Genomic DNA, 111,699 nt, shown 5'->3' on the forward strand with positions numbered 1-111,699 from the left:
CTCCAAGTCCACGAATTACTTCCGGCCGTTGGCTGTCATGCCTCGGATCGTGTGGATTGCCGCCGGCGTCCGTCTGCTCGACATAGAGGGCTTCTGCAGGTTTTCTGCAACTGGTCGGACCTTGGCCGGGCAGCGGTCGCTCCGTGCTAAGCTTTGGAGGATGAGCATGGATCGATTCGACGATGGTGCTCCGCGGATGCCATGCCGCTTTGCTTTAGCATGTTTAACTGTGGTTGTGCATTTTTCGCATATATGACTGTGGTTTCGCATTTTTAGCTGACGTAGACACTTGATCTCCAGCGCAAGCAAAATTTCCAGAACCCCTTGTCCATAAGGGTTTAGCGAGAAATCAAAAACGCCTCTCTGTAAAGCCAGCTACTGATAGCGATGGGCTTTTAGAGGGGCGTTTTTTTGCCATCTGAAAAATTCGTGATAATCGGAGATATTCACGAGTTTCGGCTCGCATCGATAGGGATCGTATGATACACAGTACATTTTTGCAGTTTTGGGGGCGTGGGGGTAAGCTCCCCCCTGGGCCGCGCCACCCCGTCTGATGGCGCGACCTAGGCGCAAGCCAGCCTCTCGTCGAGATCGTCGACGCCCAGCCTTCTGACTTTACCTATCTACCTATCAGGTTACGCCTAATGACCAGCACCGGAATTTCATCTGACAAAAGGCTAAGTACGCGGGATCTTGTGCATGTCTACGCGAGGAAGCTACTTGATGCGGGGCGCGAAGTGCGCCAGGCGGATATTCGTGAGTGCATTTACGTCAACCACGACATAAAGGCCTCGCCCAACCTGGTGTACGAGGAGATCAAGAAATTCTGGAGCGAGATAGGCCCTGTCCTGAGTGCCAGGCTGCGAAGACCTGGTGTTCCTGACGCGGTGTGCGAAAAGCTCGATGAGGTCTGGGATGTGGCCCTGAGAGCGGCAGCTGACTCCCATGCGGTTGAGCGTAAAGCCCTTGAGGCGGAGGCCGCAGCCGCCGTAGTTGCGGCAAAGGTGGCGCAGGAGAATGAACGGACTGCTTCAGCGAGCCTTGAGGCCCAGCGCCGAGAGCTGGCCGGACTCATGGCGGACAAGGAGCGGCTGACTGTCCAATTGGATCAGGTGAGCGCTGATGTTCGACAGCTCCAAGCAGAGCTCGCAGATCTCAATGCAAAGCTCGTTACCTCAAGCCAGTCGCATAGCGAGGAAATCAAGCGCCTTCAGGAAGTGCACCACGGTGCAATCGAGCGCACCCAGGAGATGCATCGTGGAGAGCTTGAGCGCCTTCAGGAGCAGCTCAAAGCAGCCAACACGGCGACAGAGACTGCCCAAGCGAAGGCCGAGACCGCCCGGGTTGCCGCAGAGCAGCACCTTGAGAAAACCGAGAACCACTTGATGATGGAGACCGCAAGGGTTCGGGACGATGAGAGAGCCAAAACAGAGAGGGTCAGCAAGGAGTTGCAGCAATCGTTGACGCTGGTTGACCAGTTAAGGATTCAGCGATCGAAAGCCACTGACGAAGCGGCTGAGATGCGTGGTCGGTTAGAGGCTACCCAGCAGGGGCTGCGCGCCCTAGAGGCCCAGAACAAGGAGCTGAGAGAGTTGAACACCACCCTGCAGACTGCCCTGCTGGAAGGCTTGAGGGATGCTAAGGCGGGATCGCTAGCGGCAGACGAATAGTTTGCTATATTGACATTTTGTCAATTTGTCAAGTGTTTGTTGATTATTTCCGATGGATGGTGGTATCTTTGTGATGCATCATTTGGTGCACCAACATAAATGAGGAAATCACATGGAAATCAACCGCAAGACTTCATCGGACACCGACACCAACCTGAAAGCACTTCTGGATGTGTTCGCCCAAAACAACTTCCAAACAGTCATCTTTTTCGCAAGTCCTACCGTCGGTGGATCAGATCATGATGGTCCAGACACGAACTGGCCATTGATGGCGGCCTTGGTTCAGACCCTTCAAGGCAATTATGATATTTACGATGGATTGTTCCTGACCGCAAAACGGTACCCGCGCTACATGGAGGTGAAGAGCTTGCTGGATGCAGCCGTAGCGGTTAGCAACGGGAGCGTCCACTATGCGCCAGCACCGCTGCCGTTCACTGCTGGTAAAACGGAGGAGGACGCTCTTGCTATGATGCTTTCAGTCCAAACCAAGGTGTTTGACCAAGATTCGCGAGCGGATTATTTCAGGCTGCTGAGTCGAGTGACCGAAAAGCAGCTCGCTGAAATGAACTACTGATCATGCCTCCCTGGCTTTCTACGTGACAGCCAGGGAGTCATGGTCAGGGTCAGTAGCTCATAGGTACCAGTTGCATCGGTGCAACCGGAATGCCCACCATCACCACTCCAGGTGCAGCCTCTACAGTGGGCAACTTCTCGGTTCGAATCAGCGTGCTCAATTTCAGTTTAGGGTCGTAGATCATCAGGTCGGCCTCCAGCACGTAATCAAATCCATCCCTTGTCCCACAGATCGGAATTTCTGCCGCTTTCACTGCTGCGCGGATACCTTGCAGCTGCTCAGCTGAGCTGGTTTTTTTCTTCCTAGGTGCAACGAATGCAGTGAAGTTGGCGCCCGCCTCTGCAAGTGCCTTGAGTGCCGCAGCCTCGGCAGCCGGGCTTACCCTCCGCGTTGGCACAGCGTCTGGATCAGGGATAGCTACCGCTACAGGAACGGAAACGTCTGGGGCGTCATTGTTCGGTACAGTGGCAGGGGCAGTACCCTCTTGTTCTGGCGCTGAAGACCCACTTTGCTCGGTTGTATCCGCCAGCAGGGGCTCACTGACCGCGAACGCGCCGAACACATCATCAACATCATCGACGTCATCGTTACCAGGCTGCCCAGATTCCAGATTTAGGAAGTCATCCTCTGGTTCTGCCTCTGGCCCCGGCCCAAACGAGCTGAGCGACAAGCTCTGTAGATCGTCGTCTAGTAGGTCGTCATCATCACCGCCGCTCACGATCGGGTCGTCATCATCCAGTGCCGCTTGCGCTTCAGCTGACATACCAGTTGGAGCGTCGTGCTCGTCGCTGGCCTCGTTAGCCGTGGTGCGGGCTGGCGAGGAGCTTTGATGTTCGTTTGCATCGGTCGTCATAGCACCTGGTTTCGCTCCACTGGTGACAGCAGTTGCAGGTTGACCCTGCTCCACATCAGGCTGAGCTTGTGGTGCTGGTGCTGGTGCTGGTGCTGGTGCTGGTGCTGGTGCTGGTGCTGGCTTCTCTTCCTGCTTGCCGGCGATGTTCACCTTCGCTGCAATCTCAGCGCTGAATCCGCGAGCAACAATCGCACGAAGCGCATCAGCTTCAGTGATACCCAGGTTGTGTGTGAACAATGGGCGCTCGATGTCCAGTTTGGTACCCATGTTTGGCAAACCACTGAGGCCGGCAAGCTCGGGGGTCGTGGCAACTGGCAGTACGATGATGCAAGGCTCCCAGGTAGTCAGATGTGCACCTGTTTGCGCGTTGCGCAATGACACCGAGTACATCGGCAAGAACCGGCTCATGTCGGCATGATTGTGCCGCGAGTACAGCAGCCCTTTTTCTTGGAGTGTTGTCATCAGGTTGAGGGTCATGCGGTAACGACCCTCACCCTCCTCCAACGACCAGCCCATTTTGGCCAAGATGAGAGACCGTAGGTCCTTTTCCCTGATGACGATCAGTCCGTCATGCTTCTGAGCAATTTTGAGTGTGGAGTCTTTGGCCTGGTCACCGGTGCCGTTTACCCTGCCGTACTCCGTGATGATTTCGACGAAGCAGTGATAAATGGCGTTGGACTCGTCCTCAGAAATCTCGTGATCACTCAGTGTCTCTGTGATGCTCGACTCGGCCATGCCGGTCTTCTTGTCTGCCAGGATCAAGAACTCCATGAGGGCTGTCATGCGGTCATCCAGGCTAAGGCCATTGCGGTCAACCGGGAAATCACTTGGGTGGTGGTAATGTGCGATGACCAGGTTCACGGCTTGTCGATCGCGCGCAGGGAGGGCCCAGTATTCTGGGAAGCGAGCAAGAATTCGCGCACCCAGGGCGTCGTGGGAGATGCGGTTGTCATCTTGAGGGGTGAGCGCTCCGCCCTCCTCTTGGGTTTTCACGCTACCGTCGGGTAGGAGGACGTAGGCTTCGAGCTTCCCGATATCGTGCGCCAGGCCCAGAATCGGGATCAGTGGATCAGTAGCGTCAAATCGATATTCCTTGTTCTTCAGGTCGATGATTTTGAACTTGGGCTTTCCACGGGCCTTTATGTAAACCCCGTCGAATACGTAAGTGCCAGCGTCCTCCAGCGCGGTGTCTGCCACGGCCAGACAATGCTCCCAAAGCCGACGATTTCCGTGCCCCCCTTTGCGATGCGATGCGGGGAAGTGAGCATGTGCAGAATAGGTATCCCAGATGGCCCAGAAGAACGCTACATGGGCTGGCCACTTCTTCTCATTGGCGGCAACCCAGGCGAGCACTTTTTTGCTTGCGATAGGTAGTCGCTTTGACGCAGCCTCGACGCGAGGTAAAGCCAAAGTGGGCATAGGAACTTTGCCGAGCGTCGAGCGGGCGCCGTTGAGGATGTTTCCTTTCTTGCCGGCGTACAGCTTGTTCAGTGCAGACAACCTGGTGAACCAGATGAACCAGACACCGATGAACAGGCCGGAAACAACACCCAGGATCCAGTGTGAGACGTTGTAGCCCACCAGAGGCCAGCTATCTAAAAACTCCATAGGAGAGCCGCCGAAGGCCCGGGCAGTGAGCAAAAGCCACCAGAAACCGAACACGATGGTCGTTGCGCGTATGACCTTGTTGTTGGTGTTCACAGAAAAGCTCCGCTGTCTGTCTGGATCGTTGGAGACGGCGCCCCGTCAGAACTGGCTGGTTGTTCCTTCGGTACCGGAGTCCCGTTGTTGTCTTTCAAGGTGTTAGAGCACCCACCGCCCCCCTTCACAAAGCCACTGCAACCCCAGAAAGGAGACTTTTCAGCGTTCCGCAGGTACATAGGTTTGCCGCAGAGGTCACATGGAAATGACTTTGGCCGCTCCACTGGATCGCCGTCGCGATCATTCATCGTGTGGTTGCACTGCTCTCGATCGACGCAAGCCCAGAAGTGCCCTTTGGCCACTTTGATTCTGCGCATGCCTCCCTGACATTTCGGACAGGAAACGAAATTCCCTTTGGAGTCCTTGGTATTCGCCGTCGGGTCGAAGTAGAACTCAACCTTTCCGGTGTCGAGCAGCTTAAGACCGGCCTCGAACTTGGTGGATTTCTTCGGGTTCACAAAGCCCTTGAGCCCAAGCACCACCTTGTCGCGAAGCAATGTTTCTGCTTCTGATACCTTCAACATGCGGCCGGCAATCTCCCGCCATATCGAAAATCCGCACTGCCGCTCGCACATGAACGTTCGGGCCTGGATCTCAACTGCGCCACCACAGGTGGGGCAAAGAGCGCCAAGCTTCTTGACCTGGACACCTGCGTATTTGTTCTTGATGGTGTCGAGGATTTCCGTCGTCAACTCTGCAAGCTCGGACTTAAAAGCGTCCCGCTTGTACGCCCCCTTTTCCATCTGACGGAGCTTGTGCTCCCATTCCCCGGTGAGAACTGGCGACGTAAGGGCATCGATGCCGTTGTCGACCAGGAAACGGTAGACAGTCATCCCCTTTGCACTGGGAGCAAAGTACTTCTTCTGCTGGATGAGATAGGGCTCTTTCTTTCGGCCGGCACCGTCCTTGGTGGATTGGAGCGATTCGATCATTGCAGAGCGCGTGACCGGTGTACCCAGCCCCCGCTCTTTCATCGCCTCACGAAGGTCCTCATCCTCTACCAGGCGCCCTGCCGTCTCCATCGCGCCCAGCAACGTGTCCTCGGTGTACCGTTCTGGAGGCTTGGTTTTGAGCATCTTCAGCTCGATGCCCTGCGGAGTGACTGACTCTCCCTTGACGTACCGTGCGAGCTCTTTCTTGTCGTCGGAGTCACCATCTCGATCGGTTGCGTCTTCGACGATCCCGGCTCCGTAAACCACCATCCAACCTGGGGAGACAAGCACACGGCCAGTCGACCTGAAGAGTTCGTCAGCCACCGTCGTAAGCCGGACAGTCACCGAATACTCAGCCGCTGGATGGAAAACGGCTATGAAGCGCTTGACGATCATGTCATAGATTTTCTGAACGTCCGGCTCTAGGTCCCCTGCTCGCTTTCCGGTCGGAATGATTGCGAAGTGGTCCGACACCTTCGTCGAGTCGAAAATCTTCTTGTTGGGTCGCACCCAGCCTTCATCTAGCACGCGTTGCGCGTGCTCTGCATAGGGGGTTCCTCCAAACATCCCCATGACCTTCTTCGTGTCATTGATTGCGTCATCAGGGAGGTAAGCCGAGTCTGTTCGTGGGTAAGTGGTGAGGCTGAGCTCCAGGTAGAGCTTCTGCGCAATCTCCAGCGTGTAAGCTGCAGAAAATCCAAGCTTGCGGTTCGCCTCGCGCTGCAGTGAGGTGAGGTCGTATAGCTTGCCAGGGCCTGTCTGGGCAGGCTTGACTTCATCCACCACACTGCTCGGTGCTACTCCAGAGCACTTGCTGATCAGAGCATCCGCTTTTGCTCGATCCATGATCCGGTGCTGGGATCCGCCCCTCGCCTCGGAGGGCTGTGGTGCCACCCACTTGCCGGTGTATTTACCAGCGGCCACCCCAAAACTGCCGTGCACTTCCCAATAGGGAACCGGTCGGAAGGTTAGAATGGCCAGCTCCAAAGCACAAACCAGGGACAGCGTTGGGGTCTGCACGCGGCCGAGCGGGAAGATTTCAGCTTTGGCTGTCTCACGCTCGTAGAGGCGGGAAATCCCCCGACTTGCGTTAATGCCTACGATGTAGTCGCCCTCGCCTCGTATCTCTGCCGCCATTGCAAGGTTGTCGAAGTCAGCGCCGGGCTGCATATTCTTGTATGCCTGTCGGATGGCGTCATCGACCATGGATCTCATCCACATCCGAAGCATCGGCTTTGTGCACCCAGCCATCTTGTAAATGAGCCGAAAAATCAGTTCACCCTCGCGGCCGGCGTCACACGCGTTCGCTACAGCAGTGACATCCGGGCGCCGCATAAGGCGTTGAAGCACGTTGTAGAACTTGGCCTTGGGCTCGATGACCCTCAGGTCGAATTGATCAGGGATCACTGGCAAATTGCCGATGTCCCGCCCGGCCTTGGCCATTTCCTCGGAGTGGATTTCAACCAGGTGGCCGGCCGCGGGGGCAAGAATTGCGTTCTCGCTCTCAAGCCATGTTTCCACCTTACTGAAGCCCCCGACCGCTTGCGCGATAGAGACCGCTACGGTTGCTTTTTCAGTGATGATCAGTGTCTTGCCCATTGCGGCTTAGTCTTCCAATACAGAATTTGATTTCTTCCTCAGCTGCCGGCTGTGACTGATGGCTGAGAAACAAAAAAGCCACCGACTCCAATGCTGGATCTCGATGGCTTCACGAAACGAGTTGAGGCAGCCTCGCTTAAGCGTCTTGTTGCTCACCTGGGGTTGCAGGCTTGCTTGCCGACTCAGAACCAAAGGCCGAAGCGAACAAAGCGCTGCGTTCTGCACCGCCTTCTTTCGGTTGCGAAGCTTGAGTGCCGTGGCTCTTGAACAGTTCAGCGGCCCAGCCCGGCACGATCTTGATATGACCTGAATCGGGGGTCACAGGAGCCGGCATGTCTTTGGCCTGGATGTATGGGATCTTGGACACCTCAGCGATCCCTGTTTTCTCGTCAGGCAGGGAGATGGCCTTGACGTCCATACGGAACTCACCGTTGACGATGATGGGCATGCCGCGGGCAAGTTTTTCGGACAGCGGCTGCAGGTTACGCCCATACCACCGAACAGGGATGCAGGCATCGGTGTCTTTCGACTGTCGAATCAGCACCACCAGGCGGTCGTTGATTGGCGTACCGTCCACGGGGTGTCGCCGGTTGCGTTCCAGATTCTTGGCTTGGATGAAGCCTGCAATGCGAATCTGGTTCGAGGCGTTTTTGTTGAGATCCATCGCCTTCCAGTCGAAGGAGTCGAGACGGTCTTCAGTACCTGCGCCGGGCTGCTGCTCCAGCGCTGCAACCGAGGCCGGAGTGCCAGAGTCTTTTGCGGCGGCATGTACGACAGCATCCCACTTCCGCATAAAGTCATCCCGGAAGCGGCCGCCCAGGTGCATAAGGTTCGGCGCCTCGAAACGGATGCTCTTGAGCCGTGCAATACGGTTTTCACCCTGCATGGCGCCATCGGTGTGAACGAACGCCATGATGAGGTCCCACTCCTTGATCTCCCGAGGAATCGGCGACTTTTTGGGGTCGTAGTGGATGGGAAGCATGTGGTTTTCCGAACGGGTCTGCTGGATGAAACAGAGACCTTCGACCGGATCATTGAACCGCAGGACGCCGGCGATGTAGCCAGAGTTGAGCATCCCGTTTGGATACGAATAGGAATCAGGCTTCCGCTTTGCGTCCTGGGGCAGCATTGAGTACCTCGATACGTGAATGGCGTGGTTTACCAAAGAATACGCAACACGTACCAATAATACAAGACGAATCAAAATCGCCTTGTCTCGCGTGAAGCGCCCGCAGAGCTACCGGCACAGGGACACACCAGGTCAAAAAAGTCTCTTTTTCCACCGGAACAAGAGATTTGAATCTTGTTGTTAACTGTGTAGAATCTTTTCCATTTAATACTGGATTTCTCTGCTTTATTTGTTTAGAGAGCGTCCCGAATCATGTTAGACGCCGCGACCAAACCGGAGCCGCACAATGCCCAAAGCTAGCGACAAGACCGCAAGTGAATCGACAGGACGGCAGTCTCAAGCGCCTGCCAAAGCACCTGCAAAAGCACCTGCAAAAGCTGCTGCAAAGCCAGTAGCTCGAAAACGTGTTGCTGAGGCCGAGGCACAGGCTCCTCAGGCTGCCGCCACGCCTAAGAGACCTCGTGCCTCAGCCAAGGCCAAAGCAGCGCCAAAAGAAACTTCACCTGCAGCAAAAAGCACTCGAAACACCATGCCTGGCTCCCGCCTCGTCAAGCTGATTAAGAAGGTGATCGTCGATCGAGGGCTGCCCGACCGTGCAATCGCCGATGTCATGGGTATCACAGTCATCTACTGGAACTCCCTGGCTAACGGGAATCGCCAGATTCGGTCGCTTGGCAAAGAAAAGCTGTCGTTGGTGGCCGACTTCCTTGGTCTTCCGCTCATCCAAGTTTACAACCTGGCTGATTTCTTCACGCCAGAAGATTTTGTCTACAAAAAAGATCTTGATGAGCAACTCTGGCTGTCGATTGAGAAGATGGGCAGCGATCCCACCTGGGTTGGCTATATCCCGAAACAGGAAGAATGGGATCAAACTCCTCTTGCCGTTCGCATGACCATGGTGTTGCTGTATGAGCAGCTCTCTGGGCGCCAGCTGTTGGCTAAGGCGGAAATCGAGCTGCCTCATCTGAAAGGCTCGCCGACTGCTTAATCCATATCCATAGAGAAAAAAGAAACCCCGGCCATTGACCGGGGTTTTTTGTGGGTTAGAAAATGAACGCAGTTGTTGATGCCTGCGAGTTCGTATCCGATGCTGCCGCCTTCTCAGGCTCGATTACGGGTTGATCAGCTGCTGTTCCAAAGAAGACATTATCTTCTGACTTACGACCAGTTGGAAGTGGTGGGATCACAGAGACTTCAGGGACAATAGTCACCTCATCGTGTTCAACTTGTGGCTGAACAGAGGAAGGCGCCGAATTACTGAAGAAAGCGTTGTCTTGATCGACTACTGAGGCCGGATCTGACGCTTCTACACTCAACGGATCAAACTCAGTCGCATGATCTCCAAGAATCTTTTCAGGATCCATGCAGAATGACAGCAAGCTTGATACTTGAATGTAAGCAAGTCCTTCAATGCTCGGTCCGCTAGGGACAGCCGCTAATACCGAAGCACACATCTTTTCCAGGTTAGAAAACTTGCTTGAGAGAACGCTCATCGCTTCAGCTTTGTCCTGAACGCGACGAATCAAGCCCAAGATCCTTGATGTGGTTTTCCCGTTGCCTTTGCGAGTCCAGGAGCGATTAACGTCCTCCGCAATCTCTAATGCAGCTTGCCCGACTAGGCCTTTGACCTCCTTTTGAAGCGCATCATCTTCACCAAAGTAGCTGGTGTCGTTGATACGAATCGCCGAAGTGTCGAATGTCAGCATCCTTTCAAGTACTGAAACCTGAGGAGCATGCTGGCGGATCAAGTCTGCACGAGACTTACCACCCTGTGTTACACCTGCGTTAGTAGCCGAACTAGCCCAGTCCTCTACCATTTTTGGAAGACCGCTGAGGAATGTAGCTTTCTCCTCTAGGTACTTCTCTTTAATCGCATTAAGTACTTTTGCAAGCTCTTTGGCGTGTTGAGTAGGAACGAAGTACCCTCGGATACGATTGTTCACCTTGCGAGATACCCCTACCTTGAGAATCTCCCGCTTTGCTTCCGACCGGTACTTGTTGACCCAGGCAAACGAGCCTGAAGGCAGCATGCGGCCAACCTCACGGATGAAGTCGTCGCCATCAACAGTCTTCTCACCGGTGCTGCCACCAATGATGTAGTCAAAAAGCACCACATCCTGAAGGATGCTGATACCCAGGTCATCGGTTTGATTGGTTGTGCTCATGATGGCTCTCCTGAAATTGAAAGAACGGATCCCTTGCGAAAGACCCAGTGTCAGGAGATGTCTCACAGGCGCCCATAAACGAAAAAACCCCGGCGAACCGGGGTATGGTGAGGCGTTAAACGGTACCGACGATGGTCGACCAAGTCTTCAAGATCGACGTGGCTTCATCGTGTCGAGCAAAATCCAGAACCGTCATTTGGAGAGCTAGTTTTTGGCTTTCCTCGGTCGTTTTCCCCATCTGCATGAGCAGCCTGTAGTTCATCGCCCAGTTCAGCACGTTCCGGGTGGTGATTGTGAAGTTAAGGGCCATGCCACCAGCCCCTGCGTCCTCAGTCAGAGCAATGAAATTGGCTCTGATCTTGGCAGCCAGGGTTGCCATCGCTTGCGCGATGACCACGGGGGTGCCGGTCTGCTCAACAATGAGGCTGGCCTCCCGGCCTTCCTCCATGTAGGTGCAGTACATGACGTTGAAACGGTCAATCGTGGCGATGTTCATTTTCTTCGTGCCCCTGTAACCCGCAGCACTACCTCCTTTACCGCCAGCTGAACCGCTACCATTCGTGTTGCCGGTAGCTGCGATCAAACAACCTGGCGCGATGTGAATCAACTCGCCAGTCTGATCAAGGAAGATTGGCTTACCATCGAGGATCCCGTTGAGGCCCATTTGGATCTGAGGTGGTAACTGATCGAACTCGTCCAGGAGAAGAATGGAGTTAGGGGTTTTAGCCCACTGACACACCTTCCCGTAGATCCACTGCATCCCGTCAGGACCGCAGAGTTTCCAGCTACCGAACAGGTCGGAAAGCGTAGACTCCTCTGAGCACTGGACTGTAAACACCGATCTGCCCGTCCGTGACGCGAAGGCCTCTACCAGGGTTGTTTTGCCGGCGCCAGAGGGGCCGTAAATGTAGGTCGCTTTCTTGATGGAGGCCTTGAAAAAGTCCTGTGCAAGTCCAGCTGAGGCTGCCCAAACGATCAAGCGAGTTAGTAAATCCGGATCAAAACTGTACGGAACAATTTTTGGGGTGAACCGGGTTTCCTTGAAGATTTTGGTCTGCAAGCCAACAAAAAATGGCGCGTCGGTACCAAAAACTTCTGGTGCAAGACGAACAGCGATTGGGTTGAGTGTGTCGATTACGGCGTCGAGTTGTGGCTCATTGATGGACTGAAAAGCGGTCATGATCGATTCCCTGTAGGCAATGGATGGCCTCTTGCGAAGGCCTGGTACAAGGGGATGCCTAACACGCGTGTAGAAGAATAAAAAAACCGGACCCCAAGGAGTCCGGCTGGTCTTACGTTGTGGTCTATACGAAACCCTGCTTAAGCGCCGCAAATACGGCTGTAGCCAGGTCGTTGTCAGTCTTAGCTACACCACAGGCCATCCCAGCATCCTGGAATAGGTTGTAGTGTTCATCACCGATCAGGACGAAGCGTACTTCGATTCCCATGAGCGCTGCCTCGTCAACGGCCGACCTCAGCATGTCGCTGTTACCTGGGTCGCCATCGGTGATCACAATCAGGATCCTGCGCGCCTCTGGCCGGTCAATGAGTTTCTTCAGCGCCCATACCACAGCAAGGTGAGTTTTCGTTTGTCCCTTGGGAGTAGGCATATACCGTTGCAGCGTGCTAGCCAAGCTATCTTCAAATGCGTGCCATTCCCGAACCACTGTGTTGTAAGTGGCAATTCCGACAGGTATGGACGTATTATTCAGCACCTCACCCACTGCGACCGAAACACGGTTACAAGCTTCTTGCGCTGTGATCCTGTTGTCGTCCTTATCTTTTTCAGGTTCGGGTCCAAGTCGACTTTTCATGGACAAACTTTCATCACCCAACAAATAAAAGCAGGTGTCGATTTCCTCCGCTTGCTTTCTTTTGGTGAAGATCTGATCGTCGCCTACTGCGTACCGCCAAAGTTTTCTGGTGTTGAGTCTTCCCTCATTTGTTGTCAAAACTTCATTTTGAGTAATAGCTTCAATAAACTGCTCGAAGGTTGCAGATAGCATTGCTGCCGTTTTCTGAGCACCAGCCCGAAGAAGGCGTCGATTTTCAAATGACCCACCAGACTTCGACAGACTCATTTCCTGCATCTCGTTTGATAAGTCTGGTTGATATCCGCCAGCCCGATTCTGATTGATCCCAGGCAGGCTAGAGCAAATTATATCTTCCAGTCCTTTTGCGTAACTTCCGCAGTCACTCTGGCTTGCGCTAAGGACTTGGTTGAGAGCGTCTGAGATATCTCCTGGTTGACCTTTCCCTTCAGTCTGACCCGGAGAACCGGGCTCGCCTTGCGTCTCGGACGGGCTACCAGGGCCTTGCTTGGGCGCAGCTGTTTGTTGGTCCTTGGCAAGTTTCAGCAGATCGACAATTTCATTAGCAGCTTTGTTTGCTCCCAGAGTATCTGGTGCATTGCAGCCTTTCACAGCAATAGCCTTGACTTGATCAACCAGCGCCGAACCAAAAGTTTCGACAGCAAGAGCACGATAAGCGACAGAGAACTCCTGCAGGCAGGTTTGTTCAAGGAGCTCGCTACGAAGCTCAGTGACCAGCCAGGCGACCAAGATTGACTGAGGGGTTTCTTGGCCAGCGATAGGCCCGTGAAAAATCCCTCTTTTCTTCAGGATCTTTAGGGCGTTGTGGATATTGGTGTTGGCTCCACGAAAGCGTGGCTTTGCCAAAAGCTCACCACGCGGATCCTCAAGAACGTTCAGCAATGTTCCGGAGATATCTGGTTTCATCACGACGGAGAAATCCGTGTGAAGGCCATGGCAGAGGATTTCATGGTCGAGTAGACCATTAATCAGTTCGAGATCTTCATCAGTACCCATAGCAGCAGTCTGTGGCAAGGTCAGTAGCAACCCGCCAGACTCCTGGTGATCAGGGCCAATCGAAGCCGTTTTGATATTCCCCCAGATGATGCGCACCCGTCGACCCGCCTTGTTCGCTTCCGCGATCAGCAGATGGGTGTAAAGGTAAATGTGACGCATCGAGACGTTGGACTTTGCAGGAAGCTGCGCTTGAGCGAGATCCATGGATATCCCCTGTTGTTGAATGACGGCATCGGCTATGCCTACGCCTTACAAAGGGGGATGCTTGACACGTGATTAGAAGATCACTGGTCAGTCAATGGCAGCTCGATGCCATGCTTCATCAACTGGTCGCGAAGAGCACCATGGAGGTCCTTCATCAGTGCTTCGCCGTCAAGTGAAGGCGCTGGAGGCTGTACTGGGGCCGGCGACAGTGATTGATGGTCTAGGGGTGGCAGTAGCGCCCGCCCGTTGGCTTTGTAACGGGCGATATAGTCCTCGACAATGTCGCGCAGGAGTGCAGAGGGTGTGAGGCCTGGATGGGATGACTGCGACATCTCTGCGACGATCGCTTGAAAGTCCTCTTCGGTTGTCCGACTTACCCTGGTCGACAGCGGTTGATCAGCGCTCTCGCGACCAGCGAAGTTTATTTTCTCTGCCTGGCTAAGGTATGGCTCCAAGATCGGTGCCATCAGATCACGCACGACCTCGTCGTCCACATACTGGAAGCATTGGATTTTGACGGTTCGACTCAAGAAGCCTATGAGTATTGGCGAACTCTCAACTGCCTCAAGCAGGCGCAGCTCAGCGACGGCGTCATTCGCATACTTCCAGATGGTAGGCAGGCTGATGACATACATGCGGCCGACATCCCGGGCTATGTCCCCTGCGAGTAGCCGCTGGTAAATCGCTACCTTGACTGCGAGCGGTGTTGATTTTGCGGCCAATTTGACCTCCCTATCTACTGCTGAGCCGGAATGAGGCCCGCTTGTACAGCCCCGGCCTCTATTTCACCACGAGTGAGGCTCAGGCCAAAAAATAGAGGTCGCGTGGCACCAGATTGTCTCTCGCCCTCTAGGCTAAGATCGCCATAGCCGCGACTCTCCGCATCCTTTTCGGCCAGTACAAACCCGTCATTGCAAGCGGTCAGCAGCCTCAAGCGTGAGGACGCTGACTGTTTGATTGGACTGGGTAGATACATGATGAAGAATCCGCGGCCTCCTTTCCGAGCTACTCGGCCACGGAGCTGGTGCAACTGAGCTACGCCGAAGTGTTCTGGACTCACTGCAACCATCAGTGTCAAACCCGGGAAGGTTACCCCAACCTCGATCACAGTTGAGGCGACTAACAGCTTGATTTGGCCAGATTTCATCTTCTCTATGGTTTCAGTTTTGGCCGACTCGGGAAGGCTGCCGTGAATGTAACCTACATCGTCTCCCAGAAGCCTCCGGAAACGTTCGTAGGCTGCCTCCACAGCATTCCGAGTGTCTGCCTCACCATTCACCACGGGGATAGACGAACGCAGCCTGTCCGCCCTGTTTGATGATCTGCATAACCAGATCATGCAGTTTCTGCCTGGCGTTGTGGGTGATGATCCTTGTGACGATATCCCGCGGTACCGGGGTGGACCTCAGGATTGAGATCGGTAGCCCGCCCAGTTGGACCAGCGCCACTGTTCGCGGGATCGCGGTTGCTGTTGATTCAAGGAAGTTGGTATGAGGCGCGATGAGCTTCTTTCGCTGAGCTACAGAGAATCGTTGCTGCTCGTCAGCGATGACCAGGTCAAAGACGATCCCTTCTTTGCTTGCTGCAGAAATAACTGCTGTGGTGCCCACCACGATTCCAGATGACAGGTCGATCTTGGCTTTCCCAGCAGGGCCTACAACGGTGACAACTGGAATCTCGTAAAAGAGGCTGCTCAGCTCAGCCGCCAGTTGCTGCGCGAGGATCTGGCCAGGCGCGATAATGGCGACCCTGGCCCCAGCGAGATAGCTCGCGGCGGCTGGAATCATGAACGTGAATGACTTGCCGGTACTGACATCGCCCGACAATATGCGCTGCATTGGATAGGGTGACCTTAGGTCTGACACGATCTCATCGATTGCTTGGAGCTGGTCAGCAGAAGGCTTGAAAGGTGCTCGCTTGATCAGGTCAGCCACCTGGTCCCGGTCGATTCGCAGGAGAGCCCCCTTCACTGCCGGGCGGTTCCGATGCGCTTCGACGCGATTAACCAACGCCTGTATGCAGACGGCCTTGGCAATTCTCACCGCCTCCTCTCCCTCCCGGACTGAAAGGGGTGAATGCAGGTTGCGTAGCAAGTCAGCAGGGTCGTTGAGGCCTGTGAACTTTCGAAAGTCATCCTCGTGCATCAGGGCCTGTTCCAGCAACAGGCAGGTGGCCTCATTGATGTGCGCCATAGCCGCGGTGACGGCTTCGCCAAGAACTTCGGCGCTCACCTGATTCTGCTTGCCCTGGTAGACAGGCATCACACGTCCAATCATCGCCGGAGGTATGACCATCGGATTCGACATGGTAGGCCGCCCTTCGAAGGTGACCACCTCACCGTAAGTGTGCACAGTTGCGCCAAAGTCGTACCCCATCCACGGTTCGATCGAAGGCTTACCTATCAAGTTGATGTGCAAGCGCTGCCCTCGCCCGTCAACCACCTTGACGTATCCGCGGAACGCTCCTTTGACTTCTTGCAGTGCAACGCCGCTACGATCAAAGATCGCTCGCTCAATCAAGGTCAGAGCCATGTATGAGGCCTGCCCGATATCTGGCAAGGGAAGCACCTCAATGGGCTCGTGAAAGTCCCTGTATTCCTTTGGTACCGTCAAAAGGCACTCGGGCAGCGTTGTGAACCCCAAGCGAGTAAGTCGCCCTATGTCATGCATAATCAGATTTCGTGGCTGGTGATCGAGGATGGATAGTCACGCGTAACTATAACCCATGAGAATCAAAAGTGCTTGGCGCAAAAAAGCCCTAGACGATGTATGTCGTCTAGGGCTTTGGGGTGCAACTTTTTAGTGGCTGACCCGAGAGTCGCCTGTTTGGCCTGTGATCAAACGAACCGAATCACCAGGGGCAAAGGTCTCTGCTGGATCTTTGGCCTGGGTGACGGCCTGCAAGCTGCCGTCGCTGCTCATTTTCACAGTGATTTCGATCCCGTCAGCATCATGGGCTTTCTTGTCGACTGCTGCACCAATCGCTGCGCCGACCGCGCCAGCGACAACCATTACGGCCAGTTGTCCCAAACCACCACCGCCATTGCTGCCGGCGATCGCTCCGAGGGCACCACCAGCCATACCGCCGATCGGTGAAGGCTTCCCGTTGATTTTCACGTCACGGACTGAGTAGACAACGCCGAGCTCAACCTTCATTTTCTGCATAGCAGTTGCTTGGGAGTAGTCCCGGCTGGTCATATTCGAAGCGCAGCCAGACATGACAGTAGCCGTGGTGATGATCAGCAGAGTAGCGATGAGCTTTTTCATAATATGCATCCTTGAATTAGGGAAATCCTGAAGAAGACTTCCCGAATCTGGTGAAATACGCCGATCCCGTTGCCCGAGTTTTCCGATGAAGCAGATGACCTTCGCCGACGCCGAGTACGCCGGCAAGCGCAAGCAAACCCGCAAGGAGTTGTTCCTGATCGAGATGGATCAGGTGGTGCCGTGGCAGGGTTTGATCGCCCTGATCGAGCCGCATTATCCGACGGGCGAAGGTGGACGTCCGGCCTATCCGCTGATGGCGATGCTGCGCGTGCACCTGATGCAGAACTGGTTCGGCTACAGCGATCCTGCGATGGAGGAAGCGTTGTACGAAACCACCATCCTTCGCCAATTTTCTGGGCTGAGCCTGGAGCGCATCCCCGACGAAACTACCATCCTCAACTTCCGCCGTCTGCTGGAAAAGCATGAGTTGGCGTCCGGAATTCTGGCCGTGATCAACGGCTACCTGGGGGATCGCGGTCTGTCGCTGCGCCAGGGCACCATCGTCGATGCCACACTGATCCACGCGCCAAGTTCGACCAAAAATAAGGACGGTAAGCGCGACCCGGAAATGCACCAGACCAAAAAGGGCAACCAGTATTACTTCGGCGCGAAAGCCCACATTGGTGCCGACGAAGAATCGGGCCTGGTACATAGCGTGGTGGTCACGGCGGCCAATGTTGCGGACATCACTCAGGTCGACCAACTGCTACACGGCGAAGAACACGTGGTGTGCGCTGACGCTGGGTATACCGGAGTCGAGAAGCGTCCTGAACATGAAGGTCGTGCCGTTATCTGGCAGATCGCGGCTCGGCGCAGCACCTACAAGAAACACGGCAAGCGCAGCGCCTTGTACAAAGCGCTGCGCAAGATCGAGAAGGCCAAGGCCCAGATCCGTGCCAAGGTCGAACACCCGTTCCGCGTGATCAAACGGCAGTTTGGCTATACGAAGGTGCGCTTCCGAGGATTGGCCAAGAATGCGGCGCAGATGGTGACGCTGTTTGCCCTGTCGAATCTGTGGATGGCCCGCCGACATTTGCTGGCCAGCGCAGGAGAGGTGCGCCTGTAATGCGGAAAATGGCTGCGGTAACGTGCTGGCGGTAACGAAAAAGGTAGAAAAGCGCGACTGATCGGATTGTCTTGGATCAGTTGGGCGATTTTGAAATCGGCAGACGCTGAAGTCAGCCAGAGATGCATGGCTACTTCAGACCATCCTTAGAGGTTTGCTTTGAGAGCGCGGATTTGAGGATCTTTGGTTAGCTTCACATTGACGGTATGTGCAACACGCGCTTGTAAATCGCAGCAAAAAAAAATCAGGAGCCGTTATGTGCTCGTGTAACTCATCTCTTAGGCCTCACATTAATCAGCCCGTGGTCTGGCGCATATTTGCGCGGGGCGGGCTAGAAAATCCGCAAAAAAAAGCCCCGCTTATCCGCGGGGCCGCACAGTAGGTTTGATTTAGTTGTATGTGTTCTCGCTGGCTTTCTGCGAGATGTCACTCTGAATGTCTTCTACCTCTGGAAGAACGGTCGCATTCATGATGTCATCTACAAACTCAGACAGGTCGAGCGCTGAGAAGTCGATTTGCTGGAACTCTTCAACCGTAAATCCTCCACAACTAGGACTCTCGGGCGTTCCCCAGCCCTTCCCGATCTGCGGCTTGCCCTGCTCGTTGATGATCTTCGCCAAGATCGAGTTGTAGCAGCAGTAGGCTTCAGTTGTCTCCAGGCAGGCACCAAACACTTTCTTGGAGCAGTAGCTGCCGACGAAGTGGCAGAGATTTGCACCGCGGTGCATCCCCAGTTGCTGCTCTTCAGGCTCGCACGACTTGAGCTCCATCACCACTTGAATTGCAACCGCAATCGCAAAGCTGTATGGGTCGAAGTAAAAACCATTTCCCAGAGCATAAACAGGCCCGCCTAATAGTCCCGTTGCGGGAACAGCTGCTGCACCACCCACTGCATAGCTCAGCCCGTAGACACTGAAGCTAAGGGTTGGAGCGGAGGGAGCCGCGGCTCCCAGCGCAGAGGCACCTTGCTTCACCCACTCGACGTTATTGTATGCAAAGTCATACATGTACTTCGAGCCATAGCTCGCTAAGCCACCCCCTACTGTGGTGGCTACCTGGCCCATAATTGAAAAATTAGTTTCAGCTCCACCACTTTTTCCACAGCAGTTTTTGATGCCACCATACCCCTTACGGCATGACTCATCTTCCCCTCCGAACAGCTCACCATCTGAACCATAAACGCCGGCTTCACGTGCGGCCTCTTTGGCTGCAACAGCTTTGGCGAAATCAGTATCCGAAGGGTAACTTGTATCCCAGCAAACACCCTCATAGCAGGAAACCTTCGTGCTGCAGTCCTCGGTTGTAGTTGTCTCACCTTTTTTTGTAATGCAGCTATATGTGACCTGGGCCATGACGCAGCCAATTGGATCAGTGCTCTCGATACAGGTTTCGTCGATTTTTGAGCAGCCTTTATCCTCGTATTGCTGACAATCGCTTTCTTTTTCCGGATTGATACAAGAGTAGTCGTCCTGGTATTTCCAGCATGCCTTATAGACTGGTAATCCGTTTATTACGCGGGTTTCCGGGCCTTCAATACACGTGTGCGAAGCGATGTAGCACAGTGGGTTGGTAGCCAGTGGGTTACATTGGCTGGTGTCCAGTTCATCGCGAACGATGGTATAGGTGTTGTCCAGTTGGACTGTGTTCGACGGTTTCGTTGTTGCCGGGTTGTCGCAGCGGTAGGTGCGCTGCTCCACCAAACAGGTTCCGTTCCATGCGGTTGAGATGCAGGACGTGGATGTCTGATAACAACCCGCAACTTTTGATATGGCCGCACAGTAGTCTACCGAGTCTGGCTTGATACACTCATAAGTAGATCTGTACCTCCAGCACGCCTTGTAAATCATATTGCCGGCTATGTTTCTCGTTTCAGGACCCTCTACACATGTCTGTCCTGTGATTCGACAGTCACCAGCAAGTGCAGAACCACTGAACGGAAACGCCATTAGAATAATCAGTAAAATAAAACTAAAACTGATTACTTCGCCTTCGTGTGATTTTTTTATACAGCTCATGTCTACATCCCAGGTTTAGAGGCGAGCGTTTAGCGCACTGCATTGATCTGTCCATGTTTCGGTGCACGGTCCATTGCAGAGCATCCTGGCGTTGATTGTTATATATGTTTCGCCTGTTCCGCCGACGGCGGTTCTTGTTTCTAGTCTGTTTGTTCCTGATACTAGGTAGGGGACTAGGTTTATATTGGGTTTGACAGTGTTGTTGCGCTCAAGGTCAAGTCTTCTAAGTACGCCATCGCCAACATCCACCTTCCCATTGACAATTTCCAAACTAGTCCCACCAACCGGGCCGCTGTAGATAAAATTTCCATTTAACTTAATTATTATGTAGTCGTCGAACGATATTGAGGCGAGGACGAATTCTGAAAGTTGATTTGGATCCTTGACTTTGAACTCAAGGGATCGATCATACATTCCAGCTTTCCAGTAGTTATCACCAATCGAACCAAATTGCAGGGCGTATGTGCCATTTGAATTTGCCAAGGTCCATGACGTATACATGTCTGCTTGAGTAGAACCTGGAACAATTCCGCCGTTGTCACAGCCAACAATTGGGGGTTCGCAAACCATGGTTAAGTACTTGTCGCAAGCGACTCGTTCCACGGCGTTGTGCGTTACATTGCACTGAAAGTTGGCTTTGGCGTCAACATCAACTACCTGGCCCATGGAGCAGTACTTCTCTTCACTTAGATTGTAGATGTTGCAAACCTCAGTGGAGTAGATATCAGGTGTTGTTGTTGTTTTTGTTCCGCAATTCTCGGTAATGTCACCAGGCTTAGCGTTGTTGATGATCTCTCCAATACCACTGATGATCGGATCATTCTCGTCCACATCGACTTTGACACGCTCATATGGATTCTTGGCCAGGAAGTTGACAGCATCACACTCTTGGTTCGCTATCTGGTCGGTGCCATCGGGTTCTGTTTTGCAACTATTGATCCGTGCGGTTCCGACGTTGAAGAGAGAGGTACTACCAAACTGAGAGGATTGCGACGGAGTGTCCGTATAGAACGGCATCGCCTTGGCATTGGAGGAAGTCACATTGGAGGACAGTTTACTGAGGTTAGACTTGCCAAGCTCCGTTCCCTCAGAGTGTGGGTCAGCCCCAGCAGTGCTAGATAGCACCAGAGCCGCGGCCAAGGTCAGTAAGCTTTGCGTGCTGAATTTCATTGGGATTGAACCTTGTTAACCTTGGTTGGCGAGTGCGGGTCTTGAGTGAACAGGCTTGGGTCTGCCGGTGGGGAGCCGTCTTCACAGACGTTCATCCCCCAGCCAACTTCGAGTGGGCCGGAGCCGCCGTTGACCTTGGGTACCTCTTGCTGCGTGAACTGGATTGCTACGCGGGCGCAGCCGGGCTGCTGGAGTTGCTCAACGACCTTGGCCTCCACCATGACTGGTTCGCGTGAGTGGGTTTTGGCTTTCCAGACGTCAGCTTGGTCCCCGGTTAATTCGGCGGATGCGTGGCCGGTTTTCACGGCTTCGATCAGAATTTCTTTCGAGGTGTCGGCGTGCGCTGTGAAGGATGCTGCGCCAAGGACGATGAGGGAGGTGCACAGGGCCAAAAGGTTGGTCTTGAATCGCATTTTTGCTTTCCAGATACTGACAGTATTTTACACGTAACTGTAAGTCAGTTCAGGCATCGAAAGCAATCTGATAGATTTGTATGAGGCCGTGCCGATCGCCGCCCGGTAACCAATGCTGAAGGACAATTGTGCGAGGTCGACACGGTGGATGAGTTCTATCGCGCCACGATGGAGTTTGCGTTCGCAAGCCCTCGTGGTTACGTGGTGCCGATGCTCGCAATGGCAGTTGTCGTCAGAGCGTTGCCACCCCGGTGGCTAGCAACGTCTCTACTTAGGAGCGCTGGGGTTCTGTCCCATGAAATAGCCCACCTCCTGGTGGGGTATTTCACGAAGGCGAAGCCAGTCGGAATGTCGCTCATACCCCGCCGCGAAGGGAATCAAATTATCCTAGGGTCAGTAGAGTTCGAGCGCCTGACCTGGGCGAATGCCTGGATAACTGCTCTTGCGCCCCTATTTGCCTTGCCAGGCCTTTATGCGCTCGCCTTTTGGCGAACCTCGAATCATTCGGGGGGACTGACTTTGGTGGATCTGAGCTGTTGGATTCTGGCAGGGCCGATAATCCTGCACTGCTGGCCATCGAGGACAGACTGGCGATTGGCCCTCATCTCGTGGCCCATTCTTGGCTTGGCTTTGCTAGCCGCGGCGCTGTACGTCTGGAGTCAAGATTTGTCGTTCCTGTTGGCCTGGAGCAGTGTGGCGTCGTAGTCAGGGCGCTTCATGTGCTTATGCGTCGCAAGCCAGTTGGTTGCGAAGCTGGTCGCGTCGTTCTGCTCTTTTGAGCTGAGCCCGAAGGACGATATGCCACCCGAATTCATCCCCGGTTTTCCCTTGTTAAGGCCGACGTAGATCATCCACCAGGAAGCAGCCATCTTCTTGTTCTGATTCATGCTATGGCCATTTTTGTACATGGCCGAGAGGATAGCCGGTGCGTTGGGCTCGCTGGCTTGCGCCGCCTTCGTCAGCCAGTTGTACGCTTCCTGATACTCTCCCCGCTCGTAGAGCATGCGCCCAAGGAGGTAGTAGGCAGTCACGTTACCGCGATTGGCGCCTTCGTTTGCCCATGTCCAGGCCCTGTCACGGTCGCCTTTGTTGAGGTAGTAGAGTGACAGGCGTACAGCGGCGAGGTCGACGGATGCGTCCTTCACAGAAGACTCGAACATCTCCATCGCCTTGGCCTCATCCTTCGCAACACCACGGCCAAGTAAGGTAAGGACGGCCAGATTGTACCTAGCAAGGGGGTAGTCAGTGCTGGCGGCTGAGAAATATGCGGCAGCGGCAGCGCTGTCCTTCTTGACGCCTTCGCCGTGATCCAGCAGATAGCCCACCACGTTCTGTGCTCGGCTATTCCCGCCCTGGGCGAGTTCAAAAAGCTTCGGCAGTGCGGCCTTATCTCCGGCCTTGTAGGCTGCCCACGTCCGAAGCACGTCGCCTCCCTCTCGGGCGCTAGAGAGCAGCCCCTTCATGGCAGAGGAGATATCTGGAAGGCCGGAGTCCCCAGCGGCTTGGCTACTGAAGTACGCAGCGGCGGAAGTGTTTACGGAGCTGTCAGCTGCACAGGTGACGCTGGCGAGCGCTAGGGGCAGCGCCAACAAGGCCGGCAGTCGATTCGATAAAGCCATGTTCTGATACACCTTGTTTATTGATACGCGTAATGTATTCTTAAGCGCATGAAAAAACTATCCCTCCTTTTGCTTCTGGCAGGTGTGCTGACCGAGATGTCCTCGGCTGCTCACGCGGACTGCTTCGCCGACGCTGCTGCCCGCTATAGGGTCAGCGAGAAGCTGCTCCGCGCCATCCAGGTCACCGAAAATCGCCCGGGTAAAGCTGACGCAGTGAGCCCTAAGAACAGCGATGGCAGCTGGGACATTGGGCTGATGCAGATCAACTCATCTTGGCTCCCTGCGCTGTCGAAATACGGCATCGGTGAGAAAGAGCTTTTAGATCGCTGTGTCAGTGCAAATGTTGGGGCGTGGATCCTAGCAAGCAACATCGCCTCTCACGGCCACGTCTGGAAAGCTGTTGGCGCATACAACAGTCCCAACGAGAAAAGTCAGCGAATATATATTCAGAAAGTCATGAGCAACTATGGTGGTCTATAAATGAAACAGATATTCAGCAGTTGTTTTGCTGTCCTGTTATTCGGGTGGATACTGTACACGGTATCGCCTGAAGAGCCCTGTGAGCGAGTAGATCGAGGGGCTTTACCGATACGAGTAGTTTTTGATGCGGTTCGTTGGGCTGGCACAAACTATCTCAGTACTGACTCACGGATTGATTTGCTGCTTTGGAGCATTGCAGCCGATAAATCCGTGCAAAATTTCATCTCGCGTTTGTTCTATGGCCCAGAACTCACTTGCTCTAGCGGCCAGGCTAAATAGGAGCTGACTGTGGCAAAAGAACCAGATCTCTTTATTTTCAACTCGCAATCGGATAAGCCTGCGGCCACGTACTTGAATGATTTATTCCTGAAGGCTGCTCAGAATAGAATTCCGGATATTCATTTTCAGTGGGTTCAAGGGCAAGTGCATATCCAATTGCGTGAAGACGGTAAGCTCAGGCACTTTGATACCGTAGAGCCGGTGATGGGCAAAATGATCGATACGAAAATTCGATCGCGAGCCACCATGGACCTCTCTCAGCATCAGATTCCCATCGACGGGCGCATCGGGTTGAGATATCCGGGTATTGAGCTAGAAGTTCGAGTGAGCTTGGTTCCAAGCCACAACGGGCAAAAAATCGTATGCCGGTTGCTCGATCAAGAAAACGCGTCTATGGACCTAGAACGCATCAGGATGCCAATGCTGGTTGAGCATGCTTTCCGCGAGATGATCAACGAGCCTCAAGGGTTGATCCTCGTCACAGGTCCAACCGGCTCAGGAAAAACCACCACCCTCTACGCTGCACTCAACGCAATCAATGATGGAACGCTCAACATCTGTACGATCGAGCATCCTGTTGAGTACGTGGTCAAGGGTTTTGTCCAAATCAACGTTACACCCCAGCTCAGTTTCGCCTTGGGTCTTCGGGCCCTGTTGCGTCAGGATCCAGACGTCATTCTGATCGGTGAGATTCGTGACCAGGAAACCGCGCAAATTGCCATTCAGGCTGCGAACACCGGCCACCTGGTATTCGCCACCTTGCACTCCAACAGTGCCGCTCAAGCTGTCCCGCGGATCATTGATCTGGGTGTCGACGCCCAGACACTCGCTTCCGTTCTAATTGGCGTGATTGCGCAAAGACTGGTCCCTACTCTGCGGGCAGATATAGAGCATGAGTGGACGCCCATAAATGATGTTGAGCGTATGTGGTTGAAGAAAAATGGGCTACCAGCAGTGACTGGAGACGTACCACTTGCGACATCGAAAGATGCATTCTCTGGTAAATGTCCAATCATTGAACTTATTAGATCGGATAAGCAAGTACGCGCCGCCATAGTCAGTGGCGGTAGCGAGATGACAGTTCTTAATGCTGCTGCGCGACAAAACCAATTCGACACGTTAGGCCAATCTGCAGTGCGGATGGTGACTGATGGCGTAACCACTATGGCACGGATACGGACCCTGATTAAAGACGACTCAGTTAAGCCGACAGTCAGACGCATCGGCGATGTTCTGATTGCGCAAGGCAAAATCACCTTTACACAAGCGAATCAGGCAGCCGAGCTGCAACTCCGCTGCACTATTGAAGGAAAGGTGAAAAAATTCGGGCAAGCCCTCATCGATCTGAAGTTAGTCTCCCAAGATGACGTGGTATATGCGCTTGGCTTCACCGAGGGTGCTGTCGAGTTTTTGAACGACCTGGCCGCCGCCCGAGAAATTAACTTCAGGGCACTGAAGGAAACTGTTGAACTGTGGCGTACCGAGCGTAATCAAGAATCGATTTTCGACATGCTCATCGAGCAGAACCTGATCAGCAAGGAACGGTTATATGAAGAAGTTTATAGTGCAGATGGCTATGGCAGCCGTACTGGCCACACCAGTTCTCTCAATAGCGCAGGAGTTGCAGCCATCGCTGCCGTATAGGGAGGTTTCGGCTCAGGCTGAAGACAGTCACAAAGTAGTTGTGTTCTTCTCGTTTGCGTGCCCAGTCTGCGCTTCATACGACCAGACCTTCTCACGCTGGGCCAAAACGCTGCCGCCCGGCTGGTCAGCTGAATTCATTCCTGTGGCGGTTCCCGACAAAGGGAATTACTTGGCTGCTCGTGCATTCTTCGCTGTCCAGGATGCAGATCCGAACCGAGTTGCTGCATTCATGTCAGCGGCCTATACGCTGATCCAGCAAAACGGCATGACAATGGAGGACCCCGGCACGTGGTCGAGAGCGGTAGCGATGGCAAACGTCCAGGGTTTCAATGAGGCCTGGCATAACGTCACGCAACAAAGGCTGGAGAGAGCATTTGCCAAGCTCCTCACGTATGGCGTCGACGCCACACCGTCCATGGTGATCAGCGGTAAATATGTGATCACGCCTGACGATGTCTCAGGCGATAGTGCACTCTATATGAACCTGGCCAACGGTATGATCTCTAAGGTGATGCAAGAGCGTTAATACTGGTTGTTTGGTCTGTCCGATAAAGCTTGTGAATACGCCTAACCCCCGTACCGTCGGGGGTTTTGCTTTTGTAGAGCAAGCTGCGGGCCTGGTTAGACCTCCATGCTATCCGCTCCAGGCACCCTGCGGCCCTCGTCAAAGATTAACCGAGATGCCAGGTTGAGCCGAAGGAGATGCTTGGGGCGGCCGTCATGGAGATTGAGTAGGAGGCAGGTACGCTCCCTTCGTCCTCTCACACCACTGTGCGTACGGTTCGGAACACGGCTGTTCAGGTTGATCCCATAGTTTCTTCGGCAGCGCCTGATTCATATGCGGCGCTCCGGAATTTCGCCATGGACCTCGGCCACCGCAGCCAAGCGGGTTACGCTTGCGCGCAACGCGCCATGCCTGACGCACTACGAAAAAGCCCGACTATGTCGGGCTCTATTCAGGTACCTATGGTTAGTGACTGCCTCCTCTGGTTGTAGGCGGCGTGGTGTCCCCGTCACCCTTGTCATCCGGGCCCACAACAGTGTTCTGCAAGGTCATCACTCGCGTAGCTGGCGCTGGTTTCTCCCCTCCGGAGAACGGGGATTGGTACGCATCCGCTGCCCCCATCATGCCCTCGCCATATGGGCTACCTTGCCCATTTTCTGAGACTGCTGGTTGTGGCTCCCCTGCTGAAAGACCGGCGCTAGTCGCCGATTGACCACCGGCGGTCATTAACCCCCCTCCAGACCCTGTCATCAGGTCACCAGCTTCAGCGTTCGTGTTCATCGGTGTGACAAGGGGCTGACCTAGCGCTGGGGCTTGCGCATTCTCGCCGGGAGCAGCCATCAAGTTGCCTGCATGACCACCTAAGGGTGCGAGAGCATCAGCTGGCGCCGGCATTGGAGCTACAAGAGGCTGACCACTCTGTGCCGGAGCGGCTTCGCTCTGAAGCGCTGAGCGCACGCTTGAACCAGGCTCATAACGTTCGGGCTTGCCGTTGGAGGCGACATCAGCGTTGTAGCTATCAGCCATTTTGTCGGCGGCAATCATCATGCCCGGAACCACTGATACGTTTCCAGCAAGCTTAGTAGCGCCGGCAAATTCACGACCCGCCGTGCTCGCAGCCGCCGTGGCGTCTTTTGCGGTTTTTGCCGCCTCTGCTACATGTTCGGCGTGCACAACACGCGAAGCTTGACCTTGGCCACGGAGCAAAGCGGGTACTTCGTGGCCTGCGGCGTTGACAACGCGTGCTGCCTGCGCAACCTCGGTACCAGCCTCAGCGGTCTTGAGAGCAGTTGCGGCCCCACGCGCTGCCATAGCAGCCCTTCCCGCTTGCGCGCCTTTGAAGACTGCGCCTCCCCACCCTGCGCCGGGAACAAACATCGTAGCAGCCGTCACGGCCATCGCCGTTTTGAGGTACTCGTCGTCCGCGTTGTTCCAGCCCACTTTCACCGCCTTGTCCAGGGTTGGTGGAACTAAGCGGGTTGTTTCGTGCTGCCCCATTTGGTTGATGGAGAGCAGCGCAAGGTAATGGTGCTACCGATGCGGAGAGCGTCAGCGATCACGTTTGTCAGCGGCCACCAACCGGTTGGTTTTGTTTTGTCGAAGTCGAAATAGAGCGTGGTCCGTGTGTGACGTGCTTCCTCGGCGATCCTTGCATCCTCTGCATCGAGCAGAGCCTCTTCTGCCGGCATCAGAGCGCGAGGCTTAGCTCGCTCAGTCACGGTCCAGATTGGGCGTTCGGCTTTCTGCTGGGTGTCACGAATAGATTCAACGAGCGCGTGACCTGCATGCGCAGGTTCAATCGCAACGCCGTAGCTATCAGGAACCACCACCTGTCGCACATCAACGGCACCTGCGGTGCTTGCTGAGAGCGCAAGCGATGCAAGCAGAATGGCTCTGTTCAAGGTGTTCATAGGATACTCATTGGTTTTGATTGCGAAATAACACGTAGCGATAATACAGGCAGGATGCTTTTTGTTGCAACAGTCTGTTGTGGCGCATAAAATATAGTGACGTGTTACGTATTGCAATCGCTTTTGATGCGTTCGACGTCTAACCCGCCCCACCTTATCAGCAGCTGTGCTTCATACCTCTGCATTAGGTATTCCCTCTTTGCAGAGTCGTAGGAGTCAAAAATGCAAACCAGAACAGAAGCAGCATCCCACCAAAGTCAGGCCAACGGCGATTCGCTGTGGGTCGGCCAGGGCCAAGCCGCGGCTTCTATCGGCCTGGAGGTGTGGAAAAAGGTAGAGGTAACCGACCCTGATGAGACCAAGTCATTCAACAAGGGGGGGTTCCAAGGGACCGCGATTGCACCCATCTACCAGGTCAAACGTGCCACTGAGGCCTTCGGGCCGATTGGTCTTGGCTGGGGTGTCGAGCTGATCAGCGACCCTGTTGGGTGGATTGAAGGTTCCAAGCTTGACTTCCAGGGCCTCTAGCACTGGCTTGAGGTTCTCCGCGGCCTTGAAGCCTGGTTTGTCAGGATCCAGAGCCTGAAGCACGTTTTTCTTGGCCATCATGTTGAACCAATCAGGTTCCCAGTTCTCGCATCCAGGTAGCGCGAAGATGGTACGTTTGGAGCCCATTTCGACTGCAGACAACATGTCGATCGGCCCTTCTACGATCATGAACTCACTATCAGAGCCTTCCCAAATCCAAGGAGATTTCCCGCCATAGCGCATGGCCTTCTTCTCCCCTTCTTTGGGCTCACGCATGAGCCGGAACTCTGCAGCACAGTGCGATTGCGACCGGAACCACAATGGGCGAAATGCACAGGCTGGCGCCTTCTTTTCGGGGTTCCACAGACCCGCTTTCACCATCAGTTCCTGCCCTGCGACTTCGGTTAAGAACTCCTTGGCCTCCATAGGGTTGTTTGGGATGGTGATCAGGATGCCTCGGTTGCAAGCCTCACGGGCCACTCCCTCGGAAATCCCACGGCCAGCAAAGTACTTGAGAGCGTCTTTCGACGGATATGTGCGAGCTTCTGCTACGCGTTGCAATACGAGCGCGAGTGCACTGTCATCACGTTGGATAGCGTCCATAGGCTTGGGTGGAATGTAGTGCTTGAGCAGTTCCACATCGGCGCCCATTAGGTCCAGGCCAGCTTCACGGTGGGACTTCTCCCAGTAAAAAGCTGCTGCAGCGACTACATCACCTTGTTCGCCGCACGAGTAACACAGCCACCCACCGTTCTTCACGCTGACTTTCACCGAGTGAATGGAAGAAGCTCCACACCCGGGGTTTGGACAGATGTTGTATCGAATTGCACCTGCTGATGGTCTCGCTTTCGCACCGAGCATGTGCTCGAAGAACCAGTCGAGCGGGACATTATCTCGCACATACTCAAAGTCGACTTCATAGGCGACTCCATTAGCATCGCGCTTGTAGGGTCCATTAGTTACTGACATTTTCTGGTTCTCCAGATGAAATCTTAATGCTCTGTGATGCTTTACGCCGGCCTGTAATCCTCACCCAGCGACAGTGGCCAGCAGCCGGGCTTCATCCCAGACGTCAATGTCTAGATCCCGGGCAGCTTCGAGTTTCGAGCCCGCTGCTTCGCCAGCAACGACAAAGCTGGTTTTGCTGGAGACCTTGCTGGAAACCTTGCCTCCTGCCCCTTCGACCAGGGCCTTGGCAGCCTCTCTGCTCAGGGTGGGGAAAGTGCCGGTGAGGACGACGATCATCCCCTTCAATGAGGCCCCACCGATGGCAGTGAAGTCATTGGGTGTGGTGATCAACGCAAGTCGGTCCGCCTCAGTACCGAGTGTCGAATCCTCAAAGAATCGGGTGATGTTGGTGGCGGTACCGTCCCCCACATCGGCGGTGGCCAGCAGTTGCGCGTACGTCGCGGCCCGGAATGCTGACCAGGACCCGAATTGCGCCGCCAGCGCTTTGCTTGTGGCCTCGCCCACGCCCTCGATCCCCAGCGAGAAGATGAAACGTGGGAGGTCGGGCGACATCGAGCCTTCAATGCCCGCGATGAGGTTTTTTGCGGAGACCGGCCCAAAACCGGGCAGCGCTGCGACGGCCTTGTCGTTCAGGCTGTACAAATCAGATGGCATGCTGATCAGGCCGGCGGAGATCAGGGTTGAGACCGACTTGTCGCCCAGGTTGTCGATGTTCATCCCCAGTCGAGATGCGAAATGAGCGAGTTTGCCCTGCTTCTGTGCCGGACATTTGATTCCACCAGGGCAATGCAGCTCCACGGCGCCCTGCAGGCGCACCAGATGACTACCACACGAAGGGCACGCCGACGGCATCACATAGCGGGAGAGGAGTTCATCGCCGGCCGAGGGCACTGTACGGACGATCTCCGGTACCACATCCCCCGCTCGACGAACGATGACCTTACTACCTACCCTGATGCCCTTGGCCTCGATCTGATCGGCGTTATGGAGAGTGGCACTGGAGACAACGACGCCACCGACTCGCACTGGCTTGATCTTCGCCACAGGGGTAGCAGGACCAGTCCGGCCGATCTGCACCACGATGTCTTCGACGACGGAGACGGCCTCTTCTGCCGGGTATTTGAACGCGATGGCGAACCGTGGCGTTCGATTGTTCCAAACCAGCTGCTCCTGGTCAGCAAGAGAGTTGACCTTGAAGACGACGCCGTCGATAGCGACCGGGAGATTGGAGCGATTCGAACCTACCTCATCGAAGAATGCCTTGATGCCTTCCCAGCCACGGACAACGGCCGTTTGCGGTGCCACGCTAAAGCCGAGAGCCCTCAGGCCTTCGATGATCTCCGATTGTTTGGTTGCCTTGAACGCAGCCGTGCCGTCGAGCTCCTGGGCACCATAGGCGTAGAACGACAGACGCCTGGAGGCAGTTACTTTCGGGTCTAGCTGGCGCATGCTGCCGGCTGCGCCGTTGCGGGGGTTGGCGAGGGTCTTCAAGCCCTGGCTCTTGAGGCGCTCATTCACGATCTCAAAATCGCTATTGAGTATGACAACCTCGCCACGAACCTCCAGATCAATGGCCGCTGGTAGGGTTAGGGGCAAGTTCAGGATGGTTTTGGCCTGTGCCGTTACATCCTCACCGGTCGTTCCATCCCCGCGGGTGACTGCGCGAACCAGAACGCCAGCCAAGTATCGAGCCGAAAGCGCTAAGCCGTCGTACTTCAGTTCAGCGGTGAACTCGATGTCGGCCGGCTGTGAAAGCTCATCCACCACAGAGCTTGCAAACGCCCGGGCCTCTTCCTCGTTCATGGCGTCCTTGAGCGACAGCATTGGCACATCGTGCTGTGCTTGGACGAACTCCTCCAGAACCCGGCCACCGACCCGCTGCGTTGGTGAGTCGGCGGTAGCCAGATCTGGATGCGTTGCTTCCAGTTGCTCCAGTTCACGAAACAGAAGGTTGAATTCTCCGTCCGGGATCGTCGGGGCATCGAGTCGGTGGTACGCATCCATGTGTCCAGCGACCTCTGCACGGAGTTGAAGAAGGCGTTGCTCAACCTGGGCGAATTCAGACATGGTTTTTCCACTGGCAGGATAGGTGTGTGCATGATAATAAATCTGCCAGTATTATGCGTACATGTTTATTTTTTAGTGCGCCAAATCGTGCTGGTGGCATGCCGGCCAGGAGTGAGTTGCATCATGTTTTCGAACCTTCACCTCTACCGGATCACTGAGCCCTGGCGCTTGTCTACGGCCGAACTTGCGAAACGGCTGGAAAAAAAGGCCTTCACCCCCTGTTCGGGTAGCGTCACCAAAACCCAGGGGTGGGTGGAGCCCCGTGTGGGCGGTGGTCTCGTGCTGGAGGTGCAGAAGCAGATCCTGCTGAATCTGTGTTTTGAAGAAAAGAAAGTCCCAGAGCCGGTGTTGCAGCGACACGTGGCAAAGAAGGCGGCCAAGATGCTATCCGAGAAGGGCTACAAGCCCAGCCGTGACCAGCTGAAGGCGATGAAGGACGAAGCGTTTATCGAACTTCTGCCCAGGGCATTCGAGTCACAGAGCACGGAGAAGGTGTGGATTGATACCGCGGCTGGGCTAATCGGCATTGACTGTGGCTCACCGGCGAAAGCCGATGATGTCGTCACTCAAATCCATGATGCCATCGATATACCCGCATCACTGATTCGAACCTCGATGGACCCCTCCTCTGCGATGGCCACCTGGTTGATGAACAACGAGTCTCCCGACGAATTCACGGTCGACCGCGAGGTCAACCTGCAGGGGCTGGACCTTGAAAAATCCAAGGTCGGCTACGCCTCGATCAGCCTGGAGCGCGAAGAGATCCGACAGCACTTGCTCGAAGGTCGGCGCCCCGTACGGCTGGCCATGACATTCAATGAAGAGGTGTCCTTCATCCTGACCGACAAGTCGACCCTCAAGCGCATCGTATTCCTGGAGAGCGTGAACAAAGAAATTCCCGATGAGGAGGATGAAGAAGCTGCCTTTGGCGCGATGTTCGTGACTTACGTCGGCGTGCTGTCAAAGCTCGTGCCCGCACTCATGGAAGCTCTGGGCGGTGAGGAGTCCGCACAAGGGTAATCAGATCTGTAGTCGCGTGATGTGCATTACCGGGTACTAGGCGAACGCAAGGCTTAGCCACTCACCCCGGGAGAATGACCATGAAACTGATTATCGATACCGATGTTTGCAAACGCAAAGTTCAAGCTCTGTCGCTTGAGCTCGCTCTGTTCATCAGCGCGTGCTGCAATCGCTTGAAACTGATCGTTGAGATTGCTGTGATGCTGGCTAAGGCCGGTTATTTCAGGATGTTCTTTTCGCAGATCTACACCACCAGCAACATCGATGTAGACGGCTTCCGTAACGTGTTCGAGCTCGAAGGGTATCCCAGCGTCACGCCTGGCCATGTGCGTTTGCACTATCGCCAGACGGTAAACGGTCACGAGAAGGCTCGCACCAGCATGCTGGTTACTGTGCAGGAATGGGATGCAGTGGCCCGCCGTGTGGCATTCGGTTCTGGGCGCTTGGCTCAAGCTGATTAACGTTTTACAGCACCCGGCCTCACCTGAGGCCGGGTTTTTTATTACTCGCCGTACAGCGCGTCCCACGCCTCTTGGACTGCTTCGTCCGAGGCGTCTCTGAGCTCATCCAGGCTGACGTCCGCATACCCGCTGGCATGCAGCAGAGCGTCGGCGTCTGACGGTGAAAGCCCTCGGCAGATTCTGTGAATTTCTTCGCACCGGCCATAGTTCCACGCCTCATAAACCTGTGCGTTCCAGGTGATGCCCTTTTCGATGTGCTCGACCAGGTCCCGGGTCATGACATAGCGCCCCTGGAAGTAGATGCAGGAATTCAACGCGCAAGCTGATAGTTCGCCCAGGCCTTCTCCCCGACGCTTCGCAATCTCCAAATCAGCCCAGGAGCTCAGGTTGAGTTTGAAGCCTGGCTCCCAAGCAATGGTGGTCAGTTCGGTTTTCATAGTTTCTCCCGAAGCCCGGCGCGATGCCGGGCTCGATCATGTCAGTGGACGGTGCCAGGGGCTTGTTGTTTGTAGATCTTCTGCAACCTGGCCTCGGCAAGCTTCGCGATCTCAGGCTGCGCACGGAGGCGGATGGTATCCAGGGCCAGCATGGCGCTGATGTCGCCGGTGATCGACGTGAAGGTGGCATCTGGTGAGCAGCCATCGTCCAGAACGGACTCTGCTTCTGCAGAAGCCACAACGAACGTAGGTACCGATTCGACTTTGAAGGCCTTGAACAGATTGGGGTTGATCTCCCACGGCACGCCGGCCTTATTCACTTCCAGCGCAGCCTGTTTGGTCTGCATCTGGGAGCCGTTCTTGAACCCTCTCACGACCATGACGGCACCGGTTTCGCGGGCTTGTTGCGCCAGTCGCTCAAGCTTGTCCTTGGGCATCGAGAACGACACGAAGATGATGAAGTCGTTCGCGCCATGGCCACCCTTGTTCCCGTCCTTGGCAGCGTTGAATCGCGCAATGACGTCGTCGAGCGACTCGGTTTTGGTGGGAGGTGGCGCGTCGATGACCGGTACAGTGGCCTTGAACGTGCCCGCCTTCACTGGGTCAATCTTCCCGTTCAGAGCGGCACTACGAGATGCCGCCTGCTCCTGCATGATCTTCTGGATAGCTTCGTTGGAAGGCATTTCCAGCTGCTGGGACACGGCAGGCCCGGCGAAGAAGCTAGTTGCTAAGAGTAGCGCCGCCGCAGCAGTCGCGTTTACGGAAAATGCCATAGCCAAAGTCCTTGTATCCTGGGAGAGGGAACTCAGTGTTCGATTCGGTCAAAATGGTCGACCGCCCGATAGGAGAGCAGCACTTGCCTGCGATTTTTGCGGTCTCAGGCTTGGGGTAGAGGCGAGTCAGCTTGTACTGCCGCTTGTCCATGATGATCTGCGGGTAGTAGCCGCACATGGCGTCACCCCCCATTGCTGCCCACTGGGTGCCAGCAGCGTGCAGTTTTGCGAGGATGCGCGTGGTTTGCAGCCTGGCGGTTTGCTCCATGCTCAGGTGGGCCTCGTTACGGCCGGTCAACGGGTACATGTGGCCGTACGAGCCGGCGGCCCAGAAGATCGTCGACAGCGGGAAGCCTGCAGACGCTGCAACGGCATCGGCGGACATGGCCCCGATCGCCAGCATGCTCCCGAAGGGGAACGCGTAGGGGGTCAGGATGCCGGCGAGCTCGTCATCGTTGTGGGTGGGGTCCGCGAACGACATCCAGGGCACGTCGATACCGCGGTTGTCCATGCACGTGTCATCCAGGATGGCGCCCATCACATACATGGCCGGGTTGATATAGAAGTTGACCTGCATGAACGAGTCGCGGGTGCTGCCGATGCCGCTGCTCTGATCGTCAGAGATGTAGCCGAAGGCATCTGCGTTCACGCCTACGTTGACCTTCACCCCACCAAGCAAGGGGAAGCATCCCGGTACCGTGGTAACGTCGGTCATCATGTCGAACTCCCAGAACGAGGTGGGAATGCCGACCTTGGGCGGGTTGTCGCACGTGCAGAATGCGCTTTTGTTGCCACTGTCGAAGTCTTCCTGGCCATCGGAGATGAGCTCCGTCGAACCGAAAAGCTTGATCGGGAACATGCAGGACCAGCAGACGTCCGAGATCAGGTTCGGGAATTTACCGGTGCACACGCCTTCTTCAGCAGAGCTGACCGTACTGAGCAGGGTCGTTGCGACAAAGCCCAGGGCCATAAGCAGTTTTTTCATGGCTTCAACTCCTCGATCTGGAGTTCCCTACCCTTTTGGGTCAGGACCGCGGGAACGCGCTCGATCCCGAATTTCTTCGTGAGAATGCCCATCTGGTCGAAGTAGACCGGGCGCCCCCACTCCCGATCGAGCTTCAGGAACGAACCTGCGACCAGTACAACTTTGTCCCGGGGGTGCTCGTCGGTTCGCTTCTTGGCGTACTGCAGCTGCTTGGGATCGCGGGCGTCGATGAAGATGATCGCTTTGCTCAGGGTGATGTGGTCCAGCGGATTGATGCGAGTGCCCGCCGGCACCAGGATGTTGCCCAAATGGTCTTTGACGGTTTCAGGGTACGTGTAGGTCGGGTCGTACATCCTGATCTGTGGCTCAACGACGGGGCCAATGCCGGGTAATGGCTTGGGGTTTTCGGCTCCGGCCAACTGCTTGTCGCGGTAGTCGTTCCAGAACTTGTCGAGTTCGCCTTTCTTGTCCATCGCTCTCAACCGACCTTGGATCATGTCGATTGCATCCTGCTCCTGGATCTCCCAGGTGTTTCCGTACTTGCCGAGCTCTTCGGCATGAAGGGTGGATGACGCGAGGTAGAGGGCGGTAAAGAAAGCGGATACGCATAAGCGGCGTAGCTTCATCACAACTCCAATGAGAATGCCCAGCCCGGGGCTCTTGATGATCGGGAGATCAAAAACCAACGTGGCCATCGAAATGGCCACGTGGAGAAGACTGTCGGAGGGGATCAGGAGCCGCCGTTGAGCCAGGCTTCCAGACGTTCGGCCGATACCAGGCCCGGCATTTTCCGCCCGTCTTCGCTCACCATCGCAGGGGTGCCCTGGAAGCCGATGCTTTCGGCCAGCGCGATGTTGCGCTCGATTGGGTTGTCGCAATTCTTCGCTGGCGGCTGGGTCCCTTGCGCCAACGCTTCCCATGCAGCAGCACGGCCAGCTTCAGGCAGGCACCAGACCGACTCAGCTTTGGCACGAGCCTGCGGGTGCAGCGACTCCAGCGGATACATGAAGGTGTAAATGGTCACGTTGTCCAACTTGCTGAGGACCTCGGTTTCCAGCTTCTTGCAGTACGGGCAATCCGGGTCGGAGAACAGGTAGAGCTTCCGGGAGCCATCGCCCTTCACGCGGGTGAACGCATCGGCCAGCGGAAACTTCGAGACGTCGATTTTTTCGGCGGCAGCACGCTTGGGCGCCGTCAGGTCCTTGCGGGTCTGCATGTCGTAGATGCTGCCGAACATCAGGTAGCGACCGGAGGAATCGGTGTAGGCAATGTTCTTGCCCATGGTGATCTCGTAGATGCCGTCGATCGGCGCTCGCTCCACGTTGGTGAAGTTGGTGGAGGGGTATTTGCTCTTGAGCGTGTTGATCACGGTCATGATCTCGATGTCAGCGGCAGCTGCTGGCGCTGCAACGGCTGCTGGAGCGGCTGCTGCAGGGGCCTGAGCCGCCTCTGCTGCGGGCGCAGGGGCCTGGGCGAATGCAGCCAGCGAGCAACTGGCGAGAGCGATAGCAACAGCGAGCTTTTTCATCGTCAACCTCAGAATTGGAAATGATGCAGATAGATTATGTGTACGTGTGAACATATACTAACAATACCGACAACGCGTGACTATACGCAGCCAGTATTAAATGAGAGTTATGGAAACCGTGCAGCCGCCATCTCACCCGTTGCAGCAACTGCACCAGGCCTATCGCGTCATCAACGAGCGCTTCTTTTCTGGGGCATTGCCTGGCTGTGAAATCAGATTTTCGACACGGCTAGGATCCGATGGCCACTATCGGCCTGGCGCTCTTCCGAGTGGTGAGCTCTGTCCGGCCCTCGACCTGATCGCTATTGGGGCGCACCTATCGAGCAGCAAGATGATCGAATCGCTGGCGCATCAAGCCTGTCATCAGTATCGCCAGCATGCCGGGCAGCCCCCGCGGCGGGCATATCACGACCAGGTCTGGGCCGATAAGATGGTTGAAATCGGCCTGCAACCGTCCAGTACCGGTCTGCCGGGTGGTCGAATGACCGGGCAAAAGGTGTCGCACTACCTGGTTGAGAACGGGGGAATGAGTCTCCTCATTCGTGAGCTGCTCGATCAAGGTCTGGACATCACACTCGCTGCAGCGGTCGGTCCGGGCGGCGGGCGCCGAGGTGCGAGAAAACAAGCCTGGGCACGAACGAAATACACGTGCGCGGGCTGCAAAAAATCTGTCCTTGGTGGTGACCAGTACAACCTGGTGTGTGGTGATTGCCAGCTGCCTCTAGCGCCAGAACTCGCCTCTGGAGGGGGCCTCGAAAGCGAAACGCCCTCGACGGGTGGACTGCTACATCCTGCACCCGGTTCCCGGACCCAGTCGGCGGCATAAAAAAACCCTCGAACCATTGGTTCGAGGGTGTCGGTGTAGCAGTTAAGCTGTGCTGGTGAGTCGCAAGAACTCGGCCGACTACGTGCGCCGAGGTGCCTCCGTTACGTTGTCTGCCGGAACTGGAATGCCGTAGTGCTCGGCATCGTGATACAGCGTCGAGTTGGGGTTGAGGAACGACAGATCATCTACGACCCAGCGACCACCATTGCTCCCCCCTGCGAGGTAACAGCATTTGGTGCCGGCAGGTACGTCAACCTGGTAAACGGTGCGGCCTACCTTGAATTCGACTGAAGCGGCGTTGATGGTCTTGCCCAGTTTTGCGACAGGGGTGCGGGTGCTCATGTGTATCTCCTGAAAGGCGTTTTTTGCTGGCAGATCAATAAGTGAACAAGTCACCCGCCGAACCATTGCCGTTGTTGAACTTCGTACCGCGAGGCACCTCGAACCAGCTGTAGCCGTTGAAAACCTCTAACTTCCCGTCACACACACGGGCTTTGAAGTAGCGCTCACCCAGCTGCGGGTGGTAGGCGTAGATACCCGCCCCCTTCAACAGGTGATCCTGAATCTTGTTGCGTGCTTGAACTGCGGTGAGAGTGGCCATCGCCTGCTCCATACATGTGAGGTGCCGGGGCACCGTGCCGCCATCAGGCGTTGAACTTGCCTAGGGAGATGCGTTTCATGCCCGCGTAAATCCACAAGAAAAAACCCGGCGCTTGGCCGGGTTGGATGGAGCGTTTTTAAGCGTGTAGCTGGTAGCTACCCGTTACCTTGGTGCCGCGCATGGCGCTGTAGTAATTGACGCGTTCGATAAAGGGGATGGCCTTCAACGCGGTTGAACAGAAGCCATGCGTCGAACGAATGGTTTCCAGCGTGTCTCCGGTTGATAGCTCCCAGAGGAAGATGGTGCCCCCATTGGCATGAACTGCTGCTTTGCGGGTGATCTGGGCGCCTTTCATCAATCGCGAGGCTTCGATGATGGGATGCATGCCGCCACCCGTCACTTAGCTTTTGCGTTGGCGACGAACGATTCGAGCTCCTTGACGGTCGACCCGAAATTAACCTTCTCGCACAGCACTTCGATCTCTTGGGTTGACAGGGGGGGGAGCTGACCGGCGTTGCTTGCGATATCAAGCAGGCCGGGAACTGCAGACGCACCACTCCGGAGAAACTCCTGGTAGTGGCGAAGTGCGGCGAGCATCGTACCTTGCTCACGGTCACCGATCAGAACTGCAGTTTGAGTGGCTTGGATTTTCTGGGACATGCTGATCTCCTGGATAAAGCAGGTCTTGCGATGACCTGGTCCATGGAGATGTTGAGCATCGAGCAATAAAGTGGAGGGAGGTATGAGTGGCAGCGGGTGAGAGCGGTGGAGACCGTGATCTCGACTAGGCCGGCGATCGGCCCGCGGGGCAAAGGCAAGCGTCAGTGCTTAAGTTAAGTAGGTGCCAAGAATCGAAACAGGACCATGGCTAAAGAAAAGCTGATCACCCGAATATCCGAGATCGCTGAATCACTCAACGAGCGCCAGCGTGCCTACCTCATTGTGGCGTATGACGAAGACCAGCGAGCCGAGGAAGTGAACTCCGGGCCAGGCTCCGCCCCGGCAAGTCAATGGCGGTGGCTGGAGTATGGTCCTGACGGACGGGTTCGAAAGATGACGTACGATGGCCCGTTACGATACGCACTCGCTGAAATGAAGCTGGTCGGTCATGGCGCCGGCTCAACGTGGCACTCCCTAGAAAACCGAGGATTGTTGAGCACAGATCACCGGCCGATAGGCATGGGCGACTTGCTCTCTCTATTTGTCAGGCTCACAACTGACGGCAGGAGGGTAGCCAGGGTGCTCAAAGGCCTGCCAATGCAGAAGCCTAAAATTGACGCGGCCAGCAAGCCGATGTCGCTTACTGGCCTGCGCATTCTGCACCAGGGACAACAGCAGCCCACTGAGTACCTCGATCCGTTCGAACCATGGATCGGGCGAAGCTACTATCCCCCTCCCCTGGTCGTGCTTGGCATCGCCCGTGGACTAGCGAACAAGGGGCTTCTGGTAGCTGATAGGCGAAAACTCAGCTTCAAAATCTCCGCTGCGGGCTTGGCTGTCGCGATCGAGGAGGCTGAAAACTGGAAGCCGTTCGCCCGGCCGGCATATGGTGAGCCAGGCTGGATCGAGGATGTATTGAGCAAAGTGCGGTCATAGCTTGCTAATGCCTGGCGCTGATCATTGGCAAACGGCTCGACAGATTTACGAATCAGATTATGGGCTGCTCCATCAGCGTCTATGAGTGCAGGAGCGCCATTTCACTCACCTTGACCGGAGCCGCCGTCTTCAGCAGGCTGATGCTGTACCGTCATTGGGAGCAGTACCGCCAGCAGCTTCCACACTATGATTGTTACTGCCACGCCAACCACGAGACCAAGGCTAGCTCGCACCAACAGTGTCCAGTCGTTGGGCCCATTCAAGAGTTCACCAGGCGCCAGCAGGGACGAAATACCCAGCAGCTCATTGAGCTCTGTCGGGTACACGAAGATGCTGCAGACTAGCACTGCCCAAAATCCGACTTCGCCGGCCGTCTTTCGCGCACGCGAATATGTTGAACTGGTCATGGTGACACCTTGCTCTGCCCTGCCTCGGCTTCGAATTCGGTAAGCGTCTTGGCGTACATATCAGGATGCTGTTTGTCGAAGGCCGGCATATGCTCGGTTTCAACCCACTGACCGCGGACCTCGCCTTTAGCGAGCCACGGTCTCTTACTACCTGACGGCTGGGTCCACGCGCTGACGCCAATGCCGAATGACGCGATTTGTTTGGCGGTAATGAACCCTTGCTTGCGCATGAGGACCACTACTTTCAGTGCCGACTCTTTCCAGGGCGTGAGCCGCAAAGGTGATGGAACCCCTGCTGGCAGGTTTGTAACAATGGAGGGTACTCGGCAGCGCTCTGCAGGCGACCAGTCGAACATGCGTTCATCAGAGACAGCACTGCGTTCTGCGTAGAAGAGCCGATGATCAAGTCCGAACGTGTGCACATAGCCTTGCGCTGTCCATGATTCATAAGGGCAGAGTACTTTGACACCAAGCCGACGGAGCATTTTGGCTATGCCGGCACTGGCATCGGTAATTTTGCTGACGATGACCAGGCGATGATCTGGGCCCGGGCTTTCCCAAAAGTCGTCCCCGTGATTGGGCAGTATCTGGTCGGCGACTTTGGCATTCAGCGAAAGCTTCGCCTCGACGCCAATTTGTCGGCCATCGTCGTGCACCACCAGCACATCGAATCCCGCCGCTTCGGGGTAACACGTCCACCCCGGGATCTGGTTGAACTCTTTGATGAACACCTCGCAGAGCGTCGACTCTTTGCTGATGGTTGGAGGCTTTTCCCGGCTGATGGGCTGCATGCTGAGCTCGGCATGCTCCCGACGCTGCTGCTGTTGCTGGGAGAGTATGGTGGCCATCATTGTCCCTCTTGGATGGATGCAGGTGTTGGCCACCTGCAAGGTCCGGATTGCGAATTCGGTGGTTATGAGAGCCTGGTGAGCTCAATCAGCGAGCGTTGCTCGGAAGCCTGGCCAGATGTACCGGCACACCAAGACTTGAAGCGCCTTGGCCAGTGCGAGCATGGCTACGCTACACGCAACACCAGCCCAACTTTTGGCTTGCTCCGGCGCAGGCGGCCATATCTGTTGGGTAAACCACTCAGCCAACACCAGAGCTGCAATGGCCACCAGCAGCACCAGGATTGTTTTTAACTTGCCTATCCGGATTCGGAACCCTCTGGTACAGAAAAATGCGAGGAAGAAGGCTGCGGTTCCTCAGTCGCTCATTAGAGCTGCGCCGGCGGGGCCGCCGACCAACATACCCAACACGGTGCTGATGAGGTGATAACCGGCAATGAATGCCGCGAGTGCCGTGTACGGGTGCCCACCCTGAGGCTCGGAGATCTGATCGGAGTAAAACAGCTTCATGATTTGACCCTTGCTGGAGAAACAACGATTGATGGCCATCGGTGAGGTCAGGTCATACTGACTCACCCAATAACGCGTATCTATACGTCGAATGATTTTGAATGCTCGGTTTGAGTTTGTCTATTCCGATACTGTCAGTATCCTGCGGGCCATGATGGGTGCGTATCCGGTGAGCATTGTGGTGGGAATCTCCCGAAATGTCGGGCTTGCTACCCACTGAACGCTGCGCCGGAGAAATTTATAGTTTCGTGTTGCAATGGCGCGATGTTCTGTGTTTAATAGGCCTCATGTAGGCGATCAAGCCTCAACCGACCCAATCTCCTGAAAGGCTGGGAAAATCAACCGAAAGGTTGAACTTGCGACCACAAGGCCCGCTACTTCGTAGTGGGCCTTGTGGTTTCTGGCGTTCGTGTATCGGGCGCGTCTCTCCCGCCGGGCCTGAGTGTTATAACGCGAACACATACGTCGCTTGTATTGTAAATGATATCCTGTGCGGGTTGGTCATGCGGCCGACCATTAGTCCCCTTTAGGAGCACAGGATATGAGCATGAGCGAGAAGCAAGTCAGGGCGGAGGTCAACGGTGTCGGGGTGGGTTCTCTCTCGATGGAGAAGTACCAAGAGATGCGAAACCGCGTGCGGCGAGATCCTCGGACGTACGTCAAAGCCCTGATCGTTGTGATGAGCGCTTTGACTCGAACTCTGCGGGGAGCTGTTGCAGCCCTGCCAGCGGCCGTTATGGGCGTGGTGCTGCTTGCGGTCTTGTTGGAGCCCGAAGCATTCACCAGTACCCTCGCAGCATTGCAGACTGCTAGCCCTGCCGACATCACCGCGGCGCTGACCAGAATCATTGAGCTGGCGCGGTACGTGCTTGCTCCCCTGATCGGCCTCGTCGCATTGGTCTCGGCCTTCCGTGAAGTGCGGGATGCCTACCATGAGGATATTTGCCGCGAAGTCCGCATCGCCTTGAATGCGTCAGCCGTTGGCCACGTGTGCCTCAGCGTGTGCGACGTGGAGGCCGAGGCCCCTCAGTCCGCGTAAGCGTCTGCTGCCCTTTGGGCGGAGGTGATCACGCCTCTGCCTAGCCCCACTTACTCCCCCTGTTCTGTGCCTTTGGTGGTCTGCCGCCACAGCTTCCAGGACTCATAAAGCCTCTCGGCCGACACGGGCTGTGCAAAGCCCATCCACTCCGCCACCAGGGCCGGCGTTTCCCCTCTTTCGAACAGCTCAGCCGCAAAGGTATTACGCAGGGTCTGCGGGCTCGCTCGATGCTCAGGATCGCGAATGGCCTTCACCCCGGACTCGACGATCACGGCCTCGGTGATGCGGTTCACCGTCGACGGGTTGATCGCGGTGATTGTCCGACCGTTCTTGATCACTGGCGTGATGTCGCTGGGAAACACCAGGTCACCTTCGGTACCGGCCTGCAGGCGGATGTGCAGCCAGGTGGCCAGGGCCCGGGCGGCATAGTCGAATGGCTTGGTCCGGTGTTCAAACTTCGAATCCGCATAGGAAAGGGTGATCCACGGGGCGGCCTGTGGGGTGATGCAATTAACAGTCAGGCCAACAATGTCCTGCACCTTGAGACCAGCCCCTACACATAGGCCCACCATGGCCCGGTCCCGCGCCTCGCGCCAGCGGCCCCGATCGTTTTGCGCCGTCAACGGCGCCACCAGGTGCTTGGCAAGCAACTCAGCCTCCTGGGGCCGCAGAAAGCTCGTAGGGAGGTTGCCGTCAACATCCTTCCATTTGACCCCTTCAGCCCTCAATGCCTGCGCCGCGGGGTTCAGGAAGCCTGGCGCTTCCCTTTCCTTGAAGAGGTCGGCCAATACGCGCTGGATGAGCTTACGGTACCGGTCGCGTTGTGGCCTATTGTTCACTCGCTTTTCGTTCTTCTCGATCTCCGGGGTTAGGCTATCGAGGAAGTCTGAAACATCGCTTGCATCCACTTCGTCTAATTTGATGCTTTTTTGCTCAATCCAGTCGACGAATCGGCCCCATTGCGCTCGGTACACCTCCGCGGATGACACTCGGATGCGGGCAGAGGTGCCCCTGCCCGCCTGCTGGCTGATCCAGTGGTCAAATGTCTCCTTGGGCCGTTCATTCCAAGAAGGATTGTCAGGTTTGAAGAGGTCTTCAGTAGCGCTCATGGGCGACTCCGCTGGTACAGGATGGACGGGAGCTAGGTCGGCCTGCTTTGACTGTTAATTGCATGCCCGTGGAGTGTAGTGGAGAACATTTGTACTCGTCTGGTTTTTTCACTGTCAGAATGGGGTCAAGCGCTGGCGCCGGGAGCGCGGGCAGAGATTGACGGGCGGCTTAAAGCGCACAGAACAAGGGAGGGGGTATTCGTGTGTGTTTCACATCCCTGATGGCAAGTTCAACTACTTTCAGGGATCCACCATGACCAACGCGCTGCTCTCCGGCTTCATTGATTTGCTGAAAACTGCCTCCCACGTGCAGCTGATGCTGCCTGGGCTCACCACGCTTTCCACTGCGGAGATTGAAGAAACTGATTCAAGCATCACTCAGGTTCGCCTGCTGTGGGGACAGAACTGCGAGACCCTGTTGTCGCCAGCCGTAATCGCGGCCGGTCAATGGGACGGTGATACGTTCAACTGCTCCGATAACTACGGTCGGCCTGTGAAACTGCAGATGCTGGCAATGACAACGCTCAAGCCCGCGGCCGCTACGTCCAGCGAGCTCGACCGCTTGTTGCGCGATGTGCTGGTCGAAGGCCTCAGCCGACAAAAGTCGGAAGGCACGCCCATGCGCAATGCGCTGCAGGTCGCTGTCTGGGAAGGTGCAAGTTCGGTGCGGCGGTTGTTGTTCCCGCAGATGCTGGAAACGCTCTCCCATCTCCAGGACGTTATCCTCAATGCGATCATACAGGGGGGGTGGGACTGGGACTTGATGCCGCAACTGCGTAATCAAGTAACAGCTGCACTCGCGGCCGATTACGGTACCGAGGTCACTTGGAGCCCGGATAACCTATACGACAACCTTGATAGCGGTGAGATCCTGGATTACTTCTCGGATCTCCGGAAACGCACAGATAACCTTGACGACGAATCTGAGCTTGTGTGGCGAGTCCTGGTCTTGGCGGTCAACCTGCTGGAGAAAAAACAGCTCCATGAGCTGCTCCAGGGGCTACGCCGGCGACTGGAGAACACTAACGACGACATGCGGGAGCTGTGCCCGTTGCCGATTGACGACTTGCTGCGACTGATCGCAGACCCTGAGGCTGCTGCCAAGGGGGCTTAACGCTCCACCCTGCCCCGACCACGTGTCGGGGCTTTTCTTTGGGAAAAAGAAAACCGCCAGCCCGTAGGCCAGCGGTGGGTGGAGCGTTGAGTGGGGCTATGCCGATTGCAACACATAGCGTTTCTGCGGGATAAGCACGGTCTCTTCGACGACGTTCAGGCTCAGCAGGCTGATGAAGGTCGCTCGAATGTCGTCACAGGCACGATCAAATGCCTCGACAACCTCAACACGGCTCGCAAGCTGGTCCAGGGACCATTCCTGGAAATCCTCGTCCTGGTCAATCGCTTGGCCAGTTACACGAAGGGTTTTAGGTGGATGCTGGAAGTTGCGCCGACCGGATTCTCCTTCAGCGCCACAGCGGCCACAGCGATTATCACCCTCGGTGCAGGCTTGGTAGTTACGCTGAGAGCAGCTTCGGCAGTAAGACTGATAACCCGTGTATTCCCAGCTGCTTTTTGCGAGCACAAGGTAACCACTCGATCGACCGTTGCTGCCGATTGTGAACTCACCGTCCATTTCGGCGACAAAGTCCTCGATCACCAACTGCAGATCGTCCCAGTAATCGACGCAGAGTAGCTCAAAGGCCTTCTCAGTCTGCTCTGGATCCAGGCCAAGGGCATGGATCTTCACGCAGTGAGCGTAGCTTGTGGAGCGATTCCAGTGGTTCATGGTGTCGTAGCGATAGTGGCCAGCCAAGAAGCTGATCATCGCTTGCCGATCGGTGCGGTCAACTGCTGCTTTTTGGAAATGTTGCATGGGGGAATCTCCTGTTGGCTGTATGACCGGAGATGTGCAACACAGGGCAGTAAACCTGAGGCAGGCGCATTGAGGGTAATGGGCCTGGGCTTCCCCAACCCGGACCACAATGGCGTTTGCCGCAGGGTTACCCATGCCGCCTTGATAAGCCCTCAACGCGGCGCAAGAGAGGTTCGAGAAGGTGGCCAGCGGATGTGGTTGGGCAGCGCAGACTCGGACTCTCCCCCCTTCTCCAGGGCTGGTAGACCCACAAAAATCAAATTACATCAAAAAGCCCTCTTTTTGACCGCATTTTTTGTGTATAAATGATGCCATAATGACGTCGTTATGGCGTCAGTGTCGGGTTTCATTAGGAGGCGTTGGTTATGGCTAGAGTCGGAATACGGGATTTGCCGGACCACATTTACGAAGCAATTTGTGAGTCAGCTGAGAAAAACAACCGCTCGATCGAGGGGGAGGTTCGAGCAATTCTGCAAACCTATGTCTCTACCTTGGAGCCTGAGCCTGCACCGAACCAGACCCTCCGGCAGATCTGGCAGAAAGGTATAGGTGATCGCCTGGACCAGCTGTTTGCACATTTGCGCAAGGACCAGGTCTTCTTCCCTGGCCACGCTCCCACACTGGCTGGTATCGCCCGCCTGATTGGTGAGGAAACCCCTGCTCACCTGCTGGATTGCCTTGATGGGATTGCTTCTCCATCTTTCGACATGCTCGATCGCGTAATAGCTTGGTCGAGCGGCTCACATGACTGGTTGGAGAGTGGTGTGGGGCCGATGTTTCCAGCGAAAAACATTGGCAGCGAGTACAGCGAGTTTTTCCTGTACGAAAGGGACAGCAAAGAGGTCACCTTCCACCTGTTGCGCGTCTGTGGAGGACGACTGGATGGAATGATTTTGTGCGTCCGGCACGATCGAGCCAAACAGGCCTATGCCACTGGCTTCATCTACGAGCACTTCAACCTGAAGCGCGGTATGGGCGCTGGAGGACATGGCAATCTGCATCGGTTCATCCGGTTTTTGAAGACGAACTGCGGGGACCGTGTCCTGAAGGCTTATCGGTATGAAGAGCCTGAGAAGAGCACCGAACCAGGCGCACATCACCCTCAGTATTATCTTCGTTTGGCCAGCGAAGCGGACTGGCTGCAAAAGTTGTTTGCAGGTGAAGATCCAGCAGACTGGCTAGAAGGGAACAGATCGGCCTGGAAAGAGATTGCCGAGTTATCGTTCGGCAACGGCAAGGTTGACTGATGACAACGATTTCTTGCCTGAATGCCCGTCTTGGTGGCTGATGCATCGCCAAGATAGCGGCGCGAATTCAGTGGTGTCGCCTAGATGTGAAAGCCTACCCGCTCGGAGCCCATTGTGCAGGATCGAGTAGGGTGAGGAATTATTTCCTCAGCCCTCTCACACCACCGTACGTGCGGTTCCGCATACGGCGGTTCAATTGATACGCTGGAGTCCCTGCACAGTGCTGCGCAGCGAGACCAGCCCCATTTTGGCGAAGTACAGCGTCGGTACCGCCTGATTCATGTGCTTGGCTGCCGAGTTCCACCAAGGGCCCCGTCCGTTAACACTCGACTTCCACGCCCGCTCAGGCCTAAGCCCAAGTGAGATGAGCTTTCGTTCACGGGTCTTCGGGGTTTTCCACTGCCGCCAGAGCAGGCAACGTAGTTTTCGACGCAGCCACCAGTCGAGTTCGTCCAACGTCCGCATGTTCGCGGTAAGCCGGAAGTAATTGGCCCAACCCCGTAGCACGGGATTTAGCACTTCGAGGGTGTGGGGCAGAGACCGTCCTCGCCCCTTGCGCAGCAAATCGCGAACTCGATCCATCAATTTTCGAAGGCTTTCAGGCGCAACTCGTACCCGTGCCTCCTCTCGGTAGATCGTGATCGCATAGCCCAGAAATTTTCGCTTCCAAGGCCGTGCCACTGCGCTTTTCTGCTCGTTGATACGTAGTTTCAGATGACCTTCCAGGAAGGTCCTGATATTCGCCATCGCCCGCCGACCTGCGCATTCACTGCCGACATAGATATTGCAGTCGTCAGCGTAGCGACAGAACTTCAACTGCCGTCTTTCCAGCTCCCGATCCAGGTCGGTCAGAAGGATATTCGACAATAGCGGGGACAGCGGCCCACCTTGAGGCGTGCCTTCGTTGCGAGGTTGGATCACGCCATCAGCCATCATCCCCGCTTCCAGGAAGCGTCGAATCAGCTTCAGAACGCGCCTGTCCTCCACCCGATAGGCGAGTCGAGCCATCAGCACATCGTGATTGACCCGATCAAAGAATTTCTCCAAATCGATATCCACCACCCAGTGCCTTCCGTCGGCTACGCACTCTTTCGCCTTGGCCACCGCATCAAGCGCACTTCTCTGTGGACGGAAGCCGTAGCTGCCATCGGAGAACGTGGGTTCGAAGATCGGTGCAGTACTTGATGGAGCGCCTGCTGAATGAGTCGATCCGCCACCGTAGGAACGCCAAGTGTTCTAACCCCGCCATTTGGCTTGGGAATTTCCACTCGACGAACCGCCCGTGGCAAGTACCGACCTTCCAGCAGTGCTGCCTTCACGCTTGACCAGTGCACCAACAGCCAGTCCTTCAGCTCCTCGACCGTCAGGCGATCAACGCCCGCTGCGCCTCGGTTCTTCAGGACGCGCTTGTACGCTCGTCGCATGTTGCTGGGTTCGACCACCCGCTCCATGAGCCGGTAGCCCCCCGATTTCGTTCGCCCAGCCGTCACCGCAACCCCCTCAGCACCTTGCGGGCTTCTTTCCGGATTCCGTCCGGCCATGGCAGGCAGGCCTCCCGTGCCGGGAGCTTTTGCGTCATCGGGGGTTGTCGAGATCAGCTGTCCTACTCTCGGTATCAATCGTTCAGGCCTTCAGTCTCGCGACCTACTATGCCCTCTGCTGACTTCTGCACGGTCATTCCTGCACCTCACGGTGCCGGTAGCCCTGACGGGCAACCGCGCAGATCTCCCCGGGTATTGCGCATCCGCTTTCACGCTTATGCCTGTCGGATCTACGTCATGGCGTTCTGTGCAAGTATTGGGCTTTGCAGATTTCGGACTGCTTACCCCGCCATGCCGCCTCGTATCCGCTTCCTGTTCGTCAGGCCAGCGATTTGCCTCGGGCTTCCTTCAGACTCGCAGTCGCCCGCGAAGCCCTTGCCTCTAGCTAGCACTTCCCCTTGCCGGGTGTGCAGGGGACTTGCACCCCTTAGCGGATGCGCCCTGCCGGGCGCACCGAAAAAAAAACCCGGCAGCGCCGGGTTCGTAGGGTTGACTGCTTACGCTTGCGGCGCCAGCAGAGACTCAAGGTATTTACGATCGCTGGCGACCATCGCATCGACGCCCTGCGAGATGACCGTAGAGAGCGCCTTGCCGGCGATCAGCTGTGAGTTTTCATTACCGTTGAGTTGCTCCTGTGAGCAGCGCTCAAAAGCTTGCAGAATCGACCGGATATTGCTCAACGACAAACGGCCGACGATGGCAGCCAACACCACGGCAACCAGAGAGTCGGTTGCGGCTACCGGCTGAACGACGGCAGGCGCTGCCTCTACTGGTTGAGGCGTGCCCACCTGGTGAAGCGGGTTGCCACCCCGGGCAGTCTCTACCATTCCGGATAGAAAATGAGTGACCAGGTGTAAGAGACCGTCATAGCTGTCCCCATCAGGGGATACTTCCTTGTCGTTGAGTTCCTGGTCATACGCATAGACGTCGCTCAGGAGTTTTTCCACTGCTTGCAGAGAGATTTTGGAATCGTTCGGGCACATGAGGGCTCACCAAATGTTGGTTGTTAACTGACCCCAGGAGATGCTGCACACGCCCCTACAAACTCCTTCTACATGCTTGTGGTGCATCTCCTTGCATCATGAAAAGCCTTTCAAGGAGAGACCCTATGCAATTTCAACCAGCGTTCGAGCAAATGCGTGCCATCGTTGAGGCTGATGACTGCCTTCTTCGGTCATACAAACAAGACTTTTACCAGTTTGACCTGGATCACCTCACCAAGACTGGAACGGTCGGCGGTCGTTACGTCTGGGTCATCCGCGAAAACGGCACACACCTGGCGTCGCTCAGCCTGCATCCCAAGCTCACTGAGTTTGTGGAATGCGCGCTCGACATGAAGGAGGCTTTGCAGGTATTCGAAATCACCCTGCAGAAAGATGGCTCTGCGACAATCAAATCTATCTCCATCGAGAAAGCGCGTGGCTTGTTGCGGCACCAACACTATGAGTTTGAGGGGCGTCACATCAAGCGAGGCGGTCGCCTCATCGCTCTGGTTGACATCGAGACGCTGTACAACCGCGGTCAATACGGCGGCACCGTCAGCTTCACCTTCGATGAGGAGCCGAGCGCTGATGAGAAAACTCATTTCAATCAAATCGCTTTGTGCCTCTTCCAGCAAAAGGCGCATAGCTTGTTTGCGTGTATGGACTCCGTGTCCTATGCCACTCGCAGCTTCGCCTGAGGCATCAACGTAACACCCCACCGCTGGCCACCTAGGTCAGCGGTTTTTTTTGGATAAAAAAAACCGGTCACAAGGACCGGTCGATAACGCTAGCTTCAGCGACAAGAGAGCATGGCCATACGGCTAAGCTCCTTGCGTTCACGCAGTTGCTGGTTGTTGTACGGCGCTACCTCGCGAAGGCCGCCCAGGTCATCGAGGCGGACCAGGTAACTTAGGTATTCATCATTTGGATTCGACCAGAGGTGATGTAGCCGCTCGTGGCTCAGCACATGTGCCTTGAACGCCTCTCGACTCATTTCTCCACGGCCTAGCGCGACCTGCAGTTTCGAGTACGCTAGGTAGTCTGGGCGCCAGCTGAGAGGGATCACGCACAGCGTGTGAAGCACTCCACCCGAGTCAGGCCATACCGGAGGAATGGTCGCCAGTTGTGCCATGTTTAGGCCCGCCTCTTCTGCCGGCGCAACGATGGGTGAAAGTTCAAACCCTCCCACGTCATACCAAGCATGGCCCGTCGCTGAATAGGCAGCCTCACTGATCGGTGAGGTTGGTGCACAGCCGTAGACCAGCCAGCTATGAGAACCTGGCCACTGGCGGATGAATCTCACCATCATGGTGCCGCCGGCAACGGGCTTACGCCAGATGCTAGCGCGCAGGTGGTAGTCGATATTGTAAGGAGCAAGGTCCGCAGGTAGATCAGCATCGACGACCGTGTCGAATACCTCAAACCCATTGGCGCCGATGTGTGCCAGGTAACCTGATCCCTCGGCGATATCGAACGCGATGTCGAAGTGAAGCACGCCCACAAGAGCCGTCCCCCCACCTCCGGTTAAGCGGAACACAATGCGGCCGTGAGGCTTGTAACTGTGGTTGAACTGTACGGTGATGGTCATCTGAACCCCCTCTTCTTGGTCTCAGGGGATGCTTTGCAGCGCCCAATAAAAAACCCACCGCAAGCGGTGGGTCAGGTGAAGCGTTTAGGAACTGAGCAGGTAGTCCCCGGCAATGACAGCGTTTGTAGACAGGCCCTGCGAAGGGATTTCAACACGTCTGGTGCCGTCGTCGATCAGATCAACAAGCGTTGCGGCAAGTTTGCGCACGACAACATCGTCCACCGTTTTGACAGCCACCGAATGGCCCTTGTCCTGGAGCAGGATTTTGAAGCCTGTATCGTCCGAGTTGTGGGTGATCACCACAAAGCCATGAAGCTTGCTTGTGTTCACATTCACCTGCAGCGCGGGGCGGCGGGCGAGCCGTGAATCATCGTCGCAGTCACGCAACAGGATGAAGTCGGGGTTTGCGCCAGCATCGAGCAGCATCTGCCAGATTGTGCGATCGTTGTCCGGGACGCGAAGCACCTCTACCAGCTCGATCAGGCGCAGAAGCCGGCGCGAGCGAATCGACTCACGATCGATCGGAAGCTTCGACTGGTTGAAACCGTCATGGGTGTCCGCTTGAGCTACGGCTTTTACAGTTTGGGTTTGCATTGCTTGACTCTCCTGAATGGCAAGCCAGGTGTTGCGAAGACCTGGTACCTCAGGAAAGCGTTACACGCCTGTGTAGAGAAATTTGGCCGTACAAGTTTTGGGGGGCAGAACCTGTCGAGGGTAAATTGCAGGCACAAAAAAAGCCGCCCTGAGAAATGGCGGCTTTTCGTGGCCGAGTGAGTTGAGAGGTTCACTTGGCGCGCACTGAAACGGTCGAACGTGCAAATGGTAGCTGATCGTTATGTAGGGCGCAATTAGTCCCGGGCAACCATCACTTTCAAAAGAAAACCCGACCTAGATTGGTCGGGTTGGTGCTGCGTTCGTAGCTAATCCGGTCTAGACCGACAGGTACTTAACCTCAGTCTCGGACCGCACCAACTCCCGGATCACCGGGTTACTGGAAAGGCCAGTGTTCACCATGTACTGCGCAGTGCTCAGTAGGTAACGTCGCTCTGCAAGGTACTCGCAAGGCTCAAGGCCATTCTCACCGTGACACTGGGACAGATAGCACTCGTAGAAGACGACCTCGCGCAGATCAGGATCGGATTTGAACTTCGGTTTCTCGCCTGAAACTCGCGCCAGGTGAAATCCGGTTGGAATCACGGTAGCCCCATGGGCTGCAGTGTAGGTTTGCAACATAGTCGCCCCCTGGGCATGAAGGTTCATTGATCGCATTGACGTTTGTGCAAGAGGACTGCCTATGCCGCCACGTAAAGGCTGTGCCAGTAGCGAGCATCCTGAATCGATTCCCGACGCAACCGGCGGTACTCGGCTCTCTGGTGGTGCGGCTCGGTGCGAGCGAAGAAAGAGTTCTCCTTTGCCCTGCTTAGGCAGAAGTTCAGCTTGTGAAGGGCATGAGCTTTCTGACCGGTTCGTTGCTGATTTGGTGTATGCGCCATCTGTATTACTCCCGTGATTGTTTGCCTAGTGCGTAGAGATGGCGCACATCGGACATCACGCACGCGCCAGATTCGGGGCCAAAAAAAACCCGACAAAGTCGGGTTTTGGTGTTGCGTTAAGCGGCTAGGTAGATCATCTCGGCAGGGTGGACGAAGACTTGCAGCTTGCCAGTCAAGCAAGACAGTTCGTACACGTGCTGCGCAGGCCTCCGGCCGGGACCTGGTAGATAACGTTTCCCGACTTCGGTCCAGCCCAGGCGTTTGAGTTCAGCAACCTTCTGCTCCTGGTAGGGTGACATTTAGGATCTCCTCTCCTCGGTCACAGTCGACCAGTTGGTTTGTGCTCGCCAAAGATGCCGAACTCAGCAAGTGTGCTGACGGGGCGAGAGGTCAATCTCTACAGGTTTACTATCAGAGCGAGCGGTCACTATGAAGGTGCACGCCGTGTCTTGCTCACCAGCCGCAATGTCGCTGCGGAAATAGCGGGCAGCAACAGCTTGAGCTGCAGCATGGTGACCACCAACTACCTCAGCATCGACGCTCCAGGTAACCAGGTAGGGGTTTGGGGAGCAACGGAACAGAAAGTGCACTTAAGCCCTGCCATTTCCTCTCAGCGCCATAATCCAGGACCTTCATCTCCATCTCTCCTTGATTCCGTACTTAACTACGGAGATAGAGTCGGCTCGTGGGTAGAAAACCCGAGAGGAGGCTGTTATGAAATACCTAAGACTACTGCTGATAGTTGGTGCGACTCTGCTGTCATCCACCGTATGGGCCGAGAGCGGGAGCGACCGTTCAATCGAGCGAATCGCCGCTATGCGCGACAAGGCTGAGGCGGCCTTGGTGGCGGAAACCGCCAAGAAGATTGAGCAACTGGGGGCCACGGCGGCTGGCCGGGTCGAGGCGCAGCCCGGCTGTCCGCCTGCAAAGTAGAACATGAGCTGCTGATGCAGTACTAACCTGTGGCCTATGCAAGTGCTCCTTTGGCCATTCAGCGGCGCTCAATGAGCGCCGCTGTTTTGCCAAGCGCAAGCCGACCCCGGAGGTGCCTCACGCATCGGGAAATCCTCGGTTAACGCGCGGAGTCAGCGCAGTTCCTTTTCCCCCTGCAGCGAAACGATCAGCGGACAGGAAACCGTCCCGTGGCTCGCACAACAATCGTGAACCAGCCGCGCCAACACCGACTCGATCCGCCGCAGATCCGCGAGTTTCCCCCGCACATCCTCGAGCTTCTGCTCGGCGAGCACGCGCGCTTCGTCGCAGTGAGCGCCGTCATCCAATCGCAACAGCCCGGCCACCTCATCGAGGCTGAAGCCCAGTCGTTGCGCGGATTTGACGAATTTCACCCGGGCCACGTCCGCCTCGCCGTAGCGGCGAATGCTGCCGTAGGGCTTGTCCGGTTCGGGCAACAGCCCCTTGCGTTGATAGAACCGGATGGTTTCCACGTTGACCCCGGCCGCCTTGGCGAAGGCGCCGATGGTCAGGCTTTCCACAGTGTTTTCCATACTGCTTGACTCCGTACTTGACTACGGAAGTAACCTTAAACCATCGCTCACATGCTCGAAAGGAGAAATGCATGTCTGAACCATCAAACGGGCGCGCCCCTCTTGTCGCCGGGGGGCTTGCGGCGATTCTCGCCTCGACTTGCTGTCTTGGGCCGCTGGTTCTGATCGCACTGGGATTCAGCGGGGCCTGGATCGGCAACCTGACCGTGCTGGAACCTTACCGCCCGCTCTTCATCGGTGCGGCGTTAGTCGCGCTGTTCTTCGCCTGGCGACGCATTTTCCGCCCGGCTCAAGTCTGCAAACCGGGTGAGGTCTGCGCCGTGCCCCAGGTACGCACCACCTACAAGCTGCTGTTCGGGCTGGTAACGGCCTTGGTGCTGGTCGCGCTCGGCTTCCCCTACATCCTTCCCTTGTTCTACTGATCAGGAGTCCGCCATGAAAAAACTGCTTGCATCCTTCGCCCTCGCCACCCTAGTCGCCGCACCTGCCTGGGCGGCCACGCAGACCGTCACTCTGGCGGTGCCGGGCATGACCTGCGCCGCTTGCCCGATCACGGTGAAGAAGGCGCTGACCAAGGTCGAGGGCGTGACCAAGGCCGAGGTGAGCTATGAGAACCGCGAGGCCATCGTCACCTTCGATGATGCCAAGACCAATGTCCAGGCGCTGACTAAGGCGACCGAGGACGCCGGCTACCCGTCCAGCGTCAAGCAGTAGGCGGGCATTCCGATGGCAAACCCTTTCAATTTGTTCACGCGGATCGGTGACAAAGCCGGGTCCGTTGGCGTGCTGATTTCTGCCATAGGCTGTGCCTCGTGTTTCCCCGCCCTTGCCGGTCTGGGGGCCGCGATCGGTCTGGGCTTTCTGAGCCAGTGGGAAGGCCTGTTCATCACCACGCTGCTGCCGTTATTTGCCGGGCTGGCCCTGCTCGTCAATGCCCTCGGCGGGTTCAGTCACCGGCAGTGGCGACGCGCTGCGCCTGGCCTGATCGGCCCGGCCCTGGTGCTGATAGCGGTGTATTTGATGCTGGCTCACGGCTGGCGGAGCGGCTGGCTGCTCTATATCGGCCTGGCCCTCATGTTTGGGGTGTCCATCTGGGATCTCGTGTCGCCCGCCCACCGCCGTTGCTCCCCGACGTCCTGTCCGACTCCGCCAAAATGAAGGAATAACACTATGACCAAACTACAAATCGTCGGCATGACCTGCGCCTCCTGTGTCGAGCATGTGAAAGAGGCCTTGGAGAAGATCCCCGGCGTGCATCGGGCGGATGTTTCCTACGCCAGCGGGAAGGCCGAACTGAAGGTCGACGAGGGCGTAAGCCGTGAACAGATGCAGGCCGCCGTCGAGGCCCTGGGGTATCGAGCGGCGTTCGAAGACGCCACGGCACCTACCCGCTCAGGCCTGCTCGACAAGGCGCGGGGCTGGTTGAGCGGCAGCATTGGCGCCGGGAAAGATGGCGACAGGCTCCACGTGGCGGTCATCGGCAGCGGTGGCGCCGCCATGGCGGCCGCGCTCAAGGCGGTGGAAGGCGGTGCGCGCGTCACCCTGATCGAGCGCGGCATCATCGGCGGCACCTGCGTCAACGTTGGCTGCGTGCCCTCCAAGATCATGATTCGCGCCGCGCATGTGGCCCATCTGCGGCGCGAGAGCCCGTTCGACGCCGGACTGTCCACCACGAGCCTGACCGTCCTGCGCGAGCGGTTGCTCGCCCAGCAACAGGGTCGTGTCGACGAACTGCGCCACGCCAAGTACGAAGGCATTCTGGAGAGCACGCCGGCGATCACCCTGGTACGCGGCACCGCCCGTTTCCAGGACGGCCGCACGCTCAGCGTGGAACTGGCCGAGGGCGGCGAGCGCATCGTCGCCTTCGACCGCTGCCTGATCGCCACCGGCGCGAGCCCGGCCGTTCTACCGATTCCCGGACTCAAGGACACCCCGTACTGGACCTCGGACGAGGCGCTGGCGAGCGACACCATTCCTAAGCGGCTCGCCGTGATCGGCTCCTCGGTGGTGGCGGTGGAACTGGCGCAGGCCTTTGCCCGGCTGGGCAGCAAGGTCACGGTCCTGGCACGCAGCACGTTGTTCTTCCGCGAAGATCCGGCCATCGGTGAAGCGCTGACGGCAGCCTTCCGTATGGAGGGCATCGAAGTGCTGGAACACACGCAAGCCAGCCAGGTGTCCCACGTCGACGGCGAGTTCATCCTGAGCACCAATCATGGCGAGCTGCATGCCGACCGACTACTCGTCGCCACCGGCCGCACGCCCAACACCCAAGGCATGAATCTGCAAGGCGCCGGCGTGAAGCTGGACGAACGCGGTGCCATCCAGATCGACTCGGGCATGCGCACCAGTGCCCCGGATATCTATGCGGCCGGCGACTGTACCGACCAGCCGCAGTTCGTCTACGTGGCGGCGGCCGCAGGCACCCGTGCGGCGCTCAACATGACCGGCGGCGAGGCGAAGCTCAATCTCGACGCCATGCCGGCCGTGGTGTTCACCGATCCGCAGGTGGCCACCGTGGGCTACAGCGAAGCGGAGGCGCACCACGCCGGCATCGAGACCGACAGCCGCACCTTGACCCTGGATAACGTGCCACGCGCACTGGCCAACTTCGACACGCGGGGTTTCATCAAGCTGGTCATCGAGGAAGGTAGCGGACGGCTCATCGGCGTGCAGGCGGTGGCCCCGGAGGCGGGCGAACTGATCCAGACCGCCGCCATCGCCATCCGGGCGCGGATGACGGTGCAGGAACTGGCCGACCAGTTGTTCCCCTACCTGACGATGGTCGAGGGGCTGAAGCTCGCGGCGCAAACCTTCGCCAAGGACGTCAAGCAGCTGTCCTGCTGCGCCGGGTAATGAGCGCGCGAGGTTGAAGCATGAACGACACGGCAAGCGATCTCGGCAGTCGCGACAGCCTGCGCAAGACCTGGCAGGTAATCAGCTTATGGGGGCTGCCTGCCGTCGTGGCGACCATAGCGCTTGTTCTGGCGGATCGACGCCCTGCGTTGTTCCTGGCAGCGAGCGCCGCGCTACTCGTGATGGGCGGCGCCTGCCTGGTCAACGCCGCGCGCTGTCGCCGCCTTCACTGCTACATCACCGGGCCGTATTTCCTGATGCTCGCGCTGGGTGCGCTGCTGGCTTATGGGTTTGCCCCAAACGGCGAGTATCACTCCCGGCTGTGGTTGCTCCTGGCACTAGGGGTTACGCCATTGCTCATCTGGCTACCTGAACGCCTAGCCGGAAGGAAATATCTGAGCGCCCTAGTTTGCGGGGAAGACCGGGAGTGTCGGTGATGAATGCCTACACCATATCCAGACTGGCCGAGGACGCGGGCGTCAGCGTGCATGTGGTGCGCGACTATGTGCTGCGTGGCTTGCTGCACCCCGCGCGGCGCACGGAGAGCGGTTACGGCATTTTCGATGAGCGGTCCCTGGCGCGTCTGCGCTTCGTGCGCGCCGCCTTCGAGTCTGGTATCGGGCTCGACGAATTGGCACGGCTCTGCCGGGCGCTCGATGCGGACGATGGCGCCGACTTGATCGGCTGCGTCGAGTGCCTGCTCCGGCTAGTCACGGCACGGCAGGCGGCCTTAGCCGCAGTGGCAACCCAGCTGGCCGGGCTGACTCATTGCGCCGGCGAAGGTTCTGCCTATGCGTAACGCCGATCACGTTGAGTCAAGCAAGGTCTTCCGCTGGCGTGCTTACACCTGGGGCGTGCTCGCCGCGCTCACCTGCCCTTGCCATCTGCCGGTGCTGGCATTGCTGCTTTCGGGGACAGCGGCCGGCGCGTTCGTCAGCGAGCAGTGGAGCCTCGCGACGCTCGTGCTGGCGGTTTTCTTCATCCTCTTCCTGCGAGCGGCATTGCAGGCCTTTCGGAAGCGACCGTGACCCGCTCGGAGCACGGCGCGACCACCACTGCCGAGTTGGGCAGGGAGGCTGCAGGTCGATCGGCGCTCAGTCACGGGGGGAAAGCGTTGCTAGGTTTTCTTGGACGATGGAGGAACCCCCATCATGAACACAAACAACACCTCCACCATCAGCTGCTGCGAATGCTGCAAGGACATTCCCCTTGACGCCGCACTGACGCCGGAAGGTTCCGAGTATGTCGTGCACTTCTGTGGCCTGGAGTGCTATCAGCGTTTCATGTCGCGAGCAGATAAGAGGGCGGCATCCGAGCCTGATCACCCCTGCACACAAAAGGTCAGTACCCGTCAGGACGGCTAATTCGCGCTGCACCGGAAAAGTGGCTCTTGCTGGTCGCAGAAAGCGTGAGCCCGAGGACTCCGTCAGTCGCAATCCGTCTGAGCTGGAAGTGGCATCGAGTGCGGTGCCCGGCCGATTTCGAACCCAGGCCGTTACACCTACTGGTCGTCGTCCGGATTGCGCAGCGGCCGCAGTTCGCCGCGGGTAACCTCTTCCGGCACCGCGAAGGAGTAACGGCCCAGCATGTTGATGTGCTCGTGGATCAGTGGCGAGAGCCGCGCGACATCCTCCTCCAGCACCGGGTAGCCGTGCTGCCTGAGCCGTTCTACGGCCGCCGTCATGTAGAGGGTGTTCCACAGCACGATGATGTTCACCACCAGGCCGAGGGCGCCGAGCTGGTCCTCCTGGCCTTCGCGGTAGCGCTGGCGCAGCTCGCCGCGTTTGCCGTGGAACACGGCGCGGGCCAGGCTGTGGCGGCCTTCGCCCCGGTTCAGCTGGGTCAGGGTGGCGCGGCGCTTGGACTCGTCGTCGATGTAGGTCAGGGTGTGCAAGGTCTTCTCGATGCGACCGAACTCAGCCAGCGCCTGGGCCAGGCGGGTGGGACGATCCCCTGTTTGCAGGGTGCGCATGATGCCGGTGGCCGGCACTCGGCCGAGCTTGAGCGAGCCGGCCAGGCGTAGCAGGTCGTCCCAGTGCTCGGCGATCAGATCGAGCTTGACCGACTGCCGGGCCAGGCCGTTGAGTTTGCCGTAATCCGCCTCCGGGCGCGTGCGCCAGAAACGGGTACCGCCGACGTCGGCCAGGCGCGGGCTGAAGTGGTAGCCGAGCAGGCGGAACAGCCCAAACACCACATCGCTGTAGGCCCCGGTGTCGGTCATGATCTGCGTCGGCTGCAACTCGGTCTGCTGTTCCAGCACCACGGCCAGCAGCACCAGGCTGTCGCGCAGGGTGCCGGGCACGGTGATGGCGTTGAGGCCGGAGAACTGATCGGAAATCAAGTTGTACCAGGTGACGCCCCGGCCGGTGCCGAAATACTTCGGGTTGGGGCCAGCATGCACGGTGCGCACCGGTACCACGAAGCGCATGCCATCGGCGGAGGCGACCTCGCCGCCGCCCCAGACCTGGGCCAGCTCCAGTTGGCTCTGCGCCCCCACCAGAATGGCGTTTGCCACTGACAGCGTGTCGTCACGGATATAGTTCTGGCTGACCCAGGACAGCCGGTCGCGGCGTAGCGCCTGATTGTCGGTGCGGATCAGCGGCTCCAGGCCGGTGTTGCAGGCCCCACCCAGCAGCACCGCGCAGAGGCTGGTGACCAGGTTGTCGGCCCGCGCATTGCGCTCGGACACATGGGTGAAGGCCTCGGCGAAGCCGGTGCGAGCGGCGATTTCCAAGAGGATTTCCGGCAGATCGACACGCGGCATCAGATCAGCCACGGCTGCTCGCAGTTGCAGCAGCGAGTTCGGCTCCTCCAGCTTGTCCAGTGTGCCGAGCGAGAGCTCGGTCTTGCCCTCGGCGTTCTCGCTCAGCTGGATCGCGGGGTTGTCGGGTAGGCGGGCCGCGACCGCCTGCCAGGTCGCATCCAACTCGGCGCTCAGCGCATCCAAGGTGGTGCCGGCGTCAATGGTCAGGCCCAGCGAGCGGCAGATGATCGGCCGCGCCGCCAGCCATTCGGCACCGTCGAGCAGGCCGAGACGCGGGTCGGCATAGCGCCAACTGGGCGAGACGAACACGTCGCGCCGGCGCAGGGCCGTGCGCAGCGCATCGAGCGTGCAGAACACATAGGCGCCCATGTCGAGGGAGCCATCCTCGCGGGTAATGTGCTTCTGCCAAGCCTTGGCCACGATCTCCTGCGGCGCGTCATCCTCCGGTTTCCGGCGGGGCAGGTTCAGCTGCAACCAATCCAGGCCGGCGACCACGCCTTTGCCGGCCGGGCTGAAGCCGAAGCGGATGTGCTTGAGCAGGTCGGGCAGGAAACGGCGCACACTGCGGTAGCGCGCCTCCAGGGCGAGAAAATACACATCGTCAACCGGGCGGATCAGCGCATTGACATCTTCCAGGGCTTTCTCCAGCGAGGCCCTCGGCAGGTCGTTGAACAGCCGGGCGCGCACGTTGTCATCGCTGATTGAGCTGTCCAGCACGACCTTGCACGCGGCGGCGAGCGTCGCCGCCGAGCGATCCAGGTCTTTCAGGCTGCGCATGCGGGCTTTCTTGTCGGCCTTCTCCGCGTTGCTGAACAGGTCGCGTAACAGCGCTTCCAGGACCTCCAGGGCGTCGTCGTGCGCGGTGGCCTCCAGGCACAGGGCGAACGCCACCAGTGTCGCCATCCGCCGCGACGCCGGCAGCCGGTTGATCGCCGTGACCTTGGCGGTGTTGGCGAAGCGAGCCAGGGCCGCGATACGGCTGGGCGGGATGTGCGCCGCCGCTGGCAAGGCGATGCCGATGCCGCGCACGTCATCAAGCCGGCGCAGCGCCCGAATCAGTGCGGGGCCACTGACCATCACCGGGCCGGAGCGCAGTTGATCCAGCCGGGAACTGCGGTTGCCTTCGGCGACCAGCAGCAAGTCCTGTAGCTGCTGCCGTTGCGCCTCGCTCACACTGCGGCCAAGGGTTAGCCAGAGGCGTTCTTCGACCCGGCTGCGCAGTTGGGCGATGAACCGTTCCAGAACGGTGACGCCGGGCAGTAAAACCTTGTGCGTCAGCAACCAGGTCGTCGCCCGATTGAACAACTCGCCAGGACGATCTGTCCCTGTCCAACAGAGCGCATACAGCCAGCGGGCAAGTCGAAAGCCGACGCTGGAATCAGCAAACACCCGATAGCCGTAACGCTCCTGAATCTCGGCGGCATGACGTTGACGTTGGCGGGTTTCGGCATAGGCCAGGATACAAGTTGGATCGGTAATGCCTAACTGGCGACTGAGCGCTTGCAGCACCTCTTGGGGGACGGCTGAAAAGTCGTCGGGAAAAGTGCCCAGGTAGCGGATGCTGGTCAGTTGGGTGGCGTAGCCAAGGCGGTTGTGCTCGCCGCGCAGCGGTAGGAGGATTTTGTGGTCGTCGTCGCTCAGGTGGAAGTAGCGTTCCAGCTCCTCACGACTGGGGGCATCGACATAGCGGCCAAAACCGTCGCGTTGCTCCTGGGTCAGAAAACCGACCGGCATCGATCACAGCACCTCGGCGCAGAACACGGCGGGCGTGACAATCCGCGTGCGTTCGATGTGCCCGCGTTGCAGCAGGCCGGCGCGGCGATCACCGGTCACCAGGTAGTCCGCATCGCCTGCCAGGGCCATGGCCAGCAGAAACGAGTCATCCGGATCATCGGCTTCGACCTCGATGGTCAGACGCTCCAGTACCACAGCCCGTTGCAGGTTATTGATCATGGCTCCCACTTTGGCGGGCTGAAGGATGGCCTGGAGCTTGGGGTAGCGGCTGGCTCGGCGGATTTCATCGAGCTGCATCCGCGAGGTCACTACCTCGAAACGCGCCGCCCGCCAGGCACGGTAGATCGCATCGGGCGCGCCATGCGGCGAGATCAGTGCGCTGAACAGGATGTTGGTATCCAACACGACCCGCATCAGCGCTTACGTGCCCAGTCGAGCGCTTCGTCAACCGCTTCGGTCAGCTCTGCCTCGCTCAGATGGGCATTAGCGGCCTTGGCCTGTTCGGCCGTCAGTTCCAGGATGTGGGCCCGCACCGCCTCTTCAATGAAGCGCGACAGGTCGCCTTTCCGGCCACCGCCCTGGCTGGCCAGAAACATCCGAAGCGACTGGTCGGTGTCGGCCGAGACGGCGACATTCCAGCGAATCGTATTCATGGCGTTCCCCGCTAGTAGGTGTTTGTGTGTTTATACGCCAATCACAAAGGGCTATGCAATGGTTCAAAAAAACCTTCGTTTTGCCGAACTTTAAGTGGACAGGAATCGGCTGGTTAACCTACCTGCGCTACGGTTCAAATAACTGGTACGCTTAATCAAAGTTCAACTATTACTAACGTAGTCGAGTAAACGGTACTTTTGATGAAGATCGGTTATGCGCGGGTGAGCACTCGGGATCAGAACGCCGACCTCCAGGTCGATGCCCTGAAACAGGCCGGGTGCGAACGCATCTATCAAGACATCGCCAGCGGCGCGAAAAGCGCCCGGCCGGAGTTGGACAAGTTGCTAGCCCATGTTCGAGCGGGCGACACCGTGGTGATCTGGAAGCTGGATCGCCTCGGGCGCTCCCTCAAACACCTGGTCGAGCTGGTCGGCGAGCTGGCAGAGCGCAAGGTCGGCTTGCAGAGCCTGAATGACCCAATCGACACCACCCACGCCCAAGGTCGCTTGGTGTTCAACCTGTTTGCCTCGCTGGCCGAGTTCGAGCGCGAGCTGATCCGCGAGCGGACTCAGGCGGGTTTGTCGGCCGCGCGGGCGCGGGGCCGGATCGGTGGCCGTCCCAAGGGCCTCCCAGCCAAGGCCGAGGCCACCTCCATGGCGGCCGAGACGCTGTACCGCGAGGGCCGCCTGAGCGTCAGCGCCATCGGCGAGAAGTTACACATCTCCAAGAGCACGCTGTACAGCTACCTGCGCCATCGTGGTGTTGAGATCGGCGCACACCAGAAGAGCGCCCAGCCGCGAGGTCAGCAACGCAATGTCGCGTCGCCGGCAGAGCCCGCCGCCGAGCAGGTGGCCACCGTCACGCTGCGCCTGGCGGTGGTGAACAACAGCAAGTTCGTTCGCGGCCGGAAACGGGCCAAGGAAAATATCGAGCGCTACTGCTTGGAGCCCTACAGTATGAAACGGCTGGAGTCGGGCAACTACGAACTGGCCATTCCGTATCGGAGCGACGATGAGCTGGACAAGACCGTGCATGACTTGCTGACCGAGATCAGCCAGGAAGCCGACATGCGCAACTGCTTTATCGAAGCCGATGCCTGGGAAGAAGGCTCTGAACGGCGCTGGTAGGGCTTAAGTGCACTTTCTGTTCCATTGCTCCCCAAACCCCAGGTACTGGTGTTTCTGGCCAGCTTCGGCATCAGTCAGTTATCCACGCAGACCGAAATGGCTGAGAAGCTCATCAATAGGCTGGCGAGCGGTAACCACCTCGGTGTCTGAATTTCTGATGAAGCCCGAGAACCAGAAGCTGGCTGAGTCAACGTTCAGACAACCACCCTTCAACAGCACCTCGTTCTCCTCTCCGAGCTCGTCCGCCTCCTCAGTACCAGGTGCATACTGATGGAAAGACGCAGTGCTATCGAACTTTTCAACCTTAAATAGTCCGTTTTCATTGACCAAGCGAGCCAGGTCACTGATGCCTTTCGCTGCGGCCTGATCGATGCTGAAGACAGCAACGTCCGGTGCATCTTCAGCCCCGTTGGTTGCGCGGGTTTCTACGGTGTAGCTCTTTGCGATGTTGGAAGCATTCATAGCGGTACCCTCAGGTGTTGGTCTAGTGATGTGAGATGCATCACAGCCAACATGAAGCGGATCCACCCGACACAACGGCGCTAGCAAGCGTCAGCCCGAGCCATCGGCCTCTGAAAGCCGCCCAAAAGAAAACCCCGTCGCAAGGACGGGGTTCGATGGTGGGTTAACGGCGATGAGAGCAGATGCTCTTCAAGGCCCTGTCGACTAGGTCGCCTTCGTAACTCAAGATCACTTCAACATTGGTGCACGAGTACTGGGCTGAGCCCAGAGCACGAGCGGTGATGAGGTAACCATTGGGGTCCACTTGTGAAGCCGCACCAAACAAAACCGCATTATCGACCACGGCGCGGAGTACATCCCCGGCACCATCGTCTTCGGCCCAGCTGGGTGAAACCGTGTTGCGAGCTGTGACCTGGTTCCCGCAGACACGAAAGTGCTCATAGCGCCCGGGCGCATTTTGAATCGAGACCGAATCACAGCCGTCAAACTGACCGACGTAGATAACTGGCCGAGTTGCACCATTGATGCGAGCTACGGTGGACATTTTTGAGGCAGCAACCGACTGAACAGCATCAGAAGCCTCCGAAGCACTCACCGCATGCGGCAGCACCTGGAAAGCTAAAGCCGCGGCGATCGAATACCAGCGTTTCATGAAGCGACCTCAAGTTTCGGAGTTGAATTTTGACGTGAACGCATCAGCGTCGGAGAGGTGGCATGCAAGATCTGCTGCTTGGTGCCTGAGGCGGACAAAGTGTCCCCTTGGAGCACTATGATCTCCCCGATTTCTACCCTATGAATGGCACAATTCGCGGCCAGCTGAATCGCTACCATGCGAGCGCAAATGCCATCGATATCGCACGCATGGAAGAGCCATTGTTGCAGCTCACCAGCCCCCTTTGTTTCGAGCAGGTGATTTGCTTTTGCCAACAGCATAACCCCACTGCCACAAGCCGGATCGGAGCATGCCTTGAGTCCGCCAGCGGGAGGTACGTCGGTATCGCTATCACTCATCCTGACCATCATGGATGCCAAAGACCAGGGGGTGAAGAACTGCCCCAGAATCTGCTTGCCACCATGACTTGCTAGAGCCTCATAAAGCGGCCCAAGGATGTCCTGGAAAGGCTCTGCGTTCGCTACCGCCTGATCGTACAGCGAGATGACCCGCCCTATTTTACCGCGGACATCATCAGGCACGGGATACCAGGGCTGGAAACCCCAGACCTCCATCACCGCTCCGAGGAAGAATCGAAACATCTCCGCCGGTGGGTACCGGTGGCCGTCACACAATGCATCTGCCATTGGTTTAATGGTAGGTGGTACCGAGCGTGCTAGTTTGCTTGCCATGGGCAATCTCCAGAGAGGTTGGTCGTATGCTTCGGGATGAATCACAGCGACCTACAAACCCTGCTGGCGCCCGGGCAAAAAAAACCGCTCCGATGAGGGAGCGGTTGTGTAGCGTTAGTGAGTTTCTTCTTCAGGACCAGCAGCTTCCGGTAGGGATTCACGCGGCACCCATGTCCAGGTTTCGACAAATGCGCCGTCATCACACAGCGTAACCTGGGCACCGTCATTCACCTGCAGATCATCATTGGCGAGGTTGTCCTGCGCCCATGAACGGTAACGGTCCTTCAGTGCGTTCGAATCCAGTGCTGGCTGATCCGGACTGTCCTGCGCCAGCAATTTCTTTTGAGCGAGCTCGTCGAGCAGTTGAGGAGAGGGAGCGCTTTGCGACAGGCCAAAGTGGATGCCCTGGTAGCCATAGCATTTGATGAACTCATCTGCCGCCATTTTGGCACGCACACTCTCGGTGCAGGTGCTGCACAGGCCGTGCCCGACATCCTGATTACGCCACTGCCGGCCGGTGGTTCGAGCGCCACAGCACGGACACAACAAGCGCACAGGATCATCGAGACTCTCCTCATGCTCTGGCAGATCGAACTGCGCATACGGGACGTCACGGAGCTCACAGAAGGCTTTCTGATCGCCGTCGGCGTCGTACAGCCCCAGCGTGCACTCATCCCAATCTTCCGGTTCAGCGATGTTGATCTCGTTCGACAACAGCAGGTAGTTGCCATTGCAGAACTCCTTCCGCAGTGCCATGCAACCACCACCGGTGTGGAAGACGTCAAATCCATACGCAAGAACGGGGTCAACGACTGCTGTCCCGCAGGGAGAAAAATACGGGTTGCGAATCTCCACATCGTTAAACTGGAAGGCCATGTCCGACGACGAATATGGCCGCTTCCTTTCCTCGCCAGTTGCCAGGATTTCGGTCATTGCCATTTCTTGTGTATCAGCTGCGTTGCTTGCAATTACGTCCATGGTGCTGCGCCTCTTGGGTTAGTCATCTTGATCTGAGATGCAGCACAGTCAGCTGTAACGACAGGATCGAGTAGGGTGAGGGATTTTTTTTCCCTCAGCCCTCTCACACCACCGTACGTGCGGTTCCGCATACGGCGGTTCAACTAATACGCTGGAGTCCCTGCACAGTGCTGCGCAGCGAGACCAGCCCCATTTTGGCGAAGTACAACGTCGGTACTGCCTGATTCATGTGTTTGGATGCCGAGTTCCACCAAGGCCCTCGCCCGTTTACACTCGACTTCCACGCCCGCTCAGGCCTAAGCCCAAGCAAGATGAGTCGTCGTTCGCGGGTCTTCGGGGTTTTCCACTGTCGCCAGAGCAGGCAACGTAGTTTTCGACGCAGCCACCAATCGAGTTCCTCCAGCATCCGCATGTTCGCGGTAAGCCGAAAGTAGTTTGCCCAACCCCGCAACACGGGATTTAGCATCTCTATAGTGTGAGACAAGGACCGTCCTCGCCCCTTGCGCAGCAACTCACGAACTCGATCCATCAGTCTTCGCAGGCTTTCGGGGGCAGGTCGCACCCGTGTCTCTTGGCGATAGATCGTAATCGCGTAGCCCAGAAACTTTCGCTTCCAAGGCCGTGCTACTGCGCTTTTCTGCTCGTTGATACGTAGCTTCAGATGACCCTCCAGGAAGGCTCTGATGTTCGCCATCGCCCGTTGCCCTGCGCCTTCACTGCCGATGTAGATATTGCAGTCGTCAGCATATCGGCAGAACTTCAACTGCCGCCTTTCCAGCTCTCGATCAAGATCGGTCAGCAGGATATTCGACAGTAATGGGGACAGCGGCCCACCCTGAGGCGTACCCTCGCTGCGGGGTTGAATCACGCCATTAGCCATCATCCCCGCCTCTAAGAAGCGCCGGATCAGCTTGAGTACGCGACCATCCCTCACTCGATAGGCGAGTCGAGCCATCAACACGTCGTGGTTGACCCGGTCGAAGAATTTCTCCAGGTCGATGTCCACTACCCAGTGCTTTCCTTCGGCCACATACTCTTTCGCCTTGACGACCGCATCGAGCGCACTTCTCTGCGGACGAAAGCCGTAGCTGCCATCGGAGAAGGTTGGCTCGAAGATCGGTTGCAGTACTTGATGGAGCGCCGTGGCAGTTTCCGAAGGCGATGCCACCATCAAGCGCTCCTACAAAACCGGTGCCGGCGACGACGAATCGAAAGGTAAGTCGGATGTCAGCCAGCGTGCGGTTTCGGGCCAGGTCGGCTACGTATTCATCCTGCAGGACAACATCGCTGTGATGCCGTTCCTGGGCGTGGACTACCTCAACACCAAACTGGACTCCTATACCGAGACCAGCGGCTCCTTCCCGGCGCGTTTCGACAAGCGTACTGAGGAGAACATCTACGGCACCGCCGGCCTCAACGCCAGCATGAACCTGGCAAACAAGGCCATTGTTTCGGCCAACATCAAGCACGTTAGCCGCCTGAACAACTCGCAAGACGATCTGACCGGTGATGTGATCGGCGTCTCTCGCTTCGACATGAAGCAGGACACCACCGAGCGCTGGAACGAAGTCGGCGTTGGCCTGCAGGTTGCCGGCCCGTTCAAAGCCTCCCGCGTGGGCGTCACCTACGGTCACCGCTTCGGCAGCGACAAAGCCGTAGCCTCGGACGTCGCAACGCTCTCCCTTTCGATCGGTTTCTGACCGGAATCTGATTCACCATGCGCCCCACTTTCCAGTGGGGCGTTTTTATTTGCCCGCGAGTTTTCGCCAGGCAATAAAAAAGCCACTCCGAAGAGTGGCCGGGTATCGTTAAAGCTAAGCAGTAGGCTGCAGGCTCTGTTGCTCCCACCATGCACGGAAGCTAGCTACGAAAGAACATCCACTGTCTTCAGGTAACGCAAAAACTGCCTTGTTCTGGTGACTGATCTCATGCTCCGGCTCACCATCACGCGAACAGTGATAGAGCTTGAAGGTGTTTCGTGTATCGAGCTGGAAGCAGCACAGTGCTCCGTTCTGCCGCTTGTAGTACACCCGGCAATAACCAGAGTCCACAGTATGCAGGGCCAGCTGTTCAACCTCTTTGACTTCAGCGGGCGGAACCAAACAGTGACGATGCTCAACGAGCAGCGCTCGCAATGCACCCAGATCAATCGAGCGCGTTACGCCATCCGGGAACAAAACGTCACCGTACAGTGCAGCAAGATCGGCAGCCAGGCTATCTTCGACAAAGTGACAATCCACTAGGTCGCAGGCTCGGCTAACTATCCACTCTTGCCTTTCTTTCGGGGTTTCCAGTTCGTCAACATACTCACGCTGATTTGCCATGTCCTCAGCGATTTTCAAGCAAGCCTCGTTTTGACTCGTCGCAAAGACGTTGTCGCTGTAAGTGCCTTCTTCTGCCATCCCCCAGTTCAGAGTCACTGCGTACAGATCAAGCGAGGACTGATTAGCTTTAACTTCATTATTGCTCATGATGCATGTTCCTTTTTCGAATTTAATTTAGCCCGCTAGCTTCATGTCTTGCTGAAGCGCGGATTTGCCTTCATAGAAAGCGTTTAATAGTTCCGGAATATCTTCGAGGAGTGCATGCGGCGTTTCAGAAGCCCCCCATCCGTATCCCCAGGCAGCGTTCTTTGCATCTTGAAATACGTTAGCTGCTAGTTGATTGCTCTCAGGCGATTTCATGAGGAGTACAGCTAATGCCCATTGAGATCGAGCGTAAGCCGCCAGCTGAAAACAGGTATTCATACGTTCACCAGAGTAGTTTCATAACCACCTGTAATGAATTACACGGGCCTGTATAGACCTAGAGGCAAAATTTGCACTGCACAGTACACACATCAGGTAAATATGCGGCTATAGGCTTGAAGGTTTTGAAGCTTTGCTAAAGAATCACATGCATCATGTTCTAGGAATGAAAACCATGCTGCCTGACGCACTGGTAACTATCGGGATGTTCGCCATCGCATTTTTCGTCATCTGGCTGATGTTGGTGTTCTTGCTCTTGATCCATGAAGCCGGCCATTTAATACCAATGCAACGCTACGGTATTAAGCCAGACAAACTCATTCTCGGTGGATACAAGCTATTCTCGTTCCGAAAATCAGGAATCATCCATGAAATCGGTTTGATCCCGCTTTGGGCGTATGTGGTCAGCTCCGATTATGAGAAGGCCCCGTCAGACCGCCGAGCGATCATCGCTGCGGGCGGCCCCCTGATCTCCCTGGCCACCGGCCTATTGTTCTTCGGCATTCACTACGTTACGCCAAACTGGCCGACACTCGTGGCGGCCCAAGGCTCGATCCTGCTAGCGGCAACCAACATCATCCCCCTGCCCCCCATGGATGGCTGGACGATCGTCGAGCATTTCTTGAACCTCCGCGGGATCTACTTTGATGACAGAAACAAGCGCCTATTGATGGGTGTTGGCCTGGCCACTATTGTGGCAATAACCCTGGCCCTTTAGAAATATAGGTCCCTGCAGTGCATCTCCTGGTGCAAGTTCAACTGACCAGGAGATGTCTCATGACCACCACTACCCTCGACGCTAAACCGCAGCGCCCTGCTCTGCGACCCGACTTTTTCGAAGAGGCCTTCAAAAACTACAACGTGCCGGCAAAGCTCCGCACCTTTGCAGAGGCATTCTGCATCCGGTTCAACGTTCGCGGCATCTGTGACCCCGCCTATTGTGCTAATTCGGCAGCCCTGAAACTGAAGATCGGTGATGGCTGCGGGAGTTTCGACCACGAGAAAGACGCCGACGAAAACGGCATCCCACTGATTGGCGACCAACTGCTCTTCGCATACAGCAGCTGCATCCAGCAAACAGAGCCAGGCACCACCGCAGCTGTCATCAACACCATGGTGAAAGCAGCCCTCGCCGGCGCAACCGTCGAGGAGCTCGTGTCACTGCATGCTGCCTCTGCTGTACATTAACCCCACCCAAGCCGCCCTTCTCTGAGGGCGGTTTTTTTTGGGTGCGCCAGGCATGGCGCGTTGCGCGTCAGCGCAACCCGCTTGGTTGTGGTGACCAGGCGGGTGACTTGGAGGTGGAAGTCCTCTACACACCCGGCAAGGGGAAGTGTTAGCCAGAGGCAAGGGTGTCGCGGGTGACTGCGAATCTGAAGGAAGCCCGAGGCAAAATGCTGGCCTGACGAACAGGAAGCGGATAGAGGCGGCACAGCGGGGTAAGGCGGCCCAAATCGTCGAAGCCCAATACTTGCACGGAACGCTGTGACGTAAATCCGACAGGCATAAGCAGGAAGGTCACGCGAATTACCCTGGGAGATCTGCACACCTGCCTTTGTGCTACCGAGCGTCGAGAGGCGACGGGATGGGCGTGCAGAAGTCAGCCGAGGCCGTAGTAAGTGGCGGTTAACCACGCTACCAAGGGCCGAACAGGTTATGCCGCCAGTAGGCGTCACTGTCTCGTTGGTAGCCGTAATGCAGAAATTTCCCACAGCGGAAACTATCATCCTGAGTCCCGGCCAGAAGCCGAGGATGATGCCTGACAGTGCAAAGGTATCGATGGCGTCAGTGGCGTGGACGAGCGCGGAGTCGGGCACGCTGATGGAGCGGGTGCTTGCACCGGCCAACCTCAGGCGTGCGTATCAACGCGTAGTCAGCAACAAGGGGGCGCCGGGTGCCGATGGCATGACGGTGGCCGACTTGGCGGGCCACGTGAAACAGTATTGGCCAACACTCAAGGCCAGGTTGATGGCCGGTGAATACCATCCTCAAGCAGTGCGAGCGGTTGAAATTCCCAAGCCGCAGGGCGGCACACGGCAACTGGGAATCCCCAGCGTCGTAGATCGCCTGATCCAGCAAGCCCTGCAGCAACAGCTTACGCCAATCTTCGATCCGCTGTTTTCGGACTACAGCTACGGCTTCCGTCCGGGCAGAAGCGCTCACCAAGCTGTCGAGATGGCCCGCGCTCATGTGGCGTCGGGGTATCGCTGGTGCGTGGAACTCGACCTGGAGAAGTTCTTCGATCGGGTCAACCACGACATCCTCATGGCTTGTATCGAGCGCCGTATCGGAGACAAGGGCGTGCTCAGGCTGATACGTCGCTATCTCGAAGCCGGTGTCATGTCGGGCGGTATCGTCAGTCCGCGGCAGGAGGGGACGCCGCAAGGCGGCCCGCTCTCGCCGTTGCTGTCGAACATCCTCCTGGATGAACTCGACCGCGAGTTGGAGCGACGGGGTCATCGCTTCGTACGCTACGCCGATGATGCGAGCATCTATGTTCGCAGTCCTCGGGCAGGCGAGCGGGTGTTGGCCAGCATCGAGCGCTTCCTGTGCCATCGTTTGAAATTGACGGTGAACCGGAAGAAGAGCCAAGTGGCAGAGGCCTGGAAGTGTGACTATTTGGGCTACGGGATGAGCAGGCACCAGCAACCAAGACTGCGCGTGGCAACGATGAGCCTGGGGCGCTTACGCGACCGACTCAGAATATTGCTGCGCAGTGTAAGGGCCCGCAAAGTGGCGACTGTCATCGAGCGAATCAACCCTGTCCTGCGAGGCTGGGCTGGCTATTTCAAGCTCAGCCAGAGCAAACGCCCGCTTGAGAAATTGGACGGCTGGGTCAGGCACAAACTTCGCTGCGTCATCTGGCGCCAATGGAAACGGCCCTCAACGAGGGCGCGCAACCTGATGCGCCTGGGCTTGGGCGAGGAACGTGCCTATAAATCGGCCTTCAATGGCCGAGGCCCGTGGTGGAATTCGGGGGCATCTCATGTGAATCAGGCGCTACCGAAGAAACTATGGGATAGACTCGGACTGGTCTCGATACTGGATACAATTAACCGGCTTAGCCGCATAACCTGAACCGCCGTGTACGGAACCGTACGCACGGTGGTGTGAGAGGACGGCGGCTGTGAAGCCGCCTCCTACTCGATTGCGCCCGGCAGGGCGCGCTCACTCAGGGGTGGAAGTCCCCCGCACACCCGGCAAGGGGAAGTGCTAGCTAGAGGCAAGGGTTTCGCGGGCGACTGCGAGTCTGAAGGAAGCCCGAGGCAAATCGCTGGCCTGACGAACAGGAAGCGGATACGAGGCGGCATGGCGGGGTAAGCAGTCCGAAATCTGCGAAACCCAATACTTGCACAGAACGCCATGACGTAGATCCGACAGGCATAAGCGTGAAAGTGGGTGCGCAATACCCGGGGAGATCTGCACGGTTGCCCGTCAGGGCTACCGGCACCGCGAGGTGCTGGAATGACTGTGCAGAAGTCAGCAGAGGGCATAGTAGGTCGCGAGACTGAAGGCCTGAACGATTAATACCGAGAGTAGAACAGCTGATCTCGACAACCCACGATGACGCAGAAGCTCCCGACACGGGAGGCCTGCCTGCCATGGCCGGACGGAATCCGGAAAGAAGCCCGCAAGGTGCTGAGGGGGTTGCGGCGACGGCTGGGCGAACGAAATCGGAGGACTACCGGCTCATGGAGCAGGTGGTCGAACCCAGCAACATGCGACGAGCGTACAAGCGCGTCCTGAAGAACCGAGGCGCGCCAGGCGTTGATCGCTTGACGGTTGAGGAACTGAAGGACTGGCTGTTGGTGCACTGGCCAAGTGTGAAGGCGGCACTGCTGGAGGATCGGTACCTGCCACGGGCGGTGCGCCGAGTGGACATTCCCAAGCCTAATGGCGGGGTTAGAACACTCGGCGTACCCACGGTGGTGGATCGGCTTATCCAGCAGGCGCTCCATCAAGTACTGCAACCGATCTTCGAGCCAACCTTCTCCGATGGCAGCTACGGCTTTCGTCCGCAGAGAAGTGCGCTCGATGCGGTCGTCAAGGCGAAAGAGTATGTGGCCGAAGGAAAGCACTGGGTAGTGGACATCGACCTGGAGAAATTCTTCGACCGGGTCAACCACGACGTGTTGATGGCTCGACTCGCCTATCGAGTGAGGGATGGTCGCGTACTCAAGCTGATCCGGCGCTTCTTAGAGGCGGGGATGATGGCTAATGGCGTGATTCAACCCCGCAGCGAGGGTACGCCTCAGGGTGGGCCGCTGTCCCCATTACTGTCGAATATCCTGCTGACCGATCTTGATCGAGAGCTGGAAAGGCGGCAGTTGAAGTTCTGCCGATATGCTGACGACTGCAATATCTACATCGGCAGTGAAGGCGCAGGGCAACGGGCGATGGCGAACATCAGAGCCTTCCTGGAGGGTCATCTGAAGCTACGTATCAACGAGCAGAAAAGCGCAGTAGCACGGCCTTGGAAGCGAAAGTTTCTGGGCTACGCGATTACGATCTATCGCCAAGAGACACGGGTGCGACCTGCCCCCGAAAGCCTGCGAAGACTGATGGATCGAGTTCGTGAGTTGCTGCGCAAGGGGCGAGGACGGTCCTTGTCTCACACTATAGAGATGCTAAATCCCGTGTTGCGGGGTTGGGCAAACTACTTTCGGCTTACCGCGAACATGCGGATGCTGGAGGAACTCGATTGGTGGCTGCGTCGAAAACTACGTTGCCTGCTCTGGCGACAGTGGAAAACCCCGAAGACCCGCGAACGACGACTCATCTTGCTTGGGCTTAGGCCTGAGCGGGCGTGGAAGTCGAGTGTAAACGGGCGAGGGCCTTGGTGGAACTCGGCATCCAAACACATGAATCAGGCAGTACCGACGTTGTACTTCGCCAAAATGGGGCTGGTCTCGCTGCGCAGCACTGTGCAGGGACTCCAGCGTATTAGTTGAACCGCCGTATGCGGAACCGCACGTACGGTGGTGTGAGAGGGCTGAGGGAAAAAAAATCCCTCACCCTACTCGATCTCGGCATTCATGGTGACGGCTTTGCGATACAGGCGGCGTATGTGTTCGTGTATGATCTCCGCGTCATAACCAAAAGGGTCTCAACATGCTCACGAGCCAGCGCCAGCAAGGCGCTTCTTCTTCCGCCCACCTGCCGGCCGTAAGCTCCTCAGCTGTTCGGTGGGTTTCCCAGGTTACTGTCGAGCTGTCGTATTGGCACGGGAACCAGAGGCTCAAGAATCTCGATCAATTCGAATGGCACGGTGACGCGGTGATGGCACCTGCTCTGGCGCACGCTCAAAGCAAATGCGATTTTTACCAGATCGATGCTTCATCGACCCTTGAACTATGGGCGTTTCGTTCCTTGTGGCGGGTTGCAAAAGTTCAAGACAGCACCGACCAGCACTGGTCGTTCGCAGACAGCCTTGACCATGGTGTGTCAAAGCTCCTGGTGAGTCATCACCCAGTCTGGTCATCAAAGCACGGTCGAATTTCAGCTCCCGACACTTGGCCAGGGTTCACCGCCATCTTCCGGAAACTCATTTCAGTCGACGCTAGCCGGTCGATCGACGGGGAAATGAAAAGCCATGTGGGTGCGTCTCTGCGCGTCATCGAGCAAAGCCACGAATCCTTGGCCTTGGCGATTACCGATGGTGGTATCCGTGGCCTGACAATCACTCGTGTTGGGGCGAACCCCCGTAGCCCTGGCTGCGATTTGTTCATGGTGACAGGCACGATCGTTGTGGCCCTGTCCCCCTATCAAGCTGAGTTGGGCCTTGGCCAGCTGGAGGCAGCCGTCCGCGGCTCAGTTGGGGTTGAGATATCGCTCGTCGAAGGCATCACCGCAAAAGGGCTGCTGGATGCTGGGCAGCGTGCTACGAGCTGGGCGCTCGAAAGGCTGTGATATTTATAATTACACCTAGCGCGTATGCGTACGCGTTATGTATTATTGCCGCGCCGGATGGGTAATTGATCCTGTCCGGATGGCTGGTGTCGGCAGTGTTCTGGGTTATGCGCAGGTGTCAGTCATCTCTGTTAGCAAGTTCAACGATCTCTGACCTTTCAGGAGTGCTACCTCATGACCGAAGCCATCGAAAACAGCAGCACCGAACACCAGCTTGACCTTGATTTCCGCATGACAATCGTCAAAGGCAATATCAAGACTGCGATGAAGCATGGAAACGGTAAAGGCCGTTCCTTCACAGCAGGCGACCTCTGGTGGGTATCGCCAAAGTGCATAAAAGTAATCCCTGGTTATAACATTCGCGTTAAATCAAGGTCCTACCACGAGAAGCTAAAAGAGCTCGAAGATGCCATTTTCCACAATGGCTTCAACAAGGACTCCGCCATTTCGGTAATCGTGATCAAGGACGAAGATGGTGGGCAATCGATCTACGTAAAACGCGGTCATAGGCGCCTTCAAGCAACCCTCGGAGCTATTGCGAGGGGTAAGGTCATCGACACAATCCCATGCATCATTGCCTCCGACAACATCTCTGAAGAGGACATGACTGCCGACCTGTTCGACAGCAACAACGGCGAACTACTGACTCCGTACGAGATGGCGGTTGGCGTCAAGCGAATGTCACGATTCATCCCAGATGACCATGCTGCAATTGCAAGGCGCCTCGGCCTCTGGCCTGCCCAGGTATCTGACGCCCTATTGCTGATCAACGGCCCAATCGAAATCAGCGAGTACGTTCGTGATGATGTGATCTCCTTCACCTTGGCGGTCCAGATTCTAGAAGAGCATGGGCCGAAAGCTTTGCAGGTGATCGAACAAGGTCGTGCTCGGGCGGCTGCGGCAGGCAACAGTACTGAAAAGCTTAAGCCTCGATTCGTTCCAGGCAAGGTCATCAAGAAGGCAGTCACAAACGCTGCTCCAACGATGAGAACGGCTATTCAAGACATTCGTCAGGACAGTGGTTTTCAGCACCTGACGCCGGAGAATCAGCAAAAGCTGGATGCGATTCTGGAGCAATTTCGACTGGCCGAAGAAGAAGAAGAGAAACTGAACGTGAACCCGTCCACCGAGCAACAGCTCAACCTCAATACAACTGAGGAATAACCATGCCTTCCGGGCAGCCCCTACACGCGAGGTAGGGGCTTTTTTTTGCCTACCGGAAAATAGCCACAAGCTTGGACCTCCAGGTAGTGTGCACCTCATGCCTCTTCACTTCTCCCCCTGATACCCACTCAAGCTGCACCGAGCCTGTTGAGCCTGTGCACATGAACGCGAACCTGGTGAACGACGCACAGGCCGCACAGGCAGCAAGACCAGTCAGCGCGAAGCGATCTCCCGGCTGAGGCTTGACCTCCCCCCGCACCAGATCCCCGGCCAAGCCACGCCGGCATTGGGCACAATCCACTGCGAAGCGGGCAAGCTCAGTGCCATCAGAAAATACGATCGGCAGGCTGCGATGCAACGGCATGACTTGCCTCCACTGAGCAACTGCGTCCCCTACAGGGTCATTGCCATCTAAACGCTCACTGCTCTCCACTGACCCCCCCCCTTGCTGACTGCGTTCACGTACACCTTGACCCATCCTGGTACAGGCCGCTGCCCTCTCTCCCAATAGCCCACAGCGGCATAGGCCCAGCCCAGGGCATTGGCTAGCTGTGCCTGAGACCAACCTAGAACCTCGACTCTGATGCGCCTGACATCTGCGCCGGTGAGGGTCGGTTCACACGCGGGCAATTGGCCCTCAACAGCAGCGCGATAGAGTGATCGAGCTGCAGCTGGCATTTCGGCCCCCTTCTCCCACTTCGATATCAGCCCGGGCGAGACGGATAGCATCATGGCTATAGCTTTCTGTGTCAGGCCCGCCGAATGGCGTTGGCGTGCAAGCTCACTCTGCACGGTCGGGGGGAGTTGGATATCGTGCTCCCTGGCCATGTCGTCGCGGTAGCATTGCGCTGCGTGTTTTGCCCGGGAACGACCGTGGTAGGCCAAGTCGCGAAAATGGCGATCGGCGACAAACTTTCCAGCCTTCATCAACCGCACACGCCAGCCCGCGTCCGAAGGTTTGGACGGTCGATTGTCACGAGTAATGCCCTGCATCTCTGCGTCCGAGATGCGCCTAGTTGTGGAGGTGGCGGCGCCAGGCTGCAGGCTTGGGATATCCATAGGAGTTCAGTCCGCCGCGAAATCGGACTGATCTGGCTCCGGACCATCATCTAGGTCGAGGAATAGTCCACTGCCGGAAACCAAACCACCGCCCAGAACCAGAGCTGAGTTAAGCCCCAGCGCCGGAACCCCATCAGAATCTCCAGCATCAGCATTGGCGCCCTTGGGCCTGGGCTTCACCGGCATAGGGATACTCGCGGGAGACGAAGGTGCAGGGGTCTGGAGTATCATGGGCTCCGCAGGGCGCCGTTGAGGAACTGGCTTCGGAAGTGGGTTACCCCGCTCCGGCATAAGCAGCGGCACATCATCATCCAGGTTGAGTATGACCTCGCTCGCCTGCGCTCTCTCCAGGCTGCTGAAGAACTCGTCAGACTTGGCCATTAATTTGCTGAACTGCTTGTCTGACATGGGCTCCTTGCGACGTAACCCGCCCATGTTGCGGATGGTGTCAGTGGTGATGGCGTACAGGGCGTCTTTGAGTTCGGTCCGCACCTGGTGCGTCATGAACTCACACTTCAAGGAGAGTACTTGCTCCGCCCTTCCGACCTGGGTCGCCAGCTTCTCAAGAGCCTGCAGTTGGCGCTCGATCCGCAACTCAGCCGCTTGTGCCGTGGTTCGAGACCGATTGAACCAGTACCAGGCACCAAGGAGGGCAAGGCCAGCCGCCGATGCAACCAGGTACGTTGGCAGTTGGCTTGCGGGAGGGGCTGGCACGAGATTGAAACTGAACGAGTCAGCTGAGACCAGGGGCAGCGCTACTGCCCCTGACAGTGACAAAAGCAATTGACGTTTAGCAGTCATTTCAGGCTCCAGCGCTGACAGCTTCATTAGGCTAGTTATGATACATAGCGCGTACACGTACACGCATAGTATCGCCTAATACTTGGTTGTCACGCTGCAAAAATGAGCGCCAGGGTTTCCCCTAGTGAATCACATCTGATCGAGCTTGAATGACTCGGCGCCGGCAACCAGATCATTGCCTAGGTTGGCTAGAATCGTATCCCCAGAAACCGCTACCCCGTGCCCGCGGACGCCGCCTGTGCTGACCCAATACACCTTCCCTGTACCGGCTTCTACAACACGCTTGTGAAGCTGAACCGAGTAGCTGAAAAGACGCTCCCCCGGCTGATAGTCAGCCGTCTCCAGGTAAGCGTAGATCTTGTAACCGCCATCCAGCTTCACAACCTGCTTTGGCAGGTGAGATGAAATCGTCTCCTTGATCATCTCCTGGGAGATCTCAGCGGCATGTGCAGAAAGCACGAGCTCGACAGCAGAGGCACTACTAGAGCTGAAGCCCATAATTGCGAGGAGGGCCAGTTTTGTCAGTTTGATCATGGGAGGATTACTCAAGCGGGGTCATTTTCAGTTGGTAAGTGAGTGCTGCAGGCCGGTGCAGAAATGGTCTCCCCGCGTAGATGCAGCATCATTGCGTAGATAGCGACATCAAGGGGATCTCCTTTTGCGACGTGCTCGCGCAGCTCCGTTGAAAGGAAATCAGCAGTGCATATGGTCTCGTCATTCCAGCCAGACCGGCCTTTTGCCCGGTTTCTGGCCATCTTCACTTTCATGTTGAGTGCGATAGCGTCGACGGCCGCATCATCAAGCGCAGCCTCGCCGAGCTGGCTCGGTGAGTTGTAGGTACGAACAACAAGCGCCGTTTGTTCTTGAGCCTGCACTCTAACTTGGACCTCACCGACCGCCTCCAAAGCAGCGTGCACGCCGCCGGGGTTCTCTCGGTGAGCGACCCGGAGTGCCTCCAACCAGATCTGTTCGGTTGGCATGTCGCTGCCGGCTGCCATGGGGGCAGAGGCCTGGTTCTTCGCGTTGGCCAGCCACAAGATCGTGTTACAAGCAGGACAAGGGGTTGACTCGTTGTAGCTGGGAATGCCGCCTTGACTCGCCATGAAGCCGAACCCTTCACAATGAAGGGCCCCGCTGATCATCATGCAGCCCCCAGTTGCATCCTGTGGCGAGGCCCCTGCCAGCTGGCTAGCGCTGCCCGCTGGACGCGCACCTGAGTCGAGGTGCGCACTCGAATTCTCTACTTGCACAAATCCACCTGAATCACTGATCAAAGGAACACCGAAGTGCCAGCCTCAGAGGGCTTTGCCTGTGCTGGTTGCGGTGTCGTCGTTTTGCCTGGCGCCAAAGCAGATGAAGACAGCAGCACAGCCGCGTCCTGCTTCGCTTGATCGATCACTGCGGGATTGACTCTCTTCCAGTAGCAGTAGGCCGATCGAGAGTTCTCGTGCATGGCCAGGTCACGCTTGCGCATCAGGTGCTCGATCTCCGAGACCACCCAGTGACCAGCGCCAAACGCGTGGTCTCTCCCTGCAATCCAGTACTGCGCATCAGTGATCTTGAAGAGCATCTCAAAGACGGCCAGCGCAGCGACGGCCACAGGATCTGTGCTGCACTTGAGATGAGCCATGATAGGGCCAAGGGTGCGTATGTGAGCTAGCCGAAGAGATTGAGCCCAAGAAACAGACCGAGGGCGCCCCGCCAACTGGGGCAAACTCATCTGATAGAAGCCCTTGGCTTGCGGCGCAACGAGTTCGCGGACATGGGCGCTGCATTCCCCGCAAATCGTGCTGCTGGCGTAGAGGCGATCCTGCCTGCGCCCGCCCATCCCTGGCGAGGTGAAGCTGAACAGATCAAGGTGCCCACAAAGGCACTTGGTTGGAGCGGTAATGTGAGCCCCCATGGACACCTCCAGAATACACACCAGTAAACGCTTTCAGAATCACAATGAAGCATAACACGTATGTATATTTTAAGGGCGCAATCGTCCTCACATTATTCGCTATTCCTATGCGGCCGGCAGCAGCGATAGGATCAGGGGACCTAACTCGTTGGCAGTGTAAGAGCCAGAGATAGCCATCTTGACTCGAAACGGGATGGGTTTACGTCCTTTTCGGATAGAGGTGAAGTCCTCCAGGGATAGGCCTATCCGGGACGCTTGCTCAGTTTCACTGAGGCCTGAGATCTCTGCCAGACCATCAAAAAAGGCACTGACCAAATCTGGTGATCCGCCAGCATCCAAACGATCGAAGAATCCGTAGAGCAAAGTCTCACGGACCACCTGCGACTGCTGATTGGCCGCCTCTACCGCCTCTCGAATTGGTTCAGGCAATGCAGCGAGCAGAGTCGACAGGGTCACCTCTACCCCCATCGCACCGAGCGTGCGTATACGCGCCGGGGGCGGCAACGGGCGCATGTTCACTCGGCATTGGCGGATCATGGAGATGCTGATGCCAATCTCCTTGCTAAGCCGAGTATCCGCCCAGCCCTGCTCCTCGCGGAACCGGTCCATCAGCTGGGCCCAGGCGACACTGCTCAATCCGGTGTCTGCAGATTCAAAAAAGAGATTTCGAGAGCTCAGGTCGGCTGCCACCTCGGGATTGCCGTCCCCGGCATGAATGTCGAACATCTATTTGCTTCCATCAACTTCTGCCGCACCCTGCTCGTCCAGCTCCATGTGAGCTGCGACGCAGGCGCGAATCATGAGGTAGAGGGCTCCGCCGACAAGGCAGAGAAAAACCCCCTTGAAAATGAGGGCCGGGGAAATCTTCACCAGGCCAGCGCCAACAGCCATGGTGGCCAGCAAGCCCATGACGACAACACAGAGAGCAACAACGACGCGGGTGATCAGAGAGTGTGAAGAACGGGTATCCATGACAAGCGCCCTATCGATACGTAACGTGTACCGATAATACTGGATGATTACAGATAAGCACAATGTCGTGTTTGGAAAGACAGAGGCTAATAATCAGCAGACAAAAAACCCGGGCACTTGGCCCGGGCGTGTAGCAGGTTTACAAGCCGGGCACCCCTAGCGGGATGATTGGCGAGGTAACGTTTTGCAGTCCGAATCCGTTCCCTTCGATGCTTACCGATGCGGTCTTGACGCGAATCGCACCCAAGATTCCGACATTGGAATTGTGGACGATGCGCTCCTGGGCAGTCTGCGTTACCGCGACAGGTTCGAAATCTGCCCCCATGTCATTGGCCAGCAGTTTGTTGATGCGTGCAGCCATTTCAGCGGCAGCTTCGTCGGCAAGACTTTCAGCCGAAGCGGAGTCGAAACAGATACCGATCACCTCGGCATCCGCGCCAGACTCATCATCGTCCTGGGACAACACAACGTGAGCAGTGGCCTTCAGCTCGCTGGAGCTGACCAACTGGGCGATGACTGTCGATCGATACGCTTGCTCAAGCTCTGCGAGCTCGGCATCGCGTACTGTTCCAACAGGGTACGAGCCCACCTGCTGTACCAGGTTGCCGAGGGAATCGACCGGTGCAGCTACTAGTTGAGCGTACTTGATGGCTGTTTCATGAAAGCTCATGCGTTTCTCTCCTGAATGATGGGTGCAAGGCCTTGCGTTGCCTTACAGAGGAGGTATGAGAAACACGGACTTGTATTGCATCGGCACTCCATGGCGGCATCCCTTTGGTGGCCACTCATCGTGAGAGCCGGCTGAACTGTAAACTGCCGTTATCGATATTAATATCGAAAATGGCTCGACCTATAATTTCCTTGTCTGTTACGAACCCCCAATAGCGACTATCCAGGCTATTGGAGCGATTGTCACCCAGCACAAAATAAGAGCCTTTTGGTACAACACATGAAATCCCTGAAACATTCCTCTCGCAGCCCGGGATGGCAGGAAAGTCTGTGTTTACACCAAAATCACTGCTGTCAGTGTCCTGCAGAGTACCAATTTGCAAGCCTTGAATTCGTTCCAACGTGTAGGTGGCGTGCTTAAGCTTTCCGCTGGCTTCATCTTCGTAATCATATGGCATTTCCATTTCGCGCACCGCCGGGGCACAATTGACAGACAACACACCACTTTGATAAGTGATATTGTCGCCCGGGACGCCGACCACTCGCTTTATGTAAGGCTTAGCCGGGTCAAGAGGAAAACGGAATACCAGAACATCACCAAACTTCGGCGCCCCCCCATGCGAGATCGGCTTTGAAACGAAAGGCAACCTCACGCCATAACTGAACTTGTCTACGACAACCACGCTGCCTACTTCTAGAGTAGGACGCATTGAGGAGGACGGAACAAGATAGGGTTCTGCTACGAAGGATCGGAATAAGAGCAGGAACACGGCAACCGGGGTCAGCTCCACCATGTAACCCATAATGCCTTGCGTATAGTGCTGCTGACCCTTAGCTGCTCGATACCGTTCATAGCCCCAGAAAGGCACTCCGATGATCGCAGCAGCGGCGAGCAAGGTAGCCACATCCAGAAAGGTGCACAGCAAGATGTATGGACCAAGGACAGCGGCCCCACACCCTAAAGAGTACATCCAGGCAGGCCCGTGTAACCGGTACCTCTTGCTGCAAAGTACTGGAGCAGCCGCAGTTAAACCAAGCCCAACCCAAAACAGGCTCATAGATACTTACCTGATTTTCTGTTGTAGCCATAGATAGCGATACGGACAACGAACAGCAGAAAGAATATACCACCCAAACCCCAGCCAGAAGCCTTGACCCACAGGCCGTAACTATGGGGAATGGAAACTTCTAGCTCTTCAAAAAGGAATTCAATCAAAGATCCAAGAGCCCAGAGGAGCGCTGCAAATACCCAACCATTCAAAAGCAGCTGTACATTATACTTCACGCCTTTAGACCGGCTCTGTGTCGCTAGCATAGTTACTCCGCGGCAATAAACGACCACCCTGCCCGGCTTAGCGTGCATCGGTGTCCGTTCAACGGCTTGATCAACAATGTGGATTCAAGTGACGCAGCTAAGCACCCGAAGTGATAGCTGTAATATAGAGAAAGCTTTTCCAAGTCTTCTCGTAAGCCCCGGCAATACGCTTCGTAATGGCGACTACCCAGCACAGGCTCTATATTCTCGTATTGAAGAGGAAACGGCTTAAGGGTAAGAAGCGCCAGTCGACACTTCGACGTCAGCCAGACGCAGGCAGCGTCTACTATATTTTGGCTTAGTTGTGATGACCTGAATTCATCCCTCACTTCAAGTCTTCTAATGAAAAGTACGCTGCCAGCTTCGAGCACAGCAGAGAAGTCATTCCGGCAGGTCCAGACCAGCTCCTGCACAGCCTTCTGGAGAGCCTCACTTACCAGGTCGCAAGCATCAGCCAAGGAATATCGCTTTCCATCGCCGCTGGACAACAGAACCGCGTCCAGGACAGCGACTGGCACAGCCTCTGACTGTAATCGAAGCCAGGCTGTAACCAGTCGCCCTTCACATACCGCAAAGCCATCAAACACATCCCCTGAAAGGCTCAGCTCTACGGAGTAGTCACCTGCTAGCTCCATGCGCTCAACTAGGCCGCGATGCATTGGAATCTCGCTGTAGAAGCCGGTATCTATTCGGCTTCGCACATGCGGACGACACCGCGACACTTGCGTTAGGCCGGCAGGCATGATGCAGCTCAGCGCAGCCCGGTACCAACACGGCCCTGCGCACTGGCCTTGGCCTTTTTACGATCGGCCACTTTCAGCAGCTGCACGAAGAGCACAACCATGACCAGAATCGCGATCAGCATGAATGCGAGTGTGGGACTGATGTGACCAATCTTCGCCCACACGAACACGAAGGCTGCCAGGGCCAAAGCCGCCGGCAACTGACCAACAATGTTCAAAGTCCGCATGGCCCAGAATTGAGTTTTCAGCATTACAAGCTCCTCAGAATGATTGATAACACGTACGCATAATACTAGAAGATTTGCATGCCTGCTAGCCATGCGATGTCATGATGCCGCCACAAAAAAGGCCTCCGTCCACAGTGATGGACAGAGGCCTTGATCTACGGCCGGGAGAGCCTCACAGCGGATAGAAAATCGAATAGATACACACCGCCAATGCAGCCGCGCAAAGCGCGGAGCACAGCCAGATCAGCATTTTTACGTCACGCAGCGAGCGATCGGTAAAGCCTTGCATGGCCTGGATCTGCTCAGGCCCTGAGGCGTTTTTCACGGTGAAAAGGGCGTTGCGGCGCTTGATCGCGATCGAAATGATCACAGCGAGCACCACGACAGCGATACGTGCAAGCATGTCAGGAGTGATAGTCATTGCGGTTCCTCAGGTTGGATTTAATACAGAACAGGTAGAGCGATTGAGTCAGCGAGAAACGGCGTCAAGGTTACCGATTCCCTTGTTCACGCATGGTCTTAATGGCTGCGAGCACTGGATCCCTGGGGCTAGCATCTTGCCCCTCACAATGGGTATGGCGCTCACCTGGCTTGATCAAGCAGTAACGCCCTAACGGCTTGGAGACTGCTGCCCCGAAGTGAGGCTGGGCCACCGGCTTGAACATGATCAGGCCAGCAACAGCGCTTACCGTGGCAAAGGCAGCAAGAGCAGTGCGCCAGGAGCGGAGACGCCTTGGATTACGCACCAGCGGCAAACTCCAAACCGGTCGACAGGCTGATCATCTGAACTGCGAGATCTGGGTTGATCAGTCCTTTCGACGCAAGCCCCCTGACCTGGCCAGAGAAAAACTGTACGAAGAAACGTTGGGAAGCGTGCTCGCTCTGTACAGAGTCCCCATGCTCCTTCACCTGGCTTCGTCTCTCGATGGCAGCGGCAGCAGAAGTGGCAATAGCGTTGGCCAGCTCTGCGGCCACCGCTTCACCACGGGGCGGCAGCCTGGTCACATCCAGCTGAGCAAGGACCTCATGTGAGAGATGCAAGCTCGCAAGGCCGTCACCATACCAACCGTCATAAACTGTCACCCCGTGCTCATCGGTAGTGAGCACGGTAAAAAAGCGTGAGAGTCGGTGGGTTTCATCGTCGCCGACAGCAAGCATGGGCGGGTTGGCTACCTCGTAACCGGCGCCGACCTCGAATTCGTGGGAGTTGGCCAATTTGAACGCTCCTATCGGTTCCAAAAATGGGTGCTTGCAATAATACATAACGCGTACGCATACGGCGATAGCGATCAATGCAAATCTACATGATTCCCTAGGAGTAGGTGACAGGGTTCAGGAGGCCCACGCCGGGTCCCGGAAATCGAATCCAAAAAAAGACCCACCATCAAGGATGGTGGGTCGGATTTAGCGTTTCTTTATAGGTGGCTCTGCTGAGCGTTTATTTGGATTGCAGCGGCTTGCCGTTTTGGTTTGCACCGTATTTTACGCGTCTGAACTCACCTTTAATGGCAGCAACAGCTCCCATCAAGGGCGCGAAAAAGATACGCGGTGCTTGCCTTGCAGCGTTAGCGAACTCTGACCCAAACGTATTATTCATCAGCAAATTCCTTAATAGCCCTGTAAGCCCCAATGCATATAAAGATGAAGAAAAGACCAGCATCCATTAATACAATGAAGTGTTCGAGCAGCCCCAGGATTAGTAAAGTGAACTCACTAATCCCGAATTCAGCCAAGTACTGGACCAGATGGTTGAGTAGTACTGCAGGCACCATGATAATCAAAAATATGATAGTACCGACGAAGCCATGAGCCGCGAAGTGTGCTATCGGGCTCCACCAAGGTTTTTTTTGCGTTTTGGACATCTGTTACTCCTGAAAGGACCTGGGGCGGTCGTTGAGAAATCCCATAGGCCTTCTTGCGGTAGACCTAGCCCCTGGAGATGCGTAACGCGGGCCTGTAATCTGCAGGACGCAAAAAAGCCAGGCAGTGCCTGGCTTGGTGGAACAATTCGCTTAACTCTGCCGTGCCTGCCGCAGCCGGCCGGGCGTGAATTTCCCAGAGAACGAATAGCCGAGATCCCTTACTCGCTCACGGACCTTCAGCTTGTTGGATTTGTCGCCCCGCTCCTTGTGGAGCTCGACATGCTCGGCTTCTACCTGGAGCAGAAACTCGACGTCCTTTTGGCACAGCTCCAGCGACTGCTCCAGCTTTTTCCGGTCTGAAAATTTCTTTCCGATCAGTGCAGGGGGTCATGCCGAGATAAAGGAAAATTAGGACATAGGGGTCCTATCGTATTGATATAAAAAGAATTCTATTTGGTCTGTTTGTCTCGCCTGCCTCATGCTCGTAAGCGTCTATGCTGATCTATTTACATGGGGGCTGAGCGATGGCGGCTTTGGAGAGAACGGCATATCCACGACTAGCAACTACCCTCAGTGCTAAGGAATCTCCGAACAAGCCTTCAGTTATGCGAGAATCCCCGCAACACCTGATCCGAGCCGCCCATGAGCCAGATGAGCTTTTCCGACTTTGAGTACGCCGGCAAGCGCAAGCAGACCCGCCGAGAGCGCTTCCTCGCCGAAATGGATCAGGTGGTGCCCTGGGCAGGCCTGCTGGAGCTGATCGAACCGTTCTACCCCAAGGCCGGCGGCGGTAGAAAACCCTATCCTCTGGAAACCATGCTGCGCATCCATCTGTTGCAGAACTGGTTCTCCCTGAGCGACCCGGCCATGGAAGAAGCGCTCTACGAAATCACGCCCATGCGCCAGTTCGCACTCCTGACGCTGAGCGCGCCAATCCCCGAAGACACCACGATCATGAACTTCCGGCACTTGCTGGAGAAGCATCAGCTCGCACCGGCAATCCTTGCGGTCATCAATGGTTATCTGCAGGAAAAAGGCCTGTCGCTGCGCCAAGGCACCATCGTCGATGCCACCATTATTCATGCCCCCAGCTCGACCAAAAATAAAGAAGGCAAGCGTGATCCCGAGATGCACCAGACCAAGAAAGGCGGTCAGTATTTCTTCGGGATGAAGGCGCACATCGGTGCCGATGTCGAGTCCGGCCTGGTGCATCACGTCCATGGCACCGCTGCCAATGTGGCCGATGTCACGCAGGTGGCTGAACTGCTGCATGGCGAAGAAAACGCCGTGTATGCAGATGCCGGTTACACCGGTGTCGAAAGGCGCGAAGAGCATGAAAATCGGGGGGTGATCTGGCAGATTGCAGCGCGTCGCAGCACCTATTCCAAGCTGAACCAGCGCAGCGTACTGTACAAAGCCAAGCGCAAGATCGAGTTCTGCAAGGCTCAGACACGGGCCAAGGTCGAGCATCCGTTTCGCGTGATCAAGCGGCAGTTTGGTTACGTGAAAGTACGTTTTCGTGGGCTGATGAAAAACACGGCTCAGTTGACCACGCTGTTCGCCCTGGCAAACCTGTGGAGGGTTCGAAAACAGCTCATGGGTATGGGTGAGGTTCGCGTTTAACACGGAGAACCGGTCGAAAAAGCTCTCCGTACATGATTTTTCGGTCACTTTTCGTCCAATGACGCTGTAGGTGCCTGGAAAATTGCAACTTGCCGCGGCTGCACGACAAGTTGATCGGAGCATCCCTAAGGATTTACACCGCAACTATTCGCTTTCCGCAGGAGAGCTTGACTGGATTTCCAGGGCAGCTCGTAGCCCTGCCCTTTCCCTTGGGCTGGCAGTCCAGCTCAAGGTATTCCAAGAGCTCCATTACTTTCCTCCCCTAGACGAGATACCTCCAGAAATTACTGATCACATCAGGAATACCCTCGGTTTTGGCCCTCGTATCACTTCCCGCTACACCAACCCGCGTACTTTTTATAGGCATCAGGCGGCCATTCGTGAGTACCTCCAGATCAAGGCTTTCTATGGTAGTGAAGCGCTCACCATAGCTCTCCACCTTGCGCACGAATCTGCCGAGGTACTCGACCAGCGGGCGGATATCATCAATGTGCTGATCGGCGAGTTGCTGCAGCGCAGCTACGAACTCCCAGCCTATTCCACCCTCAATGACGCTGCTGAGGATGCCTTAGTTGCAATGCAGGAGCGGCTATTCAATCTCGTTGTGACCAGGGCGCCAATTGAGGCGGTCTACAAACTGAAAGAACTGCTCGAAACGGATTTCGGGCGACGCCAAAGTGACTTCAACGCCCTCAAACAGGCACCCAAGAAACCATCCCGCAAACACTTGGATGTGCTGATAGATCACATGGCTTGGCTCGAGAGCTTTGGGAATCTAGATGTCATTTTTGATGGAATCGTCGATACCAAAATCCGCCACTTCGCTGCCCAAGCTGCGGCGTCGGACGTCGCCGAGCTTAAGGACTGTTCGCTGCCGAAGCGTTACACGCTGATGCTTGCCCTGATATATCGGATGCGCGTACGGACTCGCGATCACCTAGCCGAGATGTTCATCCGGCGAATCTCTACGATTCACAAACGCGCCAAGGAAGAACTGGAGCACATCCAAGCACGGCAACGTCAGAAACTGGAGCAACTGGCGGCCACCCTGGACGGTGTGGTGCAGATTTTGGTTCATGAACCGGATGACCAAGAGGCAGGCAGCCTGATTCGGGAATACCTCTCCCCCGACGGCAACCTGGAACGGTTGCGCGAAACCTGTGCCGAAGTCCAGGCTACCGGCGGTAATAACTACCTGCCGTTGATCTGGAAGCATTTCAGGTCCCATCGCTCGCTGTTGTTCCGTCTCAGCCACCTTCTCCAACTGGAGCCCACGACTCAGGATAGGTCGCTGGTTCAGGCACTTCAACTGATACAGGACAGCGAGAATTTGCACCGCGAGTGGATCGACGAGCACGTCGACTTGTCGTTTGCGTCGGAGCGCTGGGTCAAGGTCGTTCGTCGTCCTGCCAGTGAGGGGCCACCGACCAACCGGCGCTATCTGGAAGTTTGCGTATTCTCCTACCTGGCCAACGAACTGCGATCCGGTGACATGTGCGTACAAGGGTCGGAATCCTTCGCCGACTATCGCAAGCAGTTGCTACCCTGGGAGGAATGTCTCCAGCGACTCCCGGCCTACTGCGAAAAAATGGAACTGCCTGGCACGGCAAAGGAGTTTGTTGCCTCCCTCAAGACCCAGTTGGAGGAAACCGCGCAGCAACTGGATGACAAATTCCCCTCTTGCCGAGGGGACGTATCGATCAACGAAGCCGGCGAACCGGTATTGCGCCGAGTGACGGCGCGCGACATCCCGCCATCGGCCATCTCGCTACAGACGGCCCTCATGCAACGCATGCCGGCCAGGCACGTACTCGACATCATGGCCAACATCGAGCACTGGATTCAGTTCACTCGACATTTCGGGCCGATGTCCGGCAACGAGCCAAAGCTCAAAGAACCTGCCGAGCGCTACCTGATGACGATCTTCGCCATGGGTTGCAACCTCGGCCCCAGCCAGGCCGCGCGGCATCTGGCCGGTAATGTCACCCCGCACATGCTTTCCTATACCAATCGCCGTCACCTCTCGCTGGAGAAACTGGACAAGGCTAACCGCGAGCTGGTGGAACTCTACCTGCAGCTCGATCTGCCCAAACTCTGGGGCGATGGCAAGGCGGTGGCTGCGGACGGCACCCAGTTCGACTTCTATGACGACAACCTGCTGGCCGGCTACCACTTCCGCTACCGCAAGATGGGAGCCGTGGCCTATCGGCATGTGGCCAACAACTACATCGCTGTATTCCAGCACTTCATCCCCCCGGGCATCTGGGAGGCAATTTATGTAATCGAGGGGCTGCTCAAGGCCGATCTCAGCGTCGAAGCTGATACGGTGTATTCCGATACCCAGGGCCAGTCGGCCACGGTGTTCGCCTTCACTCATCTGCTTGGCATCAACCTCATGCCACGCATCCGCAATTGGCGCGACCTGGTGATGTGCCGGCCGGATCGCGGCGCTGCGTATAAGCATATCAACCGCCTGTTCACCGACACCGCCGACTGGCACCTGATTGAAACCCATTGGCAGGATTTGATGCAGGTCGCGCTATCGATCCAGGCGGGCAAAATCTCCTCGCCTATGTTGCTGCGAAAACTCGGTTCCTACAGCCGGCGTAACAAGCTCTACCACGCGGCACAGGCACTGGGCAGCGTGATCCGTACGATCTTCCTGCTCAACTGGATCGGCAGTCGCGAGTTGCGCCAGGAGGTTACCGCGAACACCAACAAGATCGAGTCCTACAACGGATTCTCCAAGTGGTTGTCCTTCGGCGGCGACGTGATCGCCGAGAACGATCCGGACGAGCAACAGAAGCGACTGCGCTACAACGACATGGTGGCCTCGTCGGTGATCCTGCAGAACACTGTGGACATGATGCGGATCCTGCAGAAATTGGCTCGCGAGGGCTGGCAGTTCTCCGATGAGGATGTGTCCTTCCTCAGCCCCTACCTGACCAGCAACGTCAAGCGTTTCGGCGAGTTCAACCTCAAGCTCAACCGGCCGCCGGAGCCCTGGATCAAAGACTCGGTGTTCCAGCAGGCAGCCGGGTCCATCCGCACTGGCAAGCTCGGTACTGCGGAAACCGAGGAGATGACCTGATGAACATTCCTCCTGCGTCATTTCGCGTCACGCCCTACGGCGAGGTAGATGCCGAGGCGCTGGAGCGTTTGCATGACGTCTACGACACCACCCAGTTGCTGTGTCTAGTCGATGGGCTGGATCTGCTGCTTAAGGATATGAACAACATCGGCGGCCTCAGGGATGGCCTCCTGCGGGTACATGCCATGGCGAAAACGGTGCTCGATGGTGCGGCACTATCGGTGTCTGTGACGGAAGGCGGCAGTATCTGGGAGGAAGCCGAGTCGCTTGATGAGGATCTGGTGGAACTGGGCAATTGGCTGGCCAGCGTCAGAGCTCAACTGAGGCCTTTGATTGAACTCATGCCGGCCGATCCTCATTAACCAACTAGTCGCCAGCAACACCGAGCAAGCTACTGGCTTCTGAACGGCTCAACAAGTTGACCCACATAGCCTGTCGGATAGTTCCGGTCACGCAGTCCTACTTCGGCGCTGCCGGGCTTGCTTGCGCTGTCATAGAAGGTTCCAAGCAACTGATCCCACACCAGCAAGAACTCACCGAAATTGACCTGAGCATCCTCGAAGTCGCGGTTGTGATGCCAGCGGTGTGTTTCTGCAACACCGATGACGCGCCGTAGCCAGCCCAACGAGTAGTCCAGATTTGAGTGTTGAAAGGCCAAATGTACCGTCAGGATGCCGAACCAGGTGGCCACGAGTGCAGAAGGAGTGCCCATCGAAAAGAGCACGAGCAGCCCAGGCCCTGCCATGATAGCGGCATGCAACGGGTGCCGGCGCTCGCCGTTCATCCAGTAGAGCCGCTCAGCGCTGTGATGTGGCTCATGCAAACGCCACAGCCATGGAACCTGATGGCTGAAGCGGTGCATGGCGTACAAACTAAGGTCCAGCACGGCGGCGACAATGACTAGCTGAGCCCACAGCGGTAAATCTGTTGGGAAGACACGGAACTCTGCGGACACCCAATCGCCCAGCCGGGCCAGCACGGTCGCCGTAAACTGGATCACAGACAGGTTCACGACCATATGGATGATATCGGTAAGGGTATCCTGGTGGTCCTCCAACCAGTCGCCCCGGAAAGGCTGCACGCGTTCCAGCAACGCCACCAGCAGAATCCCTAGGGCGGCAATGATCGGCGTGCTGGGCCAATACGGAATACCCGTGTAGAGCAACCAGATCATCCAGGCTGCGGCCCCGCCAAAGATTGCTGGGTAGCTGAGCCAGCGGATCATGAACCTGAGTGAATTGCCCATCGTGAAGCCCTCCCTAAGATGACTCCACTTTGTGCCAATTACCTGTGCTGGCGCTTGAACGAAAAAGCTGAATTCAGCCTTTCAGACTGACATGACCCAAGGCAGACGACGGGTCGAGGCCAAACAGTTCGCGGAAGGTGCGGGAAAAGTGGGCCGCATCGGCGAATCCGGCAGCGTGGGCGGCCGCAGTCAGGTTGGCGCCGCTGGCGATATGCTGGAGCGCTATGACCAGGCGATTCCATTTCCGGTAGCTGCGCAGCGGCAGGCCGGTCTGTTCGACGAACCAATGTGAGAATCGGGTAGGCGACAGATGAACGCGCTTTGCCAACGCCTGCCTGCCACTAATCGGCTCTTTTAACGCAGCGAGGACCGATTGCAGTCGCGGATCGGAGGCCGGCGGAGTCGTAAGGTTGAGAGCAAGGCGCACCATTTCCCGAATTTGCTGGGCTGACGGATCGGAGCTGCTCAGCAATTTTCGCAGCGATGCTGTATCGCCCATCTGAATCGGAGTGATGCCCTCCCCGATGTTATCGGGAAGTGCTCGCGCCTCATCGGACAGCGCGTCGAGGTAGATCGACAACACTTCGTCAGCTTCGATCTGATGGGCCACCCCTGCCCTGATGCAGATGGCCCTTGCCGTCACCGACGAGGATGTACACTTCACCGTCAAGCGGCCGTTCAAGCTGACGGTAATTTGATGCGCCATGTGGCCATGCCAATCTTGGCTACCCGCCTGCCCCAGAAAAATGCCCAGCCCGGGTGAAATCCAGGCTCTGCCATGCCAGCCGATACCCTGCGTTGCGTTCATTCAGCGGCACCTCAGGGTTCCACATCCAGCTGCATTTTGTGCACTAATGAGCTTTATAGCTAATTATAGAGTGATTATAGAATCCTCTTTGGCCTGAACTCTATCGCTTGCTCGATTGAAATCTCACCCGCTACAAAATCAGCTCCCCCTTTGAGATTAGACACTCTATTTGATCCAAATCAACGAAGTGCTGTTATCGTCAAAAGGAGCGCTCATGCCTCGAGGCAATCTGCTATAGTCGCCCTATAGCCCCGCTTGGTGAATTGCTGTGCGTCGGATTGGATTGATCCTGGTAATGATTGCTAGCCTCGTGCTGCCGACCTTCGGCGGTATGGCTTTCAGCATGCCGGCACAACCTTGCCCGATGCAGAGCGCCGATCATCAGGGCCATGCAACGGCCGATGCTCCGTGCTGCGAGCAAATGGACACGTCTGATGGGGTGGCCAATAAGTCTCCCTGCAAATCCGGCCAGGAATGCAAGACCGGAGGACTTCTCCAGACCAATGTGATCAAGAGCATATCCCCTCTTCCCTCACGCTCCGAAATATTGCTGACACAGTCGGTGATTAAGCGAGAGCCAGCAGGACTCTGGCGCCCTCCTCGTTTCGTCTAATGCAGTGATCATCCCGCGCCTTACAGTCAGGCGCATCGTCGCGGCCACGTTTCGTAGCTGCGACCTCGATCAATCGCATTGGAGGCGAAAGCATGTCCGCTTTCCTTTTTCCACGCCGTGGCTATCTCGGTGTGTTGGCTGCCGCATTCTGGGCAGCTCCCTGGCTTGCCGCGCAGGCGCAGCCCCTAACCTTCGAACGAGCCCAAGCTCTGGCCGAGCAGAGTGCCCCTGAGAACCTCGCGCGCCAGGCGCAGGTGGCTTCGGCACAACAGGCTGTAGGGCCCGCAGACGCCCTGCCCGATCCCAAGCTGATTCTAGGCATCGACAACCTGCCGATCGAAGGCCCTGACCGTTACACACTTAATCGTGACTCCATGACCATGCGCCGCATTGGGCTCATGCAGGAAGTCCCCAACAGTGACAAGCGTCAGGCTCGGCGCCAGGTGGCCGAGGCTTCAGTTGTCCGAGCCGAGGCCGAGCAGCGTGCCATGCAGTTGGAGATCAAGCGCCAGACAGCAGTGAGCTGGCTGGACGTGTACTACGCCGAACGCAGTGTTGGCCTCTTCGATCAACTGGACCGTCAGATCGAGATGCTCCGCTCGACCGTGCAATCGCTGATTGCCGGCGGTAGTGCTCAGCCTGGCGAGCTGTTGCAGGCCGACCAGGAAGCTTTGGCGTTACAAGATCGGCGAGATGAACTGAATCGCGATGAGGCAGTAGCTCGTGCCAAGCTGCGCCGCTGGATAGGCAACGAGGCTGACCAGCCTTTGCAAGGAGGTGTTCCCAATCTGAACCTGGTGGTACCGCACCTGCAGCAACGCATTGCCTCACACCCTGAGTTGCGCGCTGCCTCCGCCCGAGTCGGCGAGGCTAGCGCCGAGCTGAACGAGGCCATCGCCGAGAAGACCCCCGACTGGGGTGTTGAGTTTGCCTACAACAATCGCGACAACCAATTCGGCGATATGGTGATGGTGCAATTTACCTTCGACCTGCCGTTGTTCGTAGGCACACGTCAGGGGCCCAAGATCAACGCCAGACAACAAAGCGTGTCGCAGATGGAAGCCGAGCAGGAAGCATTACTGCGCGCCCATCAGGCTGAGCTGGAAGGCGGTATTGCCGAGCTTGAGCAACTGCGCAGGACCTTGTCACGCACCGAAAAAACCTTGATCCCGCTTGCAAGCAAACGTGCCGATCTCGAACTTGCCGCTTACCAGGCCGGCAACAGCCAGCTGACATCCGTCCTCACCGCCCAGCGCGACCTGATCGAGGCTCAGCTACGGCAGATTGAACAGCAGCGCAAGCTGAGCCAGCTCTCCGCAAGCCTGTACTACGCCTATGTGGAGGGACTGAAATGAAGATATCGGCATTTGGTTTTGCGGTCGCCTTGCTGGCCGTGGGCATTGGCGCGGCGGGCGGTGGCTACTGGCTGGCCCAGCGGCAAGCCAAACACGAGATCCTGCCTAGCTCCGCACCGACGGACGAGCGCAAGGTGCTCTATTGGTACGACCCGATGCAGCCTGAGCAGCGCTTCGATAAGCCGGGCAAGTCACCTTTCATGGATATGGAACTTGTCCCTAAATACGCAGGATCCGAGCAGGATCCGTCTGTTCTGAGCATCCCCGCTCAAGCCGTGCAGAACCTCGGAATGCGAACCTCGATGGTGATCCGAGGTGTACTGCCCTCGGATATCGAGGCGGTGGGTTCCCTGGCCTATAACCAGCGAGAAGTGGCGAACCTCCAGGCCCGCGCCGGCGGATTCGTCGAGCGGGTTTACGGTCGCGCCCCGGGCGATGTGCTGCCTGCCGGAGCCCCCCTGGTCGACCTGCTGATTCCCGAATGGTCCGCCGCGCAGTTGGAGTTCCTGGCGGTACTGCGTACCGCTGACACTCGCTTGATAAGTGCGGCCCAAGAGCGCCTGCGCCTGCTTGGCATGCCTCAAACGTTGATCGAGCAGGTCCGCCGCAGCGGCAGACCACGGGCGGTGCAAACCCTCACCACACCTATCAGCGGCGAGCTCCAAGCCTTGCAGGTACGCGCCGGGATGACCGTCGAAGCCGGGCAGGATCTGGCGTTGATTAACGGGCTATCCAGTGTCTGGCTCGATGCGGCGATACCCGAGGCCATGGCCGGAAGTATCCAGGTCGGGGACGAGATCCGCGCCAACCTGACGGCCTTTCCTGATCGACCGCTGCTGGGCCGCGTCATAGCCTTGCTGCCGAGTGCCGATCCGCAAACACGCACGCTCACGGTACGCAGCGAGCTACCCAACCCTGCCGGTAAGTTGCGCCCCGGCATGTTCGCCGCCGTACGCCTGAACAGTGCCGTCGAACAATCCACGCTTCTTGTGCCGAGTGAAGCCGTGATTCGCACCGGGAAGCGTGCGTTGGTGATGCTGGTAGAAGGCGATGGGCGCTACCGCCCCCTGGAAATAACCTTGGGCCGCGAGGCTGATGGGCGTCTGGAGGTGTTGTCCGGTCTTGAGGAGGGTCAGGCGGTCGTTACCTCCGGCCAGTTCCTCATCGATTCGGAGGCCAGCCTACAGGGTGTCATGGCCAGCCATGCCGAGCAGGACAATAAGAAGGAACTACATGAGGCCCATGGTGTGATTCGTGCTCTGGACGCGGAGTCAGTCACCCTGGAGCACGGGCCCTTCGAGAGCCTGAATATGCCAGGTATGACCATGGCTTTTCCATTGGTCAGCTCAGAAGTAGCTGTGGGACTTAAGCCAGGAGATCACGTACGTATCGGCGCCCGCCAGAAAAACTCCGGCCTGATGATCGAGCAGCTCAGCAAGGAAGGAGACCAGCCATGATCGCACGCCTGATCCACTGGTCTATCGGCAATCGCTTTCTGGTGCTGCTGGCGACCCTGTTCATCACCGCCCTGGGCATCTGGTCGCTGCGCAACACGCCGTTGGATGCACTGCCGGATCTGTCCGACACCCAGGTCATCATCCGCACAAGCTTCCCCGGGCAGGCACCGCAGATTGTCGAGAACCAGGTGACCTACCCGCTGGCCACCACCATGCTCTCGGTGCCGGGGGCGAAGACAGTGCGCGGCTACTCGTTCTTCGGCGACTCCTTCGTTTATGTGCTGTTCGAGGACGATACCGACCTCTACTGGGCACGCTCGCGGGTGCTGGAGTACCTCAACCAGGCGCAGGAACGCCTGCCCGAGGGTGTTACCACCACCCTTGGGCCGGATGCCACCGGCGTGGGCTGGATCTACCAGTACGCCTTGGTCGACCGCAGCGGCCAGCATGATCTTGCCCAGCTGCGGGCACTGCAGGACTGGTTCCTTAAGTACGAACTCAAGGGCCTGCCCAACGTAGCCGAAGTGGCCACCCTCGGCGGCATGGTCAAGCAATACCAAGTGCTGCTCGATCCCCAGAAGCTGGTGGCTTATGGGGTAACTCAGCAGGAGGTCGAAGCGGCGCTGAAGAGCGCCAATCAGGAAACCGGCGGCGCCATCCTGGAGCTGGCAGAGCGCGAGTACATGGTCCGGGCTTCAGGCTATCTAGAGAGCCTGGCGGATTTCCGCAATGTGCCGCTGCGGGCTTCGGCCAGCGGAGTTCCGGTGCTGCTGGGTCAGGTGGCCACCATTCAGCTGGGGCCAGAGATGCGTCGTGGCATTGCCGAGCTGGATGGCCAGGGTGAAGTTGTAGGTGGCGTGGTCATCTTGCGCTCCGGAAAGAATGCCCGCGATACCATCGCCGCGGTGAAGACCAAGCTGGACAGCCTGAAGGGCAGCTTGCCGGCCGGCGTCGAGGTGGTCACCACCTATGACCGTTCGCAATTGATCGACCGCGCCATCGATAACCTCAGCTACAAGCTGCTGGAAGAGTTCGCGGTGGTTGCCCTGGTTTGCCTGATCTTCCTCTGGCACCTGCGCTCGTCGCTGGTCGCGATCATCACCCTGCCCCTGGGCATCCTGATGGCCTTCATCGTCATGCGCTACCAGGGCGTCAATGCCAACATCATGTCGCTCGGCGGGATCGCAATCGCCATCGGCGCCATGGTCGATGCCGCCGTGGTGATGATCGAGAACGCGCACAAGCACATCGAGGCCTGGAAGGCTCGACACCCCGGTGAACCGCTTCAGGGCGAGGCGCACTGGCGGGTGATCGGCGAAGCTGCGGCCGAGGTCGGGCCGGCGCTGTTCTTCAGCCTTTTGATCATCACCCTGTCTTTCCTCCCGGTCTTCACCCTGGAGGCCCAGGAGGGTCGCCTGTTTGGCCCGCTGGCATTCACCAAGACCTATGCCATGGCTGCCGCTGCTGGCCTCTCGATCACCTTGGTACCGGTGCTGATGGGCTATTGGATTCGTGGGCATATCCCCAGCGAACAACAGAACCCCTTGAATCGTTGGCTGATCGGTGCATACCGGCCGGTGCTGGAGTGGGTGCTGGCTTGGCCTAAGGTGACCCTAGCGCTGGCCTTGCTAGTGTTTTTGTCCAGTCTCTGGCCCCTCAGCAGACTCGGAGGAGAGTTTCTACCGCCGATGGACGAGGGCGACCTGTTGTACATGCCATCAGCCCTGCCCGGCTTGCCGGCCAGCAAGGCCACCCAGCTGCTGCAGCAAACCAACCGGATGATCCTCACGGTGCCCGAAGTGGCACGGGTATTCGGCAAGGCCGGGCGAGCAGAGACCGCCACCGATCCAGCACCGCTGGAAATGTTCGAGACCACGGTGCAGTTCAAACCACGCGATCAATGGCGCGCGGGGATGACACCCGAAAAGCTGATCGAGGAACTGGATCGCGCGGTAAAAGTTCCGGGGCTGTCCAATATCTGGGTGCCGCCCATCCGCAACCGCATCGACATGCTGGCGACGGGGATCAAGAGCCCCATTGGGGTGAAAGTGTCCGGAACCTCCTTGGTCGACATCGAGCGCATAACGCGCGATATCGAGGCCGTGGCCAAAGAGGTGCCTGGGGTGAGTTCGGCCTTGGCAGAACGCCTTACTGGCGGCCGTTACGTGGACATCCAGATCGATCGACTGGCCGCGGCGCGCTATGGCCTGAGCATCGCCGATGTGCAGGCGGTGGTATCGGGCGCCATCGGCGGCAGCAATATTGGTGAGACGGTTGAAGGACTGGCCCGCTTCCCGATCAACCTGCGCTATCCCAAGGAGTGGCGAGACAGTCCGCAGGCACTACGGCGTATGCCGATCCTCACGCAAGCCGGCCAGCAGATCACCTTGGGCACCGTCGCCCAGGTTAGTCTGACCGAAGGGCCGCCAATGCTGCGCAGCGAGAACGGGCGTCTGTCCGGTTGGGTCTATGTCGATGTCCGTGGGCGCGACCTGGCATCGACCGTGCGCGAGTTGCAGCAACGCGTAGCTGAGCAGGTACAACTCGATGCTGGCATGACCGTCTCCTACTCCGGTCAGTTCGAGTTCCTGGAGCGCGCCAATGCACGGCTGGCCTGGGTGGTACCGGCGACCTTGTTGATCATCTTCGTGCTGCTTTACCTGACCTTCAGCCGCTTCGGTGAGGCCCTACTGATCATGGCAACCCTGCCCTTCGCCCTATCGGGCGGCATCTGGCTGCTCTACTGGTTCGGCTTCAACCTGTCGGTTGCCACTGGGGTCGGCTTTATCGCCTTGGCCGGCGTCTCGGCGGAATTTGGGGTGATCATGCTGCTGTACCTGAAGAATGCCTGGCATGCACGTATGGATGCCGGGCGCAGCGGTGACCCGGCACTACTGGAGGCAATTCGTGAAGGCGCAGTGCTGCGCGTGCGGCCCAAGGTGATGACGGTGGCCGTGATCATCGCCGGCCTGTTGCCAATCCTCTGGGGCGGAGGTGCCGGATCTGAAGTGATGAAGCGCATCGCCGCGCCCATGGTCGGCGGCATGATTACCGCGCCGCTGATGTCCATGTTGGTTTTGCCGGCCGCGTACTGGCTGATGCGAAGGCAGCGTACACAGAAGGTTCGCGCACCGCAGGAGCTATAGCTTTACAAACCCGGGCAAGCCACGCGCCAAGCTGACTCGCCCGGGTAACGCGGCAGGAAGCATTACGGCGATGTAACTTTGACTTCATTTTTATGACAGGTTGAGCGGATATATTTTAATCACCACTTTGAAGGAGTGATTAAACATGAAAAGCCTCAAAGTTATTGCAGCCCTTGCCGCTATGGTTGTTTCCTCTGCCACTCTGGCAGAAGGCGGCGCTGATCGTGTTTATGGTCGGATGATTCAGGCCAATGAGCAGGCCATGCAAGAGTATGCTGCCGCTAACGGAAAGAATCCGCCTGAAGTTATTCATTACCGCTACGGCATGAAACTCGATATCGCCAGGGTCGTGGCCACTACCCCGACGGACTCTAGCTGCGGTGTGATGCCGGCCCAGATGACCTACGAGGACTCCAATGGCGATCTGAATATTCTTGAATACCGGGCAGCCGGGACAGGTTGCCGTAATCAAAACTAGATAAATGACATCGCGCTGACTGAAATGTAATTTCCAAGTCACCCTGACGTTATTTGGCATGTGGAAATATGACCAAGGCGTGCCTGGCTATGCCCGGCGCGCTTGGCACATATATGCGACCACACAATGACAACTGCCAATAACATCAGGAGCATTTATGAATAACAGAACCCTGTTAGGACTTTCTCTGCTCACTCTGAGCGTCAGTACCGGGCAAGCTGCGATGGCCGCCGGCGAGAAAGGCTAGGGATTTATCGAAGGCAGCAGCCTGACCATTCTCAATCGAAATCTCTACTTCAACCGCGATTTCCGTAAAGGCCAGTCCAGCAGCTCGGGTAATGGCTATTCGGAAGAGTGGGCGCATGGCGTGATAGGCAGATTCGAGTCTGGTTTCACCGAGGGCACCATAGGCTTTGGTGTCGATGCCTTTGCCATGCTAGGGCTCAAGCTTGACACCGGCGACGGCCGTTCTGGAGCAGGCGGCTCAGTCGACGTGATGCCTTACAACAGCCTCGGGCAGGCTGAGGACAACTACTCAAAACTGGGGGGCGCGGTGAAAACTCGGTTCATGGATACCGAGATCAAGGTAGGCGACGTCTTTCCTGTCAGCCCTGTCGTCCAATACGGTGATGCGCGGCTTTTACCGGAGAGTTTCCGAGGTATCACCGTGCTCAACAGCAGCGTGGAAGGACTGTCGCTTCAAGGCGGTCGCCTCCACTCGATGAGCCAACCCAATACCAGCAGCATGCGCGACGGCTTCGCTACCTTCTACGCAGGCGAAGTGGACTCGCCATGGATCGCCTATTTCGGTGGTGATTACACGCTTAATGACAACGTCGGCTTTAGTCTCTACACCAGCCGCCTCAAGGATGCCTGGAATCAATATTACGCGGGCACCACGCTGAGCTACCCGCTTGCGGACGATGTCGCCTTGATCGGCGGGCTGAACTACTACAAGGCGGTCGATGAAGGGAAGCAGCTCCTCGGGAGCTTCGATAACAACATCTGGAGCGGCAAGGTCGGCATCCAATTCGGCGCTCACACAGTACTGGTGGGTCTCCAGCGCAACAATGGCGATGATGACTTCGATTACTTGCGCCAATCGGACTCCATCTACCTCGACAACTCCATCCAGTACAGCGACTTCAACTCGCCGAAGGAGAAGTCATGGCAAGTGCGCTACGACCTGGATATGGAGTCTTTCGGTGTGCCTGGGTTGAGCTTCATGACTCGATATGCCCAGGGCTGGGATGCCGACTACAGCAAGGCCAACGAAGTCTATATGCGCCGTGATGACAACGGCGATCCGTTGACCAACCAGAAGCGCTGGGAGCGGGACATCGAGGCCAAGTACGTTGTGCAGACTGGATCACTGAAGGATATGTCTTTCCGTGTTCGCCAAATGACCACTCGCGCGACCGATTACGAGTCGGATCTGGATGAAGTCCGCCTGATTGTCGAGTACCCGCTGGAAGTTCTCTAACCCTGGCAAGCGGGCGGGTTGATTGCCCGCTCGCGCCTTGGTCCTGCTGTCCCCTCGTAGTGCTCCTTTGGTTTGGAGACAGCCCTTGGCGCCCTCGGGCGCCTTTTTTACTTAGGTTAAATGGCGTATGAAAAAGAGTCGGCCACTACACACAAGCGGCCGTGCTGGCAGGCAGTACTACTGAGCGGGATATTCTGCAACGACCTGATCAGACCCCGCCTTGGTCAAGCCAATGACCTGGTAGGCATGCTGTACGCCATCGACTTCCATACCGGGGGAGCCCGCCGGCATCCCGGGAACAGCGATGCCCACGAGATCATCGCGCTTGGTGAGCTCGATGACCTGAGCCGCCGGCACATGACCTTCGACGAACTTGCCGTCAATCACCGCGGTGTGACAAGACGCCAACCGCGGCGCAACGCCCAGACTTTGCTTCACTGCCGACATGTTGCTTTCGACATGGTCGACGACTTTGAAGCCATTCGCTTCGAGGTGTGAGATCCACTTCTTGCAACATCCGCAATTAGCATCACGATGGACATCAATCGTCAGGGCATCAGCGGCTTGAACTCCAGTTGTGACGGAGAGAGCGGCCAGCAAGGCCAGATATTTAGCTTTCATGCACGTGCTCTTTGCCATCGGCGTGGGTGTGGGTCTTGGGCGAGGCATTCGGAGTTTGCTCGGAATGATGGTCTCCGCCGCTTGGGGCGGCCTCATCCCCGGCATGGTGATCATCGCCACTCATGTCCGAATGGTGACCTGCCTCAGGTGCGGAGCCACCCTCGCTATCAGTAGCCGCGGCATCGTGATGGCCAGGCTCTCCGGCATCACCTGTTCCATGATGGTCTTCGCCACCGCCGCTATTGCCATGATGGCCAGGCTTGTTGTCGCCGTGCTGACCTTCATGATTGTGCATTTGCGTTTCCCCACCACCATGCTGATGGCCGCCACTGGATGCGACGAGTGCTTGGTATTGCTTGGCATCCATCGTCGGCAATTGGTCAATGAAGGCAACCATGCCCCAGATGTACTCATCGCCCATGCTCTTGCCCCACGCAGGCATACCCGTTGCCTTGATGCCATGCTTGATCACCCAGAACGCTGCTGACGGATTGCCATCGACACCGATCTTGGCGAGGTTGGGAGGCGCAGGGTAAAGCGATTGGCTTAGCTCGGTCTCCGCCACACCTGGCGCCAAATGACAGCCGATACACATGGAGTTGTAGTTGCCCGCACCGGCGCGAATAAGAGCTTGATCATCCAGGTTGGGAACCTCGATGTCCTGCGAACGGACTTCGATAGAGCGGTCGCGGGCCATCGTGAGAAACGCATGCACTGCAGGAAAATGGGGATCATCGGCCCCCACGTTGACCACGCCAAAGTAGGCGCCGGCCAGGACAGCTGTGCTACCGACCACGCCGGCCGCCACCAAAGTTTTAATTGTTCTTTTCATGTCAGGTTCTCAAAACCACATCCGGATACCGGCGACAAAACGCGCCTCGTCTACATCACCGCCCTCGTCGCGCACCATGTCTGCCGTGTTGCCATAGGAGCGGCTCCAGGAAACCCCGACATAGGGAGCAAACTGTCTGACAATCTCGTAACGCAGACGCAAGCCGAGCTCGGTATTTGCCAACCCAGACCCCACACCTCGCTCAGGATCGTTCTTGCCGTAGAAGTTCATTTCGGCAGTTGGCTGGAGAATCAGCCGGTTGGTCAGCAGAATGTCGTACTCGCCCTCCAGTCGGGCAGCAGTTTGGCCATTCTCGCCGACGAAGGCCGTGGCTTCGGCCTCAAAGGCGTAAAGCGCCATGCCCTGGATACCGAAGGCAGCCCAAGTCTGCGGCGACTCCGGTTTAAAGTCCTGGCGAACGCCCGCGACGACATCCCACCAAGGGCCGATCGAGCGGCCGTACAGCAGCTGTAATTCAGCGTCCTCGGTAACGCCGTTGGTACGCTCGCCTTCGGAGCGGAACCAGACCCGGTTGATATCACCGCCTACCCAACCCGACGCATCCCAGGCCAGGGTGCTGCCCTCATCTGCGTCTTGGTATTCGAGCTGATCGAGCAGGAAAAAGCTGTTGATGGCGCTGTCATGCACCTTGTGGCCAGGCAGTGGCGGGAAAGCCGCTTGGCGATCAGCATCCGTCAGAACGGGAATCGGCGTACGACTGGTAGTTCTCGGGGCTTCAGCGGAGCCATGGTTCATCTTCGAATGATCCATGCCCTCCATCTGTCCCTGCATGGTGCCGTGTCCCATCTTGCTGTGGTCCATGGCTGGGGCCTTCTCTTGGCTCTGGCTGTGGCCCATCTGGCTATGGTCCATGCTGCCCGATTCGCTCTGCATGGCACCATGATCCATCTTGCTGTGATCCATGCCCACCATCGGCGCTTTGGCGGAACCGTGGCCCATCTGGCTGTGGTCCATCGACATGGAGCCGTGCCCCATTGCCGAATGATCCATTTCTTCCGCAGCCTGGGTAACGCCGCCGCTGAGTGCACTCAGCGACACGGCCAGCGCTATGAGGGACGGGCGTGAAAACCTAGTGGTCATGGTTCGAACCTGCTTCGGCTTCGGTGCCGCCATGCTTATCCATCATCTTCTCGTGCCCCATATCGTCATGGTTCATACCCTCATGATCCATGGCGCCATGATCCATCTGATGGCCAGCGGCCTTGCCTTTCGATTGATCTGCAGGCTTGTCACTGGCGTCGGGCGCAGCCGACTCGGCAGCATGTTGTTCGTGCTCGCTGTGCCCCTCACCTGCCAATGACGTCGGCGCGTGCAGAACAGCCAAAAGACTGAACATCGCTGCGCTGCCAAACAGGGCATTACGCTTCATAAAAGTACTCATCAGAAATCTCCTTTACTCATCCACACGGACTTCACGGAACATGCCCATTTCCATGTGGAGCAACAGGTGGCAGTGATAGGCCCAACGCCCCAACGCATCGGCGGTCACCCGATAGCTGCGCTTGGAACCTGGCGGCATGTCGATGGTGTGTTTACGCACCAGGAAATTGCCGTTCGCATCCTCCAGATCACTCCACATGCCATGAAGATGGATCGGGTGAGTCATCATGGTGTCGTTGACCAGCGTGATGCGAACACGCTCGCCGTACTTGAGGCGCAGAGGCTCGGCGTCAGAGAACTTGATTCCATCGAAGGACCAGGAGAATTTCTCCATATGCCCGGTGAGGTGCAGCTCGATGGTGCGACTTGGCTCACGCCCGTCCGGATCAGGGAAGGTGCTGCGCAGGTCAGAGTAAGTCAGGACGCGCCGGCCGTTATCACGCAGGCCGATACCTGGGTCGTCCAGCTTGTGCGTCGGCGTCATGGTCTGCATGTCGACCAAAGGATTGTTGGTCTCTGAGGCCGGGTGTGCCTGCATGTTGCCAGCCATGCCAGCCATGCCAGCCATGCCAGCCATGCCAGCCATGCCAGCCATGTTTGAATGATCCATTCCGGCCATCTGGCTGTGATCCATACCAGCCATGCCACCCTGCATGCTGCCATGATCCATTCCCGCCATATTGCCCTGATCCATCCCGGCCATGCTCCCATGATCCATGCCGCCCATGCTGCCGTGGTCCATGCCCATGTCACCCATGGCAATCAGTGGGCGCGGGTCAGGGCTTGGTACCGGTGCACTCAACCCTTCCTGTACCGCAAGGGTGCCGCGCGCATAGCCAGTGCGATCCATGGATTGAGCAAAGACGGTGTAGGCTTGCTCGCTATCGGGCTCGACTATCACGTCGTAGGTCTCGGCTACGGCGACACGGAACTCATCGACGCTGACTGGTTTGACGTGCTGGCCATCGGCCGCGACTACCGTCATCTTCAGGCCGGGGATACGCACATCGAAGTACGTCATGGCCGAGGCATTGATAAAACGCAGACGAATCTTCTCGCCCGGTTTGAATATGCCGGTCCAGTTGCCATCAGGTGCCTGGCCGTTCATCAGGTAGGTGTAGGTGTAGCCACTGACGTCGGCGAGATCAGTCGGGCTCATCTTCATTTCGGCCCACATCTTACGGTCGGCTACGGCGGCGGACCAACCCATCTCGCTTACGTCATCGATGAAGTCACCAACGGTGCGTTTGTGCTGGTTGTAGTAGTCCGACTGTTTCTTGAGCTTGGCCAGTACCCGCGTTGGATTTTCATCCGTCCAGTCGCTCAGCAACACGACGTAATCACGGTCGTAACTGAAGGGCTCGGGCTCCTTGGCATCGATGACCAGCGCACCGTATACGCCGACCTGCTCCTGGAGCCCAGAATGGCTGTGATACCAGTAGGTGCCGTTCTGGTTGACCTTGAACTTGTACTCATACATGCCATCAGGGGCGATGCCATGGAAGCTCAGGCCAGGAACGCCATCCATGTTCGCCGGCAGGATGATGCCGTGCCAATGGATGGAGGTGTCCTCCTTGAGGCGGTTGCGCACGCGCAATGTGACGGTATCGCCTTCGCGCCAACGAAGAATCGGCCCAGGGAGCGAGCCGTTGATGGTCATGGCCGTGCGCGCTGCGCCGGTGATGTTCACCGGGGTTTCACCGATGAATAGGTCGAATTCGTTACCAGTCAGTACGTTGGGCTGGCCGGGGCTGTTCACCGCCCAGACCGGCGTGCGCCACAGGCCAAGTCCGCCGATAATACCGGTGGCTGCCAGGCCTTTGACGAAGGTGCGCCTTGTGGTTTTGCTTTGCATGCCGTTTTGTCCAATCCGTCAAATGAGCCGGTGATGGTGTGCCCGGTCTCGGGTTCATGGCTGCTTCAATGTCGGGTATTTACCCCTCAACTTTCCACGTCGGTGCATTGCACAAGCCTTACCGACGATGAGCAGTATGAAACTGCCATATCCCAACCATCCGGGTGATTACATTTCTGTAAGGTAGATGACTTCAGCAGTTGGTGTGCTCTGCTTGCTCGGTTGGACTGCTGGCTACAGGAGCCTCAACTTTCTGCTGCTGGGCCACCCGGTAGGCCTCCAGAGACGTCTGGCGTGCCTGCTCCATGCGCGCGAAGGTTCGGTCAGCACCACCTTCAGCCATTGCCAAGCTGGAGATGCTCAGAGCAGTAACTACAAGCAGAGCTTTGATCGATTTCATTTTGGGTATTCCTCGTAAGTTAAGTGGTCCCTGCAACTGCAGAGGCCGAGCTTTAGGCTCGATGTCACGTTAACTAAGGAATCTCCGAACAAGCCTTCAGTTATGCGAGAATCCCCGCAACACCTGATCCGAGCCGCCCATGAGCCAGATGAGCTTTTCCGACTTTGAGTACGCCGGCAAGCGCAAGCAAACCCGCCGAGAGCGCTTCCTCGCCGAAATGGATCAGGTGGTGCCCTGGGCAGGCCTGCTGGAGCTGATCGAACCGTTCTACCCCAAGGCCGGCGGCGGTAGCAAACCCTATCCTCTGGAAACCATGCTGCGCATCCATCTGTTGCAGAACTGGTTCTCCCTGAGCGACCCGGCCATGGAAGAAGCGCTCTACGAAATCACGCCCATGCGCCAGTTCGCACTCCTGACGCTGAGCGCGCCAATCCCCGAAGACACCACGATCATGAACTTCCGGCACTTGCTGGAGAAGCATCAGCTCGCACCGGCAATCCTTGCGGTCATCAATGGTTATCTGCAGGAAAAAGGCCTGTCGCTGCGCCAAGGCACCATCGTCGATGCCACCATTATTCATGCCCCCAGCTCGACCAAAAATAAAGAAGGCAAGCGTGATCCCGAGATGCACCAGACCAAGAAAGGCGGTCAGTATTTCTTCGGGATGAAGGCGCACATCGGTGCCGATGTCGAGTCCGGCCTGGTGCATCACGTCCATGGCACCGCTGCCAATGTGGCCGATGTCACGCAGGTGGCTGAACTGCTGCATGGCGAAGAAAACGCCGTGTATGCAGATGCCGGTTACACCGGTGTCGAAAGGCGCGAAGAGCATGAAAATCGGGGGGTGATCTGGCAGATTGCAGCGCGTCGCAGCACCTATTCCAAGCTGAACCAGCGCAGCGTACTGTACAAAGCCAAGCGCAAGATCGAGTTCTGCAAGGCTCAGACACGGGCCAAGGTCGAGCATCCGTTTCGCGTGATCAAGCGGCAGTTTGGTTACGTGAAAGTACGTTTTCGTGGGCTGATGAAAAACACGGCTCAGTTGACCACGCTGTTCGCCCTGGCAAACCTGTGGAGGGTTCGAAAACAGCTCATGGGTATGGGTGAGGTTCGCGTTTAACACGGAGAACCGGTCGAAAAAGCTCTCCGTACATGATTTTTCGGTCACTTTTCGTCCAATGACGCTGTAGGTGCCTGGAAAATTGCAACTTGCCGCGGCTGCACGACAAGTTGATCGGAGCATCCCTAAGAGGGCCTGTCAGCAACCTGAGCCGAACATTACAGTTCTGTCAGGTTGCTATTTCTTTCTTGTAGCCCATCCAGAAGGCTCGGTACTGTCTTTCATGCCCTCATAAAGCCTTGCGAATTTCTTGAGAGGGCATGCTCGGCAGCGATGCCTAAGCTACTCAGGGTCATTCGCACCCGCGGATAAGACCACCAACAATTAAGAGAGATTGTCACTATGTCGAATAAATCCAACGTCGCTACCGGTGCCGCTCTGGCTCTCGTGGCCGCCAGCCTGTTTGCTACCCTGCCTGTCCAGGCCGCCCAGGACACCAAAGCAGCTGAAGTGAAGTGCTTCGGCGTCAACGGTTGCAAGGGCCAGAACGACTGCATGACCGCCAAAAATGCCTGCAAAGGCCAGGGAGAATGTAAAGGCCAGGGTTTCAAGCTGATGACTCAGGCCAAGTGCGATGAGGCCGGTGGCAAGACCAGCGAATAATGCCGTTGCGGGGAGTGCCTGCCACTCCCCTGCTGGAGTCTTGAATGAGTAAGCGCAAAACACTGGGTTTCGGTCTTGGCCTTCGCAGTGAGTATTACCAGCAGATTCTTGAACAGCGACCTGCGGTCGACTGGTTTGAGATCATTTCCGAGAATTACCTGGTGGGCGGTGGCAAGGCCCTCTACTTTCTCGATGCGATTGGCGAGCAATACCCGTTGGTGATGCACGGAGTATCGCTGTCGATCGGCGGTTCGCATAACCTGGACATGGGCTACCTACGACAGCTCAAGCAACTGGCGGACCGGGTACAGCCCCAGTGGGTTTCCGACCACTTGTGCTGGAGTCGCGGCAACGCCCATCAACTCCACGACCTGCTGCCGCTGCCGTTTACCCAAGAAAGCCTGCTGCATGTCGCCGCGCGGGTGCGTCTAGTGCAGGATGTTCTGGAACGTCCCATTGTGCTGGAGAACGTTTCTTCTTACGTGCAGTGGAAGACGTCCAGCATGAGCGAATCGCAGTTTCTCTCGGAACTGAGTTTCCTGACCGGTTGCGAATTGCTCCTTGACGTGAACAACGTCTACGTCAGCGCACGAAATCAGGATTTCGACCCATGGCAGTTCATCTTGGAATTGCCGCACGAGCGGATTCGTCAAATTCACCTGGCCGGGCATAGCGATTACGGGCAATACCTCATCGACACCCACGACCAGCCCATCGCTGACCCGGTTTGGGCGCTCTACAGCAAGACTTTGAGCTACTTGGGTCCAACGTCGACGTTGATCGAGCGGGATGATCATTTTCCACCGTTCGAGGATCTGTTATCCGAGTTGGAGCATGCCCGAGCTATCGCCAATGGCGTGATATCGAGGGCAACCCTTTGAGCCTAAGCGCCTTACAGACTGCATTTGAAACTTACCTGACAGATGGTGCCCTGCCCTCCAACGAGCTTTTGGAGCAAGTCCGGGGTTGCACTGCGCTGAGTGCCCTCGAAGGCCTGCGGATCTACCATAACGCCTATCGCTCGCGCCTGCTGGCGGTGCTGCGCGAGGATTTCCCGGCGCTGCAGCAATGGCTGGGAGAACAGTCGTTCGAGCAACTCGCACTGGCCTATATCGCCGCCTGGCCACCGCGGCATTTCAGCATTCGCTGGCTGGGTGAAAAGCTGCCCGAGTTCATTCGCAGCTACATTGCGGAACCTCAACTTTCACCGATGCGCGAACTCGCGGAGCTGGAGTGGGCTTTTACACTGGCTTTCGATGCTCAGGATGTCGAAGCGCTTTCACTGCAGGCCATCAGTGAGTTTTCGGCTGAAGACTGGGTTTCATTCAGGGTTTCCCTGACTCCATCTGCCAGATGGCTGCGATTGCAGTACAACACCCTGGCGCTGTGGAAGGCTGCCAAGTCTGGGGATCTGCTTCCCGTTGCCACCCAACCAGCCGGGAATCGAGACTGTCTGGTCTGGCGTCATAACCTCGTATGCCATTACCGAAGCCTGGAGCCAGAAGAGGCGTCAGCATTGCGGTTTTTCGTCGAGGGTGGATCGTTCGCCGAACTCTGCGAGTCATTGAGCGCAACACATGGAGAGCAAGCCCCCCTGCAGGCCGCAACTTGGTTGAAATTGTGGGTCAACGAAGGTTTGCTAAAGCTCAGGGCAACTATTCACGAATGACCCGGAACCTATAGGCTAGCGGCTTCTCTTTGGCCACTCCCGAGCGCGTCTATGACACACCGCATCATTCATTTCAAACAGCAAGCCTTGCTGGACCCAGAGACTTACCAGGCGATGCTGGCCGACGGCGTCGGTCATTGGGAGGCGCTTGTAGGAAAAGTCGTCGGAATAGAAGACGAGAAAAGCCACGAGTTCGCCGCATTGAAAAGCCTGTTCAAGCGAAAGCGCTACTCCTATGACACGCTGGAAATGCGCGAGCCAGGCGATCACTCAAACTGGCTTCGCGGCCGAGATGGGGATGAAGGTATTACTAACGAGGTCACCAGTATTCACGGGCTGAAAGAGCTCTCAGAACTGGAGATTTAGTCGGTCGGCAGGCCAGCGCTCAAGCGCTGACCTGGGCCGCATAACCAAGCTCCTGGATCAGCTCGCGGATCGATTCGGCACTTTCTGTGCTCTCTACAGTGACCTTGCCGGCTGCCCGATCCACCTCTACGCGTGCGTCCTGATCCAGCGTCTGGATGGCCTTCGTGATTTTGCTGACACAACTGCCACAACCCATACCCGAAACATTCAGGCTGAACATCTCTCTCACCTCATTTCGTCCGCGGCTCAAGTTACCGCACAGACAGCATCGACCTTGACACGATGGCAAGGTCAAGTGCGCAAACGCAACAGTAAGGCTCAGCCGTTGTTCACAGGCATCAGGATGGGGTTCGATGAACACACCACTACGTGCCTTGCGCCCCTCGTAAGGGCGACATACAGATTCTGAGCGGTCATAAGTTCAGGATGCAGAACAACCGAGACATCCGCCTCGAGCCCCTTGAGAAGTAATGTGCTGCCTACCGAGCGTCTTGCGATGGGGCGGGCAAGGTGTCGATTGCGTTCTCGCGCTTGAATGGCTGCACTCAGAAAGTCGGCTGTACCTCCCGCCACAGCTTGCATAGCGGACCGGCAGCAGTGCAGAACTTCCGGTCGGTACACCCGTGCCCCCGGCTGTTCGGCGAGGGCGTTGAGCACAAGGAGTGCTCGCTGCGGTGTTGGCTCCCCGACGAATGCGACGGCCTCGGCCTCGGCTGGGGTCGGTGGCGTTCGGGCACGTCCTGTGCGCAGAGACTCCACACGCGTTCGCAGGTTTGCTGCACCTACCCCCGTCATCACGCTTGAAGCAAATTCCGCAAGTTGTGCCAGAGCATTGGCACCCTGCAGGTTAAAGTTCCTGGCGAAGTTGACGAGGTCCCTTAGGTCGACGGCTTCGACGGCCATGGCGCCGGGTGTCTGGCTCGTGAGCTGATGGCGACCTTGCACGTTGATGGAGTCCCCGATGATGAGGACGCTGCCCCGAGCGTTGGGTGACTCGGTTCTAGCGGCCACCAGCCGCTGCTGGACTTCGGTCCCGGCGTTGAGCTGCACCCAGCGCACTTCTGCCGGAGCCGTGCGCAGATCCACCGGCTGGCCAACTTGAAGTTGCTGCCGTATGGCGAGTAGCCACTGCCCAAGGTTCTCAGCTCCGGCCAGCCGCCAGCGCCAGGGTATCCTCAGCTCTCCTGCCGCGGGGAACAGGGGCTGCACCTCATTCGCCCAATGCACCAGTCGATTGCCACGAAAGTCGAAGATGGCTTGCATTGGGTCACCGAGCACGCAGGTCGGTAGCACCCGGGCCAAACCTGACACGATGGCGTGCTGGACGACGTTGCAGTCCTGGTATTCGTCGACAAGCAAGCGCGCGTAAGTGGCACGGAGAGGCTGAGCAAGGTGGCCTGCCTGCAGTAACAGCATGGCGGCGTGCCGAATTGCAGGGTAGTCGGTGTTGGGCTGGTGGAGCTGTAAGATCTGTGGGTTATGGCCGCTTCGCGCTGGGAACTTAGCGATGAGGCGCATCGAGAATCCATCAATGGTGGAGACTCGATATGCGGAGTTAGGAACGCCGGCTCGTCTCAGGCGTGCCCGTAAGGCCGCAACGCCTGCGTTCGTGTGCGTTAGTACGAGTATGGGTTTGCTCTGCCTATGCGCGATGAGCGTCTCGGCAATCAATTGCGTTTTTCCACAACCTGCGGGGGCTGTTATGGAGCCACGCTCGATAGCGAAAAGATCGATCTCAAGGGGCACTTGTAAACGTCCAGAGCTGATTCGTGACTGCCATGAAGGATCGTGTCCCGGGAAGTGGTGTAACTGAACCAGCCGAAGGCGCCCTGCGGGCGAAAGAGGATGGTCATCGTGGTTCTTGGCTAACGTTGAGTTTGCGAAGACCAAACACTCACCAGAGAAACCACGATGACCAAGCCCACTATCGCATTGACCGAGTTGGTTGAGAAAGGGGCAGACGCTGATCTGCTCAAGCAAATGATCCAGTTCGTTGCCCAGCGCATGATGGAGTTCGACGTCGAAGGCCTGTGCGGCGCGGGCTTCGATGTCAAAAGCCCAGACCGGACAAATAGCCGTAATGGCTACCGCGATCGTCTTTGGCAAACCCGCGCAGGCGACGTCGACCTTAAGATTCCCAAGCTGCGCCAAGGCAGCTATTTCCCTGGTTTCCTTGAACCTCGACGCACCGCTGAGAAAGCCATGGCGGCAGTCATCCAGGAGGCCTACATCCAAGGCGTTTCAACACGCTCAGTGGACGAGCTGGTCAAAGCCATGGGCATGACCGGCAT

The 111,699-nt window shown here is 57.1% G+C and carries 115 protein-coding genes and 3 pseudogenes (1 of these 118 cut by a window edge); 46 read left to right on the forward strand and 72 right to left on the reverse strand.

Features of this window, described 5'->3' with window-relative positions; all coding sequences use genetic code 11:
- Positions 1–644: 644 nt before the first annotated feature.
- Together KW568_RS30140 and KW568_RS30145 are read left to right on the forward strand one after the other, a co-directional pair.
- A complete protein-coding gene (locus tag KW568_RS30140; RefSeq protein WP_016486991.1) occupies positions 645–1,670 on the forward strand; it encodes a DNA-binding protein in 1,026 nt (341 codons plus the stop codon).
- 112 nt (positions 1,671–1,782) lie between these two features.
- Positions 1,783–2,244, forward strand: a complete 462-nt coding sequence (locus KW568_RS30145; protein ID WP_016486990.1) for a hypothetical protein — start codon at positions 1,783–1,785, stop codon at positions 2,242–2,244.
- A gap of 49 nt (positions 2,245–2,293) precedes the next feature.
- On the opposite strand, the gene KW568_RS30150 is transcribed toward KW568_RS30145, so the two are convergent.
- The 3 genes from KW568_RS30150 to KW568_RS30160 all read right to left on the reverse strand — a co-directional run bounded on the left by KW568_RS30150 (position 2,294) and on the right by KW568_RS30160 (position 8,458).
- A complete protein-coding gene (locus tag KW568_RS30150; protein WP_102667958.1) occupies positions 2,294–4,798 on the reverse strand; it encodes a hypothetical protein in 2,505 nt (834 codons plus the stop codon).
- On the reverse strand, positions 4,795–7,329 hold the full coding sequence (locus KW568_RS30155) for a DNA topoisomerase (RefSeq protein ID WP_016486988.1): 2,535 nt from the start codon (positions 7,327–7,329) through the stop codon (positions 4,795–4,797). The genes KW568_RS30150 and KW568_RS30155 overlap by 4 nt, the downstream gene beginning before the upstream one ends.
- Before the next feature lie 136 nt (positions 7,330–7,465).
- Positions 7,466–8,458, reverse strand: a complete 993-nt coding sequence (locus KW568_RS30160) for a hypothetical protein (protein ID WP_028699877.1) — start codon at positions 8,456–8,458, stop codon at positions 7,466–7,468.
- Positions 8,459–8,744: 286 nt separating this feature from the next.
- Between KW568_RS30160 and KW568_RS30165 the strand changes: the two genes are divergently transcribed.
- The gene (locus KW568_RS30165) at positions 8,745–9,446 is read left to right on the forward strand and encodes an XRE family transcriptional regulator (RefSeq protein ID WP_231995374.1); all 702 of its coding nucleotides are present in this window, start codon (positions 8,745–8,747) and stop codon (positions 9,444–9,446) included.
- Between the two features lie 55 nt (positions 9,447–9,501).
- Here the strand turns inward: KW568_RS30165 and KW568_RS30170 are convergent, their stop codons facing one another.
- From KW568_RS30170 to KW568_RS30200, 7 genes are all read right to left on the reverse strand, one after another.
- Positions 9,502–10,623 carry a DUF3150 domain-containing protein gene (locus KW568_RS30170; RefSeq protein ID WP_016486985.1) on the reverse strand — a complete coding sequence of 374 codons (1,122 nt, stop codon included), beginning with the start codon at positions 10,621–10,623 and terminating at the stop codon, positions 9,502–9,504.
- Positions 10,624–10,738: 115 nt separating this feature from the next.
- The gene (locus KW568_RS30175; protein ID WP_016486984.1) at positions 10,739–11,803 is read right to left on the reverse strand and encodes an AAA family ATPase; all 1,065 of its coding nucleotides are present in this window, start codon (positions 11,801–11,803) and stop codon (positions 10,739–10,741) included.
- Positions 11,804–11,927: 124 nt separating this feature from the next.
- A complete protein-coding gene (locus KW568_RS30180) occupies positions 11,928–13,655 on the reverse strand; it encodes a VWA domain-containing protein (RefSeq protein ID WP_016486983.1) in 1,728 nt (575 codons plus the stop codon).
- 80 nt (positions 13,656–13,735) lie between these two features.
- Entirely contained in the window at positions 13,736–14,290 is a 555-nt protein-coding gene (locus KW568_RS30185; RefSeq protein ID WP_169739403.1) for a hypothetical protein, read from the reverse strand.
- Positions 14,291–14,391: 101 nt separating this feature from the next.
- Entirely contained in the window at positions 14,392–14,994 is a 603-nt protein-coding gene (locus tag KW568_RS30190; RefSeq protein ID WP_080641048.1) for a helicase-related protein, read from the reverse strand.
- Positions 14,924–16,186 (reverse strand): DEAD/DEAH box helicase, encoded by a 1,263-nt coding sequence (locus KW568_RS30195; RefSeq protein WP_231995373.1) that lies wholly within the window; start codon positions 16,184–16,186, stop codon positions 14,924–14,926. The genes KW568_RS30190 and KW568_RS30195 overlap by 71 nt, the downstream gene beginning before the upstream one ends.
- 267 nt (positions 16,187–16,453) lie before the next feature.
- A complete protein-coding gene (locus KW568_RS30200) occupies positions 16,454–16,921 on the reverse strand; it encodes a membrane protein (RefSeq protein WP_016486979.1) in 468 nt (155 codons plus the stop codon).
- Between the two features lie 85 nt (positions 16,922–17,006).
- Between KW568_RS30200 and KW568_RS30205 the strand changes: the two genes are divergently transcribed.
- Positions 17,007–17,987, forward strand: coding sequence for an IS5 family transposase (locus KW568_RS30205; protein ID WP_004573718.1), 981 nt, complete (start codon positions 17,007–17,009; stop codon positions 17,985–17,987).
- A gap of 389 nt (positions 17,988–18,376) precedes the next feature.
- Here the strand turns inward: KW568_RS30205 and KW568_RS30210 are convergent, their stop codons facing one another.
- The 4 genes from KW568_RS30210 to KW568_RS30225 form a co-directional block, all read right to left on the reverse strand.
- Complete coding sequence (locus tag KW568_RS30210) at positions 18,377–20,002, reverse strand: conjugal transfer protein TraN (RefSeq protein ID WP_080641047.1); 1,626 nt, start codon at positions 20,000–20,002, stop codon at positions 18,377–18,379.
- Positions 20,003–20,017: 15 nt separating this feature from the next.
- Positions 20,018–21,172, reverse strand: a complete 1,155-nt coding sequence (locus KW568_RS30215) for a hypothetical protein (protein WP_016486976.1) — start codon at positions 21,170–21,172, stop codon at positions 20,018–20,020.
- Entirely contained in the window at positions 21,169–21,585 is a 417-nt protein-coding gene (locus KW568_RS30220) for a hypothetical protein (protein ID WP_016486975.1), read from the reverse strand. The genes KW568_RS30215 and KW568_RS30220 overlap by 4 nt, the downstream gene beginning before the upstream one ends.
- Positions 21,586–22,244: 659 nt before the next feature.
- A complete protein-coding gene (locus tag KW568_RS30225; RefSeq protein WP_016486972.1) occupies positions 22,245–23,204 on the reverse strand; it encodes a tetratricopeptide repeat protein in 960 nt (319 codons plus the stop codon).
- Between the two features lie 48 nt (positions 23,205–23,252).
- Here KW568_RS30225 and KW568_RS30230 point away from each other — a divergent pair, with 48 nt between their 5' ends.
- The 3 genes from KW568_RS30230 (at position 23,253) to KW568_RS30240 (ending at position 26,133) form a co-directional block, all read left to right on the forward strand.
- Entirely contained in the window at positions 23,253–23,684 is a 432-nt protein-coding gene (locus KW568_RS30230) for a lytic transglycosylase domain-containing protein (RefSeq protein ID WP_016486971.1), read from the forward strand.
- Between the two features lie 288 nt (positions 23,685–23,972).
- Entirely contained in the window at positions 23,973–25,607 is a 1,635-nt protein-coding gene (locus tag KW568_RS30235; RefSeq protein ID WP_016486970.1) for a GspE/PulE family protein, read from the forward strand.
- The gene (locus KW568_RS30240; protein ID WP_231995372.1) at positions 25,513–26,133 is read left to right on the forward strand and encodes a thiol:disulfide interchange protein DsbA/DsbL; all 621 of its coding nucleotides are present in this window, start codon (positions 25,513–25,515) and stop codon (positions 26,131–26,133) included. The genes KW568_RS30235 and KW568_RS30240 overlap by 95 nt, the downstream gene beginning before the upstream one ends.
- 1,448 nt (positions 26,134–27,581) lie before the next feature.
- Here the strand turns inward: KW568_RS30240 and KW568_RS30245 are convergent.
- The 3 genes from KW568_RS30245 to ligA form a co-directional block, all read right to left on the reverse strand.
- A complete protein-coding gene (locus KW568_RS30245) occupies positions 27,582–28,022 on the reverse strand; it encodes a hypothetical protein (protein ID WP_259539143.1) in 441 nt (146 codons plus the stop codon).
- A 363-nt stretch (positions 28,023–28,385) separates the two neighbouring features.
- On the reverse strand, positions 28,386–29,519 hold the full coding sequence (locus KW568_RS30250; RefSeq protein ID WP_259539146.1) for a toprim domain-containing protein: 1,134 nt from the start codon (positions 29,517–29,519) through the stop codon (positions 28,386–28,388).
- A gap of 60 nt (positions 29,520–29,579) precedes the next feature.
- Positions 29,580–31,586 (reverse strand): NAD-dependent DNA ligase LigA, encoded by a 2,007-nt coding sequence (gene ligA, locus KW568_RS30255; RefSeq protein WP_259539148.1) that lies wholly within the window; start codon positions 31,584–31,586, stop codon positions 29,580–29,582.
- A gap of 123 nt (positions 31,587–31,709) precedes the next feature.
- Here ligA and KW568_RS30260 point away from each other — a divergent pair, with 123 nt between their 5' ends.
- Positions 31,710–32,606, forward strand: a complete 897-nt coding sequence (locus tag KW568_RS30260) for a recombination-associated protein RdgC (RefSeq protein ID WP_016486949.1) — start codon at positions 31,710–31,712, stop codon at positions 32,604–32,606.
- Positions 32,607–32,686: 80 nt separating this feature from the next.
- Complete coding sequence (locus KW568_RS30265) at positions 32,687–33,067, forward strand: hypothetical protein (protein WP_016486948.1); 381 nt, start codon at positions 32,687–32,689, stop codon at positions 33,065–33,067.
- Between the two features lie 41 nt (positions 33,068–33,108).
- On the opposite strand, the gene KW568_RS30270 is transcribed toward KW568_RS30265, so the two are convergent.
- Genes KW568_RS30270 through KW568_RS30290 form a run of 5 tightly spaced genes read right to left on the reverse strand, consistent with a single transcriptional unit; the run spans position 33,109 to position 36,790 of the window.
- The gene (locus KW568_RS30270; RefSeq protein ID WP_016486947.1) at positions 33,109–33,504 is read right to left on the reverse strand and encodes a hypothetical protein; all 396 of its coding nucleotides are present in this window, start codon (positions 33,502–33,504) and stop codon (positions 33,109–33,111) included.
- Between the two features lie 41 nt (positions 33,505–33,545).
- Positions 33,546–34,277 (reverse strand): type-F conjugative transfer system pilin assembly protein TrbC, encoded by a 732-nt coding sequence (gene trbC / locus KW568_RS30275; RefSeq protein WP_233425966.1) that lies wholly within the window; start codon positions 34,275–34,277, stop codon positions 33,546–33,548.
- Complete coding sequence (locus KW568_RS30280) at positions 34,225–35,262, reverse strand: TraU family protein (protein ID WP_016486945.1); 1,038 nt, start codon at positions 35,260–35,262, stop codon at positions 34,225–34,227. Before KW568_RS30280 ends, trbC begins: the two co-directional genes overlap by 53 nt.
- Positions 35,259–35,957, reverse strand: a complete 699-nt coding sequence (gene traW / locus KW568_RS30285) for a type-F conjugative transfer system protein TraW (RefSeq protein ID WP_259539155.1) — start codon at positions 35,955–35,957, stop codon at positions 35,259–35,261. The genes KW568_RS30280 and traW overlap by 4 nt, the downstream gene beginning before the upstream one ends.
- A 35-nt stretch (positions 35,958–35,992) precedes the next feature.
- Positions 35,993–36,790: a DsbC family protein gene (locus KW568_RS30290; RefSeq protein ID WP_016486943.1), complete on the reverse strand. Its 798-nt coding sequence runs from the start codon at positions 36,788–36,790 to the stop codon at positions 35,993–35,995.
- A gap of 109 nt (positions 36,791–36,899) precedes the next feature.
- On the opposite strand from KW568_RS30290, the gene KW568_RS30295 reads away from it, so the two are divergent.
- Entirely contained in the window at positions 36,900–37,616 is a 717-nt protein-coding gene (locus KW568_RS30295; RefSeq protein ID WP_016486942.1) for a hypothetical protein, read from the forward strand.
- A gap of 78 nt (positions 37,617–37,694) precedes the next feature.
- Here KW568_RS30295 and KW568_RS30300 read toward each other — a convergent pair whose 3' ends face one another.
- The 4 genes from KW568_RS30300 to KW568_RS30315 all read right to left on the reverse strand — a co-directional run bounded on the left by KW568_RS30300 (position 37,695) and on the right by KW568_RS30315 (position 38,877).
- Positions 37,695–37,958 carry a hypothetical protein gene (locus tag KW568_RS30300; RefSeq protein WP_016486941.1) on the reverse strand — a complete coding sequence of 88 codons (264 nt, stop codon included), beginning with the start codon at positions 37,956–37,958 and terminating at the stop codon, positions 37,695–37,697.
- A gap of 34 nt (positions 37,959–37,992) precedes the next feature.
- Positions 37,993–38,217, reverse strand: coding sequence for a hypothetical protein (locus KW568_RS30305; RefSeq protein WP_016486940.1), 225 nt, complete (start codon positions 38,215–38,217; stop codon positions 37,993–37,995).
- Positions 38,218–38,353: 136 nt separating this feature from the next.
- Positions 38,354–38,602: a hypothetical protein gene (locus tag KW568_RS30310; RefSeq protein WP_031325018.1), complete on the reverse strand. Its 249-nt coding sequence runs from the start codon at positions 38,600–38,602 to the stop codon at positions 38,354–38,356.
- A gap of 11 nt (positions 38,603–38,613) precedes the next feature.
- Entirely contained in the window at positions 38,614–38,877 is a 264-nt protein-coding gene (locus KW568_RS30315; protein WP_016486938.1) for a hypothetical protein, read from the reverse strand.
- 204 nt (positions 38,878–39,081) lie between these two features.
- Between KW568_RS30315 and KW568_RS30320 the strand changes: the two genes are divergently transcribed.
- Positions 39,082–39,813: a hypothetical protein gene (locus KW568_RS30320; protein ID WP_016486937.1), complete on the forward strand. Its 732-nt coding sequence runs from the start codon at positions 39,082–39,084 to the stop codon at positions 39,811–39,813.
- 101 nt (positions 39,814–39,914) lie between these two features.
- Here KW568_RS30320 and KW568_RS30325 read toward each other — a convergent pair whose 3' ends face one another.
- From KW568_RS30325 to KW568_RS30335, 3 genes are all read right to left on the reverse strand, one after another.
- The gene (locus tag KW568_RS30325) at positions 39,915–40,220 is read right to left on the reverse strand and encodes a hypothetical protein (RefSeq protein WP_016486936.1); all 306 of its coding nucleotides are present in this window, start codon (positions 40,218–40,220) and stop codon (positions 39,915–39,917) included.
- On the reverse strand, positions 40,217–41,071 hold the full coding sequence (locus tag KW568_RS30330; protein WP_016486935.1) for a hypothetical protein: 855 nt from the start codon (positions 41,069–41,071) through the stop codon (positions 40,217–40,219). Before KW568_RS30330 ends, KW568_RS30325 begins: the two co-directional genes overlap by 4 nt.
- Positions 41,072–41,425: 354 nt before the next feature.
- Positions 41,426–41,578 carry a hypothetical protein gene (locus tag KW568_RS30335; protein WP_259539162.1) on the reverse strand — a complete coding sequence of 51 codons (153 nt, stop codon included), beginning with the start codon at positions 41,576–41,578 and terminating at the stop codon, positions 41,426–41,428.
- A gap of 547 nt (positions 41,579–42,125) precedes the next feature.
- Between KW568_RS30335 and KW568_RS30340 the strand changes: the two genes are divergently transcribed.
- Complete coding sequence (locus tag KW568_RS30340; RefSeq protein ID WP_169739406.1) at positions 42,126–42,617, forward strand: hypothetical protein; 492 nt, start codon at positions 42,126–42,128, stop codon at positions 42,615–42,617.
- Positions 42,618–42,667: 50 nt separating this feature from the next.
- Here the strand turns inward: KW568_RS30340 and KW568_RS30345 are convergent, their stop codons facing one another.
- The gene (locus KW568_RS30345) at positions 42,668–43,726 is read right to left on the reverse strand and encodes a tyrosine-type recombinase/integrase (protein ID WP_016486931.1); all 1,059 of its coding nucleotides are present in this window, start codon (positions 43,724–43,726) and stop codon (positions 42,668–42,670) included.
- A 253-nt stretch (positions 43,727–43,979) separates the two neighbouring features.
- Between KW568_RS30345 and KW568_RS30350 the strand changes: the two genes are divergently transcribed.
- On the forward strand, positions 43,980–44,840 hold the full coding sequence (locus KW568_RS30350; protein ID WP_024717773.1) for a hypothetical protein: 861 nt from the start codon (positions 43,980–43,982) through the stop codon (positions 44,838–44,840).
- Positions 44,841–44,936: 96 nt separating this feature from the next.
- Here the strand turns inward: KW568_RS30350 and KW568_RS30355 are convergent, their stop codons facing one another.
- Entirely contained in the window at positions 44,937–45,596 is a 660-nt protein-coding gene (locus KW568_RS30355; protein WP_016486929.1) for a hypothetical protein, read from the reverse strand.
- 365 nt (positions 45,597–45,961) lie between these two features.
- Between KW568_RS30355 and KW568_RS30360 the strand changes: the two genes are divergently transcribed.
- Complete coding sequence (locus KW568_RS30360; RefSeq protein ID WP_024717774.1) at positions 45,962–46,843, forward strand: FitA-like ribbon-helix-helix domain-containing protein; 882 nt, start codon at positions 45,962–45,964, stop codon at positions 46,841–46,843.
- Between the two features lie 192 nt (positions 46,844–47,035).
- Here the strand turns inward: KW568_RS30360 and ltrA (KW568_RS30365) are convergent.
- Together ltrA (KW568_RS30365) and KW568_RS30370 are read right to left on the reverse strand one after the other, a co-directional pair.
- Positions 47,036–48,384, reverse strand: a pseudogene (gene ltrA / locus KW568_RS30365) (group II intron reverse transcriptase/maturase).
- Between the two features lie 497 nt (positions 48,385–48,881).
- Entirely contained in the window at positions 48,882–49,367 is a 486-nt protein-coding gene (locus KW568_RS30370) for a hypothetical protein (RefSeq protein WP_016486926.1), read from the reverse strand.
- Positions 49,368–49,492: 125 nt separating this feature from the next.
- Here KW568_RS30370 and KW568_RS30375 point away from each other — a divergent pair, with 125 nt between their 5' ends.
- Positions 49,493–50,065, forward strand: coding sequence for a hypothetical protein (locus tag KW568_RS30375; protein ID WP_016486925.1), 573 nt, complete (start codon positions 49,493–49,495; stop codon positions 50,063–50,065).
- A 95-nt stretch (positions 50,066–50,160) separates the two neighbouring features.
- On the opposite strand, the gene KW568_RS30380 is transcribed toward KW568_RS30375, so the two are convergent.
- The 3 genes from KW568_RS30380 to KW568_RS30390 form a co-directional block, all read right to left on the reverse strand.
- Complete coding sequence (locus KW568_RS30380) at positions 50,161–50,955, reverse strand: hypothetical protein (RefSeq protein ID WP_004574533.1); 795 nt, start codon at positions 50,953–50,955, stop codon at positions 50,161–50,163.
- 84 nt (positions 50,956–51,039) lie between these two features.
- Entirely contained in the window at positions 51,040–51,549 is a 510-nt protein-coding gene (locus tag KW568_RS30385; RefSeq protein WP_004574532.1) for a hypothetical protein, read from the reverse strand.
- A 1,015-nt stretch (positions 51,550–52,564) separates the two neighbouring features.
- The gene (locus KW568_RS30390) at positions 52,565–52,747 is read right to left on the reverse strand and encodes a hypothetical protein (RefSeq protein WP_004574530.1); all 183 of its coding nucleotides are present in this window, start codon (positions 52,745–52,747) and stop codon (positions 52,565–52,567) included.
- 415 nt (positions 52,748–53,162) lie between these two features.
- Between KW568_RS30390 and KW568_RS30395 the strand changes: the two genes are divergently transcribed.
- Complete coding sequence (locus tag KW568_RS30395) at positions 53,163–53,381, forward strand: co-regulatory protein PtrA N-terminal domain-containing protein (protein WP_004574529.1); 219 nt, start codon at positions 53,163–53,165, stop codon at positions 53,379–53,381.
- Positions 53,382–53,533: 152 nt separating this feature from the next.
- Here KW568_RS30395 and merR read toward each other — a convergent pair whose 3' ends face one another.
- Positions 53,534–53,953, reverse strand: coding sequence for an Hg(II)-responsive transcriptional regulator (merR, locus tag KW568_RS30400; RefSeq protein ID WP_004574528.1), 420 nt, complete (start codon positions 53,951–53,953; stop codon positions 53,534–53,536).
- Positions 53,954–54,024: 71 nt separating this feature from the next.
- Here merR and merT point away from each other — a divergent pair, with 71 nt between their 5' ends.
- The 8 genes from merT (at position 54,025) to KW568_RS30440 (ending at position 58,170) form a co-directional block, all read left to right on the forward strand.
- Entirely contained in the window at positions 54,025–54,375 is a 351-nt protein-coding gene (gene merT, locus KW568_RS30405; RefSeq protein WP_004574527.1) for a mercuric ion transporter MerT, read from the forward strand.
- Positions 54,376–54,388: 13 nt separating this feature from the next.
- Positions 54,389–54,667 (forward strand): mercury resistance system periplasmic binding protein MerP, encoded by a 279-nt coding sequence (merP, locus tag KW568_RS30410; RefSeq protein ID WP_004574526.1) that lies wholly within the window; start codon positions 54,389–54,391, stop codon positions 54,665–54,667.
- A gap of 12 nt (positions 54,668–54,679) precedes the next feature.
- Positions 54,680–55,111, forward strand: coding sequence for an organomercurial transporter MerC (gene merC / locus KW568_RS30415; protein ID WP_004574525.1), 432 nt, complete (start codon positions 54,680–54,682; stop codon positions 55,109–55,111).
- Positions 55,112–55,123: 12 nt separating this feature from the next.
- A complete protein-coding gene (gene merA / locus KW568_RS30420; RefSeq protein WP_004574524.1) occupies positions 55,124–56,806 on the forward strand; it encodes a mercury(II) reductase in 1,683 nt (560 codons plus the stop codon).
- Between the two features lie 20 nt (positions 56,807–56,826).
- Positions 56,827–57,243 (forward strand): hypothetical protein, encoded by a 417-nt coding sequence (locus KW568_RS30425; protein WP_004574523.1) that lies wholly within the window; start codon positions 56,827–56,829, stop codon positions 57,241–57,243.
- Positions 57,243–57,605: a mercuric resistance transcriptional repressor MerD gene (merD, locus tag KW568_RS30430; protein WP_004574522.1), complete on the forward strand. Its 363-nt coding sequence runs from the start codon at positions 57,243–57,245 to the stop codon at positions 57,603–57,605. The genes KW568_RS30425 and merD overlap by 1 nt, the downstream gene beginning before the upstream one ends.
- Positions 57,598–57,834 carry a broad-spectrum mercury transporter MerE gene (gene merE, locus KW568_RS30435; protein WP_004574521.1) on the forward strand — a complete coding sequence of 79 codons (237 nt, stop codon included), beginning with the start codon at positions 57,598–57,600 and terminating at the stop codon, positions 57,832–57,834. Before merD ends, merE begins: the two co-directional genes overlap by 8 nt.
- Before the next feature lie 123 nt (positions 57,835–57,957).
- Positions 57,958–58,170 carry a DUF3330 domain-containing protein gene (locus KW568_RS30440; RefSeq protein WP_004574520.1) on the forward strand — a complete coding sequence of 71 codons (213 nt, stop codon included), beginning with the start codon at positions 57,958–57,960 and terminating at the stop codon, positions 58,168–58,170.
- Between the two features lie 137 nt (positions 58,171–58,307).
- On the opposite strand, the gene KW568_RS30445 is transcribed toward KW568_RS30440, so the two are convergent.
- The 3 genes from KW568_RS30445 to KW568_RS30455 are packed head-to-tail and all read right to left on the reverse strand — an operon-like array spanning position 58,308 to position 61,957.
- On the reverse strand, positions 58,308–61,304 hold the full coding sequence (locus tag KW568_RS30445; RefSeq protein ID WP_004574519.1) for a Tn3 family transposase: 2,997 nt from the start codon (positions 61,302–61,304) through the stop codon (positions 58,308–58,310).
- A 3-nt stretch (positions 61,305–61,307) separates the two neighbouring features.
- Entirely contained in the window at positions 61,308–61,718 is a 411-nt protein-coding gene (locus KW568_RS30450) for a putative toxin-antitoxin system toxin component, PIN family (RefSeq protein WP_004574518.1), read from the reverse strand.
- Positions 61,718–61,957 carry a ribbon-helix-helix domain-containing protein gene (locus tag KW568_RS30455; RefSeq protein WP_004574517.1) on the reverse strand — a complete coding sequence of 80 codons (240 nt, stop codon included), beginning with the start codon at positions 61,955–61,957 and terminating at the stop codon, positions 61,718–61,720. Before KW568_RS30455 ends, KW568_RS30450 begins: the two co-directional genes overlap by 1 nt.
- A 201-nt stretch (positions 61,958–62,158) precedes the next feature.
- Here KW568_RS30455 and KW568_RS30460 point away from each other — a divergent pair, with 201 nt between their 5' ends.
- On the forward strand, positions 62,159–63,085 hold the full coding sequence (locus KW568_RS30460; protein WP_004574516.1) for a recombinase family protein: 927 nt from the start codon (positions 62,159–62,161) through the stop codon (positions 63,083–63,085).
- 78 nt (positions 63,086–63,163) lie between these two features.
- Here KW568_RS30460 and KW568_RS30465 read toward each other — a convergent pair whose 3' ends face one another.
- The 5 genes and pseudogenes from KW568_RS30465 to ltrA (KW568_RS30485) form a co-directional block, all read right to left on the reverse strand.
- A complete protein-coding gene (locus tag KW568_RS30465; protein ID WP_004574515.1) occupies positions 63,164–63,547 on the reverse strand; it encodes a hypothetical protein in 384 nt (127 codons plus the stop codon).
- 163 nt (positions 63,548–63,710) lie between these two features.
- The gene (locus KW568_RS30470) at positions 63,711–64,199 is read right to left on the reverse strand and encodes a hypothetical protein (protein ID WP_004574514.1); all 489 of its coding nucleotides are present in this window, start codon (positions 64,197–64,199) and stop codon (positions 63,711–63,713) included.
- Complete coding sequence (locus KW568_RS30475; protein ID WP_004574513.1) at positions 64,196–64,891, reverse strand: N-6 DNA methylase; 696 nt, start codon at positions 64,889–64,891, stop codon at positions 64,196–64,198. Before KW568_RS30475 ends, KW568_RS30470 begins: the two co-directional genes overlap by 4 nt.
- 114 nt (positions 64,892–65,005) lie before the next feature.
- Positions 65,006–65,869, reverse strand: a complete 864-nt coding sequence (locus KW568_RS30480; RefSeq protein WP_141745124.1) for a hypothetical protein — start codon at positions 65,867–65,869, stop codon at positions 65,006–65,008.
- A gap of 139 nt (positions 65,870–66,008) precedes the next feature.
- Positions 66,009–67,010, reverse strand: a pseudogene (ltrA, locus tag KW568_RS30485) (group II intron reverse transcriptase/maturase); the annotation flags it as partial.
- Between the two features lies 1 nt (position 67,011).
- Between ltrA (KW568_RS30485) and KW568_RS30490 the strand changes: the two are divergent.
- Positions 67,012–67,569, forward strand: coding sequence for an autotransporter outer membrane beta-barrel domain-containing protein (locus KW568_RS30490; protein ID WP_259539187.1), 558 nt, complete (start codon positions 67,012–67,014; stop codon positions 67,567–67,569).
- A gap of 114 nt (positions 67,570–67,683) precedes the next feature.
- On the opposite strand, the gene KW568_RS30495 is transcribed toward KW568_RS30490, so the two are convergent.
- Both KW568_RS30495 and KW568_RS30500 read right to left on the reverse strand, forming a co-directional pair.
- Positions 67,684–68,340 (reverse strand): hypothetical protein, encoded by a 657-nt coding sequence (locus KW568_RS30495; RefSeq protein WP_004574508.1) that lies wholly within the window; start codon positions 68,338–68,340, stop codon positions 67,684–67,686.
- 27 nt (positions 68,341–68,367) lie between these two features.
- The gene (locus KW568_RS30500; RefSeq protein WP_128637225.1) at positions 68,368–68,616 is read right to left on the reverse strand and encodes a hypothetical protein; all 249 of its coding nucleotides are present in this window, start codon (positions 68,614–68,616) and stop codon (positions 68,368–68,370) included.
- Between the two features lie 166 nt (positions 68,617–68,782).
- On the opposite strand from KW568_RS30500, the gene KW568_RS30505 reads away from it, so the two are divergent.
- From KW568_RS30505 to KW568_RS30530, 6 genes are all read left to right on the forward strand, one after another.
- A complete protein-coding gene (locus tag KW568_RS30505; RefSeq protein WP_231995370.1) occupies positions 68,783–69,334 on the forward strand; it encodes a site-2 protease family protein in 552 nt (183 codons plus the stop codon).
- Between the two features lie 59 nt (positions 69,335–69,393).
- A complete protein-coding gene (locus KW568_RS30510) occupies positions 69,394–69,804 on the forward strand; it encodes a hypothetical protein (protein ID WP_004574506.1) in 411 nt (136 codons plus the stop codon).
- A gap of 468 nt (positions 69,805–70,272) precedes the next feature.
- On the forward strand, positions 70,273–71,694 hold the full coding sequence (ltrA, locus tag KW568_RS30515) for a group II intron reverse transcriptase/maturase (RefSeq protein WP_004575621.1): 1,422 nt from the start codon (positions 70,273–70,275) through the stop codon (positions 71,692–71,694).
- 524 nt (positions 71,695–72,218) lie between these two features.
- Positions 72,219–73,568: a group II intron reverse transcriptase/maturase gene (gene ltrA, locus KW568_RS30520; protein WP_020415617.1), complete on the forward strand. Its 1,350-nt coding sequence runs from the start codon at positions 72,219–72,221 to the stop codon at positions 73,566–73,568.
- A 160-nt stretch (positions 73,569–73,728) separates the two neighbouring features.
- Entirely contained in the window at positions 73,729–74,526 is a 798-nt protein-coding gene (locus tag KW568_RS30525; protein WP_004574376.1) for a hypothetical protein, read from the forward strand.
- 174 nt (positions 74,527–74,700) lie between these two features.
- Positions 74,701–75,690, forward strand: coding sequence for a hypothetical protein (locus KW568_RS30530; protein WP_024718185.1), 990 nt, complete (start codon positions 74,701–74,703; stop codon positions 75,688–75,690).
- A gap of 411 nt (positions 75,691–76,101) precedes the next feature.
- On the opposite strand, the gene KW568_RS31285 is transcribed toward KW568_RS30530, so the two are convergent.
- The 15 genes from KW568_RS31285 to KW568_RS30600 form a co-directional block, all read right to left on the reverse strand.
- Entirely contained in the window at positions 76,102–76,749 is a 648-nt protein-coding gene (locus KW568_RS31285; protein WP_004574372.1) for a helix-turn-helix domain-containing protein, read from the reverse strand.
- A 6-nt stretch (positions 76,750–76,755) separates the two neighbouring features.
- On the reverse strand, positions 76,756–77,550 hold the full coding sequence (locus KW568_RS30535; protein ID WP_004574370.1) for a hypothetical protein: 795 nt from the start codon (positions 77,548–77,550) through the stop codon (positions 76,756–76,758).
- A 129-nt stretch (positions 77,551–77,679) separates the two neighbouring features.
- Positions 77,680–78,084 carry a hypothetical protein gene (locus KW568_RS30540; protein WP_004574368.1) on the reverse strand — a complete coding sequence of 135 codons (405 nt, stop codon included), beginning with the start codon at positions 78,082–78,084 and terminating at the stop codon, positions 77,680–77,682.
- Positions 78,085–78,095: 11 nt separating this feature from the next.
- Complete coding sequence (locus KW568_RS30545; protein WP_004574366.1) at positions 78,096–78,695, reverse strand: hypothetical protein; 600 nt, start codon at positions 78,693–78,695, stop codon at positions 78,096–78,098.
- A 125-nt stretch (positions 78,696–78,820) separates the two neighbouring features.
- Positions 78,821–79,180 carry a hypothetical protein gene (locus KW568_RS30550; RefSeq protein ID WP_141745121.1) on the reverse strand — a complete coding sequence of 120 codons (360 nt, stop codon included), beginning with the start codon at positions 79,178–79,180 and terminating at the stop codon, positions 78,821–78,823.
- A gap of 378 nt (positions 79,181–79,558) precedes the next feature.
- Positions 79,559–80,179 (reverse strand): hypothetical protein, encoded by a 621-nt coding sequence (locus tag KW568_RS30555; protein ID WP_004574362.1) that lies wholly within the window; start codon positions 80,177–80,179, stop codon positions 79,559–79,561.
- Positions 80,180–80,425 (reverse strand): hypothetical protein, encoded by a 246-nt coding sequence (locus tag KW568_RS30560; protein WP_004574360.1) that lies wholly within the window; start codon positions 80,423–80,425, stop codon positions 80,180–80,182. It lies immediately after the preceding gene.
- Positions 80,426–80,564: 139 nt separating this feature from the next.
- Positions 80,565–81,095, reverse strand: a complete 531-nt coding sequence (locus KW568_RS30565) for a hypothetical protein (RefSeq protein ID WP_004574358.1) — start codon at positions 81,093–81,095, stop codon at positions 80,565–80,567.
- A gap of 115 nt (positions 81,096–81,210) precedes the next feature.
- Positions 81,211–82,152, reverse strand: coding sequence for a signal peptidase I (gene lepB / locus KW568_RS30570; protein WP_004574356.1), 942 nt, complete (start codon positions 82,150–82,152; stop codon positions 81,211–81,213).
- Complete coding sequence (locus KW568_RS30575; protein ID WP_004574354.1) at positions 82,149–82,409, reverse strand: hypothetical protein; 261 nt, start codon at positions 82,407–82,409, stop codon at positions 82,149–82,151. The genes lepB and KW568_RS30575 overlap by 4 nt, the downstream gene beginning before the upstream one ends.
- 751 nt (positions 82,410–83,160) lie before the next feature.
- Positions 83,161–83,403, reverse strand: a complete 243-nt coding sequence (locus tag KW568_RS30580; protein WP_004574349.1) for a hypothetical protein — start codon at positions 83,401–83,403, stop codon at positions 83,161–83,163.
- 148 nt (positions 83,404–83,551) lie between these two features.
- Positions 83,552–83,800 (reverse strand): hypothetical protein, encoded by a 249-nt coding sequence (locus tag KW568_RS30585; protein WP_004574348.1) that lies wholly within the window; start codon positions 83,798–83,800, stop codon positions 83,552–83,554.
- Between the two features lie 317 nt (positions 83,801–84,117).
- On the reverse strand, positions 84,118–84,594 hold the full coding sequence (locus KW568_RS30590; RefSeq protein WP_004574347.1) for a hypothetical protein: 477 nt from the start codon (positions 84,592–84,594) through the stop codon (positions 84,118–84,120).
- A 223-nt stretch (positions 84,595–84,817) separates the two neighbouring features.
- A complete protein-coding gene (locus tag KW568_RS30595) occupies positions 84,818–84,976 on the reverse strand; it encodes a hypothetical protein (protein WP_004574345.1) in 159 nt (52 codons plus the stop codon).
- Positions 84,969–85,241 (reverse strand): hypothetical protein, encoded by a 273-nt coding sequence (locus tag KW568_RS30600; protein WP_004574344.1) that lies wholly within the window; start codon positions 85,239–85,241, stop codon positions 84,969–84,971. The genes KW568_RS30595 and KW568_RS30600 overlap by 8 nt, the downstream gene beginning before the upstream one ends.
- Positions 85,242–85,883: 642 nt before the next feature.
- Here KW568_RS30600 and KW568_RS30605 point away from each other — a divergent pair.
- The 3 genes from KW568_RS30605 (at position 85,884) to tnpC (ending at position 90,317) form a co-directional block, all read left to right on the forward strand.
- The gene (locus KW568_RS30605) at positions 85,884–86,864 is read left to right on the forward strand and encodes an IS5-like element ISPa41 family transposase (RefSeq protein WP_004576175.1); all 981 of its coding nucleotides are present in this window, start codon (positions 85,884–85,886) and stop codon (positions 86,862–86,864) included.
- A gap of 82 nt (positions 86,865–86,946) precedes the next feature.
- The gene (locus KW568_RS30610; protein ID WP_259539380.1) at positions 86,947–89,955 is read left to right on the forward strand and encodes a Tn3-like element ISPa42 family transposase; all 3,009 of its coding nucleotides are present in this window, start codon (positions 86,947–86,949) and stop codon (positions 89,953–89,955) included.
- Entirely contained in the window at positions 89,955–90,317 is a 363-nt protein-coding gene (gene tnpC, locus KW568_RS30615) for a Tn3 family transposase post-transcriptional regulator TnpC (RefSeq protein ID WP_004374622.1), read from the forward strand. The genes KW568_RS30610 and tnpC overlap by 1 nt, the downstream gene beginning before the upstream one ends.
- A gap of 29 nt (positions 90,318–90,346) precedes the next feature.
- Here tnpC and KW568_RS30620 read toward each other — a convergent pair whose 3' ends face one another.
- Complete coding sequence (locus tag KW568_RS30620; RefSeq protein ID WP_004574342.1) at positions 90,347–91,201, reverse strand: sterol desaturase family protein; 855 nt, start codon at positions 91,199–91,201, stop codon at positions 90,347–90,349.
- A 73-nt stretch (positions 91,202–91,274) separates the two neighbouring features.
- On the reverse strand, positions 91,275–92,009 hold the full coding sequence (locus KW568_RS30625) for a helix-turn-helix domain-containing protein (protein WP_004574341.1): 735 nt from the start codon (positions 92,007–92,009) through the stop codon (positions 91,275–91,277).
- Between the two features lie 705 nt (positions 92,010–92,714).
- Here KW568_RS30625 and KW568_RS30630 point away from each other — a divergent pair.
- The 5 genes and pseudogenes from KW568_RS30630 (at position 92,715) to KW568_RS30650 (ending at position 100,541) form a co-directional block, all read left to right on the forward strand.
- Positions 92,715–93,977: a TolC family protein gene (locus KW568_RS30630; RefSeq protein ID WP_259539197.1), complete on the forward strand. Its 1,263-nt coding sequence runs from the start codon at positions 92,715–92,717 to the stop codon at positions 93,975–93,977.
- The gene (locus KW568_RS30635; RefSeq protein WP_004374629.1) at positions 93,974–95,434 is read left to right on the forward strand and encodes an efflux RND transporter periplasmic adaptor subunit; all 1,461 of its coding nucleotides are present in this window, start codon (positions 93,974–93,976) and stop codon (positions 95,432–95,434) included. The genes KW568_RS30630 and KW568_RS30635 overlap by 4 nt, the downstream gene beginning before the upstream one ends.
- A complete protein-coding gene (locus tag KW568_RS30640; protein ID WP_004374632.1) occupies positions 95,431–98,580 on the forward strand; it encodes an efflux RND transporter permease subunit in 3,150 nt (1,049 codons plus the stop codon). The genes KW568_RS30635 and KW568_RS30640 overlap by 4 nt, the downstream gene beginning before the upstream one ends.
- A 145-nt stretch (positions 98,581–98,725) precedes the next feature.
- Positions 98,726–99,058 carry a DUF2790 domain-containing protein gene (locus tag KW568_RS30645; protein ID WP_004574339.1) on the forward strand — a complete coding sequence of 111 codons (333 nt, stop codon included), beginning with the start codon at positions 98,726–98,728 and terminating at the stop codon, positions 99,056–99,058.
- 157 nt (positions 99,059–99,215) lie between these two features.
- Positions 99,216–100,541: pseudogene (locus tag KW568_RS30650) on the forward strand (OprD family porin).
- Between the two features lie 177 nt (positions 100,542–100,718).
- Here KW568_RS30650 and KW568_RS30655 read toward each other — a convergent pair.
- The 6 genes from KW568_RS30655 to KW568_RS30680 form a co-directional block, all read right to left on the reverse strand.
- Complete coding sequence (locus tag KW568_RS30655; protein WP_004574337.1) at positions 100,719–101,162, reverse strand: DUF411 domain-containing protein; 444 nt, start codon at positions 101,160–101,162, stop codon at positions 100,719–100,721.
- Positions 101,152–101,994, reverse strand: a complete 843-nt coding sequence (locus tag KW568_RS30660) for a cytochrome c (protein WP_023662988.1) — start codon at positions 101,992–101,994, stop codon at positions 101,152–101,154. The genes KW568_RS30655 and KW568_RS30660 overlap by 11 nt, the downstream gene beginning before the upstream one ends.
- 9 nt (positions 101,995–102,003) lie before the next feature.
- Positions 102,004–103,095, reverse strand: a complete 1,092-nt coding sequence (locus tag KW568_RS30665) for a copper resistance protein B (RefSeq protein WP_023662987.1) — start codon at positions 103,093–103,095, stop codon at positions 102,004–102,006.
- Positions 103,085–103,396, reverse strand: coding sequence for a hypothetical protein (locus KW568_RS30670; protein ID WP_003246749.1), 312 nt, complete (start codon positions 103,394–103,396; stop codon positions 103,085–103,087). Before KW568_RS30670 ends, KW568_RS30665 begins: the two co-directional genes overlap by 11 nt.
- Positions 103,397–103,408: 12 nt before the next feature.
- Positions 103,409–105,250: a copper resistance system multicopper oxidase gene (locus KW568_RS30675; RefSeq protein WP_023662986.1), complete on the reverse strand. Its 1,842-nt coding sequence runs from the start codon at positions 105,248–105,250 to the stop codon at positions 103,409–103,411.
- A gap of 193 nt (positions 105,251–105,443) precedes the next feature.
- Positions 105,444–105,650, reverse strand: a complete 207-nt coding sequence (locus tag KW568_RS30680) for a co-regulatory protein PtrA N-terminal domain-containing protein (protein WP_003139535.1) — start codon at positions 105,648–105,650, stop codon at positions 105,444–105,446.
- 139 nt (positions 105,651–105,789) lie between these two features.
- Between KW568_RS30680 and KW568_RS30685 the strand changes: the two genes are divergently transcribed.
- The 5 genes from KW568_RS30685 to KW568_RS30705 all read left to right on the forward strand — a co-directional run bounded on the left by KW568_RS30685 (position 105,790) and on the right by KW568_RS30705 (position 109,408).
- On the forward strand, positions 105,790–106,770 hold the full coding sequence (locus KW568_RS30685; protein WP_023662985.1) for an IS5-like element ISPa41 family transposase: 981 nt from the start codon (positions 105,790–105,792) through the stop codon (positions 106,768–106,770).
- Between the two features lie 342 nt (positions 106,771–107,112).
- Positions 107,113–107,373 (forward strand): membrane protein, encoded by a 261-nt coding sequence (locus tag KW568_RS30690; RefSeq protein ID WP_004577564.1) that lies wholly within the window; start codon positions 107,113–107,115, stop codon positions 107,371–107,373.
- Between the two features lie 44 nt (positions 107,374–107,417).
- Positions 107,418–108,254: a DUF692 domain-containing protein gene (locus tag KW568_RS30695; RefSeq protein ID WP_003139536.1), complete on the forward strand. Its 837-nt coding sequence runs from the start codon at positions 107,418–107,420 to the stop codon at positions 108,252–108,254.
- Complete coding sequence (locus KW568_RS30700; RefSeq protein ID WP_004577565.1) at positions 108,251–109,042, forward strand: DNA-binding domain-containing protein; 792 nt, start codon at positions 108,251–108,253, stop codon at positions 109,040–109,042. The genes KW568_RS30695 and KW568_RS30700 overlap by 4 nt, the downstream gene beginning before the upstream one ends.
- A 51-nt stretch (positions 109,043–109,093) precedes the next feature.
- Positions 109,094–109,408: a hypothetical protein gene (locus KW568_RS30705; RefSeq protein WP_003139538.1), complete on the forward strand. Its 315-nt coding sequence runs from the start codon at positions 109,094–109,096 to the stop codon at positions 109,406–109,408.
- A 19-nt stretch (positions 109,409–109,427) separates the two neighbouring features.
- On the opposite strand, the gene KW568_RS30710 is transcribed toward KW568_RS30705, so the two are convergent.
- Both KW568_RS30710 and KW568_RS30715 read right to left on the reverse strand, forming a co-directional pair.
- The gene (locus tag KW568_RS30710) at positions 109,428–109,628 is read right to left on the reverse strand and encodes a heavy-metal-associated domain-containing protein (protein WP_003139539.1); all 201 of its coding nucleotides are present in this window, start codon (positions 109,626–109,628) and stop codon (positions 109,428–109,430) included.
- 98 nt (positions 109,629–109,726) lie between these two features.
- Positions 109,727–111,154 (reverse strand): UvrD-helicase domain-containing protein, encoded by a 1,428-nt coding sequence (locus tag KW568_RS30715; protein ID WP_004577566.1) that lies wholly within the window; start codon positions 111,152–111,154, stop codon positions 109,727–109,729.
- Between the two features lie 165 nt (positions 111,155–111,319).
- On the opposite strand from KW568_RS30715, the gene KW568_RS30720 reads away from it, so the two are divergent.
- Positions 111,320–111,699, forward strand: partial view of an IS256 family transposase gene (locus KW568_RS30720; RefSeq protein ID WP_004575957.1) — the start only. The gene runs 817 nt beyond the window's last position; only the first 380 of its 1,197 coding nucleotides appear in the window; the start codon lies at positions 111,320–111,322; its stop codon lies off the right edge, out of view.

This window comes from Pseudomonas sp. HD6515 (genome assembly GCF_024971855.1).
In the GTDB taxonomy this organism is placed as follows: Bacteria; Pseudomonadota; Gammaproteobacteria; order Pseudomonadales; family Pseudomonadaceae; genus Aquipseudomonas; species Aquipseudomonas alloputida.

What these genes read in the sequence shown, in the direction of transcription:
- merT (WP_004574527.1), top strand. Translation starts at nt 54,025, where the DNA reads ATGTCTGAACCATCAAACGGGCGCGCCCCTCTTGTCGCCGGGGGGCTT.
- KW568_RS30480 (WP_141745124.1), bottom strand. Translation starts at nt 65,869, where the DNA reads ATGGACGTAATTGCAAGCAACGCAGCTGATACACAAGAAATGGCAATG.
- KW568_RS30685 (WP_023662985.1), top strand. Translation starts at nt 105,790, where the DNA reads ATGAGCCAGATGAGCTTTTCCGACTTTGAGTACGCCGGCAAGCGCAAG.
- KW568_RS30465 (WP_004574515.1), bottom strand. Translation starts at nt 63,547, where the DNA reads ATGAATGCTTCCAACATCGCAAAGAGCTACACCGTAGAAACCCGCGCA.
- KW568_RS30310 (WP_031325018.1), bottom strand. Translation starts at nt 38,602, where the DNA reads ATGCATCCCATCATCGAAGCCTCGCGATTGATGAAAGGCGCCCAGATC.
- KW568_RS30325 (WP_016486936.1), bottom strand. Translation starts at nt 40,220, where the DNA reads ATGACCAGTTCAACATATTCGCGTGCGCGAAAGACGGCCGGCGAAGTC.
- KW568_RS30530 (WP_024718185.1), top strand. Translation starts at nt 74,701, where the DNA reads ATGACCGAAGCCATCGAAAACAGCAGCACCGAACACCAGCTTGACCTT.
- KW568_RS30670 (WP_003246749.1), bottom strand. Translation starts at nt 103,396, where the DNA reads ATGAGTACTTTTATGAAGCGTAATGCCCTGTTTGGCAGCGCAGCGATG.
- KW568_RS30170 (WP_016486985.1), bottom strand. Translation starts at nt 10,623, where the DNA reads ATGAGCACAACCAATCAAACCGATGACCTGGGTATCAGCATCCTTCAG.
- KW568_RS30240 (WP_231995372.1), top strand. Translation starts at nt 25,513, where the DNA reads ATGAAGAAGTTTATAGTGCAGATGGCTATGGCAGCCGTACTGGCCACA.
- KW568_RS30195 (WP_231995373.1), bottom strand. Translation starts at nt 16,186, where the DNA reads ATGGCTCTGACCTTGATTGAGCGAGCGATCTTTGATCGTAGCGGCGTT.
- traW (WP_259539155.1), bottom strand. Translation starts at nt 35,957, where the DNA reads ATGGCCACGTTGGTTTTTGATCTCCCGATCATCAAGAGCCCCGGGCTG.
- KW568_RS30600 (WP_004574344.1), bottom strand. Translation starts at nt 85,241, where the DNA reads ATGTCCAAAACGCAAAAAAAACCTTGGTGGAGCCCGATAGCACACTTC.
- KW568_RS30145 (WP_016486990.1), top strand. Translation starts at nt 1,783, where the DNA reads ATGGAAATCAACCGCAAGACTTCATCGGACACCGACACCAACCTGAAA.
- ligA (WP_259539148.1), bottom strand. Translation starts at nt 31,586, where the DNA reads ATGTCTGAATTCGCCCAGGTTGAGCAACGCCTTCTTCAACTCCGTGCA.
- KW568_RS30640 (WP_004374632.1), top strand. Translation starts at nt 95,431, where the DNA reads ATGATCGCACGCCTGATCCACTGGTCTATCGGCAATCGCTTTCTGGTG.
- KW568_RS30690 (WP_004577564.1), top strand. Translation starts at nt 107,113, where the DNA reads ATGTCGAATAAATCCAACGTCGCTACCGGTGCCGCTCTGGCTCTCGTG.
- KW568_RS30300 (WP_016486941.1), bottom strand. Translation starts at nt 37,958, where the DNA reads ATGAGCACCCGCACCCCTGTCGCAAAACTGGGCAAGACCATCAACGCC.
- KW568_RS30655 (WP_004574337.1), bottom strand. Translation starts at nt 101,162, where the DNA reads ATGAAAGCTAAATATCTGGCCTTGCTGGCCGCTCTCTCCGTCACAACT.
- KW568_RS30215 (WP_016486976.1), bottom strand. Translation starts at nt 21,172, where the DNA reads ATGAAATTCAGCACGCAAAGCTTACTGACCTTGGCCGCGGCTCTGGTG.
- KW568_RS31285 (WP_004574372.1), bottom strand. Translation starts at nt 76,749, where the DNA reads ATGGATATCCCAAGCCTGCAGCCTGGCGCCGCCACCTCCACAACTAGG.
- KW568_RS30710 (WP_003139539.1), bottom strand. Translation starts at nt 109,628, where the DNA reads ATGTTCAGCCTGAATGTTTCGGGTATGGGTTGTGGCAGTTGTGTCAGC.
- KW568_RS30250 (WP_259539146.1), bottom strand. Translation starts at nt 29,519, where the DNA reads ATGTCAGTAACTAATGGACCCTACAAGCGCGATGCTAATGGAGTCGCC.
- KW568_RS30545 (WP_004574366.1), bottom strand. Translation starts at nt 78,695, where the DNA reads ATGATGATCAGCGGGGCCCTTCATTGTGAAGGGTTCGGCTTCATGGCG.
- KW568_RS30385 (WP_004574532.1), bottom strand. Translation starts at nt 51,549, where the DNA reads ATGCAAACCCAAACTGTAAAAGCCGTAGCTCAAGCGGACACCCATGAC.
- KW568_RS30205 (WP_004573718.1), top strand. Translation starts at nt 17,007, where the DNA reads ATGAAGCAGATGACCTTCGCCGACGCCGAGTACGCCGGCAAGCGCAAG.
- KW568_RS30290 (WP_016486943.1), bottom strand. Translation starts at nt 36,790, where the DNA reads ATGAAAAAGCTCGCTGTTGCTATCGCTCTCGCCAGTTGCTCGCTGGCT.
- KW568_RS30625 (WP_004574341.1), bottom strand. Translation starts at nt 92,009, where the DNA reads ATGAACGCAACGCAGGGTATCGGCTGGCATGGCAGAGCCTGGATTTCA.
- KW568_RS30525 (WP_004574376.1), top strand. Translation starts at nt 73,729, where the DNA reads ATGCTCACGAGCCAGCGCCAGCAAGGCGCTTCTTCTTCCGCCCACCTG.
- KW568_RS30595 (WP_004574345.1), bottom strand. Translation starts at nt 84,976, where the DNA reads ATGAATAATACGTTTGGGTCAGAGTTCGCTAACGCTGCAAGGCAAGCA.
- lepB (WP_004574356.1), bottom strand. Translation starts at nt 82,152, where the DNA reads ATGAGCCTGTTTTGGGTTGGGCTTGGTTTAACTGCGGCTGCTCCAGTA.
- KW568_RS30180 (WP_016486983.1), bottom strand. Translation starts at nt 13,655, where the DNA reads ATGGATCTCGCTCAAGCGCAGCTTCCTGCAAAGTCCAACGTCTCGATG.
- KW568_RS30305 (WP_016486940.1), bottom strand. Translation starts at nt 38,217, where the DNA reads ATGGCCACTCTCACCGCAGTTCAAGCACGCAACAAGATTCAGGATCAC.
- KW568_RS30470 (WP_004574514.1), bottom strand. Translation starts at nt 64,199, where the DNA reads ATGAAACGCTGGTATTCGATCGCCGCGGCTTTAGCTTTCCAGGTGCTG.
- KW568_RS30155 (WP_016486988.1), bottom strand. Translation starts at nt 7,329, where the DNA reads ATGGGCAAGACACTGATCATCACTGAAAAAGCAACCGTAGCGGTCTCT.
- KW568_RS30540 (WP_004574368.1), bottom strand. Translation starts at nt 78,084, where the DNA reads ATGATCAAACTGACAAAACTGGCCCTCCTCGCAATTATGGGCTTCAGC.
- KW568_RS30395 (WP_004574529.1), top strand. Translation starts at nt 53,163, where the DNA reads ATGAAATACCTAAGACTACTGCTGATAGTTGGTGCGACTCTGCTGTCA.
- KW568_RS30270 (WP_016486947.1), bottom strand. Translation starts at nt 33,504, where the DNA reads ATGAAAACCGAACTGACCACCATTGCTTGGGAGCCAGGCTTCAAACTC.
- KW568_RS30665 (WP_023662987.1), bottom strand. Translation starts at nt 103,095, where the DNA reads ATGACCACTAGGTTTTCACGCCCGTCCCTCATAGCGCTGGCCGTGTCG.
- KW568_RS30495 (WP_004574508.1), bottom strand. Translation starts at nt 68,340, where the DNA reads ATGAGCAATAATGAAGTTAAAGCTAATCAGTCCTCGCTTGATCTGTAC.
- KW568_RS30680 (WP_003139535.1), bottom strand. Translation starts at nt 105,650, where the DNA reads ATGAAATCGATCAAAGCTCTGCTTGTAGTTACTGCTCTGAGCATCTCC.
- KW568_RS30355 (WP_016486929.1), bottom strand. Translation starts at nt 45,596, where the DNA reads ATGCAACATTTCCAAAAAGCAGCAGTTGACCGCACCGATCGGCAAGCG.
- merD (WP_004574522.1), top strand. Translation starts at nt 57,243, where the DNA reads ATGAATGCCTACACCATATCCAGACTGGCCGAGGACGCGGGCGTCAGC.
- KW568_RS30585 (WP_004574348.1), bottom strand. Translation starts at nt 83,800, where the DNA reads ATGACTATCACTCCTGACATGCTTGCACGTATCGCTGTCGTGGTGCTC.
- KW568_RS30510 (WP_004574506.1), top strand. Translation starts at nt 69,394, where the DNA reads ATGACCACCACTACCCTCGACGCTAAACCGCAGCGCCCTGCTCTGCGA.
- KW568_RS30460 (WP_004574516.1), top strand. Translation starts at nt 62,159, where the DNA reads ATGAAGATCGGTTATGCGCGGGTGAGCACTCGGGATCAGAACGCCGAC.
- KW568_RS30330 (WP_016486935.1), bottom strand. Translation starts at nt 41,071, where the DNA reads ATGATGGCCACCATACTCTCCCAGCAACAGCAGCAGCGTCGGGAGCAT.
- KW568_RS30645 (WP_004574339.1), top strand. Translation starts at nt 98,726, where the DNA reads ATGAAAAGCCTCAAAGTTATTGCAGCCCTTGCCGCTATGGTTGTTTCC.
- KW568_RS30295 (WP_016486942.1), top strand. Translation starts at nt 36,900, where the DNA reads ATGGAAACCGTGCAGCCGCCATCTCACCCGTTGCAGCAACTGCACCAG.
- KW568_RS30260 (WP_016486949.1), top strand. Translation starts at nt 31,710, where the DNA reads ATGTTTTCGAACCTTCACCTCTACCGGATCACTGAGCCCTGGCGCTTG.
- KW568_RS30320 (WP_016486937.1), top strand. Translation starts at nt 39,082, where the DNA reads ATGGCTAAAGAAAAGCTGATCACCCGAATATCCGAGATCGCTGAATCA.
- KW568_RS30360 (WP_024717774.1), top strand. Translation starts at nt 45,962, where the DNA reads ATGGCTAGAGTCGGAATACGGGATTTGCCGGACCACATTTACGAAGCA.
- KW568_RS30425 (WP_004574523.1), top strand. Translation starts at nt 56,827, where the DNA reads ATGAACGACACGGCAAGCGATCTCGGCAGTCGCGACAGCCTGCGCAAG.
- ltrA (WP_004575621.1), top strand. Translation starts at nt 70,273, where the DNA reads ATGCCGCCAGTAGGCGTCACTGTCTCGTTGGTAGCCGTAATGCAGAAA.
- KW568_RS30140 (WP_016486991.1), top strand. Translation starts at nt 645, where the DNA reads ATGACCAGCACCGGAATTTCATCTGACAAAAGGCTAAGTACGCGGGAT.
- KW568_RS30660 (WP_023662988.1), bottom strand. Translation starts at nt 101,994, where the DNA reads ATGAAAAGAACAATTAAAACTTTGGTGGCGGCCGGCGTGGTCGGTAGC.
- KW568_RS30190 (WP_080641048.1), bottom strand. Translation starts at nt 14,994, where the DNA reads ATGATCTGGTTATGCAGATCATCAAACAGGGCGGACAGGCTGCGTTCG.
- KW568_RS30455 (WP_004574517.1), bottom strand. Translation starts at nt 61,957, where the DNA reads ATGAATACGATTCGCTGGAATGTCGCCGTCTCGGCCGACACCGACCAG.
- KW568_RS30265 (WP_016486948.1), top strand. Translation starts at nt 32,687, where the DNA reads ATGAAACTGATTATCGATACCGATGTTTGCAAACGCAAAGTTCAAGCT.
- KW568_RS30635 (WP_004374629.1), top strand. Translation starts at nt 93,974, where the DNA reads ATGAAGATATCGGCATTTGGTTTTGCGGTCGCCTTGCTGGCCGTGGGC.
- KW568_RS30535 (WP_004574370.1), bottom strand. Translation starts at nt 77,550, where the DNA reads ATGACTGCTAAACGTCAATTGCTTTTGTCACTGTCAGGGGCAGTAGCG.
- KW568_RS30605 (WP_004576175.1), top strand. Translation starts at nt 85,884, where the DNA reads ATGAGCCAGATGAGCTTTTCCGACTTTGAGTACGCCGGCAAGCGCAAG.
- merP (WP_004574526.1), top strand. Translation starts at nt 54,389, where the DNA reads ATGAAAAAACTGCTTGCATCCTTCGCCCTCGCCACCCTAGTCGCCGCA.
- KW568_RS30345 (WP_016486931.1), bottom strand. Translation starts at nt 43,726, where the DNA reads ATGAGCGCTACTGAAGACCTCTTCAAACCTGACAATCCTTCTTGGAAT.
- KW568_RS30210 (WP_080641047.1), bottom strand. Translation starts at nt 20,002, where the DNA reads ATGAGCTGTATAAAAAAATCACACGAAGGCGAAGTAATCAGTTTTAGT.
- KW568_RS30380 (WP_004574533.1), bottom strand. Translation starts at nt 50,955, where the DNA reads ATGACCATCACCGTACAGTTCAACCACAGTTACAAGCCTCACGGCCGC.
- KW568_RS30575 (WP_004574354.1), bottom strand. Translation starts at nt 82,409, where the DNA reads ATGCTAGCGACACAGAGCCGGTCTAAAGGCGTGAAGTATAATGTACAG.
- KW568_RS30505 (WP_231995370.1), top strand. Translation starts at nt 68,783, where the DNA reads ATGAAAACCATGCTGCCTGACGCACTGGTAACTATCGGGATGTTCGCC.
- KW568_RS30565 (WP_004574358.1), bottom strand. Translation starts at nt 81,095, where the DNA reads ATGAGCTTTCATGAAACAGCCATCAAGTACGCTCAACTAGTAGCTGCA.
- merA (WP_004574524.1), top strand. Translation starts at nt 55,124, where the DNA reads ATGACCAAACTACAAATCGTCGGCATGACCTGCGCCTCCTGTGTCGAG.
- KW568_RS30500 (WP_128637225.1), bottom strand. Translation starts at nt 68,616, where the DNA reads ATGAATACCTGTTTTCAGCTGGCGGCTTACGCTCGATCTCAATGGGCA.
- KW568_RS30370 (WP_016486926.1), bottom strand. Translation starts at nt 49,367, where the DNA reads ATGTGCCCGAACGATTCCAAAATCTCTCTGCAAGCAGTGGAAAAACTC.
- KW568_RS30165 (WP_231995374.1), top strand. Translation starts at nt 8,745, where the DNA reads ATGCCCAAAGCTAGCGACAAGACCGCAAGTGAATCGACAGGACGGCAG.
- KW568_RS30390 (WP_004574530.1), bottom strand. Translation starts at nt 52,747, where the DNA reads ATGTCACCCTACCAGGAGCAGAAGGTTGCTGAACTCAAACGCCTGGGC.
- KW568_RS30280 (WP_016486945.1), bottom strand. Translation starts at nt 35,262, where the DNA reads ATGAAAAAACTGCTTATGGCCCTGGGCTTTGTCGCAACGACCCTGCTC.
- merR (WP_004574528.1), bottom strand. Translation starts at nt 53,953, where the DNA reads ATGGAAAACACTGTGGAAAGCCTGACCATCGGCGCCTTCGCCAAGGCG.
- KW568_RS30475 (WP_004574513.1), bottom strand. Translation starts at nt 64,891, where the DNA reads ATGGCAAGCAAACTAGCACGCTCGGTACCACCTACCATTAAACCAATG.
- KW568_RS30175 (WP_016486984.1), bottom strand. Translation starts at nt 11,803, where the DNA reads ATGACCGCTTTTCAGTCCATCAATGAGCCACAACTCGACGCCGTAATC.
- KW568_RS30675 (WP_023662986.1), bottom strand. Translation starts at nt 105,250, where the DNA reads ATGCAAAGCAAAACCACAAGGCGCACCTTCGTCAAAGGCCTGGCAGCC.
- KW568_RS30620 (WP_004574342.1), bottom strand. Translation starts at nt 91,201, where the DNA reads ATGGGCAATTCACTCAGGTTCATGATCCGCTGGCTCAGCTACCCAGCA.
- KW568_RS30220 (WP_016486975.1), bottom strand. Translation starts at nt 21,585, where the DNA reads ATGCGATTCAAGACCAACCTTTTGGCCCTGTGCACCTCCCTCATCGTC.
- trbC (WP_233425966.1), bottom strand. Translation starts at nt 34,277, where the DNA reads ATGGCATTTTCCGTAAACGCGACTGCTGCGGCGGCGCTACTCTTAGCA.
- KW568_RS30440 (WP_004574520.1), top strand. Translation starts at nt 57,958, where the DNA reads ATGAACACAAACAACACCTCCACCATCAGCTGCTGCGAATGCTGCAAG.
- KW568_RS30705 (WP_003139538.1), top strand. Translation starts at nt 109,094, where the DNA reads ATGACACACCGCATCATTCATTTCAAACAGCAAGCCTTGCTGGACCCA.
- KW568_RS30225 (WP_016486972.1), bottom strand. Translation starts at nt 23,204, where the DNA reads ATGGCTTTATCGAATCGACTGCCGGCCTTGTTGGCGCTGCCCCTAGCG.
- merE (WP_004574521.1), top strand. Translation starts at nt 57,598, where the DNA reads ATGCGTAACGCCGATCACGTTGAGTCAAGCAAGGTCTTCCGCTGGCGT.
- KW568_RS30185 (WP_169739403.1), bottom strand. Translation starts at nt 14,290, where the DNA reads ATGTATGTCATCAGCCTGCCTACCATCTGGAAGTATGCGAATGACGCC.
- KW568_RS30350 (WP_024717773.1), top strand. Translation starts at nt 43,980, where the DNA reads ATGACCAACGCGCTGCTCTCCGGCTTCATTGATTTGCTGAAAACTGCC.
- KW568_RS30335 (WP_259539162.1), bottom strand. Translation starts at nt 41,578, where the DNA reads ATGAAGCTGTTTTACTCCGATCAGATCTCCGAGCCTCAGGGTGGGCAC.
- merC (WP_004574525.1), top strand. Translation starts at nt 54,680, where the DNA reads ATGGCAAACCCTTTCAATTTGTTCACGCGGATCGGTGACAAAGCCGGG.
- KW568_RS30445 (WP_004574519.1), bottom strand. Translation starts at nt 61,304, where the DNA reads ATGCCGGTCGGTTTTCTGACCCAGGAGCAACGCGACGGTTTTGGCCGC.
- KW568_RS30450 (WP_004574518.1), bottom strand. Translation starts at nt 61,718, where the DNA reads ATGCGGGTCGTGTTGGATACCAACATCCTGTTCAGCGCACTGATCTCG.
- KW568_RS30340 (WP_169739406.1), top strand. Translation starts at nt 42,126, where the DNA reads ATGAGCGAGAAGCAAGTCAGGGCGGAGGTCAACGGTGTCGGGGTGGGT.
- KW568_RS30555 (WP_004574362.1), bottom strand. Translation starts at nt 80,179, where the DNA reads ATGTTCGACATTCATGCCGGGGACGGCAATCCCGAGGTGGCAGCCGAC.
- KW568_RS30245 (WP_259539143.1), bottom strand. Translation starts at nt 28,022, where the DNA reads ATGAACACCTTGAACAGAGCCATTCTGCTTGCATCGCTTGCGCTCTCA.
- KW568_RS30550 (WP_141745121.1), bottom strand. Translation starts at nt 79,180, where the DNA reads ATGGCTCATCTCAAGTGCAGCACAGATCCTGTGGCCGTCGCTGCGCTG.
- KW568_RS30315 (WP_016486938.1), bottom strand. Translation starts at nt 38,877, where the DNA reads ATGTCCCAGAAAATCCAAGCCACTCAAACTGCAGTTCTGATCGGTGAC.
- KW568_RS30560 (WP_004574360.1), bottom strand. Translation starts at nt 80,425, where the DNA reads ATGGATACCCGTTCTTCACACTCTCTGATCACCCGCGTCGTTGTTGCT.
- KW568_RS30695 (WP_003139536.1), top strand. Translation starts at nt 107,418, where the DNA reads ATGAGTAAGCGCAAAACACTGGGTTTCGGTCTTGGCCTTCGCAGTGAG.
- KW568_RS30160 (WP_028699877.1), bottom strand. Translation starts at nt 8,458, where the DNA reads ATGCTGCCCCAGGACGCAAAGCGGAAGCCTGATTCCTATTCGTATCCA.
- KW568_RS30630 (WP_259539197.1), top strand. Translation starts at nt 92,715, where the DNA reads ATGTCCGCTTTCCTTTTTCCACGCCGTGGCTATCTCGGTGTGTTGGCT.
- KW568_RS30230 (WP_016486971.1), top strand. Translation starts at nt 23,253, where the DNA reads ATGAAAAAACTATCCCTCCTTTTGCTTCTGGCAGGTGTGCTGACCGAG.
- tnpC (WP_004374622.1), top strand. Translation starts at nt 89,955, where the DNA reads ATGAACATTCCTCCTGCGTCATTTCGCGTCACGCCCTACGGCGAGGTA.
- KW568_RS30200 (WP_016486979.1), bottom strand. Translation starts at nt 16,921, where the DNA reads ATGAAAAAGCTCATCGCTACTCTGCTGATCATCACCACGGCTACTGTC.
- KW568_RS30580 (WP_004574349.1), bottom strand. Translation starts at nt 83,403, where the DNA reads ATGCTGAAAACTCAATTCTGGGCCATGCGGACTTTGAACATTGTTGGT.
- KW568_RS30375 (WP_016486925.1), top strand. Translation starts at nt 49,493, where the DNA reads ATGCAATTTCAACCAGCGTTCGAGCAAATGCGTGCCATCGTTGAGGCT.
- ltrA (WP_020415617.1), top strand. Translation starts at nt 72,219, where the DNA reads ATGGCCGGACGGAATCCGGAAAGAAGCCCGCAAGGTGCTGAGGGGGTT.